103 protein-coding genes and 1 pseudogene are annotated in these 110,859 nt (G+C 70.1%); 41 read left to right on the top strand and 63 right to left on the bottom strand.

Annotation, left to right across the window (positions count from 1 at the left end; all coding sequences use genetic code 11):
• Positions 1 to 267, top strand: a 267-nt coding sequence (locus AB0B91_RS14595; protein ID WP_358318759.1) for a hypothetical protein, incomplete at its 5' end; no start/stop codon positions are given.
• A gap of 92 nt (positions 268 to 359) precedes the next feature.
• Here the strand turns inward: AB0B91_RS14595 and AB0B91_RS14590 are convergent.
• Positions 360 to 1,223, bottom strand: coding sequence for a class I SAM-dependent methyltransferase (locus tag AB0B91_RS14590; protein WP_358318758.1), 864 nt, complete (start codon positions 1,221 to 1,223; stop codon positions 360 to 362).
• Between the two features lie 77 nt (positions 1,224 to 1,300).
• Here AB0B91_RS14590 and AB0B91_RS14585 point away from each other — a divergent pair, with 77 nt between their 5' ends.
• On the top strand, positions 1,301 to 1,633 hold the full coding sequence (locus tag AB0B91_RS14585; RefSeq protein WP_358319207.1) for a transposase: 333 nt from the start codon (positions 1,301 to 1,303) through the stop codon (positions 1,631 to 1,633).
• Positions 1,634 to 1,705: 72 nt separating this feature from the next.
• On the opposite strand, the gene AB0B91_RS14580 is transcribed toward AB0B91_RS14585, so the two are convergent.
• Positions 1,706 to 2,965: a serine hydrolase domain-containing protein gene (locus tag AB0B91_RS14580; RefSeq protein WP_358318757.1), complete on the bottom strand. Its 1,260-nt coding sequence runs from the start codon at positions 2,963 to 2,965 to the stop codon at positions 1,706 to 1,708.
• Positions 2,966 to 3,419: 454 nt separating this feature from the next.
• Positions 3,420 to 4,838 carry a PLP-dependent aminotransferase family protein gene (locus tag AB0B91_RS14575; RefSeq protein WP_358318756.1) on the bottom strand — a complete coding sequence of 473 codons (1,419 nt, stop codon included), beginning with the start codon at positions 4,836 to 4,838 and terminating at the stop codon, positions 3,420 to 3,422.
• 229 nt (positions 4,839 to 5,067) lie between these two features.
• On the opposite strand from AB0B91_RS14575, the gene AB0B91_RS14570 reads away from it, so the two are divergent.
• The 3 genes from AB0B91_RS14570 to AB0B91_RS14560 are packed head-to-tail and all read left to right on the top strand — an operon-like array spanning position 5,068 to position 7,426.
• Positions 5,068 to 6,015, top strand: a complete 948-nt coding sequence (locus AB0B91_RS14570; protein WP_358318755.1) for an SIS domain-containing protein — start codon at positions 5,068 to 5,070, stop codon at positions 6,013 to 6,015.
• 2 nt (positions 6,016 to 6,017) lie between these two features.
• Positions 6,018 to 6,521, top strand: a complete 504-nt coding sequence (locus AB0B91_RS14565; protein ID WP_358318754.1) for a hypothetical protein — start codon at positions 6,018 to 6,020, stop codon at positions 6,519 to 6,521.
• On the top strand, positions 6,518 to 7,426 hold the full coding sequence (locus tag AB0B91_RS14560) for a carbon-nitrogen hydrolase family protein (protein WP_358318753.1): 909 nt from the start codon (positions 6,518 to 6,520) through the stop codon (positions 7,424 to 7,426). The genes AB0B91_RS14565 and AB0B91_RS14560 overlap by 4 nt, the downstream gene beginning before the upstream one ends.
• A gap of 215 nt (positions 7,427 to 7,641) precedes the next feature.
• On the opposite strand, the gene AB0B91_RS14555 is transcribed toward AB0B91_RS14560, so the two are convergent.
• From AB0B91_RS14555 to AB0B91_RS14525, 7 genes are all read right to left on the bottom strand, one after another.
• Positions 7,642 to 8,643 carry a LacI family DNA-binding transcriptional regulator gene (locus AB0B91_RS14555; RefSeq protein ID WP_358318752.1) on the bottom strand — a complete coding sequence of 334 codons (1,002 nt, stop codon included), beginning with the start codon at positions 8,641 to 8,643 and terminating at the stop codon, positions 7,642 to 7,644.
• 82 nt (positions 8,644 to 8,725) lie between these two features.
• The gene (locus AB0B91_RS14550) at positions 8,726 to 9,688 is read right to left on the bottom strand and encodes an aldo/keto reductase family protein (protein ID WP_358318751.1); all 963 of its coding nucleotides are present in this window, start codon (positions 9,686 to 9,688) and stop codon (positions 8,726 to 8,728) included.
• Positions 9,685 to 10,677, bottom strand: a complete 993-nt coding sequence (locus tag AB0B91_RS14545) for a LacI family DNA-binding transcriptional regulator (protein WP_358318750.1) — start codon at positions 10,675 to 10,677, stop codon at positions 9,685 to 9,687. The genes AB0B91_RS14550 and AB0B91_RS14545 overlap by 4 nt, the downstream gene beginning before the upstream one ends.
• Positions 10,674 to 12,008, bottom strand: a complete 1,335-nt coding sequence (locus tag AB0B91_RS14540; protein ID WP_358318749.1) for a GH1 family beta-glucosidase — start codon at positions 12,006 to 12,008, stop codon at positions 10,674 to 10,676. Before AB0B91_RS14540 ends, AB0B91_RS14545 begins: the two co-directional genes overlap by 4 nt.
• On the bottom strand, positions 12,005 to 12,826 hold the full coding sequence (locus AB0B91_RS14535) for a carbohydrate ABC transporter permease (RefSeq protein WP_358318748.1): 822 nt from the start codon (positions 12,824 to 12,826) through the stop codon (positions 12,005 to 12,007). Before AB0B91_RS14535 ends, AB0B91_RS14540 begins: the two co-directional genes overlap by 4 nt.
• Before the next feature lie 2 nt (positions 12,827 to 12,828).
• Positions 12,829 to 13,791: a sugar ABC transporter permease gene (locus tag AB0B91_RS14530; RefSeq protein WP_358318747.1), complete on the bottom strand. Its 963-nt coding sequence runs from the start codon at positions 13,789 to 13,791 to the stop codon at positions 12,829 to 12,831.
• A complete protein-coding gene (locus tag AB0B91_RS14525) occupies positions 13,778 to 15,061 on the bottom strand; it encodes an extracellular solute-binding protein (RefSeq protein WP_358318746.1) in 1,284 nt (427 codons plus the stop codon). The genes AB0B91_RS14530 and AB0B91_RS14525 overlap by 14 nt, the downstream gene beginning before the upstream one ends.
• 295 nt (positions 15,062 to 15,356) lie before the next feature.
• Between AB0B91_RS14525 and AB0B91_RS14520 the strand changes: the two genes are divergently transcribed.
• Both AB0B91_RS14520 and AB0B91_RS14515 read left to right on the top strand, forming a co-directional pair.
• The gene (locus AB0B91_RS14520) at positions 15,357 to 17,546 is read left to right on the top strand and encodes a glycoside hydrolase family 9 protein (protein WP_358318745.1); all 2,190 of its coding nucleotides are present in this window, start codon (positions 15,357 to 15,359) and stop codon (positions 17,544 to 17,546) included.
• 29 nt (positions 17,547 to 17,575) lie between these two features.
• Positions 17,576 to 18,961 (top strand): glycoside hydrolase family 6 protein, encoded by a 1,386-nt coding sequence (locus AB0B91_RS14515; RefSeq protein WP_358318744.1) that lies wholly within the window; start codon positions 17,576 to 17,578, stop codon positions 18,959 to 18,961.
• Between the two features lie 449 nt (positions 18,962 to 19,410).
• Here the strand turns inward: AB0B91_RS14515 and AB0B91_RS14510 are convergent, their stop codons facing one another.
• From AB0B91_RS14510 to AB0B91_RS14490, 5 genes are all read right to left on the bottom strand, one after another.
• Positions 19,411 to 20,628, bottom strand: a complete 1,218-nt coding sequence (locus AB0B91_RS14510) for an FAD-dependent oxidoreductase (protein WP_358318743.1) — start codon at positions 20,626 to 20,628, stop codon at positions 19,411 to 19,413.
• Positions 20,625 to 21,179 carry a TetR/AcrR family transcriptional regulator gene (locus AB0B91_RS14505; protein ID WP_358318742.1) on the bottom strand — a complete coding sequence of 185 codons (555 nt, stop codon included), beginning with the start codon at positions 21,177 to 21,179 and terminating at the stop codon, positions 20,625 to 20,627. Before AB0B91_RS14505 ends, AB0B91_RS14510 begins: the two co-directional genes overlap by 4 nt.
• A 333-nt stretch (positions 21,180 to 21,512) precedes the next feature.
• Positions 21,513 to 22,415 (bottom strand): aldo/keto reductase, encoded by a 903-nt coding sequence (locus AB0B91_RS14500; RefSeq protein ID WP_358318741.1) that lies wholly within the window; start codon positions 22,413 to 22,415, stop codon positions 21,513 to 21,515.
• On the bottom strand, positions 22,412 to 23,998 hold the full coding sequence (locus tag AB0B91_RS14495) for an FAD-dependent oxidoreductase (protein ID WP_358318740.1): 1,587 nt from the start codon (positions 23,996 to 23,998) through the stop codon (positions 22,412 to 22,414). The genes AB0B91_RS14500 and AB0B91_RS14495 overlap by 4 nt, the downstream gene beginning before the upstream one ends.
• A gap of 24 nt (positions 23,999 to 24,022) precedes the next feature.
• Positions 24,023 to 24,652 (bottom strand): TetR family transcriptional regulator, encoded by a 630-nt coding sequence (locus AB0B91_RS14490; protein ID WP_358318739.1) that lies wholly within the window; start codon positions 24,650 to 24,652, stop codon positions 24,023 to 24,025.
• Between the two features lie 192 nt (positions 24,653 to 24,844).
• Here AB0B91_RS14490 and AB0B91_RS14485 point away from each other — a divergent pair, with 192 nt between their 5' ends.
• Positions 24,845 to 26,134: a cellulose binding domain-containing protein gene (locus tag AB0B91_RS14485; protein ID WP_358318738.1), complete on the top strand. Its 1,290-nt coding sequence runs from the start codon at positions 24,845 to 24,847 to the stop codon at positions 26,132 to 26,134.
• A 2-nt stretch (positions 26,135 to 26,136) separates the two neighbouring features.
• Here AB0B91_RS14485 and AB0B91_RS14480 read toward each other — a convergent pair whose 3' ends face one another.
• The 4 genes from AB0B91_RS14480 to AB0B91_RS14465 are packed head-to-tail and all read right to left on the bottom strand — an operon-like array spanning position 26,137 to position 29,788.
• A complete protein-coding gene (locus AB0B91_RS14480) occupies positions 26,137 to 27,270 on the bottom strand; it encodes an FAD-binding oxidoreductase (protein ID WP_358318737.1) in 1,134 nt (377 codons plus the stop codon).
• Between the two features lie 21 nt (positions 27,271 to 27,291).
• Positions 27,292 to 28,056 carry an amino acid ABC transporter ATP-binding protein gene (locus tag AB0B91_RS14475; RefSeq protein ID WP_358318736.1) on the bottom strand — a complete coding sequence of 255 codons (765 nt, stop codon included), beginning with the start codon at positions 28,054 to 28,056 and terminating at the stop codon, positions 27,292 to 27,294.
• Complete coding sequence (locus AB0B91_RS14470; RefSeq protein ID WP_358318735.1) at positions 28,053 to 28,904, bottom strand: amino acid ABC transporter permease; 852 nt, start codon at positions 28,902 to 28,904, stop codon at positions 28,053 to 28,055. Before AB0B91_RS14470 ends, AB0B91_RS14475 begins: the two co-directional genes overlap by 4 nt.
• The gene (locus tag AB0B91_RS14465) at positions 28,901 to 29,788 is read right to left on the bottom strand and encodes an ABC transporter substrate-binding protein (protein ID WP_358318734.1); all 888 of its coding nucleotides are present in this window, start codon (positions 29,786 to 29,788) and stop codon (positions 28,901 to 28,903) included. The genes AB0B91_RS14470 and AB0B91_RS14465 overlap by 4 nt, the downstream gene beginning before the upstream one ends.
• Positions 29,789 to 30,008: 220 nt before the next feature.
• On the opposite strand from AB0B91_RS14465, the gene AB0B91_RS14460 reads away from it, so the two are divergent.
• Positions 30,009 to 30,935 (top strand): LysR family transcriptional regulator, encoded by a 927-nt coding sequence (locus tag AB0B91_RS14460; protein ID WP_358318733.1) that lies wholly within the window; start codon positions 30,009 to 30,011, stop codon positions 30,933 to 30,935.
• A 22-nt stretch (positions 30,936 to 30,957) separates the two neighbouring features.
• Here AB0B91_RS14460 and AB0B91_RS14455 read toward each other — a convergent pair whose 3' ends face one another.
• The 7 genes from AB0B91_RS14455 to AB0B91_RS14425 all read right to left on the bottom strand — a co-directional run bounded on the left by AB0B91_RS14455 (position 30,958) and on the right by AB0B91_RS14425 (position 44,572).
• Positions 30,958 to 31,512: a hypothetical protein gene (locus tag AB0B91_RS14455; protein WP_358318732.1), complete on the bottom strand. Its 555-nt coding sequence runs from the start codon at positions 31,510 to 31,512 to the stop codon at positions 30,958 to 30,960.
• The gene (locus tag AB0B91_RS14450) at positions 31,505 to 32,029 is read right to left on the bottom strand and encodes a hypothetical protein (RefSeq protein ID WP_358318731.1); all 525 of its coding nucleotides are present in this window, start codon (positions 32,027 to 32,029) and stop codon (positions 31,505 to 31,507) included. Before AB0B91_RS14450 ends, AB0B91_RS14455 begins: the two co-directional genes overlap by 8 nt.
• 43 nt (positions 32,030 to 32,072) lie before the next feature.
• Entirely contained in the window at positions 32,073 to 42,422 is a 10,350-nt protein-coding gene (locus tag AB0B91_RS14445; protein ID WP_358318730.1) for a hypothetical protein, read from the bottom strand.
• 10 nt (positions 42,423 to 42,432) lie between these two features.
• Positions 42,433 to 42,756, bottom strand: coding sequence for a hypothetical protein (locus tag AB0B91_RS14440; RefSeq protein ID WP_358318729.1), 324 nt, complete (start codon positions 42,754 to 42,756; stop codon positions 42,433 to 42,435).
• Between the two features lie 14 nt (positions 42,757 to 42,770).
• Positions 42,771 to 43,112, bottom strand: a complete 342-nt coding sequence (locus tag AB0B91_RS14435) for a YbaB/EbfC family nucleoid-associated protein (protein WP_358319204.1) — start codon at positions 43,110 to 43,112, stop codon at positions 42,771 to 42,773.
• Between the two features lie 168 nt (positions 43,113 to 43,280).
• Positions 43,281 to 43,685 carry a hypothetical protein gene (locus AB0B91_RS14430; RefSeq protein WP_358318728.1) on the bottom strand — a complete coding sequence of 135 codons (405 nt, stop codon included), beginning with the start codon at positions 43,683 to 43,685 and terminating at the stop codon, positions 43,281 to 43,283.
• On the bottom strand, positions 43,682 to 44,572 hold the full coding sequence (locus AB0B91_RS14425) for an SseB family protein (RefSeq protein ID WP_358318727.1): 891 nt from the start codon (positions 44,570 to 44,572) through the stop codon (positions 43,682 to 43,684). The genes AB0B91_RS14430 and AB0B91_RS14425 overlap by 4 nt, the downstream gene beginning before the upstream one ends.
• 198 nt (positions 44,573 to 44,770) lie before the next feature.
• Here AB0B91_RS14425 and AB0B91_RS14420 point away from each other — a divergent pair, with 198 nt between their 5' ends.
• Complete coding sequence (locus tag AB0B91_RS14420; protein WP_358318726.1) at positions 44,771 to 44,917, top strand: hypothetical protein; 147 nt, start codon at positions 44,771 to 44,773, stop codon at positions 44,915 to 44,917.
• 53 nt (positions 44,918 to 44,970) lie between these two features.
• Here the strand turns inward: AB0B91_RS14420 and AB0B91_RS14415 are convergent, their stop codons facing one another.
• Together AB0B91_RS14415 and AB0B91_RS14410 are read right to left on the bottom strand one after the other, a co-directional pair.
• Complete coding sequence (locus tag AB0B91_RS14415; protein WP_358318725.1) at positions 44,971 to 45,492, bottom strand: snapalysin family zinc-dependent metalloprotease; 522 nt, start codon at positions 45,490 to 45,492, stop codon at positions 44,971 to 44,973.
• Positions 45,493 to 45,636: 144 nt separating this feature from the next.
• Complete coding sequence (locus AB0B91_RS14410; protein WP_358318724.1) at positions 45,637 to 46,362, bottom strand: tyrosine-protein phosphatase; 726 nt, start codon at positions 46,360 to 46,362, stop codon at positions 45,637 to 45,639.
• Between the two features lie 92 nt (positions 46,363 to 46,454).
• Between AB0B91_RS14410 and AB0B91_RS14405 the strand changes: the two genes are divergently transcribed.
• Positions 46,455 to 48,167, top strand: a complete 1,713-nt coding sequence (locus AB0B91_RS14405) for a S8 family serine peptidase (RefSeq protein ID WP_358318723.1) — start codon at positions 46,455 to 46,457, stop codon at positions 48,165 to 48,167.
• A 47-nt stretch (positions 48,168 to 48,214) separates the two neighbouring features.
• On the opposite strand, the gene AB0B91_RS14400 is transcribed toward AB0B91_RS14405, so the two are convergent.
• Positions 48,215 to 48,850, bottom strand: a complete 636-nt coding sequence (locus AB0B91_RS14400) for a TetR/AcrR family transcriptional regulator (protein WP_358318722.1) — start codon at positions 48,848 to 48,850, stop codon at positions 48,215 to 48,217.
• A gap of 124 nt (positions 48,851 to 48,974) precedes the next feature.
• On the opposite strand from AB0B91_RS14400, the gene AB0B91_RS14395 reads away from it, so the two are divergent.
• Positions 48,975 to 49,838: an oxidoreductase gene (locus tag AB0B91_RS14395; protein WP_358318721.1), complete on the top strand. Its 864-nt coding sequence runs from the start codon at positions 48,975 to 48,977 to the stop codon at positions 49,836 to 49,838.
• Here AB0B91_RS14395 and AB0B91_RS14390 read toward each other — a convergent pair.
• Positions 49,826 to 50,458 carry a TetR/AcrR family transcriptional regulator gene (locus AB0B91_RS14390; RefSeq protein WP_358318720.1) on the bottom strand — a complete coding sequence of 211 codons (633 nt, stop codon included), beginning with the start codon at positions 50,456 to 50,458 and terminating at the stop codon, positions 49,826 to 49,828. The two genes, AB0B91_RS14395 and AB0B91_RS14390, sit on opposite strands and share 13 nt — an antisense overlap.
• Positions 50,459 to 50,529: 71 nt before the next feature.
• Here AB0B91_RS14390 and AB0B91_RS14385 point away from each other — a divergent pair, with 71 nt between their 5' ends.
• Positions 50,530 to 51,918: an MFS transporter gene (locus AB0B91_RS14385; protein ID WP_358318719.1), complete on the top strand. Its 1,389-nt coding sequence runs from the start codon at positions 50,530 to 50,532 to the stop codon at positions 51,916 to 51,918.
• Between the two features lie 42 nt (positions 51,919 to 51,960).
• On the opposite strand, the gene AB0B91_RS14380 is transcribed toward AB0B91_RS14385, so the two are convergent.
• The 5 genes from AB0B91_RS14380 to AB0B91_RS14360 form a co-directional block, all read right to left on the bottom strand.
• On the bottom strand, positions 51,961 to 52,989 hold the full coding sequence (locus tag AB0B91_RS14380) for an iron chelate uptake ABC transporter family permease subunit (RefSeq protein ID WP_358318718.1): 1,029 nt from the start codon (positions 52,987 to 52,989) through the stop codon (positions 51,961 to 51,963).
• Positions 52,989 to 53,999, bottom strand: coding sequence for an iron ABC transporter permease (locus AB0B91_RS14375; RefSeq protein WP_358318717.1), 1,011 nt, complete (start codon positions 53,997 to 53,999; stop codon positions 52,989 to 52,991). The genes AB0B91_RS14380 and AB0B91_RS14375 overlap by 1 nt, the downstream gene beginning before the upstream one ends.
• Positions 53,996 to 55,012: an iron-siderophore ABC transporter substrate-binding protein gene (locus AB0B91_RS14370; RefSeq protein ID WP_358318716.1), complete on the bottom strand. Its 1,017-nt coding sequence runs from the start codon at positions 55,010 to 55,012 to the stop codon at positions 53,996 to 53,998. Before AB0B91_RS14370 ends, AB0B91_RS14375 begins: the two co-directional genes overlap by 4 nt.
• A gap of 14 nt (positions 55,013 to 55,026) precedes the next feature.
• Positions 55,027 to 55,920, bottom strand: a complete 894-nt coding sequence (locus tag AB0B91_RS14365) for a siderophore-interacting protein (RefSeq protein WP_358318715.1) — start codon at positions 55,918 to 55,920, stop codon at positions 55,027 to 55,029.
• A 301-nt stretch (positions 55,921 to 56,221) separates the two neighbouring features.
• Complete coding sequence (locus AB0B91_RS14360; protein WP_358318714.1) at positions 56,222 to 56,836, bottom strand: winged helix-turn-helix domain-containing protein; 615 nt, start codon at positions 56,834 to 56,836, stop codon at positions 56,222 to 56,224.
• 68 nt (positions 56,837 to 56,904) lie between these two features.
• Between AB0B91_RS14360 and AB0B91_RS14355 the strand changes: the two genes are divergently transcribed.
• Together AB0B91_RS14355 and AB0B91_RS14350 are read left to right on the top strand one after the other, a co-directional pair.
• The gene (locus AB0B91_RS14355; RefSeq protein ID WP_358318713.1) at positions 56,905 to 58,155 is read left to right on the top strand and encodes an MFS transporter; all 1,251 of its coding nucleotides are present in this window, start codon (positions 56,905 to 56,907) and stop codon (positions 58,153 to 58,155) included.
• A gap of 56 nt (positions 58,156 to 58,211) precedes the next feature.
• Positions 58,212 to 59,018: a serine/threonine-protein kinase gene (locus tag AB0B91_RS14350; protein WP_214637516.1), complete on the top strand. Its 807-nt coding sequence runs from the start codon at positions 58,212 to 58,214 to the stop codon at positions 59,016 to 59,018.
• A gap of 75 nt (positions 59,019 to 59,093) precedes the next feature.
• Here the strand turns inward: AB0B91_RS14350 and AB0B91_RS14345 are convergent, their stop codons facing one another.
• Both AB0B91_RS14345 and AB0B91_RS14340 read right to left on the bottom strand, forming a co-directional pair.
• On the bottom strand, positions 59,094 to 59,849 hold the full coding sequence (locus AB0B91_RS14345) for a lysophospholipid acyltransferase family protein (protein WP_358318712.1): 756 nt from the start codon (positions 59,847 to 59,849) through the stop codon (positions 59,094 to 59,096).
• An 18-nt stretch (positions 59,850 to 59,867) separates the two neighbouring features.
• The gene (locus AB0B91_RS14340) at positions 59,868 to 61,034 is read right to left on the bottom strand and encodes a cytochrome P450 (protein WP_358318711.1); all 1,167 of its coding nucleotides are present in this window, start codon (positions 61,032 to 61,034) and stop codon (positions 59,868 to 59,870) included.
• A gap of 55 nt (positions 61,035 to 61,089) precedes the next feature.
• On the opposite strand from AB0B91_RS14340, the gene dhaK reads away from it, so the two are divergent.
• The 3 genes from dhaK to AB0B91_RS14325 are packed head-to-tail and all read left to right on the top strand — an operon-like array spanning position 61,090 to position 63,181.
• Positions 61,090 to 62,070, top strand: coding sequence for a dihydroxyacetone kinase subunit DhaK (dhaK, locus tag AB0B91_RS14335; protein ID WP_358318710.1), 981 nt, complete (start codon positions 61,090 to 61,092; stop codon positions 62,068 to 62,070).
• Positions 62,071 to 62,081: 11 nt separating this feature from the next.
• Positions 62,082 to 62,798: a dihydroxyacetone kinase subunit DhaL gene (gene dhaL, locus AB0B91_RS14330; protein ID WP_358318709.1), complete on the top strand. Its 717-nt coding sequence runs from the start codon at positions 62,082 to 62,084 to the stop codon at positions 62,796 to 62,798.
• Positions 62,798 to 63,181, top strand: a complete 384-nt coding sequence (locus tag AB0B91_RS14325) for a phosphoenolpyruvate--protein phosphotransferase (protein ID WP_358319201.1) — start codon at positions 62,798 to 62,800, stop codon at positions 63,179 to 63,181. Before dhaL ends, AB0B91_RS14325 begins: the two co-directional genes overlap by 1 nt.
• 33 nt (positions 63,182 to 63,214) lie before the next feature.
• Here the strand turns inward: AB0B91_RS14325 and AB0B91_RS14320 are convergent, their stop codons facing one another.
• From AB0B91_RS14320 to AB0B91_RS14305, 4 genes are read right to left on the bottom strand one after another with little or no spacing between them, the layout of a single operon-like run.
• Positions 63,215 to 64,903, bottom strand: a complete 1,689-nt coding sequence (locus tag AB0B91_RS14320) for a thiamine pyrophosphate-binding protein (protein WP_358318708.1) — start codon at positions 64,901 to 64,903, stop codon at positions 63,215 to 63,217.
• The gene (locus AB0B91_RS14315) at positions 64,900 to 65,673 is read right to left on the bottom strand and encodes a cyclase family protein (RefSeq protein WP_358318707.1); all 774 of its coding nucleotides are present in this window, start codon (positions 65,671 to 65,673) and stop codon (positions 64,900 to 64,902) included. Before AB0B91_RS14315 ends, AB0B91_RS14320 begins: the two co-directional genes overlap by 4 nt.
• A 50-nt stretch (positions 65,674 to 65,723) precedes the next feature.
• Positions 65,724 to 66,371, bottom strand: a complete 648-nt coding sequence (locus tag AB0B91_RS14310) for a hypothetical protein (RefSeq protein ID WP_358318706.1) — start codon at positions 66,369 to 66,371, stop codon at positions 65,724 to 65,726.
• 25 nt (positions 66,372 to 66,396) lie between these two features.
• Positions 66,397 to 66,825, bottom strand: coding sequence for a CBS domain-containing protein (locus AB0B91_RS14305; RefSeq protein ID WP_358318705.1), 429 nt, complete (start codon positions 66,823 to 66,825; stop codon positions 66,397 to 66,399).
• Positions 66,826 to 66,987: 162 nt separating this feature from the next.
• Between AB0B91_RS14305 and AB0B91_RS14300 the strand changes: the two genes are divergently transcribed.
• The 10 genes from AB0B91_RS14300 (at position 66,988) to AB0B91_RS14255 (ending at position 77,439) form a co-directional block, all read left to right on the top strand.
• Entirely contained in the window at positions 66,988 to 68,373 is a 1,386-nt protein-coding gene (locus tag AB0B91_RS14300) for an aminopeptidase P family protein (RefSeq protein WP_358318704.1), read from the top strand.
• Positions 68,374 to 68,558: 185 nt separating this feature from the next.
• A complete protein-coding gene (locus AB0B91_RS14295) occupies positions 68,559 to 69,311 on the top strand; it encodes an ABC transporter permease (RefSeq protein WP_219533656.1) in 753 nt (250 codons plus the stop codon).
• Complete coding sequence (locus tag AB0B91_RS14290) at positions 69,311 to 70,165, top strand: ABC transporter permease (protein WP_358318703.1); 855 nt, start codon at positions 69,311 to 69,313, stop codon at positions 70,163 to 70,165. Before AB0B91_RS14295 ends, AB0B91_RS14290 begins: the two co-directional genes overlap by 1 nt.
• A gap of 3 nt (positions 70,166 to 70,168) precedes the next feature.
• Positions 70,169 to 71,188 carry an MCE family protein gene (locus tag AB0B91_RS14285; protein ID WP_358318702.1) on the top strand — a complete coding sequence of 340 codons (1,020 nt, stop codon included), beginning with the start codon at positions 70,169 to 70,171 and terminating at the stop codon, positions 71,186 to 71,188.
• A gap of 1 nt (position 71,189) precedes the next feature.
• Positions 71,190 to 72,248: an MlaD family protein gene (locus AB0B91_RS14280; protein WP_358318701.1), complete on the top strand. Its 1,059-nt coding sequence runs from the start codon at positions 71,190 to 71,192 to the stop codon at positions 72,246 to 72,248.
• Complete coding sequence (locus AB0B91_RS14275) at positions 72,248 to 73,273, top strand: MlaD family protein (RefSeq protein ID WP_358319198.1); 1,026 nt, start codon at positions 72,248 to 72,250, stop codon at positions 73,271 to 73,273. The genes AB0B91_RS14280 and AB0B91_RS14275 overlap by 1 nt, the downstream gene beginning before the upstream one ends.
• Complete coding sequence (locus AB0B91_RS14270) at positions 73,270 to 74,295, top strand: MCE family protein (RefSeq protein WP_358318700.1); 1,026 nt, start codon at positions 73,270 to 73,272, stop codon at positions 74,293 to 74,295. The genes AB0B91_RS14275 and AB0B91_RS14270 overlap by 4 nt, the downstream gene beginning before the upstream one ends.
• Complete coding sequence (locus tag AB0B91_RS14265; RefSeq protein WP_358318699.1) at positions 74,292 to 75,314, top strand: MlaD family protein; 1,023 nt, start codon at positions 74,292 to 74,294, stop codon at positions 75,312 to 75,314. The genes AB0B91_RS14270 and AB0B91_RS14265 overlap by 4 nt, the downstream gene beginning before the upstream one ends.
• The gene (locus AB0B91_RS14260) at positions 75,311 to 76,645 is read left to right on the top strand and encodes an MlaD family protein (protein WP_358318698.1); all 1,335 of its coding nucleotides are present in this window, start codon (positions 75,311 to 75,313) and stop codon (positions 76,643 to 76,645) included. Before AB0B91_RS14265 ends, AB0B91_RS14260 begins: the two co-directional genes overlap by 4 nt.
• Positions 76,642 to 77,439, top strand: a complete 798-nt coding sequence (locus AB0B91_RS14255) for a hypothetical protein (protein WP_358318697.1) — start codon at positions 76,642 to 76,644, stop codon at positions 77,437 to 77,439. Before AB0B91_RS14260 ends, AB0B91_RS14255 begins: the two co-directional genes overlap by 4 nt.
• 21 nt (positions 77,440 to 77,460) lie before the next feature.
• Here AB0B91_RS14255 and AB0B91_RS14250 read toward each other — a convergent pair whose 3' ends face one another.
• Both AB0B91_RS14250 and tnpA read right to left on the bottom strand, forming a co-directional pair.
• Positions 77,461 to 77,988, bottom strand: coding sequence for a transposase (locus AB0B91_RS14250; protein ID WP_358318696.1), 528 nt, complete (start codon positions 77,986 to 77,988; stop codon positions 77,461 to 77,463).
• Between the two features lie 6 nt (positions 77,989 to 77,994).
• Positions 77,995 to 78,383: pseudogene (tnpA, locus tag AB0B91_RS14245) on the bottom strand (IS200/IS605 family transposase).
• A gap of 114 nt (positions 78,384 to 78,497) precedes the next feature.
• Between tnpA and AB0B91_RS14240 the strand changes: the two are divergent.
• Both AB0B91_RS14240 and AB0B91_RS14235 read left to right on the top strand, forming a co-directional pair.
• On the top strand, positions 78,498 to 79,085 hold the full coding sequence (locus AB0B91_RS14240) for a 4'-phosphopantetheinyl transferase superfamily protein (RefSeq protein WP_358318695.1): 588 nt from the start codon (positions 78,498 to 78,500) through the stop codon (positions 79,083 to 79,085).
• A 9-nt stretch (positions 79,086 to 79,094) separates the two neighbouring features.
• Complete coding sequence (locus AB0B91_RS14235) at positions 79,095 to 79,271, top strand: hypothetical protein (protein ID WP_358318694.1); 177 nt, start codon at positions 79,095 to 79,097, stop codon at positions 79,269 to 79,271.
• On the opposite strand, the gene AB0B91_RS14230 is transcribed toward AB0B91_RS14235, so the two are convergent.
• The gene (locus AB0B91_RS14230) at positions 79,268 to 80,194 is read right to left on the bottom strand and encodes a cation diffusion facilitator family transporter (protein WP_358318693.1); all 927 of its coding nucleotides are present in this window, start codon (positions 80,192 to 80,194) and stop codon (positions 79,268 to 79,270) included. The two genes, AB0B91_RS14235 and AB0B91_RS14230, sit on opposite strands and share 4 nt — an antisense overlap.
• Before the next feature lie 132 nt (positions 80,195 to 80,326).
• Here AB0B91_RS14230 and AB0B91_RS14225 point away from each other — a divergent pair, with 132 nt between their 5' ends.
• The 3 genes from AB0B91_RS14225 (at position 80,327) to AB0B91_RS14215 (ending at position 83,061) form a co-directional block, all read left to right on the top strand.
• The gene (locus AB0B91_RS14225) at positions 80,327 to 80,785 is read left to right on the top strand and encodes a MarR family transcriptional regulator (protein ID WP_358318692.1); all 459 of its coding nucleotides are present in this window, start codon (positions 80,327 to 80,329) and stop codon (positions 80,783 to 80,785) included.
• Between the two features lie 72 nt (positions 80,786 to 80,857).
• The gene (locus AB0B91_RS14220) at positions 80,858 to 81,508 is read left to right on the top strand and encodes an LppX_LprAFG lipoprotein (protein ID WP_219533541.1); all 651 of its coding nucleotides are present in this window, start codon (positions 80,858 to 80,860) and stop codon (positions 81,506 to 81,508) included.
• A complete protein-coding gene (locus AB0B91_RS14215) occupies positions 81,505 to 83,061 on the top strand; it encodes an MFS transporter (RefSeq protein ID WP_358318691.1) in 1,557 nt (518 codons plus the stop codon). Before AB0B91_RS14220 ends, AB0B91_RS14215 begins: the two co-directional genes overlap by 4 nt.
• Positions 83,062 to 83,069: 8 nt before the next feature.
• Here the strand turns inward: AB0B91_RS14215 and AB0B91_RS14210 are convergent, their stop codons facing one another.
• The 4 genes from AB0B91_RS14210 to cmk all read right to left on the bottom strand — a co-directional run bounded on the left by AB0B91_RS14210 (position 83,070) and on the right by cmk (position 88,164).
• Positions 83,070 to 84,428: an ATP-binding protein gene (locus AB0B91_RS14210; protein ID WP_358318690.1), complete on the bottom strand. Its 1,359-nt coding sequence runs from the start codon at positions 84,426 to 84,428 to the stop codon at positions 83,070 to 83,072.
• A 141-nt stretch (positions 84,429 to 84,569) separates the two neighbouring features.
• Positions 84,570 to 85,826, bottom strand: coding sequence for an aspartate--tRNA(Asn) ligase (aspS, locus tag AB0B91_RS14205; RefSeq protein WP_358318689.1), 1,257 nt, complete (start codon positions 85,824 to 85,826; stop codon positions 84,570 to 84,572).
• 265 nt (positions 85,827 to 86,091) lie between these two features.
• Positions 86,092 to 87,495 (bottom strand): ribosome biogenesis GTPase Der, encoded by a 1,404-nt coding sequence (gene der, locus AB0B91_RS14200; protein WP_358318688.1) that lies wholly within the window; start codon positions 87,493 to 87,495, stop codon positions 86,092 to 86,094.
• Between the two features lie 33 nt (positions 87,496 to 87,528).
• Positions 87,529 to 88,164 carry a (d)CMP kinase gene (gene cmk, locus AB0B91_RS14195; protein ID WP_358319195.1) on the bottom strand — a complete coding sequence of 212 codons (636 nt, stop codon included), beginning with the start codon at positions 88,162 to 88,164 and terminating at the stop codon, positions 87,529 to 87,531.
• Between the two features lie 211 nt (positions 88,165 to 88,375).
• On the opposite strand from cmk, the gene AB0B91_RS14190 reads away from it, so the two are divergent.
• Positions 88,376 to 88,984 (top strand): SDR family oxidoreductase, encoded by a 609-nt coding sequence (locus tag AB0B91_RS14190; protein ID WP_358318687.1) that lies wholly within the window; start codon positions 88,376 to 88,378, stop codon positions 88,982 to 88,984.
• 7 nt (positions 88,985 to 88,991) lie between these two features.
• On the opposite strand, the gene AB0B91_RS14185 is transcribed toward AB0B91_RS14190, so the two are convergent.
• The 10 genes from AB0B91_RS14185 to AB0B91_RS14140 all read right to left on the bottom strand — a co-directional run bounded on the left by AB0B91_RS14185 (position 88,992) and on the right by AB0B91_RS14140 (position 99,984).
• The gene (locus AB0B91_RS14185) at positions 88,992 to 90,140 is read right to left on the bottom strand and encodes an FAD-dependent oxidoreductase (RefSeq protein ID WP_358318686.1); all 1,149 of its coding nucleotides are present in this window, start codon (positions 90,138 to 90,140) and stop codon (positions 88,992 to 88,994) included.
• A 77-nt stretch (positions 90,141 to 90,217) separates the two neighbouring features.
• Positions 90,218 to 91,315 (bottom strand): prephenate dehydrogenase, encoded by a 1,098-nt coding sequence (locus AB0B91_RS14180; RefSeq protein WP_358318685.1) that lies wholly within the window; start codon positions 91,313 to 91,315, stop codon positions 90,218 to 90,220.
• A 68-nt stretch (positions 91,316 to 91,383) separates the two neighbouring features.
• A complete protein-coding gene (gene aroH, locus AB0B91_RS14175) occupies positions 91,384 to 91,743 on the bottom strand; it encodes a chorismate mutase (protein ID WP_358318684.1) in 360 nt (119 codons plus the stop codon).
• Between the two features lie 69 nt (positions 91,744 to 91,812).
• Positions 91,813 to 93,840 carry a pseudouridine synthase gene (locus AB0B91_RS14170; RefSeq protein WP_358318683.1) on the bottom strand — a complete coding sequence of 676 codons (2,028 nt, stop codon included), beginning with the start codon at positions 93,838 to 93,840 and terminating at the stop codon, positions 91,813 to 91,815.
• Positions 93,837 to 94,403, bottom strand: a complete 567-nt coding sequence (gene scpB, locus AB0B91_RS14165) for an SMC-Scp complex subunit ScpB (protein WP_358319193.1) — start codon at positions 94,401 to 94,403, stop codon at positions 93,837 to 93,839. Before scpB ends, AB0B91_RS14170 begins: the two co-directional genes overlap by 4 nt.
• A 505-nt stretch (positions 94,404 to 94,908) precedes the next feature.
• Complete coding sequence (locus tag AB0B91_RS14160; RefSeq protein ID WP_358318682.1) at positions 94,909 to 95,724, bottom strand: segregation/condensation protein A; 816 nt, start codon at positions 95,722 to 95,724, stop codon at positions 94,909 to 94,911.
• The gene (locus AB0B91_RS14155; protein WP_250905916.1) at positions 95,721 to 96,572 is read right to left on the bottom strand and encodes an AAA family ATPase; all 852 of its coding nucleotides are present in this window, start codon (positions 96,570 to 96,572) and stop codon (positions 95,721 to 95,723) included. The genes AB0B91_RS14160 and AB0B91_RS14155 overlap by 4 nt, the downstream gene beginning before the upstream one ends.
• Before the next feature lie 206 nt (positions 96,573 to 96,778).
• Entirely contained in the window at positions 96,779 to 97,684 is a 906-nt protein-coding gene (locus AB0B91_RS14150) for a site-specific tyrosine recombinase XerD (RefSeq protein WP_358318681.1), read from the bottom strand.
• Between the two features lie 15 nt (positions 97,685 to 97,699).
• Complete coding sequence (locus AB0B91_RS14145) at positions 97,700 to 98,311, bottom strand: NUDIX hydrolase (protein WP_358318680.1); 612 nt, start codon at positions 98,309 to 98,311, stop codon at positions 97,700 to 97,702.
• Positions 98,308 to 99,984 (bottom strand): CTP synthase, encoded by a 1,677-nt coding sequence (locus tag AB0B91_RS14140; RefSeq protein WP_358318679.1) that lies wholly within the window; start codon positions 99,982 to 99,984, stop codon positions 98,308 to 98,310. Before AB0B91_RS14140 ends, AB0B91_RS14145 begins: the two co-directional genes overlap by 4 nt.
• A gap of 110 nt (positions 99,985 to 100,094) precedes the next feature.
• On the opposite strand from AB0B91_RS14140, the gene AB0B91_RS14135 reads away from it, so the two are divergent.
• Genes AB0B91_RS14135 through AB0B91_RS14125 form a run of 3 tightly spaced genes read left to right on the top strand, consistent with a single transcriptional unit; the run spans position 100,095 to position 102,707 of the window.
• Complete coding sequence (locus AB0B91_RS14135; RefSeq protein ID WP_358318678.1) at positions 100,095 to 100,772, top strand: acyltransferase; 678 nt, start codon at positions 100,095 to 100,097, stop codon at positions 100,770 to 100,772.
• A 16-nt stretch (positions 100,773 to 100,788) separates the two neighbouring features.
• Positions 100,789 to 101,913: a nitronate monooxygenase family protein gene (locus tag AB0B91_RS14130; protein WP_358318677.1), complete on the top strand. Its 1,125-nt coding sequence runs from the start codon at positions 100,789 to 100,791 to the stop codon at positions 101,911 to 101,913.
• A complete protein-coding gene (locus AB0B91_RS14125) occupies positions 101,910 to 102,707 on the top strand; it encodes a GntR family transcriptional regulator (protein WP_358318676.1) in 798 nt (265 codons plus the stop codon). Before AB0B91_RS14130 ends, AB0B91_RS14125 begins: the two co-directional genes overlap by 4 nt.
• On the opposite strand, the gene AB0B91_RS14120 is transcribed toward AB0B91_RS14125, so the two are convergent.
• Positions 102,664 to 105,042, bottom strand: coding sequence for an FAD-dependent oxidoreductase (locus AB0B91_RS14120; RefSeq protein ID WP_358318675.1), 2,379 nt, complete (start codon positions 105,040 to 105,042; stop codon positions 102,664 to 102,666). The two genes, AB0B91_RS14125 and AB0B91_RS14120, sit on opposite strands and share 44 nt — an antisense overlap.
• A gap of 60 nt (positions 105,043 to 105,102) precedes the next feature.
• On the opposite strand from AB0B91_RS14120, the gene AB0B91_RS14115 reads away from it, so the two are divergent.
• Positions 105,103 to 106,002, top strand: coding sequence for a phosphotransferase (locus AB0B91_RS14115; protein ID WP_358318674.1), 900 nt, complete (start codon positions 105,103 to 105,105; stop codon positions 106,000 to 106,002).
• A 4-nt stretch (positions 106,003 to 106,006) separates the two neighbouring features.
• The gene (locus tag AB0B91_RS14110) at positions 106,007 to 106,612 is read left to right on the top strand and encodes a DUF4126 domain-containing protein (RefSeq protein ID WP_358318673.1); all 606 of its coding nucleotides are present in this window, start codon (positions 106,007 to 106,009) and stop codon (positions 106,610 to 106,612) included.
• Here AB0B91_RS14110 and AB0B91_RS14105 read toward each other — a convergent pair.
• From AB0B91_RS14105 to AB0B91_RS14095, 3 genes are read right to left on the bottom strand one after another with little or no spacing between them, the layout of a single operon-like run.
• A complete protein-coding gene (locus AB0B91_RS14105; RefSeq protein ID WP_358318672.1) occupies positions 106,598 to 107,395 on the bottom strand; it encodes an alpha/beta fold hydrolase in 798 nt (265 codons plus the stop codon). The genes AB0B91_RS14110 and AB0B91_RS14105 overlap by 15 nt on opposite strands.
• A 3-nt stretch (positions 107,396 to 107,398) precedes the next feature.
• Entirely contained in the window at positions 107,399 to 108,319 is a 921-nt protein-coding gene (locus AB0B91_RS14100; protein WP_358318671.1) for an alpha/beta hydrolase, read from the bottom strand.
• Positions 108,320 to 108,323: 4 nt separating this feature from the next.
• Positions 108,324 to 109,082: a glucose 1-dehydrogenase gene (locus AB0B91_RS14095; RefSeq protein ID WP_358318670.1), complete on the bottom strand. Its 759-nt coding sequence runs from the start codon at positions 109,080 to 109,082 to the stop codon at positions 108,324 to 108,326.
• Positions 109,083 to 109,235: 153 nt separating this feature from the next.
• On the opposite strand from AB0B91_RS14095, the gene AB0B91_RS14090 reads away from it, so the two are divergent.
• Both AB0B91_RS14090 and AB0B91_RS14085 read left to right on the top strand, forming a co-directional pair.
• A complete protein-coding gene (locus AB0B91_RS14090; RefSeq protein ID WP_358318669.1) occupies positions 109,236 to 109,829 on the top strand; it encodes a hypothetical protein in 594 nt (197 codons plus the stop codon).
• Between the two features lie 171 nt (positions 109,830 to 110,000).
• Positions 110,001 to 110,357 carry a Uma2 family endonuclease gene (locus AB0B91_RS14085; protein WP_358318668.1) on the top strand — a complete coding sequence of 119 codons (357 nt, stop codon included), beginning with the start codon at positions 110,001 to 110,003 and terminating at the stop codon, positions 110,355 to 110,357.
• Here the strand turns inward: AB0B91_RS14085 and AB0B91_RS14080 are convergent.
• Positions 110,347 to 110,844: a hypothetical protein gene (locus AB0B91_RS14080; RefSeq protein WP_358318667.1), complete on the bottom strand. Its 498-nt coding sequence runs from the start codon at positions 110,842 to 110,844 to the stop codon at positions 110,347 to 110,349. The two genes, AB0B91_RS14085 and AB0B91_RS14080, sit on opposite strands and share 11 nt — an antisense overlap.
• Between the last annotated feature and the right edge of the window lie 15 nt (positions 110,845 to 110,859).

Genomic DNA, 110,859 nt, shown 5'->3' with positions numbered 1-110,859 from the left:
CCGAGGACATCAGCGAGCCGAAGGCCGACCCGAACGAGCACGGAACGAAGATCGAAATATCCCGGCTTCATCCAGATCGCGCGGACTGGCCGCGGACCGGGACACGGCACCCCCTTGTCTCGTTACTCCTCCATGGCGACGGCGGCTGAGCTGCTGCTGCTGGTGATCGGGGCGACCAGAAGCTTGCCGTCGTCCGTCTCAATCGAGCAGGCGCTCAGTGTTTCGGTCGAGCTGATCGTCGAAAGCATTGTCTTTCTCCTTCCGTGAATGAGAATGCCGCCGTGAGGACTACATGCCTCACGGGATCCACGCGATGTCTGATCGCGGGGCTTTTGAGCCGGGCCGGTGCCCGGGTGTCTTCACGCCTGCGGACTTGCGGGGTCTCGTGGGACCGGTGCGGTCGGCAGACGCTCTGGTTGATCTATCCGGCGTAGTCCGAGGTGCGCGACGGACAGGGCGCCCTGCTGGAACAGCGCCGTGCCCGTCATGGTGAATTGCAGCCAGTCGGCGAGTGCCGTTTCGTCGCGCTCGACGTTTCCGAGCTGATCGCAGCACCTGCGCAGCTGGGCGGCCCATGTCGCGAAGGTGCGCGCGTAGTCGTCGCGGTGGGTCCGCACCTGGATCGGCTCCCACCAACGTCCGCAGGCGGCCAGGAGCTGGTCGAGCGTGAGAAGGGTGCCGGTCAGGCGCAGGCGTCGCATCGCCTCGACATACTGTGCCGCCTCGGCCGACCAGCGCGCGCTGTGCCCCCGGATCGTGCTCTCCAGCGCCAGATGGGCGCCCGGTCTGGTCCACGCGTGTGCGTGGGCGAAGAACTCCGCGTAGGTCTCGGGCGTGCCGTCCACGTTCTCCAGGAGCCCGATGCTGACGACCGCGTCGTAGGGTCGGTCGGGGGTGAAGGCGCGATAGTCGCCTTGGTGGACGGTCACCCCGCGCAGCCGCAACTGCCCGGCCTCCCGGCAGGCCTCATCGGAGGCGTCGACACCACACGCGGCTGCCACACCGCGTTCTTGGCTCAGATAGCGCAGGAGGCCGCCGTAGCCCGAGCCCACGTCGAGGACGCGTGACTGGACGGTCACCTTCGCCCAGTCACTCAGCAGCCGGTATTTCGCGAGCTGGGCGGCGTCGAGGTCGTTCGTCCCCTCCCAGAGCCCGCAGCTCAGCGCCATGGTCTTGCCCAGCCAGCGGCGATGTGCGGCGGCGTCGAGCTCGGAGACAGTCATAGGAAAGGCCTTACGAGAGAGCGGGTGATCTACGAGGCTCATACCCGCGCGATAACTATCCGTAGCGCTATGATTACATTCCGCTACCGCTACGCTCGCATTGTATTCGGGGCTCCGGAGACGGCGGAGGAACTTCAAGCGGCGAGTCCTCGGCCGCCGCCGAGGATCTAGGGGCGCCGGAGTTCAAGGAAGAAGCCATCCGCATGGCGCTGGAGGGCGAGCGGACGGTCGCGTCGGTGGCGCGCGAGTTCGGGATCAACGCCAGCGCTCTGGGCAGCTGGGTGAACCGGTATCGGATCGCGAGCGCCCAGGACGAGCAGCCGCCTTCTTCGCGGCCGAGAATCGATGACGCCGGCCAAGTACGAGCTGATCGACGCGGAGAAGGCCCACCACGCGATCGCTCGGGCTGATGGCGCGAATCCCTTAGGTCGGGTGGCCTGGAGGAATCTCACCTTCGGGCCACCCGGTCTGAGGAACTGGAGCTATGCGCCGGTGATAAGCCGTCGTTCCAGGGCGATGATCGGCTCGATGCTCTGCAGGTCGTAGTTGCTCAGGATGACGGCCGTCCAGTCCATGTCGAGGTAGACGGACCAGCTCGTCGAGATGCCGCCCGCACCACCTCCGTGGGTGATGATGCGCTGGTTGTTGTAGGTGGCGGCCACAGGCCCGTACGCCTGGAAGGTCTCCCCTCGAAGGGAACTGCCGGAGGGGTCCTCCCTCAGCGGCTTCGCGGAGATCTTTCCGTTCATGTACAACTCGGTGTAGGGCCGTGCGGTGAGCTTGCCGCCTTGCAACGCGACCGCGAAGCGCACCAGATCCGGGGCGCTGGAGAAGCCGTTGCCACCGCCTGTTCCCATCCATCCCCGTGCCGAGTTGCTGCCTTGGCCGGCGTCGCCGTAGACGGAGCCCTTGTCGAGGTTACGGACGGCGTCAACCCGCGTGCCGTCCTTCTGATACATGTACGGATGGGCGATGCGCTCATCGGCCAGCCACTGGCTGCGGTTGTAGTAGGCGGAGTCCTCCATGTCGGCCGGGAGGAAAATGTTCTGGTGGACGTAGTCCTGGAACGACTTGCCGGAGACCTTCGCCACGAGTTCGCCGAGCAGCGTGTAGCCCATACTGCTGTAGGCCTTCTTCGTTCCGGGGGCGAACTCCAGCTCGAATGTTTTCAGATTCGCCCAGAAGTCCGCCATCTGCTCCGCGTAGCTGTTGTGGATCTTCTCTGGCGGCGGCTTCTCGCCGGCGCGCCGGGCGTCGCCCAGGCCACTGGTGTGCGTCAGGAGATGGTGCACGGTGATGCTTTCGGCCATTTTCGTCGGCAGGCCATCCAGATGCTTGCTCACCAGGTCGTAGAACTTGAGCTTGCCCTGCTGGACGAGCTGCACCACAGCCAGCCCGGTGAACGGCTTGGAGGACGAGGCCAGAGCGTAGATGGTGTCGACCTTGTTCGGGACCTTGCCTTCCTTGTCCGCCCACCCGTAGGCGCGGGCCAGGACCTGACGGCCGCGGTGCGCGATCATCACGGTGCCGGAGAACTCGTCCTTGTCCGCCAGTTCTTTGATGTGCCGATCGAACGCGCCTCCAGGACGCAGATCCTTGGGGATCCGGCCAGAACCTGATGAAAGGTCGGCGGTTCCCTGCGCGGCCAGCAGGCCACCGGCCGCCAGCGGAACTGCTCCCAGGAACCCGAGTGCGGAACGGCGCGAAGGGTCGTGGCCAAGTGAGGGATGTGACAACGCCATGGAAATCCTTTCACGAGAAACGATCTGCGAGGGATGTAAGCGCGCAGGTCGTTTCCTCGGCGTTTCCGCAGCCTTCTTGAGGGTTGGGCCACGCCGAGGCCACCGCCGCAGCCGCGGCCGCCGAGAAAGGCGCGACCTACAACGAACAGGTGGCCTCGCGGATCGTCGAGGCGGATGCGGGCGAGGGCCTGATCGGTCGGCACGATCGCCCGCCGCACCCGCTCGCGCGGTGCGACGAGCGACTCGGCCGCGCGAGCGAAGTAGTCGTGCGCCTCGGATGGGTCACCGATATACAGCAACGTGACACCCGCAGGTGGGCAGGCGAGAACGCGCCCGGCGACGGGTCTCCATGCCGGTCGCTGTCAATGTCGTACCACGCGGGTGCGAGCGCTGTCTGCGCGTGTTTTCCTCGGGCTGCGATCTCTACCGGGCGTGCTCTTCAACCGCCACCCGGTCACGTGATGGGCCGCTGGGATGCGGCAGCATGGGCGTCGGGCAGGGTTTGGGCGAGGACGCGTACCGCCGATCGGATCCGCTCCTGTGGGAGGTGGGTGTATCCCAGGACGATCGCGTTGCCGGGTATGGAGGTCTCGGCGTAGCCGGACAGCGGGCGAAGGTCCAAACCTCGAGCGGCGCCACGCGCGGCGATCTCCTGGGCGGAGATGCCGTGCAGTGCGGCCAGGACGTGCATGCCCACGGATATCGGCTCCGGGCGGATGGCGTCGCCGAGCTGGCGGTCGAGTTCGTCGATGAGGAGCCGCTGGCGCTCGCCGTACACGCCGCGCATTCGCGTGATGTGCTGGGCGAGGTGTCCTTCGGAGATGAAGTCCGCGGCGGCGGCCTGCACCGCGAGCGGCACGGACAGCGACATCGTGACGGCGGCCGAGGCGAGCGCGTCTGCGATGGCGGCGGGCGCCACCACGTAGCCCAGGCCCAGACCCGGGAAGGTGATTTTGTTGAGGGTGCCGATGTACACGACCGATTGGTGATCGTCGAGGCCCTGCAGGGCGGTCAGCGGCCGGTTGTCGTAGCAGAATTCGCTGTCGTAGTCATCCTCCAGGATCCACGCATCGTTGCGCGCGGCCCAGTCAAGTAGCTGCAGGCGCCGCCGGAGCCTCATGACGATGCCGGTCGGGAGTTGGTGAGAAGGCATCACGTAGGCGGCGCGCGCACGTGGTGCCAGGCGTTCCGCCGCGTTCACGTCGATCCCCCCGTCGTCGATCGGCACGGGTACGACGTTCGCCCCGGCGAAAGCCAGAGCCGTTCGCGCCTCGGGGTAGCCGGGGTCCTCACACCACACGTCGTCGCCGGGATCGAGCAGCGCATGAGCGCAGAGGAAGATGGCCTGTCGCGCACCGGACACCACGATGATCCGATCAGGATCGGCCGTGACCCCACGCGAGAGTGTGAGGTGCGCCGCGAGTGCCTGCCGCAGGTCGAGCAGCCCAGCGGGGGCGGGCGAGGCGCTCCATGACATCGGTGCGCGGGCGTGCCGCGCCAGCATCCTCGCCCACAGCCGATGCGGAAACAGCTCCGCATCGGGTTCGCAGGGAGTGAACGCCATCGGCCGGCCCGCCGCTGACCGGCCCGCAAACGTCTCGCTCAGCGAGGTGGGGGCGGCTGACGCCAGACGCATCCGCCGCGCCGGTCGGCGGCGGGGATCGGCACTCGGCGGGCGTTCAGCTCGGCCGCCCGCGCCCAAACCGGAGAGCTGAGGACTGACATAGGTGCCGGACCCGATCCGGCGCTCGATGAAGCCCTCGGCCGCGAGTTGGTCGAACGCCTCCACCACAGTCGAGCGGGAAATTCCGAGAGAGTTGGCGAGCGTACGGGTGGATGGCAGGCGAGCGCCCGGTTCGAACTGCCCGTTCAAAATAGCCGCCCTGAACCCCTGGTGCAGCCGCCAGCGCAGGGGCCTTCCGCTCTCTTGGGCGAGTGGAATGACCAGGGGCGAGAAAGTGGCCGGTGGGCGAGGCACGATAGTGGACTGCTCCATCGCGTATAAGTGGACCTGTTGGGTTGACCACTTTATGCGTACGGTCTCGCCCATGAGGTTCGCTCTGGACGACCAGATCGCCGCACAGCCGGACATGGTCGCGAAATTGCTCATCGTCGACTCGCCTCGCCTCGATGGAGGCCGGCCGATCATCTTCACGGGAATCGGCACCTCGCTGCACGCCGCGCGAATCGCCGCGGCGTGGACGTGGCACGTCTCCGGTGGCCGTATCCGAGCGGCGGCAGTCGACGCGCACGACCTGGCGCTGTGCTATCCGCTGACCGCCGAGGATCAAGTGGTGGTGATCAGCCATCGCGGTTACAAGCGGTATCCGAGCGCCGCGCTCGACAAGGCACGCGCGGCCGGTGCCGCCACGATCGCGATCGTGGGCGCGGATGCGCCTGATCAGCCCGCCGACGTCGTCGCGCGTACGTGCCCCAATGAGACGGCCGGTACCTTCACCGTTTCCTACCTGTCGTCGCTGGCCGTGCTGGGCGGGATGGTGGCCGGTCTGGAAGGGCCGCATCGGGAGCGGTTCGCGGCAGCGCTGCGGACCGTGCCCGAGGCGCTGAAGCTGACCCTGGCTGAACCCGCTCCGATCCAGGTCGCCGAGGGCTGCGCCGCCAGTGAGCCGCTGCTGCTGGTCGGCTTCGATCTCGACGCGATTACCGCGGCCGAGGCCGCACTCAAGATCAAAGAAGGGGCTCGTCTGTGGACGGAGGCGATGTCCACGGAATTCTCCCTGCATGGCACACCCGCCGCCTTCCGTGCCGGAATGAACGTCATCAGCATCACGCCACGCGCTGACGACCAAGGACGGACGAAAACGCTGCGGGCACTGCTGGCCAAGCTCGGCGCGACCGTGTGGATCAGCGGCGAGGACGACGCAGACCTTAGGTTCGCACCGGTTGATCCGTGGATGCGCCCCTTCACGTCCATCGTGCCGTTGCAGCGGCTCACCGCGGAGCTCGCCCGGATACGCGGCACTGATCCCGACACCCTCCACGGCGGGGTGGAACCGTGGATGTCGGCCATGACCGAATTGACGTTGTGACCATGGCCCCTTCGCCGATTTTCTCGAACCCCCTCCCGCTGCCGACGGAGCCGTACCGGCCGCGTAGGACCGAATGGCTCGGGGTCACTGAGCGTGCGGGCTGGCGACTGAAGCTCATCGCCATCGCGGCCGGCAGCGAGCTTCCCGGCGATGCCGAGATCGAAGCCGCGCTCGAGGCGGCCGAGCGAGACCTGCCGCAACCCACGCGGTCCGGGACAGGCCTGGGCGCCGGATTCCTGATCCTGCATCGTGGCACTGAGGCACTGTGGGTGCTCGTGTGCTGGTGGGAGGCCGACATCCTGTACGAGCGGCTATGGCGGGCCGACCTGGGCACGACGAACCTGCGGTCCGTACCACCGGAGGGGCCCACGGCCTGCGTCTGGGAACTGCAGGCCATCGACCACGAACGGCGAGCCTGGATCAGGTATGTCCTGGAGCGCCCCGCAACTCCAGACCTTTCCGGGTATCTCACATCGGGACCTGTCACCGAGAAGACCGCGTCATGACGACACGACGCGTCGCCGTCGTCCAGGCCGCGCCCCGCCTCTTCGATCTGCCGGAGACACTGCACCGTTTCCGAGACCTCCTGGCGCAGGCGGCCGCTGAGGGAACGCACCTCGTGGTGTTCCCCGAGGCGTTCATCGGCGGCTACCCCAAGGGCTCGACCTTCGGTGCGAGCGTGGGACGGCGCGACGACCAGGGACGCGCGCTGTTCGCGCGGTACCGCAGATCGGCAGTCGAGATCCCTGGTGAGGCGTTCGAGGAGATCAGCGCCGCTGTGGCGGCCCATGGAGTCCACGTGGTCGTCGGCATCATCGAACGCTCTGGCCGTACCTTGTACTGCTCGGCACTGTTGTTCGCACCCGACGGCACGCTGCTGGCTCGCCACCGCAAGCTCGTACCCACGGGAACCGAACGCGTGATCTGGGGACGCGGCGACGCACGCGACGTCATCGTCACAGACACGGACATCGGGCGCATCGGCCTGGCCATCTGCTGGGAAAGCTACATGCCGCTCTACCGCACCGCCCTCTACGAGCGGGGCGTGCAGATCTATTGCGCGCCCACAGTGGACGATCGCGACGTATGGACGTCGACCATGCGGCACATCGCCGTCGAGGGCCGTTGCTTCGTGCTCTCGGCCAACCAGTTCGCCGGCAGGAACGACTATCCGCACGACTTCCCCGCGGCCGATCCGGCCGGCGCGGCCTCAGGGATCATCCAAGGGGGCAGTTGCATCGTGGACCCCTTCGGACGCGTGGTCACCGGGCCGTCCTTCGGCAAGCAGGACATGCTCGTCGCCGACATCGACCTCGCCGTGCTCGACGGCGCTTACCTCGACCTGGATGTCGTCGGCCACTACGCACGCCCCGACATCTTCCAGTTCCGTACCTCTCCACCAGGGTCATAGGAGAAATGCGTCCGCCGCTCGCGTCGGCAGGATCGACCACAACGTCATCGGCAGCAAGCTCTTGCGGGAGGTCGGTGCTCGTTCGCCACGGGCGATCTGGCTCACCGGACGGTGACTTCGTTCACTCCTCCTGCCACCGGAGCCGTCTCGCCCGGCGTCGCAGGAGCCCAGCACAGCGAACCTGCACTTACCCTTCGGGGCTCCCTGGTACGGATTCAGGCGGATTCGCGGATGACCAGTTCGGTGGGGAGGATGAGTGGGGTGGGCTCCTCGCCGCGGATCAGAGCGAGGAGCATGCGGATCATCTCGCGGCCGAGGGCCTTGATGGGCTGGCGCACCGTGGTGAGGGTGGGATGGGTGTGCCGGGCGGTCACCACGTCGTCGAACCCCACGACCGCGATCTCGCCGGGTACGGCCCGGCCGTGCTCTTTCAGCACGCCGAGCGCGCCCACGGCCATCTCGTCGGAGGCGACCAGCACGGCGTCGAGGTCCGGATGGTCGGTCAGCAGGCGAGCCATCGCGGCGGCTCCGCTCGCCTCCGTGAAGTCGCCGTGCGCGACCCGCTCGGCCCCGAGTCCTGCCAGTGCCAGCGCCTCGCGGAAGCCCAGGTAGCGGGATACGCCGACGTGCATGTCGAGCGGCCCGGTGATGGTCGCGATCCTGGTGCGGCCGGTGGAGATCAGGTATTCGGCCGCCTGGCGCGCGCCGTCGCGGTTGTCGGCGTCCACGTACCAGTGGTGGGAGCCGCCCAGGGAGCGTCCGCCGTGGACCACGGGGACGCCGCCTTCGGCGGCCACCTTCGCCAGAGGGTCGTTTTCCCGCAGGGCCAGCAGCATGACACCGTCGGCCCTGCGTGACTGCAGGACACGGGCCAGCCGGTTCCTGCCGCGCTCGGAGGCGGCCAGGATCAGCAGCAGCTCAAGGTCGGTCTCCTCCAGGGCGGCGTTCACCCCGACGATGACCTCGGCGAAGAAGGGGTTGGTGAACAGGGCCTGGTCGTCGCTGGAGACCGCCAGCACGACCGCGCCACTGCGCTGGGTGGCCAGGGAGCGGGCGGCGACGTTGGGTACGTAGCCCAGATCCTTGACGGCCCGCTCCACGGCCTGCCGCGCGGCCCGGCTAACATGCGGGGCGTTGTTGATCACCCGGGACACCGTGCCCCTGGACACGCCCGCCCGCTGGGCCACCTCGTCCAGCGTCGGCTGCCGATCCGTCATTTTTAGGAGCGCTCCCAAGTGTGTACGTGCTGGTCATGTGGAGGTTATCAGGCTTCCAGTCTGTGAGCGCTCCCAACGGTGATCAGGCCCTGGTGAGGGGGCTGAAGGGCCCGTCGGCCACGCGTTCCACCACGCCGTCCAAGATCTCGTCGATCGCGTCGAGCACGTCGTCTCCGAGGGTCGCCCCGGATGCCGCCGCGCTGTCGCGCACCTGCTCGGGCCGCGAGCCGCCGACGATCGCGGCCGAGATCTCCAGGCCGCGCAGCACCCAGGCGATCGCCAGTTGCGCCATGGTCAGCCCGAGGTCCGCCGCGATCGGGCGGAGCCGCTCCACGCGCGTCAGGATGTCGTCGGTGAGCAGGCGGCCCACGAACTCCTTGCGCGCCTCGGCGGGCGGCGCCTGGCCAGGGGAGTAGCGCCCAGCCAGCACGCCCTGGGCCATCGGCTGGTAGACGAGCTGGCCGACACCTTCCTTGGCGCACAGCGGGAGGATCTCTGGTTCGATGACCCTGCGCAGCATGTTGTACTGCGGCTGGTTGGACACGATCCGGTCCAGGCCCAGGTCGTCGGCGATTCGCAGCGCGTCGGCGAGCTGATCCGCCGTCCAGTCGGAGACGCCGACGTACAGGACCTTGCCGCTTCGCACCAGGTCGTCGAAGGCCCGCAGGGTCTCTTCCAAGGGGGTGGCGTAGTCGTAGCGGTGCGCCTGGTAGAGATCCACGTAGTCGGTGCCGAGACGGCGCAGGGAGCCGTCGATCGAGCGGATGATGTGCTTGCGGGACAGGCCGCGGTCGTTGGGGCCGGGGCCGGTGGGCCAGTAGATCTTGGTGAGGATCTCCACCGAGTCGCGGCGGACGCCCCGCAGCGCCTGGCCGAGCACCTCCTCGGCGCGGGTCTCGGCATAGGCGTCGGCGGTGTCGAACGTGGTGATCCCGGCGTCGAGGGCGGCGTGCACGCAGGACTCTACGGTGTCCTCGGTGAGCCAGTTGCCGTAGGCGATCTCACTGACCATGAGCCCGCTGTGCCCAAGATGACGAAATTTCATGAAGTCTCCCTTGTCGCGAGGTGTGGGGTGAGGACGAGGACCGATCGGCTCGGTGCCCCGCCGCCGATCAACATGAGCAGCAGGCGGACCATCTCCCGGCCCATCTCCTGGACCGGCTGATGGACCGAGGTGAGCCCGGCCTGCTCGGCGAGTGGCGAGTCGTCGAAGCCCACGACGGCTACGTCGGCGCGGCCCGCCTCACGCAGCACCCGCAGCGCGCCCAGGGCCATCAGGTCGGAGGCGGCGAAGACCGCGTCAAGGTCGGGCCTGCGGGCCAGCAGTGCCCGCATGGCAACGGCACCGCTCCGCTCACTGAAGTCCCCGCCCGCCACGAGATCGGAACTCTCCTCGATCCCGGAGGTGGTCAGGCCATCACGGTAGCCCCCCAGCCGGTGGACGCTGACGAGCATGTCCATCGGTCCCGTGATGGTCGCGATCCGGCGCCGTCCCCGCTCGACCAGGTGCCGCACCGCCAGGTACGCTCCCGCCTGGTTGTCCACGTCCACGACATGAGCGGCGAGAGCGGGATCGAGCGGCCTGCCGCCCAGCACCGCCGGGAGGCCGAGCTCTCCCAGGTGGGACGGGAGCGGATCCTCATGGTGCAGCGAGAGCAGCAGGACCCCGTCCACGTGGCCGCCCCCGAGATAGGCCTCCAAGGCTGACCGCTCGCTGCTCGACCGAGCCATGGTCATCAGTAACTGCTTGCCGGACGACGTCAGCTGCGCCGCGATGCCGCGTACCACGCCCGCGAAGAACGGGTCGCTGAAAACCCGCTCGGGAGACTCTGAGATGACCAGCGCGACGGTGTCCGTGCGCCGGGTGACCAGCGAACGCGCGGCTCGATTGGGGGTGTAGCGCAACTCCTCGATGGCCTTCTGCACGGTGACCCTGGTCTTCGGGCGTACCTTGGAGGAGCCGTTGAGCACGCGGGAGACCGTGCTCCGGCCGACCCCCGCGTGCGCGGCCACCTGCTCGATCGTGGGTCTCACAACCCACCGCGCCTGATCACCTCGGCGTACCAGCGCGCGCTGTCCTTGGAGGTACGGCGCTGCGTGGCGAAGTCGACGTGAACCAGGCCGAACCGCTGAGAGTACCCGTACGCCCACTCGAAGTTGTCCAGCAGAGACCAGGCGAAATAGCCGCGCAGCGGCACTCCCTGCGCCACGGCGTCGTGGCAGGCGCGCAGGTGGCCATCGAGGTAGGCGATCCGGTCGGCGTCGTGCACCTGGTCGTCGTAGGCCGCGCCGTTCTCGGTGACGTAGAGGGCGGTCACCGAGTAGTCGCGGGCGAGCCGCACGAGCAGGTCGGACAGCCCGCTCTCGTCGATCTCCCATCCCATGGTGGTCCGCGGCCGCCCGCCGTCCACGAATCGCACCGTCTCCGACCCGACGTATGGGCTCGGCTTGCCCGCCGTATGGGCGGAACCGTCGCCGGAGACTATGGCCGGGGTGTAGTAGTTGACGCCCAGGAAGTCCAGCGGTGCGGCGATCACCTTCAGGTCGCCGTCATGGACGTGCTCGAAGCCGGTCACCTCGATCAGGTCCTCGACCACGTCCGCTGGGTATGCGGCCCGGAACAGCGGGTCCAGGAAGATCCGGTTGGCCACGCCGTCGATGCGGCGCGCGGCGTCCAGGTCCTCGGCCGAGCCGGTGGCCGGGCTCACCTGGGCGGGGTTCAGGGTAATGCCGACCCGCGAGCCGCTCATGGCGCCGGCGGCCATGCCGTGACCGAGCAGCAGGTGGTGCACGGCACGGATGGCGGCGGCAGGCTCACGCCGACCGGGCGCGTGCTCTCCGGTGGCGTACCCGAGGAAGGCCGAGCACCAGGGCTCGTTGAGCGTGGTCCAGTTCGTCACCCTGTCGGCCAGCGCGTCGTGCACGGCGGCGGCGTAGTCGGCGAAGCGCAGGGCCGTGTCCCGCGCGGGCCAGCCACCGGCGTCCTCCAGCGGCTGGGGCAGGTCCCAGTGGTACAGCGTCGGCCACGGCTGGATCCCGCGGCTCAGCAGCTCGTCCACAAGGCGCCGGTAGAAGTCCAGGCCGCGCTGGTTGACGGCTCCCGATCCGCGCGGCTGCACCCGCGGCCAGGCCACGGAGAAACGGTAGGCGCGCAGGCCGAGCTCGGCCATGAGGGCGACGTCGTCGCGGTAGCGGTGGTAGTGGTCGGCGGCGACGTCACCGGTGTCGCCGTCGCGCACGTTGCCGGGCTGCGCGGCGAAGACATCCCAGATCGAAGGCTCGCGTCCGTCCTCGGCGGCCGCCCCCTCGATCTGGTAGCTCGAGGTGGCGGCCCCCCAGAGAAAGCCAGGATCGAACGTGTTCACGCCTTGACGGCTCCTTCCATGATGCCGCCGATGATCTGGCGGCCGAATGCGATGAAGACGAACAGCAGCGGGAGCGTGGCGATCAGCGTCCCGGAGAACATGAGCGTGTAGTCGGTGTAGTAGGTGCTGGACAACTGGCTGAGCGAGAACTGGACGGTCGGGTTGTCGGCCTCCAGAACGGCCAGCGGCCACAGGAACTCGTTCCAGGTGCCCATGAAGGTGAACAGTCCCAGCACGGCGGCGCCCGGCCGTAGAGCGGGCAGCACGACCTTCCAGAAGATGCCGAAGGTCGAGCAGCCGTCCACCCGTGCCGCCTCGACCAACTCGTCGGGGACTGCCCGCTCGGCGTACTGCCGCATCAGGAAGACACCGAACGCCGAGACCAGGAACGGCACGATGACCGCCTGCAGCCGGTTCTGCCAGCCGAGCTCCACCATGATCATGTAGAGCGGGATGATGCCCATCTGGACCGGGATCATCATCGTGGCCAGGATGACGAGCAAGAGCGCGTTCCTGCCGCGGAAGCGCAGCTTGGCGAACGCGAAGCCGGCCAGCGAGCAGAAGAACACCACCGATACGGTCACGGTGATGGAAGCGATCGCGGAGTTGACCATTCCCAGCAGGAAATTGGCGTCCTCGGCCGCGAAGAGCCGCGTGACGTTCTCGCCCAGGTTGCCGCCCGGGGTGAGCGGCGGCGGCCAGTCACCGACGACGTCGTTGGCACGGGTGGCGACGACGAACAGCCAGTAGATCGGGAAGACCGACAGCGCGATCGCCGCCAGCAGGGTGAGGTAGACCAGAGGGCCTGAGGTTCGCATGGCTATCTCGCTCTCCGCGTGACCAGGAAGTTGACCAGAGCGAAGACCACAATGAGCAGGAAGATCATCCAGGCGACGGCCGAGCCATAGCCGTAGTCGAAGTCTCTGAAGGCCTTCTCGAACATGTACATGGCCACGGTCTGGAACTGCCGCAGACTGCCGCCGGAGATGGCGTAGGCGCCCTGGCCGAAGATGAGCGGCTCGGTGAACAGCTGCATGCCGCCGATCGTCGAGATGATCACCGCGAACAGGATCGCCGGCCGGATCAGCGGCACCGTGATGCCCCAGAACTGCCTGACCCTGGAGGCACCGTCGATGGCCGCCGCCTCGTACACGTCGCGCGGTACCGACTGCATCGCGGCCAGGAAGATCAGCGCGTTGTAGCCGGTCCATCGCCAATCGACCATGACCGAGATCGCCAGCCAGGACGACCACTTGTCCGCCCGCCAGTCCACCGGGTCCATGCCCAGCAGGGCGAGCAGGCCGTTGGCCATGCCGGCGTCGCGGTCGAAGATCTGGCTGAACACGATGCCCACCGCGGCCACCGAGGTGACGATCGGCGCGAGCACTCCCATCCGGAAGAACGTCAGCGCACGCAGCCGCTGGTTGAGCAGGCTCGCCACGACCAGTGCCAGGAGCAACTGCGGCACCGTGGCCAGCACGAACATGCCAAGGGTATTGACGACCGCGTTCCAGAAGTCGGGGTCGGCGAACAGATCCGCGTAGTTCGCCAGCCCGACGAAGCCCGCGTCCCCTGCCAGGTCCCAGTCATGCAGCGAGACCCACGCGGTGTACAGCAGCGGGAAGAGCCCGAAGACCGCGAAGATCACGAAAAACGGCGCCACGAAGAGGTAGGGCGAGCCCACCAGGTCGAGGCGGGACAGCAGCCCCGCCCGCGACCTCGCGTGCGACCTCGCGTGCGACCTCGCGTGCGAAGCGGATGACACCTTGCTACTTCGCAGCACGCTTGGCGTCCTCGACAGCCTTGGCCCACGCCTCGTCCGGCTGGAGCTTGCCCTGCTCGACGGCCGTCAGCGCGTTGCCGACGCGGTCACCGACCGGGTTGTTGTTCGGCCCCAGGTAGACCGGCTTGAGCGCCTTCGCGCTCGCTCCGAAGATCTTCCCGACGGGAGCGTTGTTGAAGTAGTCGTTGACGAAGCCCTGCACCGCCGGGTCGTCGATGGCCTGCGGCGACGAGGGGAAGTTGCTCTTGGCCTTGAACGCCGCGATCTGCCCCTTCGGGCTGGTGAGGAACTTCACCAGTTCGGCCGCTTCCTTCTGGTGCTTGCTCTGCGTCGGCACCGCGAGGAACGAGCCACCGCGAACGGCTCCGTCGCCTGGCACGCGCGCCACATCCCACTTGCCGGCGTTCTCCGGCCCCGCCTGCTCCTCGATGACGCCGAGCATCCAGGACGGGCACGGGATGGTGGCGAAGGTGCCCTTCTTGAACCCGGCGTTCCACTGCGGGCTCCACTGCGCGAGATTCGCCGACAGTCCGCCCTGGACCATCTTGACCGCCTGGTCCCAGGCGGCCTTCACTCCGGGATTGGTGTCGATCACCAGGTTGTTGGAGGTGTCGTAGTAGGTGTGGTCGCCCTGCTGCATCAGGATGTTCTGATAGATGCCCCCGGCCGAGTCGAAGAAGTGCGCTCCCGTCTTGGCCTGAGCGAACTTCTGCCCGGTGGCAAGGTAAGCGTCCCAGGTCGGCCAGAGCTCACCGACCTTCTCACGATCGGCGGGCAGTCCGGCCTTGGCCAGCAGGTCTGTCCGGTAGCACATGCCTTGCGCGCCGACATCTGTGCCGAGCCCGACGAGTTTGGCACCGTCGTTCGTGAGCGCCTGCTTCCACTTCCATTCCAGGAAATCGGCCTTCAGCGACCCGGCTCCGTGGTCGAGAAGGTTCACGAACTGCTCGGGCTTGGCCATGAACTGGATGAGGATGCCCTCCTCCAGCGCGACAATGTCTCCGGCTCCGCTGCCCGAGGCCATCCACTGCTGCAGCTTGGGCAGGTAGTCGCCGAGCTGGGCGATGCTCTCCTGCTTGATCGTTATTCCGGGATGAGCGGCCTCGTACTGCTTGTACAGCTCCTCGTAGCCGAACTCGCTGAAGGTCTTGACCACCAGGGTGGTCTTTCCCTGCGTCGCGGCGTCCTGCGTCTGTGCGCCGGCGCCGCACGCCGCGAGCAGGCCGGTGAGGGTGGCGGCGATCAGTGGCCGCGCCAGCCGTGTCGTCATGTCATTTCTCCCCTGCTTCCGGGAGCGGTTCCAGAGCGGATGGAGGCACTGGATACACGCAACTACCTGCGTTGACGCCGCGGATTGTGCCAGTGTTCCAGAGCTTTTTCCGGACATAATTGGGAGCGCTCCCAGCCGATGTTAGGGGATTGTCGCACCGCTGAGAAGGGGGCGACGAGAGCAAGGTTCAATCTCTGCGAAACAGTTGACAGCTCGCGGTGCCCTGGCAGAAGATTCGGCACTGACGCCGCGGTGTGCCGGGGACGATCTGTCCAGCGACCTGAAAGGTCCCGGTATGTCCGCCACACTCAGGCTGTCCGCGGCCTGTGTCCTCCTCCTCGCCGGCCTCGCGACCCCCGCGCACGCCGACTCCTACGAAAGACTGCTGAACGGCGGCTTCGACAGCAGCAAAGACCCTTGGTGGAGCAGCCAGAACACCCCGTCACGCGTCGAATCGGGCCGGCTGTGCGCCGACGTCCCGGCCGGGACCACGAACCCGTGGGACTCCATGATCGGCCAGAACGACGTCCCGTTGGAGGACGGCCAGCCGTACACGCTCCGCTTCACCGCCTCCGCCAGCCGGGACGTCACCATCCGCACCACCGTCCAGCTCGCCGGCCCTCCGTACACCACCCCTCTGGACCAGCGGCCCGAGCTGACGGCCACGCCGCGCACGTTCGAGTACACCGCGACGTCGAACGTCTCGGACTCGCACGGACAGGTGACCTTCCAGATGGGCGGCGCCACGGAGCCGTACACGGTGTGCCTGGACGAGATCTCCCTGGTCGGCGGGGTGCTCCCGCCGGGCGGCGTCCGGGACCTGGGCTCGCCGGTGCGGGTCAACCAGCACGGCTACGCGACCTCAGGCCCCAAGCGCGCCACGATCGTCAACCCCGGGACGGAGCCGCTGGAATGGCGGCTGCTCGACAAGCGCGGCGCAGCCGTGGCCCAGGGGCGCACCCGAGTGCACGGTGCCGACGCGATGTCCGGCGACCATGTCCACGTGGCCGACTTCTCGTCCGTCCGCAAGGCGGGCACCGGCTATACGCTCGCGGTCGGCGACCAGGTCAGCCTGCCGTTCGAGATCGGCGACGACCTGTACGACGGGCTGCGCAGGGACGCACTGGCGTACTTCTACCACAACCGCAGCGGCATCCCGATCGAGGCCGCATACGTCGGCGACGCCTATGCCAGGCCGGCCGGGCACCTCGGCGTCGCGCCCAACCAGGGAGACACCCGCGTCCCGTGCCTGCCGGGCACCTGCGACCACACGCTGGACGTGCGCGGAGGCTGGTACGACGCGGGCGACCACGGCAAGTACGTGGTGAACGGCGCCCTCGCCGCCTGGCAGCTCATGGACCTCTACGAGCGCTCGCGCGGGCAGAACGATCTGAAGGGGACGCGCGACGGCCTGCTGCGCATCCCCGAGGCCGGCAACGGCGTCCCGGACGTGCTCGACGAGGCTCGCTGGGAGGTGGAGTTCCTGCTTCGCATGCAGGTGCCCGCCAGCGGCCTGGTCCACCACAAGATGCACGACGCCGCGTGGACCGGACATCCGACGATCCCGCACCTGGACGCGCAGCCGCGCTACCTCTACCCGCCCTCCACCGCCGCGACGCTCAACCTTGCCGCAGCCGGCGCCCAGTGTGCCCGGATCTGGAGGACATGGGACCGCGTGTTCGCCCGACGTTGCCTTGAGGCCGCCGAGACCGCTTGGCGGGCGGCCCGTGCGCATCCCGACCTTTATGCACCACCCGGAGGCGAGGGCGGGGGCGCCTACGACGACACCGACGTCTCCGACGAGTTCTCCTGGGCCGCCGCCGAACTGTACGCGACCACCGGGAAGCGCTCCTACCTGCCCTTCGTCACCACGAAACTGACCGCGGACGGGTTCTCCTGGCAGTCGACCGGCGCGCTGGCCGACCTGACCGTCGCCCGGCTGCCCGGCCGGTTCCCGGCCGCCATGTCCGCCGCCGCACGCAAGCGGGTGCTGTCCGTCGCCGGCCGCTACGTACGCGACATGAACGCTCAGGGCTACGCCAACCCCTACCTGCCGGCCGACGGCAAGTACGTCTGGGGCTCGACCAGCGCCACCACCAACAGCGCAATGATCATGGCGACGGCCTACGACCTCACCCGCGACCGCCGCTACCGCGAAGCGGTCCTGGAGTCGATGGACTATCTGCTCGGGCGCAACGCGCTCAACCAGTCCTACGTCACCGGGTACGGCGAACGGGCCAGCCACAACCAGCACCACCGATTCTGGGCCCACCAGATCGACCCGAGCCTTCCCACCCCTGCCCCCGGTTCCCTGGCCGGAGGGCCCAATTCCGGCCTCCAGGACCCGGTCGCCCAGCGCAACCTCGCCGGCTGTACGCCCGCCAAGTGCTACATCGACGACATCGGCTCCTGGTCCACCAACGAGGTGGCGATCAACTGGAACTCATCCCTTGCCTGGATCGCCGCTTTCACTGACTCCCTGTGACAGGGGTCCCTAAGAAAGGAAAGCAGTACATGCGAGTATTAACCCGGTTGGCGGCGATCACGGCCGCAACGGCGACCGCCCTGTCGGTGGCCGTCGCCACACCCGCAACCGCCGCGACCGAGCTGGTGGTCAACGGCACCTTCAGCACCTCCACCGCCCCATGGTGGAACTCGTCCAACACCTCCATGGCGGTGGACACGGGACGGCTGCGCGTCAACGTGACCGGCGGCACGGCCAACCCGTGGGACGCCATGGTGGCCCAGAACAACATCACCCTGACCAGCGGCAAGGCCTACACGCTGTCGTTCGACGCCGTCGCCTCCGCCTCGGTCAGCGCGGTCACCACCGTGCAACTGGCCGACAGCCCGTACACCAACACCCTGACGCAGACGATCGCGCTCACCACGACGAGCAAGCGCTTCAGTTTCCCCTTCACCTCCAGCCTGAGCACGGCGGCCGGACAGGTGTCGTTCCAACTCGGCAAGAACGCCGCCCACACCGTCCACCTCGACAACGTCTCCCTCACCGAGACGACGTCGGGGTCCGGGCCGATCGGCATGACGAGCGGTTTCTACGTCGACCCCAACTCCAACCCCGCCGTCTGGGTGCGCAACAACTCCGGCGACTCCCGCGCGACCCGCATCCAGTCCTCTATCGCCTCCAAGCCGATGGCCCGGTGGTTCGGTAGCTGGAGCGGCGACATCACCGCCGCTGTCTCCGGCTTCGTGGGCGCCGCCGACAGCGCCGACAAACTGCCGATCCTGGTCGCGTACAACATCCCCGGTCGCGACGCGTGCGGCGGTCACTCCGGCGGCGGCGCCGGCAGTGAAGCGGCGTACAAGACCTGGATCTCCGCGTTCGCCTCCGGCATCGGCAACCGACCCGCGGTCGTCGTCATCGAGCCCGACTCCCTCGGAGACTTCGACTGCATGAGCGAGACCGCGCGGCAGGAGCGCATCCGCATGCTGACCTACGCAACCGAACAGTTCCGCGACAAGGCCGCCAACACCTGGGCTTACCTCGACGCCGGCAACGCCGGCTGGACCGCGCCGGCGACCATGGCCTCCCGGCTGCAGAGCGTGGGCGTCGCGAACGTCCGCGGATTCTCGGTCAACGTCTCCAACTACTACACCACCAGCCAGTCGGCCACATACGGGAACGCGATCAACTCCGCGCTCGGCGGCACCGCCAAGTTCGTGATCGACACCAGCCGCAACGGCAACGGCTCCAACGGCGAATGGTGCAACCCATCGGGCCGCAAGCTCGGCGCCACGACGCAGATCGGCGGTGGCGGCGAGATGCTGCTCTGGGTCAAGGTCCCCGGCGACTCGGACGGCAACTGCGGCATCGCGCCGAACGTGCCCGCCGGGACGTTCAGCCCGGACCTCGCCATTCGGCTGATCGACGGCACGTAGTACCAGCCGAACTCGAATGCGGCCTCGGCCACGCCGATGACCGCTACCTGCACCTGACGACATCGCCGCCGGCTACGTCGAAGACCTGGGCACCCCAACACGACGAAAGCGTCGCAGGAAAGGCCACGCCAACTGTGACGTCGGGCGTGGCCCGCAAGAGTGGACCTTCTCGAAGCTGAAGGCCGCAGCCGTGCGAATGGCTGCGGCCTGGGCGGTGGTGCTGCGAGAGCGCTCCGGTGTTGAGGCCGCGCCGATCGATCGGTACGCCACGGTGCGGCCATTCATCGAACTGCCGGCCGCGGTGATCCCGTGGTTGCGCCGAGGCCGGCCCTCGCCTGCATCCGCCGCTGATCGACCGGCCCGCGTTGTGAGATCCCGTCAGACGGGTCACGACGACGTGAAAGGCTGCATCGCCTGACCGCTTGGCCGGGAGCTGATGCGATAGCCGTTCACCGCGCCGTGGTGGCGGCCTCGGCGATGTGCTCGGGGCGGACGCCCATCCCGATGAAGCGGCCCATGAGGTGACGCAGCGGCGGCAGCGTCCGGAACGCTGTGAAGATCGGCGGCACGTGCTGGGTCGTGTCGTCGCCCAGGTCCTTGGGATAGAGGTCCCTCAGGATGCCGAGCTGGAAGGCCTGGGTCACCCGCGCGGCGCGTTGTCTGCGCGACTGCACCCGGGCCAGCTCGACATCCTCTGGTACGCCGCCTCGGGCGAGAAGCGGACCCAGCAGGTTGGCGGTGGCCACCGCGTCCTGCACGGCCAGGTTGATGCCCACGCCGCCCGCGGGCGACATGGCGTGGGCGGCGTCGCCGATGCACAGCACTCCCGGCCGATGCCATCGGGTGAGCCGGTTGACCTGGACGGTCAGCTGGTGGACCGCCTCCCAGTCGTCGATCTGCCGGGTGCGGTCGCGCAGGGCGGGCGCCAGCTCCGCCACTCTGTCCCGGAACGCGGGCAGCCCGGCGGCCTTGAGCTCGGCGAAGGCGGTCGCGGGAACCGCGTAGGCGATCTGCCAGTAGTCGCCCCGGTCGATCGAGATCAACGCTCCCTTGCCGCCCTGGAAGAAGGGCACCCGATCCTCCGCCCGGCGCGGCAGGCGAAACCACAGCACGTCCATGGGCGGAGAGTCGTTCACGGGAGCCAGGTCCGCCCGCGCCCGTACCGTGGAGTGGCGGCCGTCCGCCCCGATCACCAGGTTGGCCCGTACCTCCACGGGCCCGTCCTCGGTGTCGGCCAGGACACCGGTCACCCGCCCCCGCTCGGTGAGGAGCTCCCTCGCCTGGGCACGGCGCAGGAGGCGGAAGGAGGGGTAGGCGGTGGCCTTGTCGGCCAGAAAGTCCAGTACGTCCCACTGCGGCATGAACGCGATGTAGGGGCAGCGCACCTTCAACCTGCTGAAATCGGCGAAGGTGACGTCCTTGCCGCCCATGTTGACCGTCACGTGGGGCATCTTGGTGTGCGGGAGGCTGAGGAACTCCTCGATCCACCCCAGCTCGGCGATCAGCTCCAGGGTGGAGGGGTGGACGGTGTCGCCGCGGAAGTCGCGCAGGAAGTCCGCGTGCTTCTCCAGCACGATCACCTCCACGCCCTGACGGGCCAGCAGCAGCCCGGCCATCATCCCCGCCGGGCCGCCCCCGACGACACAACACTGTGCACGCATGGTCATCCCTCTTCCGGAAACAGCAGCCCGACCAGGGCCGCGATATCGATGGGGGTGCCCAGCCGCCGATTGACGGCCACGGTGGCGAACAGGGTCCGGGCCGCGGTGGCGGTGTCGTGGCCGCGAAGCTCACCGGCGGCGACCCGCTCGGCCAGGAAGCCGCCGATGAGCCGCTGCCCCTCGCTCACCAGCGCCGCCAGCGGCGCACGGGCCTGGGCGGCGCTGAAGAACAACGCCATCAGGTCGGCGTGGCCGGCCAGCAACCTGTCGAAGGACTCCAGCAGCTCTGTCAGCACTTGGGTGGCTGGGCGAGGGTCGTTCGGCTCGGCTCGCAACTCACGCAGCCGGGGCAGGAAGCCTCGCTCCGACAGGAGCGTCTCCACCATCGCCTCTTTGCTGTCGAAGTAGCGATACAGCAGGCCGGGAGTGACACCCGCTGCCTGCGCCACATCCTTGACCGTGGCCCCGTCCACGCCCTTGTCGGCGAACACCGTCAGCGCCGCGTCCAACAGTTGCTCCCGGCGCCACACCGCCTGCTCGCTTCGCGTCCTGGCCATCGCCCTCATCTCGTTGAGTAAACGTTTATTCAATGTATCAGAGGGTTTCAACCGTGGCGCTCGTCAAGCTCGTGCCAGGCGGCGTGCGGGTGCGCACTCGGAGCAGGCGCATGCCGCCATCCTGACGAAAATCACTGAGTGCAGGATCTGGCGGACGACAGAGGCATCGGCGTATACCCGTATCGCCCCGGAGCCCTCTTCCAGCAGGGGCAGGCATCTGCGCTGGGCGGCATGCTGCGCGAGCATCCAGGCGGCCGCATCCGCGCCCGCTTGCGAGTGAGTCTCAGCGAAGGTGTCGTTCACGTCACGGATGCCGCACTCGACATGAGTCTCCTACGTCTCGCTGAGGCGATCCCGCAGCGCGTCGTACACGTCCGTCGGGAGCGGGCCCTTCTGGGCGGCGGCGACATTGGCCCGCATGTGCGCCGCGTCGGTCGAGCCGACGATCAACGAGTGCAGATCTCGGTGGCTGAGGATGAAGCGGAGCAGGAGTTCCATCGTCGAGGCGCCGTCCGCCAGATCGTCCAGGCCGGCGGCGGCGAGCCGCGCGTGGCGGTCGGCGAGCGGCCGGCGTATTGGCTCCGGTATGGCCTCAGGCGGAGCCACGAGCGGGCGGGCGACTGAGCCGCGCGCGATCGTCCCCGCGCCGGCTGCCGCGGCGGCGGTGATGAGTTCCTCGTGGGAGCGGTCGAGCGCCGAGTAAGGGAGGAGGAAAACGTCGAACGACCCGATCGCGATGTGCTCCGGAAGGTTGGGCAGATTCCCTGACATGCCGGTGAAGCGGATCGCGCCTTCGTCCTGGAGGGCCAGCATCTCGGCGATGGTGTCCTCGGCCCGCATCACGGCGACGCTCGGGCTCATGTGCACCATCAGGATGTCAAGGTGGTCGGTGCGCATCCGGCGCAGACTCTGTTCGACGCACGCGCGGACGTTCGCCCTCGTGTAGACGTGCGGCGAACCGTCCGCGGCGAGTGGGCAGCCGCACTTGCTGGAGAGGATGAATTCGTCGCGCCGGTGGGAGATCCAGCGGCCGATGTGCTCCTCGGCGTCGCCGTAGTCCGGCGAGGTGTCGATGAGGTTCACTCCCGAGTCGAGGACCGTGTTCAACAGCGTGCGGGCCTCATCGTCGCTTATCTGTTTGCCCCAGGCCTGTGGCCCGCGCAGCTCCATCGCTCCGTAGCCGAGGCGGCTCGTCTGTAACCCTGTTCTGCCCAGCTTCGCGGTTGGCAGCGTCACGTCATCGTCCTCTTTTCGGTCTCGGCGCGTCCGGAGTCGATGGCGCCGAACCACCGCCGCAAGGCTGCTCGGAGTGCTTCCAACTCCGCGGGATCTGGTTGGGGTGATGCCGATGCCCAGGCCACGTAGCAGTCCGGTCGAAGGAGCAGAGCTGTGGGCGCGGGGGTCTGGGGGCGTGCGGTGACGATGTCGACGTGGTCGTGCCACGGGGCGAGCGTCTCGGCGAGCGATGCGTCTTCGGTCAGGTCCAGCAGCAGAGGGCGTGCGGTTCTGGTCAGCTCGGCCAGCCGGACCGGCCCGGACGGGGTGCGCAGTTCCATGTCCGGGGCGAACCGGCCGGTCAGCGGGTGCGCCTCGGGTTCGCCCATGTCGTAGCGGACGTCGGCGCCCGCGGTGAGTTCGGCCAGGCGCTGTACGGTGTTCGGGTCGCGGAGCAGTTCGGTGAACAGCTCGCGCAGGCCGGTGACGTCGCTGCCGGGGGCGATCAGGGCGGACTGCGCCCGTGCGTTCAGGACCATGCGGTGGGCGGCCGATCGCCGCTCGGTCTCGTAGCTGTCCAGCAGTCCGGGCGGGGCGCTTCCCCGGAGCTCGGCGGCGAGTTTCCAGCCGAGGTTGATCGCGTCCTGCAGGCCGAGGTTGAGTCCGGGTCCACCCCCCGTGGCGCCGTACACGTGGGCGGCGTCACCGATCAGGAACACCCGGCCGTCGGCGAACCGTTCGGCGACCCGGGTGTTACCCCCGGTCATTCGGCGCAGCGCGTGCGGACCTTCGCCGTCGGGCGGACCAAGCGGCACATCGACGCCGAGCACGCGGCGGATGCTCGCCCGCAACTCCTCCAGGCTCATCGGGGCGTCGGTCGCGGGCTGGTCCCACTCTGTGGCACTGATCAGCGGCGGGTGGCCGGGCATCGGCGCGTAGGAGAACCCTCCATGCTCGGTGCGGTGCGGCAGGAACGGCAGAACAGCGCCATAGCCGGGCACGTTCAGCGCGCCGGTCGCGGGATCGACCCAGTCCGCCGGGATCGTCGCGTGCGCTGAGCGGAGCGTCATCCGGTCGTAGGTGATGCCGGGGAACTCGATGCCGGAGAGCTTGCGGGTGGTGCTGTGGGCTCCATCCGCGCCGATGAGATACCGGGCCCGCAGCTGGTACGCCCCGCCCGGACTCGCGACGTCGACGGTGACCGCGTCGTCGTCCTGCGACAGGCCGACGACCTCGTGTCCCCGCCGGATCTCCACGCCCAGTTCGATGGCGCGCTCCTGCAGGACCTGCACAATGCGGCGCTGTGGTACCGGCAGGGCATAGATCGGACTGTCCGCCAGCAGGCTCAGGTCCAGGCCCATCGCGCCGAACATGAAGTACGCGGAGTTCGGCTGCGGCGGTGCCGGGTTACCGCTGAGACGTTCGTACAGCCCGCGGCGGTCGATCATTTTCACGACCTGGCCGAGTAATCCGTTCGCTTTCGGTTCCTCGCTCGGCTCCGGTAGCCGTTCCAGCACGAGCGGCCGAACCCCGGCCAGGCTCAGTTCGCAGGCCAGCATCAGCCCGTTCGGACCGCCGCCGGCGATAACGACATCTGTGATCATTGACGTCTTTTCCTTCTGTGGTTCTTAGGGGACGGGAAGGCCCGCGGTGAGCTGGTCGAACACCTCGCGCAGCAGCGGCGCGAGCGGAATCGGCCGATCGGCGCTCAGGACGTGCTCGACGGCCACGGCGCTGCCCGCGCTGACCACCGCGGCGACCAGTTTCGGGTAGACGTCATGGGCCACGTCGGTGCCGGTGCGCTCGGCGATCGCCTTGGCCAGCTCGTCCTTCGCGGCCGCGTCCGCCTTGAGGATCTCGCCGTGCAGCGCCGGCTCGGTCAGCAGGAGCCGGAGCGCGTCGTGCCGGCGCTGGTCTTGGGGAGACCCGCCGCCGTTGCCCTCGCCCGGTGCGAGGTGGGCCTGGACCGCGCTCACGATCGAGTCCCATAGCCGCTCATCGACCGGCCGCGCGCGCAGTTCGTCGGCGATCCGCAGCGCGCGTTCCAGGTGGCTGGCGGCAATCGCCTCGGCCTTGCTGGAGAAATAGTTACGAAAGGTGCGTACGGACACGTTCGCCGCTGCGGCGATGTCCTCCACCGTCACGTTGCTCCACCCGCGCTCGACGCACAGGTGGATCGTGGCCTGGCTCAGCGCGAGCCGGGTCTCCCGCTTCTTGCGCTCCCGCAGCCCGATACCGACATTCTCGTCAGCCGTCATGTCCACCACCGTAGCGGATCTTGCCAAAAATGCAAAAATGCCGTTTTGGCAAGATTTTTCGCCAACGCTTTCGGGGTGTTGATGAAAGTTTCAGTAGTTTTGGGGCATTTGCCCAGTTCGCCCGCGTCGCTGCTTGACCGGCCGGCACTCTGCGGGGAGGTTCGTGTCGAACCTTCCTGCGTTGGGAGTCAGATGAGTCGCCGGTTACTCGCCATCCTGCTTCCCGGTCTCCTGGTCGCGCTGTGCGCCCTGGTGCCCTTGACGGAACAGTCCGCCGGCGCGGTCAGCGACCCGCCCGGCCCCGTGACGGGCAACGCCACCTACTTCGACGGGCTCGGCACGCCGTACGGTGGCTGCGGAGTGCCCCAGGCGAACATCGACTCCCAGGACTTCGTCGCGCTCAACGTCTACAACACGCCCGGCGATTACACCTTCTACCCCCGGCCGTTGACGGGGGCCAACCTCAGCAAGGCCGGGTTGTGGAACAACGGCCTGAACTGCGGCCGCTACGTCCAGGTAGAGGTCAGCGATTTCTGCTCGGGCACCAATGACGGCGCGCAGAATCAGCCGTTCTGCCGCAACGGCTCCTGGGTCGCCGATGCCTACAACGGCGCGAAGCTGACCATGCTGGTCGCCGACAGTTGCGGCGACTCCAACGCCTGGTGCCGCGACGATCCGTACCATCTGGACCTGGCCAAGGACTCACTCAACCGGTTCGTGAAGAACGGCGCCGCGGTCGGGGACATGTATCCCGGCCATTGGAACAACCGGCACCTCACCTGGTCGTTCATCCCCGCGCCCAACTACAGCGGCGACATCGACATCGGGTTCATGCAGTCCGCCCAGGTCTGGTGGCCGGCGATCTCCGTCTCGCACCTGGCCAACGGCATTCACGGCGTCGAGTACTTCGCCAACGGAGCGTGGCAGACCGCCCAGATGAACGGCGACATGGGCCAGTCCTACATCATCGGCGGGACCACGTCGGGCGGCAGCCAGTACCAGATCCGGGTCCGAGACGTCACGGACACACTGATCAACGGCGGGCGCGTGTACAGCTTCACGCTTCCGTCCAGCTGCAACCCGCAATGCGGCACGCCCTACACCAAGGTCGGCTACACCACCTCGAACGGCCCGACCACCACACCCACGCCGACCCCCACTCCCACGCCCACGGGCGGCACCGGTGTCTCCTGCGGCGTGAACTACCAGGTCGCCAACGCCTGGCAGGGCGGCTTCACGACCAGCGTCACCGTGCGGAACACGGGGACCGCGGCCTGGAACAACTGGACGGTCACGTGGACCATGCCGTCCGGCGTGACCCTGACCAACGCCTGGAGCTCCACCATCACGTCGTCGGGCACCACCTGGACGATCAAGGCGCCGAGCTGGGCCACGAGCCTGGCGCCGGGCGCGTCGGCCACCTTCGGCTTCCAGGCCAACGGCCCGTCCACGCCCGGCCCGGCCGGCATCACCTGTTCATAGGCTCAGCTCGTGGTCATGAGGGTCAGGCTTTCGTCCTTCACGGATGGCGCGATGTCGCGGGTGACGCGGTAGGGGGCGAGGTCGGGACCGTCGCCGTTGATGATCTCCTGAGCCACGAGGCGGCCGAGTTCGGGGGCGAGGTTGACGCCGCTGTGGGTGACCAGGTGATAGAGGCCGGGGGCGTCGGGGTGCGTGCCCGCCAGCGGCAGGCCGTCCGCCGGTACGGGCCGGACGCCGAGACGGACGCCGGCCAGCCGGGCGGTGCGCAGCGCGGGCAGGATCCGCTGGCCGCCGGCGTGCAGCCGTTCCGCCAGGGCGTCGTCGCCCTGGCCGGGGAGCAGCGCGTCGACGGGCCAGGAGATGGAGCAGATCCGGTCTCCGGGGGCGGGACGCAGGTCCACCTGGGGCGTGGCCAGGATCGCGTCGAGCCGGAGTCCGGGGATGGGGGTGCTCTCCCCCACCAGCCCGGGGATCCGGGTCATGGGGAGGTCGGTGCCGGCGAGGGCCGCGACACGGTCGGCGTCCGGGCCGGTGCAGTTGATCACCCAGTCGGCTTCCCAGCGTCGCGTACCGGTCTCGACGCCGGTGACGGTGTCGCCACTGCGGATCAGCGCTTGTGCCCGCAGGCCGTACCTGATGTCGGCGCCGAGCGTGGCGGCGTGATCGAGCAGGCGCTGGACGAAGAGCGGGGCGTCGTACCACGCGCTCTGGTCGTGGACGACGAGTTCGCTCGCCGTGCAGGCCGCGGGGTCGACGGCGGGGGCGAGTTCGCGCAGCTCGGACGGTTCGGCGATGCGGCAGGCATGCCCCCAGGATTTGAGGCGGACGGCCCGCTCCCTGAGCCCTGCCTGGCTCTCCTCGCTGTCACCCCACTGGATGGCGGGCATGGGGTGCCACCACGACGGGCCCCCGAGTTCCTCGGCCAGCGTGGCGTGCAGGGCGGCGCTGGCGCGGTTCAGCTCGTAATAGGTGCGTGGGGTCTTCAGATGGGTGACGTCCATGGAGAAGGTCGCGCTGGAGGTCCCCCCGGCGGGGCCGCCGGCTTCGATAACGACGACCTGAGCCCCTGCGACGGCCAGGTGGTAGGCGACGGAGGCACCGAGCACTCCGGCACCGAGAACGATGACGCGGGACACGTGGATATCTTTCCTTCGGGGTCAGAGAACCTTGCTGAGGAATGCCCGGGTGCGCTCGTGCCGGGGTTCGCCGAGCACGGCGCCGGGGGGCCCGGATTCCACGACGACCCCGTCGTCCATGAAGACGATGGCGTCGCACACCTCGCGGGCGAATCCCATCTCGTGGGTGACGATGATCATCGTCATGCCGTCCGCACGCACCAGGTCGCGCATGACGTCCAGGACCTCGCCCACGAGCTCGGGGTCCAGGGCCGAGGTCGGCTCGTCGAACAGCATGAGACCGGGCCGCATCGCCAGGGCACGGGCGATGGCGACGCGCTGCTGCTGGCCACCGGAGAGCTGGTCGGGGCGGCTGTGCGCCTTGTCTGCCAGTCCCACCCTGGCCAGCAGGGCGTGGGCGCGCTCGCGTACCTCCGCCTTCGGCTCCCGCTTGGCCATGATCGGCGCCATCATGATGTTCTCGAGCGCGGTCATGTGCGGGAAGAGGTTGAAGCGCTGGAAGACCATCCCGATGTCCACCCGCTGGGCGGCGATCGCCTTGTCCGGCAGTTCGTAGACCTTTCCGCCACGCTCCTCGTAGCCGATCAGGCGGTCGCGGAAGTACAGGCGGCCGGCGTCGATGCGTTCGAGGTGGTTGATGCAGCGCAGGAAGGTGGACTTGCCGGACCCCGACGGGCCGATCAGGGCCAGCACCTCGCCCTCCGCGACCTCCAGGTCGATGCCTTTGAGCACGTCGAGCGTGCCGAAACGCTTGTGCACGCCTTCCGCGCGGATGAGGGTCTTCATCGGCTGAACCTGCGTTCGATGTAGTGCTGCCCGGCGTTCAGTACGGTCGTGGCCACGAGGTACCAGAAGCAGGCCACCGTGAGCAGGGGGACCTGCTGGAAGTTCCTGGAGTAGATGCCCTGGATCGAGGTCAGGAGCTCTGGTACGGCGATGGCGAAGACGAGGGAGGTGGTCTTGAGCATGGAGACCACCTGGTTGCCCGTCGGCGGGATGATGACCCGCATGGCCTGCGGAAGAATGATCTTGCGCAGGGTCTGGAAGCGGGTGAGGCCCAGGGCATGGGCCGCCTCCGTCTGGCCAGGGTCGACGGAGGCGATGCCGGCCCGCACGATCTCGCCCATGTAGGCCGCCTCGTGCAGGCCGAGGCCCAGCACCGCCGCGGTGAGCTGGGTGATGATCATGTTGGTGTCGAACTGCACGAACGTCGGCCCCCAGGGCACACCGAGTCCGATCGTCGGCACCACCGCGGACAGGAAGTACCAGAACAACAGCTGCACCAGCAGCGGCACACCGCGGAAGATCCAGATGTAGAACCCGCTCAGCCCCGCCAGCAAGGGGTTGGGCGACATGCGCAGAACGGCGAGGACGACTCCGCCCGCGACGCCGACCACCATGGCGAGCACAGTGAGCAGCAGCGTGGTGGCCAGCCCGCTCAGTACCGCGGGAGAGAAGAGGTACTCGCCGACCACCTTCCACTCCATGCGCGGGTTGGCCACCCACCCCTGCAGCAGGAAGATCGCCACGAAGCCGAGGACGGCCGCGCCCACCCAACGCCCCGGGTGACGGAGCGGGACGGCCTGGATCTGCGCCTTCGCGTTCGGTTGTGCGGTCTGCCGGGTCGTGGTCACGACCCGCCGCCGTTGATCACGGCCTTGTCCAGGGCGCCCGAGTCCATCTTCCACTTGGCGAGGATCTTGGCGTAGGAGCCGTTGTCCATCAGCTTCTGCAGCGCCTGTTGCACGGCCTTGGCCAGGTTCTGGTCTTCTTTGTTGACGAGGATCCCGTACGGGAGGAAGCGGTAAGGCTGGCCCACCTGCTTCATCCGGCCACTGGACTGGTTGGCCTGGTAGCTGATGGTGGGCGTGCCGCCGATGAAGGCGTTGGCCCGGCCGGTGGAGACCGCCTGCAGGCAACCGACCGTGTCGGGGAACACCAGCACCTTGACCGCGGGCTTGCCCGCCGCCGTGCACTTCTTGTTCTGCTGCTCGGCGTCGTCGGCCTGGGCCGTGCCCTGCTCGACGGCCGCCGTCTTGCCGCAGAGATCGTCGAGCGACTTGACCGCCTGAGCGTCCTTGTCCTGGACCAGCAGCGAACTGCTGGTCTTGAAGTAGTCGACGAAGGTGACCTTCGCCTGGCGTTCCGGCTTGTCGAGCATCGCCTGGATGGCCAGGTCATAGCGGCGTGCCTGCACACCGGCGATGAGGCTGTCGAAGCTGGCCTGGTTGAACGTCACCTCGACGCCGAGCACCTGGCCGATGGCCTTCATCAGCTCGGGCTCCAGGCCGATGACCGACTTGTTGTCGGTGTCGAGGAAGACCAGCGGTGGGTAGTTGTGACCCGCCGCGACGTTGAGCGTGCCACCCTTCTTGATCTTGTCGGGCAGAAGATCGTGGAGCTCTTGACTCTTCTGCTGCGCCGGGGCGGCCGCCTGGGAGGCGCCACCTCCGGAGCAAGCGGTCAGGGACAGGAGTCCCGCCAGGCCGAATGCGGCGGCTGCTTGGGTGAACCGCATCGAGCAGGACACCCCCTCTCGGGTTAGTGCTACGTTCCGTAAACACCAATATTGGGGGTCCGTTTAGATACGGCAAGGTGAGCGAGCGTGCGCGTTTGTGCACATACTGTTCAGTCTTGCTTATCCTTTTTCTGGATCCCACCAGCTAACCGGCGATCGTCTCGCCTCAAGGTGGGTCGCGGTCTGGTGATGCAAGTCGCCGGACTGTTAAGTTGGGCCGATGCTCACCCCGGTCCAGTTGCAGGCCATCCGTGAAGTGGTCGCCACCGGTTCGCTCAGGACCGCCGCCAAGCGCCTCGGATTCACCCCGTCGGCGATCTCGCAGCAGGTCTCCTCGCTGGAGCGGACCCTGGGGGTCCAGCTGTTCGAGCGCCTGCCGCGCAGCATCCGGCCCACCGCGGCGGGGGCCGAGCTGGCCCGCAAGGCCGCCAGGTTGCTGGCCGATCTCGAGGCGGCGGAGGAGGAGATGCGCTCCTTCGCCGGCGCCCACCGGGGCAGACTGCGGCTCGGCAGCTTCTGGTCCGCCGGATTCCGGCTGGTGCCCGCCGTACTGGCCGAGTTTCTCCGCGACCGCCCCAACGTGGACATCCGCTACGAGGAAGGCGATCCGCACGGGACCATTCCAGCGGTGAACGAGGGGCGGCTCGACCTGGCCGTGGTCTTCGAGTACGGCATGGTGCCGCACAACTGGCCGAAGGACCTGACCATGACGTTGATCATGGAGGAGCCGCTCTACGTGCTCGTACCGACCGGCCATCGGCTGGCCGCCCGCAAGCGCATCCAGTTCGGCGAGCTGTCCGCCGAACGATGGATCTCCTACACCGAGGGGATGGACGCCTCACTCAACCTGTCACACATCTGCGCGGCCAGCGGCTTCGACCCCGACGTGCTGTTCCGCACCAACGACTACAACCTGCCCTTCGAGCTCGTCCGCAAAGGGCTGGGGGTGGCGATCGTGCCGGAGCTGGCGATGATCGAGTCGCACGACGTGTGCGTGTTCCGGCTCGGCGACGCCGCCCACATTCGCCGGGTCTACACCGTGAGCCGCGCCACCGACCCGAACCCCCTGCTCGGCCACGCGACGAACATGCTCATCAGCGCCGCCGAACTCCTGCACCGGCGCACGGACCTCCCCGTCGCTGTGTAAGCCCATTCAACGGGGGTTGGGATCACTCCGGCTCGGCGTGCAGCCGGCGGAAGTCGTCCAGGCTCCGGCGGTAGAAAGTGCGGTCGCTCTCCAGCTTCCGCCTGGTCAGCCGGTCGGGGTCGGACTCGGCCACCGACCTGCCCGACTCGGTCCAGAAAGCGTCGGGAGACAGCTCGGCCGCGCCCGGCGGGAAGAACTTCAGCGCCTCTTCCACGGCGCCCTCGGCGAAGCGCCAGTCGGCTTCGACGTTCTCGTAGCCGTGGTCGCCGGACGGATCGGCGGCGTAGAAGAGCGCGCCCTCCAGCGCCCTGCGCGTGTACGTCGCGGCGATGAGGATCCACTGACCGGGGTCGATCAGCTCGGAGAGCCCGGAGCCGAAGATCGCGCCCTCCTCCCGCGCGCCGATCTCGGCCTCGTAGGGGACGAGGATCTCCAGAGCGCCCAGGCTCACCACGATCCCGTCCGGTTCCCGCGCGAGCGTCGCCTGCCGCGACGCCCCGGGCTCGCCGTCGTGGGCCACCAGGTCGAGGTAGACGTACGCCTCCACCAGCGAACGGCCCAGGCCGCGCTCAGGCATGACCGGCCGCCAGGTCCTGGTAGGTGTCCTTGACGACCAGCAGCCGGTCGAGCTCGAACCTGCCGGGCTCGGCCGCCCGCATCCGCTGCCCGCGCTCGGACCAGAATCCGTCGTCGGGCACGGCGTCCGCGCCGGGCGGCGCGAACTTGATGACCTCCTCGACGGCCGCGGTCGCGACCCGCAGCGCCCGCCGGGCCTCGGCCTGATCGTCCACGGGTACGTTGCCCGCGCTCAGGTCGGCCACCCACAGCCACTCACCCGCGTCGAGCAGCTCCGACGGCTCCGATCCGCCGAACGTCGGGTAGCCCGTGGGCATCACCGGCCGCTCGGGCAGCCCGAACAGGTATTCCCGCGCGGTCCCGCACTCCTCGCACGTGCCCGTGTAGCGGTTGACCAGCTCGCCCTCGACGCTGACCAGCCCACTGTGCCAGGTCGTCTCCGCCGACCCGCACGCGCACGGGTGCAGGTCGAGGTAGAGATGCGCCTCGTCCCTCGTCCGCGCCACCGCGAATGCCATAACCATCCTTTCCTCGACAGTCCATCATGCCGGAACGCCGCCCTCACAGCGCGGCCACGCGCTCCCCGGACGGCACCCGCTCTCGGTCCCGCTCGGGCTCGGGCTCGGGCTCGGGCTGGTGGCCGCACCGGCACGGCTCGCCCGCGGGGCACCGGCACTCTTCCGGTGGCCACCAGCCGGTCCCGTTGGCGAGCGCGCGCAGGCGGTCCAGGCGCGCGGACCAGTCCCGCGGGCGCTTGCCGCTCGCGAGCGCGGCGAGCTCGTCGGCCACCGGCCGCGGGATGAGCCGCCACACCTCCGGGCGGGCGCCGGTGAGCAGGTCGAACAGCACGCCGACCCGGCCGAACCGCTGGGCCGTGGTGGCCGCCCGCGCCTGTCGCACGGCCTCGTGCACCTCGGCCATGGCCGCATGGTCACCAGGGTGTCCGCCCAGCGCGCGGGCGACGGCCGCGGCGGCGGTCGCGGCGGCGGCCCGCTCGTTCGCGCCGATCGTGCGGCGGCCGTCCACCTGGTACGTCAGCATGCCGGGCTCGGGAGGCCCGGCATGGTCCGGCCGGACCTCGACGGGGATGGGCGGACGGCCGGGCAGCACGATGTCCATCAGGCCGGGGCCGTACACCTGGACCCGTGCGCCCATGAGCGCCGCGGCGCGCGCGATCGCCCTGGTCGCGGCGGTCTCGGGCAGCGCCGCGCCGCCACGGACGGCCGCGACGTCCGCGGGAGAGAGCTCGCCCGCCCGGGCGAGCTCCAGCAGCCTGGGCGTGGCCCCGTCCTGACCGGGCGCCAGGCCGGCCCGGCTGATCTCGGCGCGCAGCGCGGACCTCTCGTCCGCCGCGCCGCGGGGGCCGGCCTCGGTGATCGCGTGGACCAGGCCGCGGAGCCGGGCGAGCGTACTGGCGTCGGGCACGCCGAGTGCCCGGTGGGACACCACCGGGCCCGGCCCGAGCAGCGGCTCGTCCGGCCGTCCCGCGAGCCTCGCCGCGTGCGCCGCCACCTGCTCGGCCACCGCGGCCGTCACCCGGGCTCCGCCCTCCGAGGGCACCCGCAGGGTCAGCCGGTCCGAGGTACTCGCCTCGACGGTCACCTCAGTGGCGTTCCGCGCGGCCTCGGCCAGCTCCAGGGTGAACCGGCCGCCGCCCGCGGTCACGATGAACTCCTTCACCTGGCCCGGCGCCGGACTCACGTCGGCCACGCGGGCGATCTGGGCCACCTTGGAGAGCCCGGCCGCCGAGGTGTCGAGGCCCGTGGCGCTCCCGCCGCTGAGCAGCCGCGCGATCCTGCTCTGCGGCTCGGCGGCGGCCGGTGCGCGCGGGCCCGTCCCCCAGGGTGGCGCGGGCGGGGTGTGGCCGCGCCGCTCGACGTCGGCGGCGATGGCGTCGATCGCGTCCGCCAGACGCGACCGGGTGGCGGAATCGGAGGCGGCGCGCCACTTGTCCGACAGGTGGGCGTGCTCGTTCAGGCGCGGGAGCAGGCAGAGGTCGGAGCCCTCGGCCTGCTCCTGGGAGAGCGACGGCCGTACGACGCCCTGCGGCGCGCCCCAGGCGGCGGCGGTCGCCTCCTGGGCGACGTGCGTGAGCTCGTGCACCAGGGTGGCCGACACGACGTCCGGATGCACGCGCGGCCCGATCCGCATCAGGTGCGGGTCTTCCGGCGTGCCGGCGCGCAGCTCCGTGGCGGCGTTCAGCCCCTCGCCCGGGTTCCCGACGATCACGCGGACGTGCTGGTCGGGTGAGGCGGGGAGCTGGACGGCCATCGTGTCATCGGCGGTCCAGCTGATGCGCTCGGCGACCCCGGTCGCGGAGCGGGCCTGGGCGCGTACCTCGGCCGTGGTCAGGTCGGGAACCCCCGCGGGCCGGGCCGAGCTGGCGTAGATGGTGTCCTCGATCTCGGGCGAGGTCACGCTGGGCGGCGCCACGCCCTGGCCGACGCTTCCGCCCACCGGCTCGTTCGGGAACGGCCGGTCGGCCGGCCACAGCGACTTCTCGGTGTCGACCGCGACGACACCGCGGGCCATCAGCGCGGCCTTGACCTGGTGGGTGAAGGTGCCGGGCGTCTCGGAGTTCATGAAGACGTCGCGCAGGTCGAGGTCGATGCCGGAGGCGGCGTCCAGCAGCAGCGGGGAGAGCGTGGCGAACGCCTCGGCGAACCCGCCGTCGGCCGGTTCGCCGATGGGGACGCGCAGCGCGCCGTTGGGGTAGGCGTGGTAACGGTGCGGCCCATCCGCCTCCGTGACCTCCACGATGGCCACCTCGCCGCGTTCGCGGGCGGCCAGCCGCGCGTCCCGCAGCGCGTCGATCGCGCCCTCGCGGCCGGGCTCCGGCGTGAACCTGAACGTCGGCAGCCCCAGCTCCTCGGTGGGCAGGGGCGCGAGCCGCACGTCCTCCTCCATCCGCGCCAGCAGCTCCTCGATCTCGTCCCCGAAGAGGACCACGTCGATCTCGCCGCTGGTGGCGCCCGGCAGGCGGACGGGCTCGCCGACGGGATGCTCATGGCCGTCCCTCAGCCGTGCCACGTTCTGGAACGACAGGTCGTAGTCGACTCTGAGTCGGACGATGTAGGCGGCGCTCTTCTGGAACATGCTCCGCTCGCGGCGCGCCCCGTGATGGTCGCTCACACTCTCGGAGGTCTGCAGGCGGACGCGGGCGCCGAAGCCGAGCCCCGACTCGCCGTCCGAGAGGTTGGCGCCCGCGCCGCCCGGCACCACGCGGCTGCGGGACAGGGTCGCGTTCTGGGCGTTGGCCGCCCGGTCGACCTCTCCCTTCTCCGCGTCGAACGGTCCGGCGGCGATGGTGAGGTCCGACAGGCGAGCGGTGATGTTCACCTCGGCGCCCTGGTTCCTGAACTTCTGCCTGGCCGCCCGCACGACCACCTCGCCCCCGGGCCCGGTCATCCGCTCGAACGCGGTCAGCATCGCCGACGGGAGCAGCCGCGCGACCAGCTCGGGGCGGATCTCCGCGACCGACGTGGCGCCCACCATCTTGGTGAGCTGCGCGACGATGACCTCGTACAGGGTGGGCCCGCTCGGGTCCTCCCTGATCGCCGCCGGGAAGTGGCCCGGATGCAGCTCGACCGGGCGGGGATCGGGCGTGGTCACCAGCGGCCCGGCATCCTCGGACGCGGGCCGGATCATGCCGGTCGGGATGCGCCGCACCAAGGTGGCGGCGTAGACGACCGGCGGCGCGGTGCGGATCCTGCCGCGCAGTTTGCCGGCCAGCCTGCTCAACCGGCCCGCCAGCTTGCCCTTACGCATCGGCCTGCGCTCGACCTCGATGACGAGCAGCATGTCCTGCTGGACCCGGTCGAGTTCGCTGAACAGGCCGATCCGCTGCAGCCGCGTGCTCTGCCGGTTGATCGAGCCCGTGTACGAGCGGCCCCGGTCGGTGGACACTCCCCCGCCGTGGCCGTCGCCGTTGTCGGAGGCGCCGTAGTCGAGCCCCGCCGAGTAGGAGCCGTTGTACGACTCGGAGTGCGAACGGTCGCCGTAACGGTAGCGCTGGATGATGATCCCGGCCTGCGTCAGGTGCGCGAGGAACTTCGCCCAGCGGGGATGCTTGGAGTCGGCCGGCACCAGCCGCGCCTTGACCGTGACCTCCTCGGTCTGCGTGCCGTTCTGCACCTCGTAGCTCTTCTCGAAGCCGCTGCGCGACCACATGTCGAGGACGCGGATCCGGACCGCGTCGTCGGAGAAGTCGACGGCCAGCTCCTCGCCCAGGGTCGGGCTGCCCTCCATCGCCCCCGGGACCGCGTCGGCCACGGCGCGGGTCACCGCGTCCAGCATCGGCAGGTGGTCGCCCTGCGCGTCGGTGAGATCGAGTGACTCCACCGTGCTCAGCGACACCGACTCGTCGAACGAGGGGGCCAGCACGACGCCCCTGGAGCGTTCGAGCAGGTCCGACGCCTGGCTGAGGACCTTGTCGAGGTCCTTGGCCGTGTCCCCCGAGGGCCGGCCGGGCAGCGGCCGGCCGTTCGGGTCCGTCGCGGCCGGGTCGGGCGTGACCCCCATCACCTCCCTGAGCCTGCCGAGCAGGGCCTTCGGGGTGTGCCGCGCCGCGTAGCCGACGTCCGCGCCGGCCGCCCGCGCCTTGGCCACGTCGGCGGTGTAGCGCTGGACCAGGGGCACGGCGATGCTGGTGTCGAGGTTCAGGCTGCGGTTGAGGAAGCGTTCGATGGCGTCGCTCACGAGGGATGCCGGCAGCGAGAGCTCGCCTTCGGCGTACATCAGCAACGCCTCTTCCTCGGCCAGCGAGAACAGCGCGGTGCCCGGCGCGGTGGCCGTCCGGGTTTCGCCGAGGGGGATCCGGCCGGCGGCCGGCAACGCGTCCGCCGTGCTCTCCGAGCCGGTGAACGTGAGCTCGGTGGATGCGCGGATGATGTAGTGGCGGCCGTACTTGATGGTGAGTTCCTCGTTGCCCCAGATGTCGAGGATCGAGGTGGAATCCGAGGTGCCCCCCGACCGGGAGGGCAGCGACAGCGTGCCGCTGTCGCTCGACGTCCCGCCGCCGTCGAGGTCGGAGACGCTCGTCGTGGCGCCGGCGGACACGTTCGACGAGCCGCCCCAGGACACGCCGGCGCTGCCGAGCCCGAACAGGATGTCGCCGCTCACGTGGTCGACGATGCCGATCACTTCCGCCTCGCCGAGTTCGCCGGACACCGACAGCGATGAGCGGGTGGGCACGCCGTCGACGTTCAGGGCGAGGCCGGCGGTCAGCGCCCGGGTGAACATCTTGAAATGGGAGACGAGGTTGCGCACGTTCAGCATCGCGGCGATGGTCTGGAACGCGCCGGAGCCGGGGCGCATGCCCCTGTCCAGCACCTGCCGGGCGGCGGCCTGCGACCCCGGCACGTCCATGTGCAGCAGCCGCAGACTGCGCTGCGCCTTCCTGGAGAGCTTGCCCAGGGGCGCCGGCGGGACGTCGTCCACGGCCGGGAGGAGGTCGCCGGCGATCTTCAGGGTCGCTCTGCCGGTCTCGGTGGCCAGCGTCGTCGTCGTGCCGTCGTGCAGGAGCTCTGCCGTCATGACATGCCCCAGCGAGACGATCGCGACCGGGCCGCTGCTCTCCTCCAGCGTCACCACGTTCACCGTGGCGCCGGCGCTGGAGCCGACCGACCTGGTGCGGCTGCCGCCCGCGTTGACGCCCACTTCGTGCGTCATGCCGTCGTGGCCCTGGTCGGGCCCGTCGCTCTCGCTGACGGACGCGCCGCCCGCGTACGTCCTGGACTTGCCGATGGCCCGCGCGGAGGTGTCGGAGCCGATGTCGAGATTGACCACCGTCTCCGTGTCGGTGTGCTTCATGGGGCCCACGTCACTGAAGTCCTGCTTCAGTGACAGGCGCAGCTGGTAGTTCTCCGGGGCGCCGTTCAGGCCGTGCAGCGTGAGGTCGAGGAGGATGCCGTCCTGGGCCAGGGAGTCGTAGGCCGCGCGGATCCGGTGCTCTTTCAGCTGCTCCGTGACCTCCTGGTGGTTGAGGATCTGGGCAGCGCGTGCGAGCCGGTTGGACGCGTACTCCGTCACGCCGTTGACGGTCTTGGGAATGATGCCGCGCTCGGCGAGCTTGTCCAGCACCTTCTCCTCGAACGTGTCCAGTCCCTCGATGTCCCCCACGACGGCGGGACCCGCGCCGCGCATCTGCCCGGGGCCGTCGCCCAGCCAGACGGGCAGCTCGGCCTTGCGGCCCGGCGGCGGGCCGGGGCGCGGGTCGCCGCGCAGCACCTGGTTGCCGTCGGCGTCGAGCACCGGCCGGCCGTTGTCGTCGTACACCAGCGCCGCGCTGTCGACGGGCAGTCCGAAGCGGTAGGCGGCCGACTCCCGCATGCTGACCACCGCCGTGCTCCGCACCGGGCGCAGCGTGACGGGCGGCTTGCCGTACACCTCCACCGTGTACGTGGTCTCCACCACGAGCTTGTAGCTCTGCTTGGGGTGGGTCTTCCGGTGCACGCTCGGGTGGATCGCCTGCTTGTTCGCAGTGGCGGAGTACGACCGCGACACCCCCCTGGAGCCTCTGGCCTTGGGCCCGATGGAGGGGTGGTAGGGGCCGAGGCCGCCGATTCCCTCCAGCGAGGGATCCTTGAGCCCGGCGGAGGCGTTGCCCTCCGCCGACCTGCCGACCGACGCCCCGCCGGGCAGCGCGACGAAGTCGGTGACCACCTCCTCCTCCCACTCCTCGGCGCTCGCGCCGCCCAGCGGCTCGGACTCCACCCTGATGATCCTGCTGTCGGCGCGTACCCTCGCGTGCGGCTGGCCGTTCCTGGTGAAGACCCGCTGGTGACCCTTGTTGACGGCGTCGCGCAGCTGATGGGGTACCTCGTCGGTGATGAACGTGCGTAACTCGTCATGCGGGACGGCGCCGACCTTGGTGTACTCCCCGCCGAGGGCCGCGGCGACGGTGTCGAGGTGGTCCTCCGTGTCGCTCATGCTGATGAGGACGTGCTTGGGGAGTTTCCGATCGCGCTTGTCCTCGTCGATCGAGACCAGCTTGCGCGGTGTCTGGTCGGCGTAGGACTGCGAGATCCAGATCCGCTGCGCGGCGGCGTCGCCCGGCGCTCCGGAGTCGACCGTGACGCTCTCGCCCCAGCCCTCCGACTGCCGGAAGCGCACCTGGACGTTCCAGCTCGCGGCGGCGTCGAACAGCAGCGGTTCGCTCCTGTCGTCGGCGACGTAGCCGCCCTGCGCGAACGCCCCGGAGCCGCCCGTCGCCGCCCAGCTGCGCCCGATGCCCGCCCCGACGCTGACCCCCAGCATCTCGACCATGTTCCTGGCCAGCTCGCCCTCGGGCAGCATCGGCGCCAGGACGCCGCTGTTGAAGCCCGGCGATATGCCGACATTTCCTGATTCGGTGACACTGACCGTGCGGCCCGACTGGAAGAACTGGCCCACCATGATCTCGGAGGCCTTGATGGCCGAGTCCATCACCTCGACCAGGTCGGTGAGGGTGAGTCTGATCCGCACCTCCGCCGCCGACCGGCCGCGGCCCACCCGCAGCACGACGCCCTCGGAGGAGACGACCTTGTGGAAGTCGGCTCGCAGGGCCTGCTCCAGGTCGATCGCCGTGAACCTGGGGCCGGGTCCGTTGGCCTCCAGCATCTTGTTCACGGTGGTGGTGAGAGTGGTCAGGTGGGGGAGCCGGCCTGTCGGCTGGGACGCGGCCAAGCTGAGCTCCTGCGGCAGCGCCGCCGCCAGCGCGTCCAGGTAGCTCTGATGGTGCCGCTGGGCGTCGGCCGCCAGCCGCCGGGCGATGTGGGCCATGCCGACCTCGCCCGCCTGGGTTGGTCTGCCGATCTGGTGCATGGCCTGCAGGAGCTGCTCGTACGTCTGCCGCGCGCGCGTCGCCTCCGCCAGCGCGACACGGTACGCCGCGGCGATCCGGAGGTTCCGCTCCTGCGCGGCGCGGAACGTCCGGTTCTCCTGCCGGGCCGTGCGCGCCCGCTCGAAACGGCCACTGTCGTGCTGGTTCCTCGCCTTGCGGGCCGCGCGTGTGGCCTTGCGGGCCTTCTTCCTCGCCTCCTCGGCGGCCTCCATCTTGTGCTGGATCTGCTTCTGAAGCGCCTTCTCGGCCTTCGCCAGCGCTTCGGCGACGGCCTGCACCTGGTCGGCGCGGGAGGCGTTGCCGGGTAAGGCCGGGGCCTGCTGCGTCCGGGTGCCCTGCGTGGGTGCCCAGGGCGGCAGCGGCGGGGTGTGGCCGCGCTCGCTCAGCTGGCGGGCCACGCCGTCGATGTCCACGGCGAGCAGGCGCTGCTCGCCCAGCGTCGGGGCCCGGTGCCACTTCTCGGCCAGGAACGCCAGCTCGTTGAGCTGTGCCGCCGCGCACATGTCCCGGGTGTTCTTCCCGGGGCGCGGCAGGGCTCGCTGCCTCCTGCCCTCACCGGCCGACAGCACCTTCTGGAACGTGTCGGTGATCTCGTGCAGCCAGACCCTGGAGACCTGCCCCTCGGCGACGCGCGGGCCGAAGTGGACCAGGTACGGATAGTCCTCGGTCCCGGCTCTCTTGGTATCGGTCTCGCCCATCAGGCTATTGCTCAGGCCGCCGATGACAGGGCGGAAGTAGAAGGTGCCGTTCGTCCTCGTGTGGACCGCCAGCAACCGGCCGCCCTGCGACCAGGAGAAACCGGTCACGTCCTCGTTGAGGAAGTGACGTGACTGCAGCTCGGAGAACGCGTGGTGCACCTCGTCCAGGGTCAGGTCAGGGCCCTGGCGGCCGTCGGGCACGTGCCTGGTGCCGGGGACGGGTCTCGACGTGACCGTGCCCGGCTTGCTCGTCGGCGCTGTGGTGGCCAGGTCGCCCTGGGCGGGGGTTTCGCCCTGGGCAGGGGTTTCGCCCTGGGCAGGGGTTTCGCCCTCCTGGACGACCAGCAGCATCGCGGTCGCCTCCGCCTGCAGGTCCGCGACGTCGGTGACCTGTTCGGCGCGGGTGTCGAGGGCGGAGCGGAGGCGGTTCATCGTGGCGGCGGTGATCGTGCGCACGCTGGAGCCGGAGGTGACGAGGAGGTCGCCGGTCGGGCCGATCACCGCGTCGGGGAAGTCCGTGGCGAGCGCGCCGATCAGAGCCGCACGGGCTCGGTCGGCGGCCGGGGCGGTGACTGGCGCGGTGACCGCGGCAGGGTGCGTGGCCGTGTCCCGCGTCCCGTGGTCCGCCGCGTCTGCCTGTGGGGCGGTATGGGTCGAGGGGGCGGCCGTGCTCTGGTCGCTGGTCGCGACCGGGTTGGTGGTTCCCGTCGGGTCGGGCGTCGCAGCGTTGTCCGGAGTCGCCGTCTGATCCGGCCTCGCCGCGTTGTCGGGCGTCGCCGTGTGGTCCGGCGTCGCCGTGTGGTCCGGGGCTTGGGCCGGCTGGCCCGCCGCCTTGGTCGTGTCCGGCGAAGCGTGTTCCGCTGTGCCGGTCTGACCCTGTGCGGGCGCCGCCGCGGCGCCGCGCCCGGAGGGGTGGTGCGCCCCGTTGGTGGGCTCCGGAGAGGTGCCGGGCTGGGCTCGATCGCCGCGGTCCTGGGCGGCCGAGCCGCGCTTGGGAGCGGACGCGTCCAGGTCCGGGGCGGCGGCCGCGCGCCCGGTCGCGCTGTCCGGGCCCGTGGAGGACGGCGCGGCCGATCCCGCCGTCGCGGGCGAGTGGGGTGCGGCGCCGGCCCTCGGGGCGCCGGCCGCCGCGGGGTCGGGTACGCGTACGGCCGCACCCGGCTGGCCGCCGCCCGGGCCGGGGCCGCCACCCACCGGGCTCCCATCCGGCGTGCCCCCCGGCGTACCCCCCGACGGGTCGCCGCCCGCGCGGACGGCGTCGGCGCGGGCCGCGGCGTCATAGGCGGAGGCGAGAGCGGTCGTCGGATGGGCCAGCGTCGTGTAGACCGAGGGGTTGAACGGGCTGATGGATCCGGTGCGCCCGGCACCGCCCATGAAGCCGCCCATGAGGGAGTCGGCCGTGAACGGGTTCTCCCACTGACCGTAGACCGCACCGTTGGCGATGAAGCTGCCGACCGGGGAGGCGATGGTGTTGGTCGCGCCGGTGGTGATCGCCCGGCCCGCGAACCCGGGCACCCGCCCGGTGACACGGGACACGGGCCCGGCCACCTTCATGCCCACGATCGCGCCGCCGCCCGCGCCGATGATCGCGGCCTTGGACTTGTCCCAGTCGATCTCTTTCCTGGTGCCCATCTTGATCTGCTGGTACTGGGCGGCGAAGTCGATGAAGAACTCCTCGCCGATCTCCTCGATGAGCTCGTGGCCCATCGCGGAGCCCAGCAGCCTGGTGATCACGCTCCGCCCGGTGGCGCCGCTGAGCGCGGCGACGCGGGCCAGCCGCGTCGTGCCCACCTCCCTGGCCCCGGCGACCGCGAGCCTGACGAGGATCCGGCTGATGGCCGCGCGGGCGCCGGCCGCGTACGGTCCGATGAGCGCGGTGGTGGATCCGGCGGTGAAGAAGTTGACGATGATGGCGATCGCGATGGCGACGACCGTGACCCAGAACGCCACGTTGACCGAGAGCTTGGAGTACTGGGTCTCGACGGCGAAGTTGCTCGCCTGCTGCGCGTAGGCCCGCGCGTTCCGGGCCACCCCCGACATCCCGCCCTCGTGGCCGTACAGGACCTTGGCCCTGGTGATGAAGTTGGCGGTGGCGGGCGAGTTCCAGCCGGTCGCGATGGTGCGCGCGGCCGTACCCGCGCGCGGTGCGCTGCCGATGGACCCAGTGGCCAGGTTCTCGTAATCCTGGCCCATCTTCGACAGCCCGCTCTCGCTGGCCTCCGGCCATTTCTGGCCGCCGGACAGCATCGGGATCAGCCAGTTGACGACCCAACTGGGCAGCGCCTCGGTCTCCCAGGCGGGGAGGACGTCCCGGTCGATGCGCACGATCGGCTGGCCGCCGGTCGCCTGGCTGCCGGTGCTCACAGCGCCGGAAGCGCCGTTGACGGTCACCTCCCGGGCCTCAGATCTCTCGCGTCAGCCCGGACATGTCCTGGTACGTGGCGTGGTGGGTGCGCAGGGTGTTGTCGATGGTCTTGCGCATCCTGTCACCGGCGTCGGTGATCTCCTTGGTGAGGTGGAAACATTGTTTGAGCATCTGGTTCGGGCCGTCACCGCGGAAGTGGGCGGCCTTGAACGCGGCGCCCTCGGCCCCGCCGCCCCAGGGCGCCGCGGCGAGCGCCTCGTAGACCGCTGCCCTCAGCTGCGCCTCCTCCCGCTCCCATTCCTCGGCCATCGTGGACCACTGCGAGATGCCCAGGTTCACGACCGGCTTGGCGATCTCCACGCCATCCCAGGGCTTCAGCTCGCGCCTCCCATCCGCTCGGCGAAGCGCGCCATGACGGCTTCGAGGTCACCTTCGAGATGCGCCTTGAACTCCTCGGCCGGAATCACCGGCTCGAAGATCTCGGTGACGCGCTCCTGAGCCCTGGCCGCCGCCCGCTGGGCGGTCTCCGCGATCGTGTCGGCCAGGTATCGCGCGTCGGGTCTCCGGTAGATGCGCGGATCGAGGTCCAGCCGGACGAGCTCGCCGCGGGCGCCCACCGTCACCGACACCTGGCCATCGCGTGAGGTCTCGGTGACCTGAACCGCTTTTGCCTCGGCATGGAGTTCCGCACTCGCGTTTTGAATCCGTTTGAACACGTCGCGTAACTCGTCGGCGTAGGCCCTCGTTCCCGCTAAATCGGGTTGGTCAAGCGATTCCACGGACGACCCCCCTCAAAGCCAAACGGTACGTGTTTGCCTCTTACGACACTGTCGCATTTCCTCCTAGTTTCTGTCACATGAACAACAGGAGAACAAGAGCGTCCGTCATTTATGTTGATCGCCGGCATCCAGCGGTACGGCCTCCTCGTGGATGCCGGTCACCTCCGCGTAAGGCACCCACAGGCGGTAAACGCCCCGCTCAATCCGCTCCAGCCCCAGCTCCAACGCGGTGAGCGCGGACCCGCCCAGGTATTCGAGCAGCAGCAGCCCGTCCTTCTCGTCGTGCACATGAAAACGCTCCCCGCGCCACTGGCACACCATCGCCACGAAATCCAGAGCGGCACACTCCGTAACGGGGACAGTACGCACGTGACAATCCGGCTCGACCTCCTCGAAACCGTCCGCGGGTTTGGAGCTGCGCAGCCGTACCCACAGCTCCAGGGCGTGCGGCTCCGGACTGGCCACATAATCCGCGCCCTGCCAGCGGGCCCGGTAGAAATGCCGGCTCACGCCGCCTGCCTCCCCACCAGCAGCCAGCGCCGCAGGTCGCCGTGGTACATCGCGCGCCGGTGCTCGGTTCCCTCGAAGGTGAGCTCCCAGATCTCCGCGCCGTGCGGCAGGCCCACGCCGTACACCTTGTACTCGCGAATGACGTGATCGACGTTGGGCACCAGGCCCAGCCCCACGAACGGCGGCTCCTCGACCACCCAACCGGCCACCGCGGCCCTGCCCTCCTCGTCGGTCCCGCCGTACGGAGTGCGGTACAAGCTGAGGCCGGCGGGCCGCCAGCGCAGGATGTTCAGGCAACCGTCCGAGGTCACCATGTCGGGCTGACCCAGTGCCTCGGCGAGGACAGCGGGCGTGGCGATGTGGGAGACGTCCAGCGCGTGGTGGCAGTAGCCGGACACCCGCGGCTCTCCGCCGATCAGGAGACCGTGGACGTCGGCCGGGGAGAGCAGCTTCTGGACCACCGGCACCCCCGACCCGGGGTCGAGCAGCAGGTCCTGAGCCAGCGTGGGCACCGCGAGCCTGGCCACCGTGCCTGACTCCAGCATGAAGACGGTCGCCAGTCCCGGGTTGACCGCCAGACCCCACCGCGGGTCCGGCCAGCCCGCCGCCAGTTCGGCCAGCGAGGCGACGCGGTAATGCGTGGCGACGCCGCCGGTGGCCAGCCGCATCGCCTCCCCAGAGGTGTAGGCCAGCAACCAGGTCCGCTCAGAGTCGACGGCCGTGGCCCAGGCAGGGGCTTCAGTCCCGGCCGCCGCGGCGGCGGTGATCGGCAGTGCCAGGTCGGCGTCGCGGAGCAGGCTCAGGCCCAGAGCCTCCTGCCCGCTCTCACGCGCCGCCCACAACTGCTCCTCGAACGGTGTGGCCGGATGGTGATCACTCATCATCATCCGCCCAGTGTGCCGACTCCCGCCGCCTGGAGCTGTCCGTCGACCGCGATCTTCCCGGCCCGAGCCATACCCTCATCACCGCAGGAGGCGGCTGGGTCACTTTTCGGGGCACATGATCCCGCACCATGCCTGAACCACCTGATCATGGGTAGCGCTGAGCAACCACCATCCACTACCCCCGACGGACGGAAGCCCAGCATGATCACCCTCATCCTGCTCATCTTCGCCCTGGCCTGCTTCGTCCTCGCCGCCTTCAACATCGGCGGCAGCCGCGTCAACCTCATCGCCCTCGGCCTCGCCCTGTGGGTACTGACCGAGATCATCCCTCACCTCGGCGACCTGTAGCAGCCGTCACGACTCTGCCGCCGTCCCAGGCGAGGACGGCGGCAGAGGTGAGTTCAGCGGTCCACGAGCACCCGGCCGAACTCGACCAACGGGGTGGCGCCGGCGAAGTTACGGTCGACCTGGGCCCGTTCGGCCGCGCTCGGGTTCGCGTTCGTGCAGCTCACCGGAGCGCTGGAGCCGGACATCAGGTCGGAACAGAGGCCGGTGCGCCGGTCGGGCAGGCCTAAGATGTGGCCGATCTCGTGGGCGGCGATGCGCACCGGGTTGTAGCCCTGTGAGGTGGCCTCCCTGCCCATCCAGATGGTGCCCCGGCCCAGGCTCGTGGGCAGGGTGCGGGGCCAGCCGTTGTCGGCTATGACGACGAAGTCGGCGGGGGTGCCGGCGACGAGGCGGACATTCGTGACACTGGAGTTCCAGATCTGCGCGGCCTGGTCGACCGCGCCGCGGAACTCGGCCGCGCGGCCGGCGTCGTACCGGAGGGCCCTGACCAGGGGCGCGGCCTGCGCGGGCGAGGTGGCCAGCAGGAACGCGACGGTGAGGACGAGAGAGAGCGCGAGACGGAGGGGTCTTGGCATCGTGTCTCCTCGGACAGTGGGGGTGCTGTCACGCTAGGCGCGACGACGCCGTCCGGGGATAAGCCAGTTTGCCCCCATTGCAGTGGTATGGATCCGTGGAGAGCGAGGCGGGTCAGGACCAAAGCTTCGGCGTTCGCTGGAGCATCAAGAAAGATACTGTTCGCGCAACGCCGTGATCAGCTTGTCGTCGACGCCCAGCCGGGTGACCGCGTAGTCGCGTACGGAACCATGGCCGGCGGCCAGCTCCGCCAGGCAGAGCCGCATGACCTCGCCCGGCGCCTGACCGTAGCCGGGCCACTTCAGCGTCCGGTCGGGGTGGGCCGCTCGCCAGTCGGCGACCAGCCGGTCGGTGGCCAGCCCGGTGAGCGCGAAGTCTTCGACGATGGTCTCCTCGTCCACCCCCAGCAGGGACAGCACCAGCGCGGCCAGCAGCCCGGTACGGTCCTTGCCCGCGGCACAGTGCATGACCAGAGGAGCGCTGTCGTCGGCGGCGATCACCTCCAGCGCCAGCCGCAGTTCCTCGACCCCGTCCAGCGCGATCTCGGCGTAGCGGTCGGCGAGGAAACGCGCGGTGTCGATGTCCGGGCCCAGCTCGGCCTGGTCGTAGGGCTGGTGTTCGATGCTGAGGTTGTGGTAGACGAGCCCGTCGCTCTCCGGTACGCGGCCCCTACGGGCTATCTCCCATGGGTAGCGCAGGTCGATCACCGTACGCACGCCCAGGTCGAGAAAGCGGCGCCAGTCGTCGCCCCGGAGCTTGGCCAGGGAATCGGAACGATACAGGCGCCCCCAGCGCACCGTACGCCCGTCGCGGGCACGGTAACCGCCCAGGTCACGGAAGTTGTGCAAGCGTTCGAACGCGATATGCCTCATCCAGCACACCTTATGAGGTCGGCGGACCTATGGACGTAGCCACCAAACATGACCAGATTGGTGGAGATATCCGTCTAAGCCCGGAGGTACGCGTGAAGCGTGTCATCGTCCTGGCCGCCTGCACCCTTGTGGCGACCGCCCTCGTCCCACCCGCCCAAGCAGTCCGGGCCCCAACCGGTCAGGAGACCGAATACGTCGTCTTATACAAGGAGGGCGTGCGCCCGGCCGACGCCCGCAAGGCCGTCCAGGATGCCGGCGGCACGGTGGTCAAGGAGAACACCGCCGTCGGCGTGGCCACGATCTCCACCACCAACGCGGGCTTCGCCGCCGCCCTTGCCGCCAGCGCCTCGATCGAGGGCGTGGCGCACAACCGGTCCATCGGAACGGTCCCGTCCGCCGCCCGTTCCGCCGCCGCAGCACGCAAGGCCGCCGAGGCCGTGGAGAAGGCCGGTGACGGCGCCCCCGCCGCCACCACGTTCGGCAAGCCGGCACCGACGGCCGAACCACTGTCGGAACTGCAGTGGGACATGAAGCAGATCCACGCCACCGCGGATGGTTCCTACCGTTATGAGCAGGGCAATCCGGGGGTGCTGGTCGGCATCCTGGACACCGGCGTGGACGCCTCACATCCGGACATCGCACCCAACTTCAATCGCGCCTTAAGCCGTAACTTCACGGTCGACATCCCGGTCGACGCCAACGGCGCCACGGTCGACGGACCCTGTGACGCCGAGCCCGACCACTCCTGCAACGACCCCGCGGACGTGGACGAGAACGAGCACGGCACACACGTGGCGTCCTCCATCGCCTCCCCGATCAACCGGCTCGGCGTGGCCGGTGTGGCGCCCAAGGTGTCCATCGTCAACCTGCGGGTCGGCCAGGACTCCGGCTTCTTCTTCCTCCAGCCGAGCGTGGACGGGCTGACGTACGCGGGCGACCACGGCATCGACGTGGTCAACATGAGCTACTACATCGACCCATGGCTGTTCAACTGCGTGGACAACCCGGCCGACTCCCCCGCCGACCGCGCCGAGCAGGCCACCATCATCAAGGCGACCCAGCGGGCGCTGAACTACGCCCACGCCAGAGGCGTGACGCTCGTGTCGGCGGCGGGCAACGGCGCCACCGACTACACCAAGGAGCTCATCGACGGCTCCAGCCCCGACTTCGCCAGCGTGCCCGGCGAGGCGCCGTACGACCGGACGATCCCGCCGAGCTGCGTGTCCATGCCCAGCGAGGGCCAGCACGTGATCGCGGTGTCGGCCACCGGCATCAGCAAGCGCAAGTCGTACTACTCCGACTACGGCAACGGCTATGTGGACGTGGCCTCACCCGGCGGCGACGCCTATGACACGCCGACCAACACGCGTGACGTGACCAGGGCGACGCTGGCGGCCTACCCGCAGTCGCTGGCGCAGGCGAACGGGCAGCTCAACCCCGACGGCACGCCGAACACCCCGTCGGTGGTGCGCGACTGCCGCGACTCGGTCTGCGCGTACTACACGTATCTGCAGGGCACCTCGATGGCCTCGCCGCGGGCGGCGGGCGTGGCCGCGCTGATCGTCAGCCGGTACGGCCACCGCGACCGTGCTCACGGTGGTCTGACCATGAACCCGGACGCGGTGGAGGCGGCGCTCAAGGCGACCGCCACCAAGACGCCGTGCCCGGAACCGCGCGCGTTCACCTACACCCGGATCCTGCCGACCGGTACGACGGTGACGGACACGCACACCTGCGAAGGCGGCAGGGCGCGTAACGGCTTCTACGGCTCGGGCATCGTCGACGCGTTGAACGCGGCCCGGTAACCGACGGCACGCCCGGTGCGCGCCCGCGAAGGCGAACGCGCACCGGGTCACCCGTGCACCACCGACGGGCCTGGAGCCGACAGGCCCGTGGGGCTGAAGGCGCCGGCGCGGGCGGCGGCCAGCGTGACGCGTACCGCCTGGTCCGCGACGGCCTCATCGACCGGTTCGACGGTCATCAGCAGCCTGAGGTAGACCGGCGCCGCGAGAGATCTGATCACCTCCGCCGCATCGGTCCCGGCGGGCAGTTCGCCGCGTGACACCGCGCGGGTGACCACGGGCTCCGCGCGCCGCAGCCGGTCGTCGAAGATCTGTCGCCGGACCTCGGCGACCTCCGACAGGCGCGCGGCATCGGAGAAGACCGCGGCCAGCAGGGCGCGGGCGGACGCGGCGGTCATCATCCGGACCAGCGCCCGCGCGAGCGCCCGCAGGTCCGTCTCGAACGTTCCCGTGTCGGGGATCGGGATATCCGCCGCCACGTGCCCGGCCAGCGCGTCGACGACCAGGCTCTCGCGGTCCTTCCACCGCCGGTACACCGTCGTCTTGTGCACCCCGGCCCGCTGGGCGACACCGTCGACCGTCAGGGTGGCGTACCCCTTCTCGGCCAGTTCGGCGAGCGTCGCCGCGTGGACGGCGGCCCTCACCTTCGCGCCCCGCCCAACCGGCCGGGCGTGCTCAGCATTCATTGCAACTCCAAGTTGCGTTAAAGGGCAATCAAGTGCCATCGTATCGCAACTCAAAGTTGCAATACGAAGGACGCCAGACATGTGGACATGGGATGACATCCCCGACTAGTCCGGACGGCTGGCCGTGATTACCGGCGCCAACAGCGGCATCGGCTACGTCACGGCCCGCGAGCTCGCCCGCCACGGCGCCCACGTGGTGCTGGCCTGCCGCAACCCCGAACGCGGCCGGGACGCGGCCGATCGCCTGCTCGCCGAGGTGCCGGGGGCGAAGGTCGAGGCCCGCCGCCTCGATCTGGCCGCCCTCGCCTCCATCCGGGAGTTCGCCGACGGTCTGGACCGGCTCGACCTGCTGGTCAACAACGCGGGCGTGGCCATGGTGCCGCACGCCAGGACCGCCGACGGGTTCGAGTCGCAGTTCGGTGTCAACCACCTCGGGACGTACGCGCTGACCGGGCTGCTGCTCCCCCGGCTGCTCGCCGCGCCGGCGCCCCGGGTGGTCACGGTGAGCAGCGAGGGGCAGCGCTTCGCCCGGTTCGACCTGGGCAATCTCAACGCCGAGCGCCGCTACAGCGCTGTCAACGCGTACCTGCAGTCGAAGAGGGCGCTGCTGTACTTCGCCGTCGAGCTGCAGCGCCGGGCGACGGCGGCGGGGCTCGCGCTGCGCAGCATGGCCGTCGCCCCCGGGCTGACCCGCACCAACGTGCTCACCGGCGGCGCCAACGCCGATCGCGGGCGGCTGTACAGAACGTTCGCCTCGCGGCTGGTCCGTCACGTGTTCAGGCCCACGCCGGAGGGCGCCAAGACGTCGTTGTACGCGGCGACGCTTCCCGATCTGCCCGGCGGCAGCTACGTCGCCCCTGACGGCCTTCTGGAGCTGCGCGGCGAGCCCGCGGTCCACCAGCGGCACCGGGCGATCACCGACGCCGCCACCGCGCGCCGCCTCTGGCAGGTGTCGCAGGAGCTGACCGGCGTGCGCTATGACCTCTGAGCGCCCATGGCCTCGATCACCAGGGCCAGCTCGCTCTCGAAGAGGTCCGCCGACGTCATCGCGCCCAGGTGGGGAGCGACCGCGCGCAGATGCGGCAGCGCTTCGGCGTCGACGGGGGCGCGGCCGAGCAGCACGCTGTGCGCGTCACCGGAGGTCTCCCGGTGGACCCGGCCCACCACCACGTCCATGAACACCGTGAACCACCGCGCCGCCTCCGCCCCGTCCAGGCCCGCGCTCCGGATGATCCCGATCACCGTGTCGAACAGCCGCAGCGACCCGGGCCCGTGACCGTGCCGCGCGGCCAGGAGGTCGGCGAAGCCGGGATAGGCGAGCAGCGTCGCACGCAGCTCGCGGGCGAACGCGCGGAGCTGCTCCCGCCACGGCCGGTCCGTCACGACCGGCGGCACCACGGCCTCGGCGACGGCGTCCGCGACGAGCTCGATCAGCGCCTCCTTGTCGGCCACGTGCCGATACAGCGCCATGCGGGACGCCCCGGACTCCTCGGCCACGCGGCGGATGGTCACCGCGCCGAGACCCTCGCGCCGGGCCAGGTCGAGCGCCGCGACGACGATCCGCTCGCGGGTGAGGCTGCCCCATGCCCGCCGGTCCCGCGTGCTCATGCGGTGGACAGTACACTTGCGGACGCTGTCCGCAAGAATTAGGTTTGCCTAACCTTGATGAAGGAGGCGACTTGACCACGACACTCCCCGCCCGCGCGACACTGATCGCCGCGAGCCTGGCCGCCAGCTCGGCGCAGACGATCGTCGTCGCGGCCTTACCTGGCTTCCATCGCGAGACCGGCGCCCCGCTGAGCGCCGTCGCGTGGCTGCTGACGACGTTCATGCTGGCCAGCGCCGTAGCCACGCCGATAGCGGGGCGGCTCGGCGACCTGTACGGCCACCGCCGCGTCCTGATCGCGTCCCTGGGCTTCCTCATCGCGGGCACCGTGCTGGCGGCCCTGGCGGCGCACGCGGGCTCGCTCCCCTGGCTGCTGGCCGGGCGGGCCCTGCAAGGGGTGTCGGGCGGGGTCCTCCCGCTGACGTTCGGGCTCGCCAGGCATCTGGTGCCACCGGACCGGCAGCGCGGCACGATCGCGCTGCTCAGCGCCATGATCGGGCTCGGTGGCGCGGCGGGCATGGTGATCGCGGGCCCGCTCGCCGACCTGCTGGGGACGCCGTCGCTGCTCTGGGCGGGCCTGCTGCTCGCCGTCCCCGCCGCCGTCGGAGCGATCCGGCTGCCGGAGACGCCGTCGGCGGCGGTGTCCGGAGTGGACCTGCCGGGGGCGGCGCTGCTCTGCGGCACGCTGGTCGGGCTGCTCCTGGTGATCAGCCAGGGCGCGGCCTGGGGCTGGACGTCATCGGCGGTGCTCGGGCTGGTGGCGGCGACGGTCGCGCTGGCGGCCGGGTTCGTGTGGGTGCAGCTGCGCACCCCCGTGCCACTGGTGGATCTGCGGCTGCTGCGGACGCGGGCCATGGCCGTGACGAACCTGACCGCGCTCGTTGTGGGCGCCGCGATGTTCAGCGCCGTGACCTTGTTCCCGCAGTTCGTGCAGACGCCGGTCGCCATGGGCGGCCCGGGCGGCTCGGCGACGACCACCGGACTGGTCATCCTGCCGGTCGCCCTGGGCATGCTGGCCGGCGGGCCGCTGGCCGGACGCCTGGCCGCCAGGTTCGGCGCGGCCGTCCCGCTGCGGGCCGGGTCCGCGTGCGCCGCCGTCACGTTCGCCGTGCTGGCGCTCCGCCCGCCGCCGCTGTGGGAGTTCTACCCCGCCGGGCTGCTGCTCGGGATCGGGTACGGCCTGGCGTTCGCGTCGATGGGCCTGCTGGTCGTGGCGGCGGCCGCGGCCGACCAGACCGGTGTGGCCACGGGCGTCAACACCATCGCCCGCACCGTCGGCGGGGCGGCCGGGGCGCAGGTCGCTTCCGCCATCCTGGCCGCCACGGCCACCGCTCACGTGCCCACGCTCAGGGGTTACACGATCGCGTTCTGGACGTTCGCCGCGATCGCCCTGCTCGCCGTGGTCACCGCGGCCCTGATCCCGGCGCCGGCCGTACGGGAGAGCGAGGTCGCGGGACGGTAGTCCCACCGTACGGCCGTGCCGTTCGTGCCCGGCGGGACGGCGCTAGGCACGGCGGGCGCGGGCGAGGAGCCAGAGCAGGAGCGGCGCCCCGAGCACGCCGGTGACCACGCCGACGGGCAGTTCCACGTCCGGGATGACGCGGCGCGCCAGGAGATCGGCCGCCAGCACCACGAACGCCCCGGCCAGCGCCGAGGCGAGCGGCGGCGGCCAGGCGGTGCGGGCCAGGCGCTGGGCGATCTGCGGAGCGGCCAGCGCCACGAACGCGATCGGCCCCGCGGCGGCCGTGCCGAAGGCGACCAGCGCGACGCCCACCAGCAGCAGCGTCAGCCGCGCCCGCTGCACCGGCGCGCCGAGCACCACGGCCACCTCGTCGCCGAGCTGCAGCGCCCGGCTCCAGCGGCCAAGGAGCAGGGCGACGGGCACGAGCACGGCCAGGGCGACCGCCAGCGGCACGGCCTGGCTCCAGGTGCGGCCGTTGAGGTTGCCCCAGAGCCAGCCGAGCGCGGCCTGCGCCTGGAAGGTGTCGCTGGTGACCATGAGATATTCGGTGGCGCTGGTGAAGATCCACGACAGGCCGATGCCGACCAGCACGATCCGGTACCCGGTGGTGCCGCGCCGCCAGGCGAACAGGTACGTGAGCAGCGCCGCGAGCACCGCCCCCGTGAAGCCGAGCACCTGCGTGCCGGGCCCGGACCCGACGCCGAGGACGATCCCGGCCACCACGGCGACGCCCGCCCCCTGGGTGACGCCGATCATGTCGGGGCTGGCCAGCGGGTTGCGGGTCATGGTCTGGAACAGGGCGCCGGACAGCCCGAAGGCGGCGCCGGTGAGCAGCCCGGTCAGCGCCCTGGGCAGGCGCAGCTCCCGTACGACGAACAGGGTGCCCTGGTCGCCGGTGCCGAGCAGGGACTGGACGACCTCGCCGAGGCCGAGCGGGAACTCGCCCAGCCCGATGCCGAGGCAGAAGACCAGGAACGTCGCGGTGGCCAGGACCAGGCACACCACGAAGACGCGCGGGCGCAGCACCCAGGACACGGGCGGCGTCGAGAGGCGGAAGGTGAGCTGGCCCATCACAGCTCCGCCAGCCGCTGCCGGCGGGCCAGCACGACGAAGAACGGCCCGCCGATGAAGGCGACCAGCAGCCCGGCCTGCACCTCGATCGGCGGCACCACGAGGCGGCCCAGGATGTCGGCGGCCAGCAGCAGGCACGGCGCGAGCAGCGCCGACAGGGGCAGCAGCAGCCGGTGGTCGGTCTCGGCGCCGGCCCGCCGGGCCACGGCCCGCGCGAGATGCGGCACCACCAGGCCGACGAAGACGACGGGGCCGATGGCCGCGACCGCGGCGCCGGTCAGCAGCATCACGGCCGCCGCGCCCTGCAGGCGGACCAGGCCCACCCGGCGGCCCAGCCCGCGGGCCACGTCGTCGCCGAGCGCGAGGCTGTTGAGCGCGGGCGCGCAGGCGAGCGCCAGCACGGCGCCCGCCAGGATGAACGGCAGCAACTGCGGCAGCACGCCGGAGCCGTGCCCGGACAGCGACCCGGCGGACCAGAACCGGTAGCGGTTCAGCGATTCGGGATCGACGAGCACGATGGCGCTGGTCACCGAGCTGAGCAGGAACGTGACGGCCACCCCGGCCAGGGCCAGCTTGACCGGCGTCATCCCGTCGCGGCCCAGCCCGGCCATCGCGTACACCACGACGCTCGCCACCAGCGCGCCCGCGAACGCGAACCACACGAACCCGGACAGCGCGCTGATACCGAGCACGCCCATGGAGATCACCACACCGAACGCCGCCCCCGCGCTGACGCCGAGCACTCCGGGGTCGGCGAGGGGGTTGCGGGTGAGCGCCTGCATGAGCGCGCCGGACAGGCCGAGCGCCGCCGCGGTGAGGACGCCGAGCAGCGTCCGCGGCACGCGTACGGACCAGATCACCTCGTGCGTCTCCCGGTCCGCGCCCAGGCCGCCCAGCGCCCTGACCACCTCGCCCAGCGGGATCTGGCGGGCGCCCAGGGCCAGCGACAGCAGGCAGACCAGGACGAGGGCGCCGAGCGACGCCCCCACCAGGGCGGCCCGGCGGGTCACGTGGGCAGCCCGACCTCGGTCGCCGGCTTCCCGTCCACGGCGGCCGCGAGCCGCGGCACCAGCGCGTCGAGCACGTACGGCAGGCTGAGCACGGTGAGGAAGGACACGGCGTTGCCGTCGTCGGTGCCCTCCTTAACGAACACCTCGCGCCCCTCCTTGACCACCTTGAGCCCCTTGTAGACGCTGTCACCGTGCAGCGTGGCCGTGTCCTTGTCGACGTTGGTCACGCTCCAGAGGAGCGCTCCGGTGTCGAGCAGGTCGAGGCGTTCGCGGCTGATGTTCGCGCCGAACTTGTCGCCGATGGCCTTGTCCAGGTCGGCGGGCAGCTTGAAGCCGAGCGAGGCGAGGAGGCGGGAGCGCGGGTCCTGGCTGCCGAAGACGAAGTAGCCCTCGTAGACCGTGGCCATCAGGGCGGTCTGCCCGGCGAACTCCGGATGTTCCTTCCGCACGGCGGCGAACCGGTCCTCCACCTGCTTGACCAGCGCGTCCGCCTTGGCGGCCTCGCCCACGGCCACGCCGACCTGCTTGGTCACCTCCTGCCAGGAGATCCCGTAGTCGATGTGCTCCTTCGGCTGGGCCACCGTCGGCGCGATCTTGGACAGGGTGGTGTACTGCTCCTGGGTCAGCCCCGAGTACAGGGCCAGGATCAGGTCGGGCCGCAGTGCCGCGATCTTCTCCATCTGGGGGCCGCTGCCCGTGTCCTTCAGCACCTGCGGGACCGGGGCGGAGCCGAGCTTGGACTTGGCCCAGGGGCCGATCGCGCCCGGGTAGCCGCCGATCCACTCGGTGCTGGCGACGGGCACGATGCCGAGGGCCAGCAGGGCGTCCTGCTCGACGAGGCCGACGGTGACGATCCGCTTGGGCTTGGCGGTGATCGTCGTGCTGCCGTACTTGTGGGTGAGGGTGGCGGAGAAGGCCGACGCCGCCGCCCCGGGGGTCTGGGGCGTGGTGGAGCCGCATCCGGTGACCAGGGTGAGGGTCAGGGCGGCGAGCGCGTACAGGACGCGGGTCATTGCTGGAGACTCCCTTATTCGTTGTGCTCGGCGCGGCCCAGCCGCCAGTAGCCCATGAAGGCCACGGCCCGGCGGTCCATCCCCCGCTCGGCGACCAGATGCCGCCTGAGCGTCCTGATCACGCCCGCCTCGCCGGCCAGCCAGGCGTACAGCGGGCCGTACGGGGACTCCTCGGGCACCTCCCACAGCTCCTCCACGTCCACGTCGACGTCCTCGAAGGAGTCCGGCGTGGGCAGTGGCGGGAGCAGCCGGTCGGCGGCGATCCTGACGGCGGGCGTGAGCAGGGCGCCGCGTTCCGCGTCGTCGCGGGCCAGCCAGGTGACCTTCACTCCGCTCTCCGTCTCGACGGGCAGGAAGTCGTCGGCGCGGGGCACCTCCATCAGCGCCTCGCCCTGGTAGCCGGCCGGCAGCCGTTCGAGGATGGAGCAGATCGCGGGGACGGCCGTCTCGTCACCGGCGATCAGCACCGCCCCGGTGTCGGCGGGCGGGTGGAACTCCAGGCCTCCGTGCGGCCCGGCGTGCCGGGCATCGGGGCCGAGCAGCACCGCGACGTCGCCAGGCCCTACCTCGGCCGCCCAGCGCGCCACGGGGCCGTCTCCGTGGTCGTGCAGGACCACGTCCACGTCCACCTCGCGGGCCTCGGGGCGTACCAGGCGGGCGGTGTAGGTACGGAGCGGGTTGCGCCGCTCGTCGGGCAGCTCGCGCCAGCGCGGGAACCAGTCGGGGCCGGACGGCAGGTGCTCCAGCCCGTGCCCGTCGACCGGCAGGATGAGCTTGATCCGCTGGTCGAACCCGTTGTCGGCGAAGAAGCGCAGGTCCTCTCCCTCGAACGTCACGCGCAGGAACGACGGGCTCAGGCGTGCTAACCGGTTCACGCGTACGTCGAACATGCGAAAGGGCTCGGTCATCCTCAGCTCCACCTCGTTTCGTTAAGGTGAGGCTAACCTAACCGTTGCTGATCGACCAGCCCGGCCCCCGGAAACGGCGAACGCCCCCGTCCCTCCAGCCCGGGACGGGGGCGTTCGCCGTTCCGAGTCCATGTCCGGCGGACTCGGAGGTCTGCGACACGACGAGGGCTACGGCGCCGCCGAGCATCGCCCGCTCCCTCGGCGGCGCCGCGCCCGGCATGCGGACGGAGTACGGAAGCCTGATGCAGGACACTAGGCGGAGCTCGGCGGCGTCGCGACAGGGCCGGACCTAGGGATATCCCTAGGCGCCCTTGCCACCGCTCACGGGCAGAACGTCGAAGTGGACCACCACGCGACCGGTCGCCGGATCCGGGGCGCCGGGAGACTCGACCTCCCGGCGATCGGCCACCGCCCGATACTTCTCCAGCACCTCGAACACCTCGTCGCGCATCTGCCGCGTCTCGGCCACGGTGAGCCGCATCGACCGGCGGCCGAGGCCGCTCGCCTGCACCCACTCCTCGGGGGTCGTGGCCTCCTCCTCGCGCCAGCGCGTCAGCTCGGCGCCGCGCTGCCGGACGAGGTCGTCGAGCAGGAAGGCGAACGCGCCGGCCACCTCGGGATCGGCCGGCGCGTCGGCTGAGGGGGCGCCGTAGGAGAAGCCGCCCGGCACGATCCGCCAGTACTTCTCCTTGCCCTTGCCCAGCTCGGGCACCGTCTCGATCATGCCGTGCCGGGCCAGCTCGCGCAGGTGGTAGCTGGTCGCCCCGGTGTTCTGGCCGAGCAGGCCCGCCAGCCGGGTCGCCGTCGACGGGCCGTGTTCGTCGAGCAGCTCGTAGATGCGCAGACGCAGCGGGTGCGCGAACGACTTCAGCGCGTTCGCGTCGAGCGTCCTGGCGGAGTAGTGCTTGCTCTCCATGGGCGTGCACACCTATCTTTGCAAAGAAACCTGTGCATAGTTTCCCTTACACACTATCGGAGTGGGCCATGCAACGTCTCGGCCGATCGTTCGGCTTCCTGTTGTCCTCGACCGCGCTCTCGAACCTGGCGGACGGTGTGCTCAAGGTCGGCGCGCCGCTCCTGGCCGTGTCCATGACCCGGTCCCCCACGCTGGTGTCACTGGCCGGGGCGGCCGCCACGCTGCCGTGGTTGCTGTTCGCCCTGCACGCGGGCGCGATCGCGGACCGGCTCGACCGCAGGCGGATCATGGTGCTGGCCAACCTCGCCCGTTCGGCCGTGCTCGCGGTGGCGGCCGTGCTGGGCCTGCTCGGGCTGCTGAACCTGTGGGTCGTGCTGGCCGCCGTCCTGCTGGCGGGCGTGGCCGAGGTCTTCGCCGACACCTCGGCGCAGTCGGTGCTGCCGATGGCGGTGCCGCCCGAGCGCATCACGGCGGCGAACGGGCGGGTGCAGAGCGCCCAGATGATCGGCAACGAGTTCGCCGGCGCGCCGATCGCGGGCCTCGTGGTCACGCTGCTGCCCGCCGCCGTCGTCGGCGGCCCCGCCCTCCTGTACGGCGCCGCGGGCCTGCTCCTGCTGGGCATGAGGGGCTCCTTCCGGGCACCCGCCGCGCGGGGCCCCAGGCGGTCGCTGCTGCGCGACATCGTGGAGGCTCAGCGCTATCTCTGGTCCCAGCGGTTCCTGCGGACGCTGGCCGTCTCGGCCGGGATGCTGAACTTCGCCAGCGCCGCCTACTTCGGGGTGTTCGTGCTGTGGGCCGTCGGCGACGGCTCGCGGATCGGGCTGTCGCCCAGCGGGTACGGCCTGATGATGACCGCGCTGGCCGTCGGCGCTGTGGCCGGGTCGATCGTCTCGGAGCGGGTCTCCGGGCTGTTCGGGGAGGGCCGGACGCTGGTCGGCGCCTGGCTGGTGAGCGCCCTGCTGTACCTCGTGCCGGTGTTCTGGCCCGTCGCCTGGCTGATGTACCCGACCGGCGTCGTGTGGGGTGTCACCGGGGCCGTCGCGAACGTGCTGGTCGTCTCCACGCGGCAGCGGCTGATCCCGGCCGAACTGCTCGGCCGGGTCAATTCGGCCTACCGGCTGATCGGCATGGGCGGCATGCCGGTGGGGGCCGCTCTCGGCGGGGTGGTGGCCGAACTGACCGGGTTGACCGTCGTGCTCGCGGGCGCCGCGGGGGTCTGCTTGGTGGCCGTGGGGCTTGTGTGGCGCGCCTTACACGATCGAATTTCTCACCCCTTGACCAGCGCACCTTCCGTTCTCGACACATTCAGATCACGTTAGTCACACTTTGGCCTACCCCGAGATGACATGATTACCCCGAGCAATGAGGGGATGGCATGCGGGAGATCGGCGGACGGTACCTCCTCAATGAGGAGGCCGGTCGTGGAGGTATGGGAGTCGTCTGGCGGGCCTTTGACCAGCTTCTCCATCGTGAGGTGGCGCTCAAGGAGCTGACCCTCAGCGGCGAGGCCGAGATGGTCCGCCGCCGGGTTCTCCGTGAAGCGCGGATGGCCGCTGGGCTCACCCACCCCAACATCGTCACGGTCCACGACCTCATCGAAGAGGGCGGCAAACTCTGGATCGTGATGGAGTACCTCGACGGCCTCTCACTCCACCAACTGCTCTCTCAGGTGGGGACACTGCCCGCGCAGTCGGTGGCTGCGATCGGCGTGCACCTGCTCGCCGCGCTGCGCACCGCGCATCAGGCGGGGGTGCTGCACCGTGACGTGAAGCCCGCCAACGTGATGCTCACCGGCGACCGCGTGGTGCTGACCGACTTCGGCATCGCCACGGTCGAGGGCGACATCCGGATGACCACGTCCCGGCGGCTGCGCGGCACGCCCGCGTTCATGGCCCCCGAGCGGTTACACGGCGGCCCGGCCAGCAAGGAGGCCGACATGTGGTCGTTCGGCGCCACGCTCTACAGCGCCATCGAGGGCCAGCCGCCCTACCCCGGGCAGGACGCGGCCACGGTGCTCGGCATGGCCAGGAGCGGCGGCTACCCGCCGCCGCGCCGGGCCGGAGTGATGCGGCCGCTCATCGAGGGTCTGCTGTCCCACGACCCGGTGCGCCGCTTCACGCCCGAGCAGACCGCCGGACTGCTGGCGGGCATGCGCGCCAGCAGCTACCCTGCGGCGATCTGACCGGCCGCCGCGTTATCTGATCGCCCGGCAGCCACCTGACCGGCCGCTACTCGCCCGCGGCCGGTCGGCTGGTCGCTATTCCTCTTCGCCCCGCTTGGCGCGGGCCTCCGCCTCGGCGGCGTCCATGGCGGCGGCCTCCTCCGGCGTGGGAGCCGTGCCGCCGAGGTGGCGGGGCTGCCACCACACGCCCGGCGGGATCTCCGGGTAGGTGCGCTGAGCCCGGTCCACCAGCTCCGACATCCGCGCGTGCAGGTCGGCGGCGTGCTGGTTGACGTCCTCGCCGCGCTTGGGGTGGATGGGCTCCCCCACCAGGATCGTGATGGGCACGTGCCGCAGGGTGAGCTGCTTGGACCGGCCCTTGGTCCAGATCCGCTGACTCCCCCACAGCGCCATCGGGATGACCGGGACCTTGGTCGCCTGGGCCATGCGGATGGCGCCGTTCTTGATCTCCTTGACCGTGAACGATCGGCTGATCGTCGCCTCGGCGAAGACGCCCACCACCTCCCCCGCCTTCAGCATGCGCAGCGCCGTCGCGTAGGACCCCGCGCCCGCGCCCCGGTCGACCGGGATGTGGTGCATGCCACGCATCAGCGGGCCCGAAATGCGGTGGTCGAACACATCCTGCTTGGCCATGAACCGCACCAGCCGCTTGGACGGCAGCGCGCCGAACCCGGCGAAGATGAAGTCGAGATAGCTGATGTGATTGCTGACCAGCACCGCTCCGCCGGTCCGCGGCACATGCTCGGTCCCTTCCATGTGGAAGCGGTAGTCGAGCACGCGAAAGAGGGTCCGCGCGGCGGCGATCACCGGCGGGTACACGATCTCAGCCATGACCAGAAGGTAGCCTATTCAGGCCGGTCGGACGGTAGTCGGGAGGTTGAGCATGCCCCGCACGTTCCCGTGCCTGGTGCGCCTGATGCCCGCGGCGTCGATCTCGTAGCCGGGCGCGATCAGCCCCGTCAGCTCCTCCAGCGCCACCCGGGCCTCCATCCTGGCCAGCGCCGCGCCGAGGCAGTAGTGGCGGCCCGCGCCGAAGCTGATCAACTTCGAGGTGTCGCGGCCCAGATCGTAGGCGTCGGGGTCGGGGAAGACGCTCTCGTCGCGGTTGGCCGACCCGACCAGCAGCCACATCCTCGTCCCCGCCGGCAGGTCGACGCCGTGCAGGACCGTGTCCTCGGTGAGCCGCCGCGCCGCCCCCTGCGCGGGCGTGTCGTAACGTAACGACTCCTCCATCCACGGCGCGATCGCCCCGCCGAAGGCGGCGGCGCGCTGCTCCGGGTTGCGCCAGGCCCAGTACCAGGCGGCGTTGAGCAGGTGGGTGGTGGTCTCCGAGCCGGCCCCGACCAGCAGGAGCATGAACGGCACGATCTCCTCGTCGGTCAGCCCGTCGTCCGCGACGAGCACGGAGACCAGGTCGTCCCGCGGCGCCTTGCGCCGCTCGGCGATGATCGAGGCGTAGTAGCCGCCCAGCGAGAAGAGATTGCGCAGGCCCTCCTCGGACGGCTCGCTCCCCGGGTGATACCGGAGCAGCCCGTTGTTGCGCTCCCGCACCTCGGCCCGGTCGGACGGCGGCACGCCCACCAGCTCGGAGATCACGTCGAGCGGCAGCTTGGCCGACAGGTCCCTGGCGAAGTCGAACGTGCCCTTCTCCAGGCCCTCCTCGACATAGCCGCGGGCGAGCCCTCTGATCATCGACTCGAGGGCGGCGACGCGGCGCATGGTGAAGCCACGGGCGATGACCGACCGCATGCGGGTGTGGTCGGGCGGGTCAGTGGCCACGAACGACAGCATCGTGCGCGCCTTCGGCCCCCAGACCCCGCTGTCGAGCACCGGACCGTGGTCACTGGAGTAACGGGCGCTGTCGACGAGCGCGGCGGCCACGTCGTCGTAGCGCGACAGTGCCCAGAAGTTCAGCTCGGGATTGTGGTAAATGGGCGCTTCGCGCCGCATTCGGGCGTACACGGGGTACGGATCTTCGTTCACGGCGGCGTCGTAGGGGCTGTAGACGAGTTCCACCCTGACCACGCTAAGACGCTTGTCCTTACAGGGAAACGGGCAGATGTTTCTCATCATGAAGAAGCTCATCAACTCGGCCGAATCCGCGGTCGACGACGCGCTGGCCGGGATGGCGGCGGCACACCCGTCACTGCGGGTCCGCGACCGGGTCGTCTACCGCGCGTCGGGGCCGCGAGCGGGCAAGGTCGGGCTGGTGTCCGGCGGCGGCTCGGGGCACGAGCCGCTGCATGCCGGGTTCGTCGGGTACGGCATGCTCGACGCGGCCTGCCCGGGCGAGATCTTCACCTCGCCCGTGCCCGACCAGATCATCAACGCCACCGAGGCCGTCGACGGCGGCGCGGGCGTACTGCACATCGTCAAGAACTACACCGGCGACGTGCTGAACTTCGAGATGGCCGCCGAGCTGTGTGACGACGTCCAAGTCGCCGGCGTGCTCGTGAACGACGACGTGGCCGTCCAGGACTCCCTCTACACGGCGGGCCGCCGGGGCACCGGCGCGACGCTGTTCGTGGAGAAGATCGCCGGAGCGCTGGCCGAGGAGGGCGCGCCGCTGAGGGAGGTGGCGGGCATGGCGGCGGAGGTGAACCAGCGCAGCCGCTCGTTCGGCATCGCGCTCACCTCCTGTACGACGCCCGCGGCGGGCAAGCCGACGTTCGACCTCCCGGACACACAGGTGGAGCTGGGCATCGGCATCCACGGCGAGCCCGGCCGGAGCCGGGCGCCGCTGGCCACGGCCCGCGAACTGGCCGAGGTGGCCATGGACGCGATCCACGGCGACCTGCCGCTGGAGGGCGATCTGCTGGTCATGGTGAACGGCATGGGCGGCACGCCGCTGATGGAGCTGTACGTGGCGTTCGCCGAAGTGAGTGCCTTCATCGACGGCAAAGGGGCGCGTGTGACGCGGTCGCTGGTGGGCAACTACGTGACGAGCCTGGACATGCAGGGCTTCTCCGTGACAATCTGCCGGCTCGACGACACGCTGACGGGTCTGTGGGACGCGCCGGTCGAGACGCCGGGGCTGCGCTGGGGGCGCTGATGAGCACCTCGATGGACCCTGACTCCGTGAACGGCGACTCGGTGGGCGGCGACTCCGTGGACACGGGCTCAGCGGACGGCGGCTTCGCGGACGGTGGCGTGTTGACCACGGCCTTCTTCGTCGCCTGGTTCGACGACATCGCCAAGCAGGTCAGGCTCCAGCGTGAGCGGCTGACCGCGCTCGACGCGGCGATCGGCGACGCCGACCACGGCACGAACCTCGACCGCGGCTTCACCGAAGTGAGCAAGGCGCTGACCGACTCGCCGCCGACCTCACCCGGCCAAGCGCTGCTGTCCGCCGGAACGACGCTGATCCGCCGCGTCGGCGGGGCTTCCGGGCCGCTGTACGGCTCGGCGTTCCGGGCGATGGGCAAGGCGGTGGAGGCGCCGGTGACGCTGGCCGGGTTCGCGGCGGCGTTCGACGCCGGGGTGGTGGCGGTCGAGCAGCTCGGGAAGGCCGTGCCGGGCGACAAGACCATGGTGGACGCGCTGGTTCCGGCGGCGCGGACCCTGGCGCTGGCCGTACGGGATGGGGTGGGGGTGCGAGAGGCGTTCGAGCTGGCGGCGCGCGCGGCCGAGGAGGGCGCACGGACCACGATCCCGCTGCGGGCCCGCAAGGGCCGGGCCAGTTACCTGGGTGAACGCAGCATCGGACACGAGGACCCGGGAGCAGCGTCGTCGGCCCTCATCGTCGCCTCCCTGGCCACCGTCGCAGCCGCGGCCTCGTGATGGTGGGCATCGTGCTGGTCGCGCACAGCGCCGGGCTCGCGGCGGAGGCGGCCGCGCTGGTCCGCGGCATCGCCGGGCCGAGTGCCCGGGTGGCGGCGGCGGGTGGCACCGAGGACGGCGGGTTGGGCACGAGTCTCGACCTGATCGAGAAGGCGCTGGCGGCGGTCGACCGGGGTGATGGCGTGGTGCTCGTGCCCGACCTGGGCAGCTCGGTGCTGACGGCCCGGCTGCTGGAGGAGCCGGGGCGGGTGGTGGTGGCCGACGTGCCGTTCGTGGAGGGGGCGATCGCGGCGGCCGTCACGGCGAGCGCGGGCGCGCCCTTGGCCGCCGTTCTCGCGGCCGCCGAGGAGGCCCGCGACTTCCGCAAGCTCAGTGGCCCTTGAACGCCTCCCCTGGCCCCCACGAGCCGCGCAAGCTCAGTGGCCCTTGAACGCCTCCTCCAGCCACCACGAGCCGCGCTCCCTGGTGACCTTGGCGTGGACCAGCAGCGGTCGGTCCCTGGGGCCCTTCAGCCATTCGGCCACCCCGGCCAGGTCACCGGCCCCGGTGACCGTCACGGCCGCGAAGCCGTAGCCGGTGGCGATCGCGGCCAGGTCGGCCGGCGGGAACGTGACCGTGCCGAGCGGGTGCCCGTGCGGCCCGAAGTGGTGGACCTCGGCGCCGTACGCCTCATCGTCGTAGACCACGATCACCATCGGCAGGCCGAGGCGTACGACGGTCTCGAACTCGGCGATGCCCATCAGCGCCCCGCCGTCACCCAGCGCGGCCACCGGCAGCCGGTCGGGCTGGGCGAGCGCGGCGCCGATCGCGGTCGCCAGCCCCAGCCCGATCGACTGGAACGCCTGCGTGAAGCAGAACCCCCGCTCGTCGGGTACGTCGAGGAACATGGCCGGGTAGCCCATGAAGTTGCCGGAGTCGACGGCCACGATCCGCTCGGCGGGCAGCAGTTCGTCCAGCCCGATCGTGAGCGTCCTGGGGTCGATCCGCCCGTCGCCGCCCTCGTCGTCGTACCGCACCGCCTGCCACCTGCCCTCGGCCCGGATCCGCCCGGCGACCTCCGCCGACCGGTAGCCGCGCTCAGGGCCGCCCGTGGATTCGAGGGCGTGCAGGGCCGTGGCGGCCGTGGATTCGAGGGCGTGCAAGGTCGTACGGGCCGTGGCGGCCGTGTCGCCGACCAGGCCGAGGCCGACCGGCCGATGGACGCCCAGCGCGCTCTGGTCGACATCCACCTGGACGAGCGTGGTGTGCTCGCCGATCAACCGGCCGTGGCGGGTGGTCCACATGTTGAGCGCGCAGCCCCATCCCACGACGAGGTCGGCGTCGCGGATCAGCTCGGCGGCCAGGGGCGTGGCGAACCCGCCGCTCACGTCCAGATCCCACGGGCTGCCACGGAACAGGCCCTTGGCGACCGCGGAGGTCGCGAGCAGCGCGCCGGTGGCGGCGGCCAGCTCTTCCAGTTCGGCCCTGGCGTGCCGGGCACCGCGCCCGGCGATGAACACCGGCCGCCGCGCCTTCGCCAGCAGCCTGGCCAGCGCGTCGATCTCCGCGGCCGGAGGCGTACTGAAGGCCGGGTCGACGGCGCCGGCCACCACGAGGGACTCGCCGATGAGGCCGCGCCACGGGACGGTCTCCTGCTGCACGTCGAGCGGCAGGTTGAGCACCACCGTGCGCCGCTCGCGGACGGCCGTGCGGTAGGCCGACAGCGTGTCCTCGACCGCCCCGCCGGCCGCGGTGACGCGGAGGGGCACCGCGCCGACCGCCGCCGCCAGCGCGTCCTGGTCGACGTGGAAGTTGGAACGTACGTCCGTCGCCTCGCCGGTGAGCACGATCATCGGAGTACGGCTCTTGGCCGCCTCGGCGATCCCGGTCATGGCGTTGGTGAGGCCGGGGCCCTGGTGGACGGAGACGATCCCGACCTTGCCGCTCATCCTGGCGTACGCGTCGGCCATGGTGGCGGCCCCGCCCTCGTGGCGGGCGGCGACGAAGCGTACGCCGTGCTCCACGAGGGCGTTGGTGACGTGGAAGTTGCCGCTGCCCACCACGCCGAACGCGGTGTCGGCCCCGACCTCGGCCAGCACCCGCCCGACAGCCTCGGCGACGATCATCTCTCGACCAGGGCCAGCACCCGCACGGGGCTCCCGGAACCCCCCACGATCGGCAGCGGCGGGGCCAGGACGACGGCGCCGGTGACCGGCAGGCGGTCGAGGTTGCGTAGCTGGGTCAGGCCGTACTTACCCGCCCCCAGCAGGAACGAGTGGCAGGGGAAGGCCGGGTCGAAGGAGTGGGCGGCGCCCGCGTCGGTGCCGACGGTCTCGACGCCGAGCCCGAGGATGGGCGTCTCGTCGGCCAGCCAACTGGCGCATTCAACCGAGATGCCGGGGGTGTGCGGGCCGGTCTCGTTGGCGTTCAGGAAGGCGGCCTGGTCGGCGGACCTGGCGTCCCAGCCGGTGCGGTAGAGGAGCCAGCCGCCGTCGGGCAGCGGGCCGTTGACCCGCTCCCACTCCTTGACGTGGTCGATCTGGAGCAGGAAGTCGGGGTCCTTCTCCGCCTCCGCCGACAGGTCGAGCACGACGGCGGGCGCCAGCAGGCTCGACACCGGCACCTGAGAGACGTCCTGGCCGTCGCGGCCGGTCACCCAGTGGATCGGCGCGTCGAAGTGGGTGCCGGTGTGCTCGCCGGTGTGGATGTCGTTCCAGTACCAGGCGGGGCCACGGTCGTCGTAGCGGCTGATCTCCTCCAGCCGGAACGGGATCGTGTTGCCGAACGGCTCGGGCAACTGGAGGATCGGTGTCTCGGGCGACAGCGGCGAGGTGAGATCGACCACCTCGATGGCGCCACCGCGCAGGCTCTCCACCAGGCTCCGCAAGATCGACATGTCATCCTCCTTGATGGGCTGGCTGCATTGTTCTATATCGGCCGAACATCTCAAGCTTTGGTCCATTCGGCGCAGCCGGCCGTCTGGAACGCCTTGTCGGTGGCCATGATCGTCACGGTGGCGGGGCCCGCGGGCATCCCGGCCGAGATCACATCGCTGACCTGGGCCGACGCGCTCTTCATCCGGGCCCAGTAGCACTTGGCCGCGCCCGACACGGGACCCGTCGTACGGTAGTTGCCGGGCTGGATGTCCACGCCCACGATGAGCGTCCGCGTGGCGGCGAGTCCGCCCGGCGGAGCGGACGAGCCGACCGGCGCGGACGCGGTCGGACCCGAACCAGCCGGACTCGACGCGGTTGGGCCCAAGCCCGTCGGAGCCGAGCCTGTCGGAGCCGAGCCGGCCGGGTCCGAGCCCGTCGGAGCCGAGCCCGTCGGGCCCAGGTCGGCCGGACTGGACGCGGTCGAGTCGGGCTGGGCTGTCTGCTGGTCGGCCGGCGGGGTCGACTCCTCGATCGTCACCGTCACCTGGGGCGCGGCAGCGGACGAGTCCGTCGTCTCCCCCGAGCCCAGCCCGACGAAGAACCCGAGCAGGAACCCCAGCACGCAGGTCAGCCCGGAGACGAGCAGGATGATCGGCGGACTTTTCGTCGCCCGAGGATATTCAGGAGCCGACTGGTATTCGGGAGGAGGCCCGTACATCACGGGCACCAGCGTCCCACCCGTGTCAACGGTGGAGGTAGTCGACCAGCGACGCCTTCTCCGTCTCCAGCTCCTCGATCGCGCTCTTGACCACGTCACCGATGCTCACGATGCCGACCAGCCGCCCGTCCTCGACCACGGGCATGTGGCGGAAGCGGTGCGTGGTCATGGTCCGGCGCAGCTCGTCGACGTTGTCGTGCGGGCCGACCGTGCGTACCTCAGAGGTCATGATCGCGGAGACCGGCTGGTCGAGCACGGCCGCGCCGCGATCGTGCAGGCGCCGGACCACGTCGCGCTCGGACACGATGCCGGTGATCGTCGTGCCGTCGGCGGAGACGACCACGGCGCCGATGTTGCGCTCGGCGAGCTTGGCCAGCAGCTCGCGGACCGTGGCTTCCGGCGTCACGGTCGTCACATCGCTTCCCTTGCCGCGCAGAATCGTCCCGATGAGCATCTGAACCACCTCGGCTCTCAGTTATCCCGAGCAGTTACCCCGAGCGGGCTCCGGTTATGCGCCCCGCCCGCCTCACTTTCAGGCAAGCAAGCAGGTAGGGAGGCCGTCAAGCATTCCCGTAGGCTGCATGCCGTAAACGGACCTTGTGAAACAGGATGCGTCATGACAGAGCCGCTCAATACCGGCAGCCACGATCTGCCCATCACCGCGGAACTCGCCGCGTTCATGCGGACGGGCTGGGCCGACACCCGGCGCACCGACGTGGCGGCGCTGCCGATCGCGCCCTGGGCGGCCCGGCGCCGCGCCGCGCTCGCCGCCCGCTTCCCCGGCGAGCGGCTCGTCGTGCCGTCGGGGACGCTGAAGGTGCGCAGCAACGACAGCGACTACCCGTTCCGGCCGCACAGCGCGTTCTCCTATCTGACGGGCGCGGGTGAGCCGGGTGACGTGCTCGTCATCGAGCCGTCGGGCGAGGCCACGCTGTACCTCAGGCCGCGCTCGCCGCGCGAGGACGGCGAGGAGTTCTACCGCGACAGGCGTTATGGCGAGTTCTGGGTGGGCCGGCGGCCCGACCTGGCGGAGGCCGCCGAGCTCTACCAGATCGGCTGCGCCCACATCCGCGACCTGTCGCTGAAGGGGCCCGCCAGGGTGCTGGGCGGAGTGGACGCGGCGGTCGACGCGCTGCTGCCGGGCGACGCGGAGTTCGAGAGCTTCCTGGCGGAGCTGCGACTGATCAAGGACGAGTGGGAGATCGGCGAGCTGCAGTCGGCGGTCGACGCCACCGCGCGCGGCTTCGAGGACGTCGTACGCGCGCTGCCCGCCGCACTCGGGCACCCGCGGGGCGAGCGCTACCTGGAGGGCGTGTTCGGGCTCCGTTCGCGCCTGGAGGGCAACGCGGTCGGCTACCCCAGCATCGTCGCCTCCGGCGCGCACGCGTGCGTGCTCCACTGGATCCGCAACGACGGCCGCCTCGACGCCGACGACCTCCTGCTGCTCGACGCGGGCGTCGAGTCCGACACCCTCTACACGGCCGACGTCACCCGCACGCTGCCCCTGTCCGGCCGCTTCAGCCCGGTGCAGCGGCAGGCGTACGAGCTGGTGTACGAGGCGCAGACGGCGGGGATCGCCGCCCTCAAGCCCGGCGCCCGCTTCCGCGACTTCCACCTGGCGGCGATGCGCGTCATCAGCGAGGGCCTGCACGACTGGGGACTGCTGCGCGACTCGCCGGACGCACTGATGGAGTCGGGCCTGTACAGGCGCTACACGCTGTGCAGCAGCGGCCACATGCTCGGCCTGGACGTGCACGACTGCGCCCGCGCGCGATCCGAGGTCTACCTGGACGGCGTGCTGGAGGAAGGCCAGGTGCTCACCGTCGAGCCTGGCCTCTACCTGCAGCCCGACGATCTCACGCTGCCGGCGGAGTTCCGGGGGCTGGGCATCCGGATCGAGGACGACCTGGTGATCACCGCCGACGGCGCCCGCCTGATGTCCGCCGCCCTCCCCCGCCACCCCGCCGACGTCGAATCGTGGATGGCCACTCTGCTGGGCTGAACGGCTACGAAGCGATCACATTTCGTAGCGAGCTGACAACATGTGACCTGGGTCTCATACCTTTTCCTCAAATTCCAGCGAAAGCATCGACTTACTAGACAGCCCGTCAGTAGGGTTACTGCTCCGTAGTCGGCTGGTTACGAGGTGGTCAGTTGTCCGGATACGTGGGCCGCAAGGCCGTGTCCGTGCTGGGCCAGGTAGGCGACCTCTTCGTCATCGTCCTGGAGGGATTGCGCCGTAGCTGGGACGTCCGGAGCTGGTGGTGGGAGTTCGTCGACCAGTGCTGGTTCCTGGCCCGGGTGACCAGTGTGCCGGTGCTGCTCGTCTCGTTACCCCTCGGCGCGACCGTGGCGTTGCAGGTGGGCGACCTGGCCTGGCAGCTCGGCGCGGCGTCCGCCACCGGGAGCGCCGTGTTCGTCGGGCTCATCCGGGAGGTGGCGCCGCTGGCCAGCGCCCTGCTGATCGCCGGGGCCGGCGGCAGCGCGATGACCTCCGACATCGGCGCGCGGCACATCCGTGACGAGCTGAGCGCCATGGAGGTGATGTCGGTCAATCCGATCCACCGCCTGGTCACGCCGCGCATGTGGGCGGCCAGCACGGTCGCGGTCTGCCTGTGCCCGCTGGTCATCCTGGCCGGGGCCAGCGGCGGCTACTTCTTCAACGTGGTCGTACAGGGCGTGACCTCCGGCGCGTACTTCGACGGCGCGCTGTCCCTCGTGGTGAGCTCCGACCTCTACGTGACCCTGTTCAAAGCGTGGATCTTCGGCTTCATCGCCGCGGCCGTCGCCTGCTACAAGGGCATGACCTGCGCCACCAGCCCCGTCGGCGTGGGCCGCGCGGTCAACCAGTCGACGGTGGTCACGTTCATGCTGGTGTTCGCGTTCAACTACGTGATCTCCGCGGTCTACTTCCTCGCCTACCCGCCGAAGGCGCTGTGATGGTCACGCGTACGGCCGGCCTCAGGGCCGCCGTCACCGGGCGCGAATGGGCGGAGCGGTTCGCGACCCTGGCCAACTGGCCGCTGTTCGTGTGGAAGGTGCTGTTCTACTCGGTCCGCGACGTGATCCTCCGGCTGAAATACTTCAAGGTCGTCACCCGTCAGGTCAGCGACGTGGTGGTGGGCGTCGGCGCGACCGTCATCGGCGGCGGCATGATCTTCGTGGTGTTCACGATGGCCTTCGTCGTCGGTGCGACCGTGGGCCTGCAGGGCTACCAGGGGCTGGCGGCGATCGGCGCCGAGTCGTTCATGGGCCTGGTCGGCAGCTTCGCCAACGTACGCGAGATCACCCCGATCATCGCCGCGACCGCGCTGGCCGCGCAGGTCGGCTCGTCGTTCACCGCCGAACTCGGCGCGATGCGGATCTCCGAGGAGATCGACGCGCTGGAGGTGATGGGCATCAACGCCTTCACCTACCTGATCTGCACCCGGGTGGTCGCGGCGCTGCTGGCGCTGGTGCCGATCTACCTGATCGCGCTGTTCGCCAGTTTCTTCGCCACCCGGCTGATGAGCACGGTCCTGTTCGGGCTGGCGCCGGGCGTCTACGACTACTACTTCTACCTGTACCTGCCGGTCAGCGACATCGTGTTCAGCGTCACCAAGGTGGCCATCTTCGCCTTCACCGTCGTCGTCATCCACTGCTACTACGGCTTCTACGCCACCGGCGGCCCGGTGGGCGTGGGGGTGGCGGCGGGGCGCGCGATCCGTCAGTCGATCGTCACGATCGTCCTGCTCAACCTGCTGCTGTCGTTCCTGTTCTGGGGTAACGGCGGCAGCGTGAAGCTGACGGGGTGAGCGATGGGACGCGACGGGTTCTCCCTGCCGGTGCGCGCGGGCATCGCGCTCGCGCTCATCCTGGTGCTCGCGGCGACGACGATCTTCATCGTACGCACCGCGTCCGAGATCAGCGGCACCAGGATCGACGCCGTGTTCGACCGGGCCGGTCAGGGCCTGGACACCCAGTCCCCCGTCAAGATCCGCGGCATCACGGTCGGCGACGTGACGAAGGTGTCGCTCGACGCCAAGGGCAAGGCCGTGGTGAGCATGGCCATCGAGCCCGGCGTCCGGCTGCCGGGCACCACCGTCGCGGCCGTCGAGCCGTCGTCGGTGTTCGGGCCCAAGTTCGTCGACCTCAAGCTCGGCGCGGGCGAGACCACCGGCCCCTACCTGGCGAGCGGGGCGGTCATCACCACGACCGAGGAGCCGCTCGACCTGTCCGACACGCTCGGCGCCGCCTACCGCGGCCTGAACGCCGTCGACCCGCGTGAGGTCACCGTCATCGTGCACACGCTGGCCCAGGGGCTCGACGGCGAGGGGACGCGGCTGCGCGAGCTCATCGACGACGCGGGCACGGTCGTCGATGTCGCACACCGGCAGCGCGCGCGGGCCAGGCAGTTCCTGCACGACGCGGCCGGGCTGTCCACCGCGCTGTCGGACAAGGGCGACGAACTGGTGTCGATCTCCTCCGACGTCAACGTCATCACCCCCGACCTGCTGGAACGGGCTGACAAGGTGCGGGTCCTGCTCCAGGAGGTCACCTCGGTCTCCGACCTGGCCGCGCACGGCCTGCGCAAGCACCGGCAGGACCTGCGGGCGGGCGTCCACTCGGGCGAGCGGGTGGCCGCGCTCATCTACGCCCAGCTCGGCCTGGCCGGTGACGGCGTACGCGGCCTGAACCGGCTGGTCGACCTGCTGAACAAGCTGATCGAGGCGCCGGGCCCCGGCAACACCCGCCAGCTGCAGGTGGAGGCGTTCGTCTCGACCGACATCTGCGAGCTCGTCGTCGGCTCCTGCGGCCCGACCGACGGGAGGGACTGACGTGGCGCTGTCCAGGGAACGGGTGACCCGCCGGTGGACGCTGCTGCGCGTCGTCCTGTTCGTCGGCGTGACGCTGACGCTCGCCGTGCTGATCGCCGTACAGATCGCCCGGGTCAGCACCGGCAGCGGATACCGCCTTACCGCGACATTTGATGATGTGTCGGGGCTGACGGAGGGCGACCAGGTGAAGATCGCCGGGGCGCCTGTGGGCCAGGTCGACACGATCAAGGTGGTGAACGGCCGCGCCGAGGTCACCATGGAGGTCCAGGACGCCGTCCGGGTGCCGTCGGACACCGAGGCCGCGATCAGGTGGCGCAACGCGGTCGGCCAGCGGGTCGTCTACCTGCTCCCCGGCACCGCGCCCGGCCGGCTCGCCCCCGGCTCGCGGGTGATCCGCACCTCGTCCGTGGTCGACATCGGCGCGCTGGTGAGCGACCTCGGCCCGCTGACCCGCAGCCTGGACCCGGACCAGATCAACCAGCTGCTCACCGCCGCCGCCAAGTCCCTGAAGGGCAACGACAAGAACATCCCGCGGCTGCTCGACAACGTCAACGCCATCACCGGCACGATCAACGAGCGCAAGCGGACGATCCAGGGGCTGCTGAAGGACTACGCCACCGTCACCGGCGTGGTCGCCCAGCGCGACCAGCAGATCGAGCAGCTCGTCGACAACCTGGTCACACTCTCCGAGGCGTTCGCCGCCAACCGCAAGCTGATCGACGACTCGATCGTGCGGCTCTCGACCACCGTCCACACCTCCAACGAGGTGCTCGGCAAGAACGCCGACGAGCTGGGCGCGCTGGTCGACCACCTGTCCGGCCTGACCGGCGGCATCAGGCGGCACGTGGGCGAGATCGACAAGACGATCAGCACGTTCCAGCCGCTGTTCGCCCGCGCCTACTCCAGCGTCGATCGCGGCCACTACTTCATCACCGCGGTCCCCTGCCTGGCGCTGAGCGCCGCTCCCTGCCCGTACCCGATGAAGACGCCGCCCCCGCTGCGCGGCAGCACGCGGATCCAGAGCTCGAAAGACCTGCAGAAGCTCATGGTCGGTGAGTGATGGCGCTCAAGTCCTTCCGCGACCGCAACAAGATCGTCGTCGGCCTGGTCTCGCTGGCGGTGCTCGGCGCGGTCCTCGTGGCCACCTTCCTGGTCGGCAACCTCGGGCTGCTCGAAGGCGGCTACTACATGTCCGGCACGTTCGTGGACTCCGGCGGCCTGCGCACCGGCAACGACGTGCGGGTCGCGGGCGTACGCGTCGGCAAGGTCACCGAGGTGCGGCCCGACTACGGCCAGGGCAACGTGGTCGTCACCTGGAAGGTCGACACCGACGTACGGCTCGGCCGCGCCACCCGGGCCGACATCACGCTGTCCAACCTGCTCGGCGGCCGGTACGTCAAGCTGTCCGGCCCCGTCGCCGCCCCGTACATCGACCAGCTCCCCGAGGCGCAGCGGCGGATCCCGGTGACACGGACGGGCGTCCCCACGCTGATCAACGACGCCATCAAGGACGCCACCCACCTGGTCCAGAAGCTCGACACCAAGGCCGTGGACGACCTGCTGACCGAGCTGGGCAAGATCGACACCAGCAAGCGCGGCCGGATCACCAAGCTGCTGAAGAACATCGGCGACCTGTCCGACACCATCAGCGAGAGCGAACCGCAGTTGCAGAAGCTCCTCGACAACGGCACCAAGATCATGAATGTCCTGGAGCGCAAGGACAAGCAACTCGCCCGCCTCATCGACGCCATCGAGGTCATGCTGGACGAGCTGCGCTCGCGCCGCAACGAGCTGCGCACGCTGCTCGGCGACGGCAGCGACCTCGTCCAGAGCACCACCCGGCTGATCAACGAACACGAGGGGACGCTGGTCCGGGTCCTCGACGACACCGGCGCGATCACCACCAAGCTGAACAGCGGCAACAAGGAGTTCAACGCGCTCCTGGCGTGGGCCGGCCCGACGTTCTCCGGGCTGTCCACGATGGGCGGCCAAGGCCCGTGGCTCGAGGCCATAGCCACGGGCCTGGGCCCCATCGACCCGGAGGTGCTCGGCGCCATCGCCAAAGACAGGAAGAACGACAGATGACCCGCTTACTGGCGGTCCTGCTGGCCGTGACGCTGCTGGCGGGCAGCGGCGGGTGCACGCTGCTCGGCGCGGAGCCGTACCGGCTGACCGCGATCTTCAGCAAGGCGCCGTCACTGTACGAGCAGGCGCGGGTGAAGGTGATGGGGCTCGACGCCGGATACGTGACGAGCATCCGGATCGACGGTGACAAGGTACGCGTCGAGCTGTCGGTGGACCGTGAGGTGCCGCTGCCCGCCAACGTCAAGGCCGTGGTCGCGCCGCAGAACACGCTGGGCGAGCGGAACGTGGTGCTCTACCCGCCGTGGAAGCCCGGCGACCAGCGGATCGCCTCCGGCGCCACCATCCCGCTGGAGCGCACCGACCTGCCGGTGGAGATCGACGACGCGCTCGACGCGTTCACCAAGCTGACCGACGCGCTGGACTCCGACAAGCTGGGCGACGTCGCGGGCAACCTCGCCGACAGCGTCAGGGGCCGCGGCAAGACGGTCAACAACGCGATCGCCGACACCGCGCACCTCACCGACACGCTGGCCAAGCAGGACCAGCAGCTCATCGACCTGGCCAAGGGCCTGAACAAGCTGGCCACCAGCCTGAACAAGCGGCAGGACCAGGTGACGGGCGCCATCGACTCCTTCGCCGAGGCCAGCGCCATCCTGGCCGAGGAGCGGCGGCAGCTGCGCACGTTCATCTCGGGCATGGCCGGCTTCGTCCGCCGCGGCGACGTGATCATCGAAGCCTATTCCGAACGGCTCCCGCAGGCCGCCGGCACGCTGGCCGAGCTGGTGCTGACGGTCCGGGCGAACAGCGCGTCGATGGCCCAGGCGATCAAGGGCGCGGCGGACTTCGCCGACATCCTGATCGACTCGTGGGACAAGAAGCAGCACGTGCTGAAGATCCGCGTGGTGCTCAACGCGATGACCAGGGCCTGGCTGACCCCGCTGTTCGACGCCCTGAACCTCGGCAAGGTGCCGTGCCTGCCCGCCGGCCTCAGCAACTGCCCCTACGAAAAGAAGGCGCGATGAAGGCACGTGTCCTGTCGGGGCTGCTCGCGCTGGCCATCACCGCCTCATGCTCGCTCCAGACGCTCGGCGCCACCGGCGGCGACCTGACGATCAACGCCACCTTCGACGACGTACAGAGCCTGGTGACCGGGCACAGCGTGCAGATCTCGGACGTACGGGTGGGCACGGTCACCGGCATCCGGCTGCAGGGCTACCAGGCCAGGGTCACCATGTCGATCATGTCGGAGCACCCGGTGCCCGAAGGCAGCACCGCGACCGTGGCCAAGACCTCGGTGCTGGGCGAGAACTACGTCCAGCTCACGCCCCCTGCGGGCAAGGACCTGTCGAAGGGCCCGTACCTCAAGAACGGCGCCACGATCACCGACACCTCGGTCGAGCCGGACATCGAGCAGGTCACCGCCAAGGCCGGGCCGCTCATCGAGGCGCTCGGCACCCAGGACGTCAACGCCATCCTCGACGCCGCCTCGACCGCGTTCGCCGGCAAGGGCGCCGACGTCAACAAGCTGATCAAGCAGACGGCCGAGGTGACCGACACCTACGCCGCGGCCCGCCAGGACATCGCCACCACCGTGGACGCCCTGGCCAAGCTGGGCGACCAGCTCGCCAGGGGCAGCAAGGAGCTGGACCGGCTGCCCGGCACGCTGGCGGCGGCCACCGCTCGCCTCGCGCACGGCCGCAAGCACGTGAAGAAGGCCATCATCGCCCTGACCGACCTGGCCAAGGAGGCCAACCTCACGGTCTACCCGCGCCACGCCGCCCGGCTGCGCACGCTGCTGCGCGAGCTCGACGCGATCACCTCCTCGATGCTGCGCGGCAGGGAGGACCTGAAGGCGCTGGTGACCAAGCTCCAGGCATTCATCGACACGCCGCCGATCACGGTCAACGGCCAGGTGCTCATCTACGTGTGGCTGAAGGGCCTGCTGCTGCCCAAGCACAAGGGGCTCCTGCCGGACGGCAAGACGGGCGTGCTGCCCAACCGGGTCGAGGACTTCCGCCTGCTCCTGGAGCCGCCGCGATGAGGAACCGCCGCATCTACCTGAACCTCGGCTTCTTCGCCGTCCTGGGCGTCGTGATGACGGTCTGGGCGTTCAGCACGATCATCAAGCTCGACGCGATCACCAAGCCCTACCGGGTGTCGGCGGAGTTCGTCTCCTCCCCCGGCCTGATCCGCGGCTTCGACGTCGCCTACCTCGGTGTGAGGGTGGGCAAGGTCGGCGACGTACGGCTGGCGCCCGGCAAGATCATCGTGGGGCTGGACATCGACAAGGAGATCCGGCTGCCGAAGGCCAGCACGGCCGAGGTACGGCGTAAGTCCGCGATCGGCGAGCCGTACGTCGAGCTGTCGCCGCCCGCGAGCGGCGTGAACGGCCCGTCCCTCGCGGCCGGCGACGTGATCCCGCTGTCCAAGACCACGGTGCCGCTCGACTACAAGAAGCTGTTCGAGGGCGTCGGCAAGCTGCTCGCCGCGGTGCCGCCCAAGGACGCCAAGACGATCACGCACGAGCTGGCGGTGGCGCTTGACGGCCGGTCGTCGTCGATCAGGAGCATCATCGAAGACGCGCACGACCTGACCGGCACGCTGGCCGACAACTCCCAGGTGCTCGACGACCTGTCCGTGCAGCTCACCCAGCTCACCCACACGCTGGCGGGCCGGAAGGACAAGCTGGCCTCGGGCATCACGGACCTGAGCACGGTGACGGCCACGCTGCGCGAGTCGCGTACCGACCTCGACGCCTTCCTGGACCAGGGGCCGGGCGTGTTCGGGCAGCTCGACCGGGCCATCAAGCGGGCCAGACCGGGCCTGTCGTGCCTGCTGACCGCGGCCGGCCTGCCGCACAAACCGGTCTTCTCCGCGGAGACCGAACGGAACGTGCACCACCTGCTGGCCATCGTGCCCACGGCGCTGAGCCTGGCGGACGACATCAGCGCGAAGGAGGGCGGCACGGTGTACGGCAAGGCGCAGTTCGTCTTCAGCGTCCCAGGCGGCCCGCGACCGGCCGTGGAGTACGCAGGTCCGGTCGGCCCGCCGACCGTTCCCCGCCTGCGTGCCTGCCCCGACCGCGCCGTGGCCGATCCCGTCCGTACGGAAGACGCCGCGGACAAACCCCGCAAGGACCCGACGACAGAGCAGACCAGGCGGCCGGCCGCCAAGGCCACCGCAGAGCCCGAGCGGACCCCGGAGGCGGCGGGTGCGAAGTCGCCCGCCGCGGCTGCCGGGCCCGCGTCCCGTACCCCGGTGGACGCCGCTCCGCTGATTGCCGCGATATTCCTCGCGGTGGCGGCGAGTGGTGGCATCTTGGGGTGGATTGCGGTGAGCCGGGCCGCCCGCCGCCGTGAGGAGAACTCATGACCACCAAGCAGGACCTCACCGAGGACCGGCAGGCCGCCGCAGAGGAGGCCCCGGCGCCGGAAGCCCCGCCCCCCTCGGACGCGCCCACCGAAAGGCCCTCCGACAGCACCGCCCCGGACGCTCACGCCTCGAACGGTGCCACGCCGGACCGCGCCACGCCGAATGGCGGCGCCCCGGATGGCAGCGCCTTGAACGACAGCGCCCCGGACGGCGGTGCGGTCGGGGTCGAGCGGGGGCGGCTGGGCCGGGCGCGGATCATGGTGGTGATGGCGGCCCTGCTGGTGGCCGCGTTGGCCGCCACGGCGGCGCTGCAGTGGATCTCCGCGAACCAGGCCCGCGACTCGCTGGCCCGGCTGGAGAGCGAGCGCGCCCTGCGGCTGGAGGTCTCGGGCGCGGCAAGCTCGTTCGGCAAGGCCCTGCTCAGCTACGACTACCAGGACCTGCAGGCCACCCGCGCCACGCTGACGGCCCAGGCCACGGGCGACTTCCTGGCCACCTACGACGAGGCGTTCGGCGGCGCGATGGCCCAGGTCATCGTCAAGCTCAAAGCCGTCTCACAGGCGAACGTCCGCGAGGTCTACCTGTCGGACGTCGACGAGGCCACCGCGCACGCCATCGTCGTGGTCGACCAGCAGGTCAACACCTCGGAGGCGATACGCTCGGTCAAGGACTCCCATCTGAAGATCAGCTTGGTCAAGGAAAAGGGCGTCTGGAAGGTCCACGACGTCTCCGTGCTCGGCGCGGCCAAAGAGGACCAGTACAAACTGGACAGCGGCTCGAAGAAGAAGGACTGACCGTTGAAGCGCTCCCCACGACTAAGTTCGGGGGATTCCAGCCAGCTCGGGCTCCGTCTGCGCGGTGGCCTGGGCTGCTGTTGCTTGGCGGTTGGCCTTCCGGCCCACGCGAGTGCGTGGTTTGCGCGCCCCAACCCGCACACCCGGTCGGGGCTGCGCGTGCTCCGCCCTCCCGGCGGTGAGGATGTTCTTGGCGGCGTTCACGTCGGCGTGCTCGGTTTGCCCGCACGAGGTGCACCGCAAGACCGCTTGGCTCTCGCGGGACTTCCGGTCTACCACCGTGCACACGTTGCACGTCTGACTGGTGTACGCCGGATTAACAGTGATCACGCAGGTGCCCGTGTACCGGGCCTTGCTCCGGGTGGCCAGCTCGATCCGATGCCAGCCCTTGTCCAGAATGCTGCGGTTCAGGCCGGACTTGCTCGCAGCCCCGTTCGGCAGGAACACGCCCGGCCGTTCGGGATCCGGCCTGGGCGCGACATCGGCAGTCATGTTCCTGGTCGCCAGCGCCTCGCTGAGGTCCAAGCGGTACTTGCGTCCAGTCAGCATCCGCGATCATCGGTTCTTCCGGTTCTCGACGTACCGCGTGACGACGTCCAGGGGCGCCCCGCCCACCCCGGCCACGAAGCAGGAGTTAGTCCCCAGCGTCGACTTCACACGCGGAAACTTCTGACGCAGGACACGGCAGGAGCGGCCCTTGATGGCCTTGACCAGCTTGTGGATCCCGAACTGAGAGTCCACCTCGATCAGCAGACGAACATGGTCGGAAATGAATTCCACCTCCACCAGCCACGCCCCCTTTTCCTCGGTCACCTCACCGATGAGCCGCGTGAGACGTTCTTCGATGCGTCCGCCCAGCACCCGCGGCGGTATCTGGGACACCACGCCATGTGGAAGGCGCGCTGGAAGGCGATGTTGCTGTTCTTTCGCAAGGTCACAGCCACACAGTGAAGGATACGGAAGGCGCCCCATCTACCGCTCAAAGATTCGACAGAAGGGCTTCCCCCATGACTGAAGCCAGGGGTCCGCGCCCAAGATCTCTGAGCGGCCCCGTAGCGATGGGTGGACGCCCCGACGAGGTGCTCGCCCCAGAAGACTGGCTGACCGACGTCGAGCGGACCCGCGCCGCCCGGTTCGCGTTCGAGCCCGACCGCCGCTCGTTCACGGCGGCCCACCTGCTCGTACGCCTCTGCGCCGCGGCGGTGCTCGACACCGATCCGGCCGGGCTGACCCTGTTGCAGCACTGCGACGTGCACGGCCCCGGCCACGGCCGCCCGTACATCGAGCAGGCCCCCTCACTCGGCGTCAGCCTCAGCCACACACGCGGCTACGTCTGCGCCGTGGCCGGGGAGGGCCGGGTCGGGATCGACGCGGAGCGGGTGCCGCCGGGCCCGTTCGACCGGCTGCTCGCCGGCCGGGCGCTCACCGAGCAGGAGCTGGCCGTGGTCACCACCAACGAAGAGCTGATCAGGCACTGGACGCGCAAGGAGGCGCTGATCAAGCGCGGCGAGCTGACCATCGACGGGCTGCGGGAGGCCGGCGCCGACGCGGGGGGCCGTCATCTGCTCGAATGGACCGCCGAGGGCGACATCGTGGTGGCTGTTATCACAGACGCACCAGCGGTTCAGATCCCTATAGTCGGATAAAGTGGACGTATGTTCTACCGCAAGCCACTAGAGGAGCGAATCGCCGATCGGGTGGCGCAGCGCAGGCCGCTCGAAGAGGGCAAGACCTTCGAGCACGGGCCGGCCAAGTTCGTCTTCGTCTCGCTGATCGTGGCCGTCGTGCTCATGCACGTCGTCGGCCTCGCCGTGGTGATGGCTCTGCACTAACGGCGCACGGTAGGAGTGGGATCCAGGAACACCTGGGAGATGCCGGGATAGCGGTCCCGCAGCCGGCGGTCGAGCTCGTCGCAGGCGATCTCCACGCCCGCCGCGCTCGCGTCGTCCCGAAAGTCGATTTTCGCGGCCACCATGAGGCTGCCCGGACCGAGGTACATCGTGAGCAGCTCGACCACGCTCACCACCTCGGGCTGCGCCGCCAGCACCTCGCGGATCTCCTTCTCGACCGGGTCCGGCGCGGACTGGCCGATCAGCAGCGACAGGTTCGACCGGATCAGCGTGAGCGCGGCCACCAGCAGGAGCAGGCCGATCGCGATCGACGCGCCGCCGTCCCACACGGCCGAGCCGGTCACCTGGGAGCCGAGCAGGCCCAGCGCCGCGATCACCAGCCCGACCAGCGCCGCCGCGTCCTCGTACACGACGGCCTTCAGCGCGGTGTCCGAGGTGATCGAGACCAGGCGGAACGGACTGACATCATGCCTGCGGGCCTCCTTGCGCAGCTGCGCGAGCGCGTTGAGGAAGGACCCGCTCTCGATCGCGAAGGAGACGGCCAGCACGATGTACGACGGGAGCAGGTTGCCGAGGTCCTCGCCGTGGCTGATCTCGTGCATGCCATGGGTGATGGAGAATCCCGCGCCGCCGACCAGGGTCGCGACCGCCGCCATCATCGCCCAGAAGAAGCCCGCCTTGCCGTGCCCGAACGGATGGCGCCCGTCAGCGGGCCGCTGCCCCCGGCGTACGGAGACCAGCAGGAGGAGCTCCGTCACCGTGTCCGCGGCCGAGTGGGCCGCCTCCGACAGCATCGCCGCGGAGCCGCCGATCAGGCCCGCGATCAGCTTGGCCACCGCGATGGCCAGGTTCGCGCCGCCCGCCACGAGGACGGTGCCCAAACTCTCACCCGAGTTGTCCGCCATAACGGGTCACCTTACGTTGGGCCGCGTTCAGCGGCTCAACGCAGGCAGCGGTGTTTGCGCCTATGTTGGGCCGCGTTCAGCGGCCCAACGCAGGCGGCGGTATTCACAGTTCCGTGCGCTAGATTGGAGATCATGAGCGCGCCCCGCTGGCTTTCCCCCGCTGAGCAGCGTGCCTGGCGTACCCACCTGGCGCTGCACAAGCTGCTCATGCACCGGCTCGACCGCGAGCTGCAGGAGCACGCTCTCTCGGTGAACGACTACGAGATCCTGGTCAACCTCTCTGAGAGCCCCGAGCACCGGATGCGGATGAGCGACCTGGCCGACGCGACCATCCAGTCCCGCAGCCGGCTGTCGCACCAGATCTCCCGCATGGAGGCCAAGGGACTGGTCACCAGGGAGGACTGCCACGACGACCGGCGCGGCACGTTCGCCGTGCTCACCGACGAGGGCTGGGCCACGATCGAGAGAGTCGCGCCTGATCACGTCGCCAGTGTCCGGGAGCATTTCGTCGACCGGCTCACCGACGACCAGCTCGACGCGCTCGTGGTGGCCTACGAGCCGATCGTGGAGCATCTGAAGAAGCTTCGCTGAACGCCCAGGCCGACACCTAACCGATATGCCCGACGGCGCACGATCGTTCCGGGCGCTCGCTACGATCCGCTCATGCTCCGAAAGCTGCTGTTCGTCGTCATCCTCGCGCTGGTGTCCGCCTGCTCATCCGGTGGCGGCGGCAGCGAGTTGCCCGCCGGACCCGACCTGCTGAAGAAGTCCGCCGAGGCCATGAAGGCGGTCAAATCGGCCACCTTCTCCATCGCCACGGACGGCAAGCCCAAGGTGCCGGTGAAGAAGGCCGACGGCAGGCTGACCGCCACCGGTGACGCCGACGGCACGATCACCATCGAGGTCCTGGGCAGCCTTCAGGAGCTCACTTTCGCCCTGGTCGGCGACACCGTCCACTTCAAGGGCCCGACGGGCGGCTTTCAGAAGATGACCAGGAAGGACCTGGCGCAGATCTACGACCCGTCGCTGATCCTCAACCCGGCCAAGGGCCTCGCGCAGCTGCTCGGCACGGCCACCGACCCGCGCGTCGAGGCCGAGGAGAGCGGCGTCTACCGGGTGGCGGCCACGTTCTCCGGTCAGGTCCTCGGGACCCTCGTCCCGGGTGTCACCCAGGGTGTCAACGCCAAGATCTGGGTGGACAAGGCCACCAGCCGGCTCACCAAGGTCGAGCTGCCGCTGCAGGACGGCACGGTGACCGTGTCGCTCAGCGACTACGACGCGCCGGTGACGATCACGCCGCCCGCCGCCGGATGAGGCGCGCCCGCCGGGTCGCGCTCGGCGTCGGCGGGGCGGTGGTGCTGCTCGCCGCCCTCGACGCGTACGTGGTCGTGACCGTCCTGCTCGACATCGCCACCGACGTGGGCATCCCCACGAACCGCCTGGAGCGGGCCACACCGGTGGTCACCGGGTTCCTGCTCGGCTACATCGCCGCGATGCCGCTGCTCGGCCAGCTCTCCGACCGCTACGGCCGGCGGCCCCTCATCCACGCCTGCCTGGCGGCGTTCGCGCTCGGCTCGGTGCTGACCGCGCTGGCGGCCGGTGAGGTGATGGTGGTGACGGGCCGGACGATCCAGGGGATCGCGGGCGGCGCGCTGCTGCCGATCACGATGGCGCTCATCGGCGACATGTGGGACGAGCACGAGCGCCCGGTGGCGCTCGGCGCGGTCGGCGCGGCGCAGGAGCTGGGCAGCGCGCTCGGTCCGCTGTACGGCGGGGTGCTGGCGCTGATCCCCAGCACCACGGTGTTCGGGATCGAGCTGGGCGGCTGGCACGCCATCTTCTGGATCAACCTGCCGCTGGCCGCGCTGGCCGCCGTGGCGGTCCAGCTGACCGTACCCCCGCCACGGCCTCGGCGACCAGTTGCCGGCTTCGCGACGCCGGCCCCTTCCGGGCCTTCCGATCCGGCTCCCTCCGGTCGTGTGGACGGGGTCGGCGGCGCATTGCTGGCCCTTAGCCTCGCCCTCCTGGTGGTGGGCCTGTACAACCCGGACCCCGCCACGACCGTACTGCCGCCGTGGGGCCTGCCGGTGATCACGGCGGGGGTCCTGGCCGGAGCGGCGTTCGTCTGGTGGGAGATCCGGTCGAAGGTCCGGCTGCTCGACCTGACGGGCATCCGCAAGGGGCCGCTGCTGGCCACGCTGGGCGTGAGCTTCCTGACCGGGGCCGCGCTGCTGATCACCATGGTGTTCGTCCAGTTCACCGCGCAGACGCTGCTCGACATGGAGGCGCTGGAGGCGGCGCTGGTGCTGGCCAGGTTCCTGATCGCGCTGCCGGTCGGCGCGGTGCTGGGCGGTGTGCTGGCCCGCCGGCTCGGCGACCGCCTGGTGGCGGTGGCGGGCCTGATCGTGGCCACGGCCGGATATGTGCTGATGAGCCGCTGGCCGCTCGACCTGGCGAACGCCGGACTGCTGGTGGACCTCGCACTGATCGTGGCCGGGCTGGGCCTGGGGCTGGTCATCGCGCCCGTGTCGGCGGCGGTGCTGCGGGTGACGCCGGCCACGCAGCACGGGGTGGCCTCGGCGGCGGTGGTGGTGGCCAGGATGATGGGCATGCTGATCGGCATCGCGGGGGTGTCGGCATGGGGGTTCCACCGGTTCCAGTCGCTGACCGCGAACCTCGACACACCGCTCCCGGTCGGGGTCGAACCCGCCGTGTACGCCAAGCAGCTGAGCGAGTACCTCGCGAAGGTGAACGCGGCGCTGCATCTGGAATATACGGAGATGTTCTTCGTCACCGCCCTGATCTGCCTCCTCGGCGCGGTGGTCGCCGCCTTCCTCCCCCGCCGTCCGGTGACAGCCGTCCGTTGAGCGACTGGTTAGTCATCCCCTTCAGCGCCGATAGGGATTTTTAGGACAAATAGCGCGCCTCGCTCCGAGTCCTCGATGGTCAGCGTCCCGCCGTGGCGCTCGGCGATCTCCCTGGCGATCGCCAGGCCGAGTCCCGTACCCCCCTTGTCCTTGCTTCGGGCGGGATCCAGCCGGGTGAAGCGCTGAAACACGAATTCCCGCTGGTCGGCTGGGATGCCCGGGCCGTCGTCGTTCACCTCGAGCACCGCCTCGTCGCCCTCGCGGCGGACCGAGACCGCCACGCTGGAGGTGGCGTGCCGGGCGGCGTTGTCCATGAGGTTGGTGAGCAGCCGACCGAGTTGCAGCCGGTCCCCGCCGAGGACCACGCCCGGCTGGAGGTTCGTCACGATGCGCACCCGAAGGGCGCGGCGTCCCAGCTCGGACTCGATCAGCTGGCTCAGGTTCACACGGTCGTCCGCGCGCTTGGCGCCGGCGTCGAGGCGGGCGAGCACCAGCAGGTCGATGACGATCGCCTCCAGCCGGTCGAGACTGGCCAGTAGAGCTCGCGTCATGGCGGGCCAGTCAGCCTCATCCGGGTGCAGCAGCGCCTCCTCCACCTGGGCGCGCATGGCGGTGATGGGACTGCGCAGGTCGTGCGAGGCGTCGGTGGCGAAGCGCCGCTGCTGCTCGACCGCCGCCTCCAGCCGGTCCAGCGTCCGGTTCGCGGCCTCGGCCAGCTTGCGGATCTCGTCGTGATGCTCGGGCACAGGTACTCGGCGGCCCAGGTCGGTCGAGGTGATCTCGGCCAGCTCGGCGCTGATCGCGTCGACCGGGTCGAGGGTCTTGCTGACGGTACGGTAGGCGCCGATCGCCGTGGCGCCGACCAGCAGCACGGATCCGATCAGGAGCCGGGCCAGGAATGAGCGGTCGACGTACCACGGGATGATGGCATCGGCGCCGTAGACGGTGTATTCGGTTCCGTCCTTGTGGATCTTTATGGCCTCCACGATCATGCACTTGCCCGGAAAGCCGGGCACGCTGCAGACGACCCGGTCCGCTCGCAGGTTCTCCCCTGGCAGGGAGAAGGAGGCCATCCGGGGTTGGCCGACCATCCGCTCGTTGGACGCCACGACCCGGCCGGCCGGGTCGACCACCTGGATGGCGGGGACGCCCAGGTCGGGCAGCACGGGAGGGATCTGTTCCAGCACGATGTAACGGACCGCCCGAAGGTCGGCGGCCAGAATCCGGTCCCCCTGATCATCCGTGGCATGGTCGTGAGCGCTTCCCAGGATGGTCCCGCTGAAGATCGCGCACAGCACCGTCATGACGACACTGGACAGCAGCGTCATCCGAGTCCGCACGGACCAGTCGCGCCGCAAGCTCACCATGCCCCTCCATCCACCTGACGATCACGCTAAATGCGCATCGTGCGAGGCTGAGGCAGGGGACAGGCAAGACGCAACAAACTATGCATCAAGAACGTGGCCATGCCACTCGGCGCCTCCGTCACCGAGCTTGATCAGCGGTTCTCACGGAGAGAGCCGATGCAGGTCTCGCGGGAACAGCGTCGCCTGGCGGATGTTCGCCGCGCCCACGAGGCGCGCGGTCCAGCGCTCTAGGCCCAGCGCGAACCCACCGTGCGGCGGCATGCCGTGCGCGAAGGCCTGCAAATATCCCTCGTACGCCCCGGCTCCCTCACCCCGCGCGGCGAGCGCGTCAAGGTAGTCCTGGTACCGGTGCAGCCGCTGGCCACCCGTCACCAGCTCCAACCCTCTGAACAGCAGGTCGAATCCGTTCGAGTACCCCGCACGCAGCGGGTCCGGGGCCGTGTAGAACGGGCGCTTGGCCATCGGATACCCCGTGACGAACAGGAACTCCGACCCGTGCTCCCGCACCGCCCACTCCGACAACCACCGCTCCTGCTCCGGCGACAGGTCCGGCTCGAACTCGCCCGTGAGCCGCTGCGCCTGCGTGAAGTGGATCGCCGGGATCTCGGCGGGCACCTCCGGCAGCACCACGCCGAGCAGATCGATCGCCGGCTGCTCTCGTACCGCCTCCAGCATGCCCGCCACCGCCTCGCGCAGCACGGCCATCACGTCGCGGTGGTCGCGCACGAAGCCCAGTTCGGCGTCCAAGCTCGTGTACTGGGCCAGGTGGCGGACCGTGTCGTGCGGCTCGGCCCGGAAGACCGGCCCCACCTCGTACACCCGCTCGAACACACCGACCATCGCCTGCTTGTAGAACTGCGGCGACTGCGCGAGGTAGGCGGGGCGCCCGAAGTAGTCGATGCCGAAGACGTTCGCGCCCGACTCGGTGGCCGAGGCGACGATCTTGGGTGTGTGGATCTCGGTGAACCCGAGCCGGTCCAGCGTCCGGCGGAACCCGGCCACGCTCGCCGCCGAGATCTCCAGCGGCGCCCTGAGCCGCGGATGGCGCAGCGCGACCGGCGCGTGGTCGAGGATCGTGGGCAGCGCGGCGGGCACGACGGGCCGGTAGAGGTCGAACGGCGGCGCCTCGGTGGGCTCGGCCAGCACCTCGATCTCCGGCTCCGTGAGCTCGGCGCCACCCGGCGCCTGCGGGTTCGCGGTCACGACGCCCGTCACCCGGACGACCGTCTCCTCCCCCGGAACCGCGCCGGTCGCCACCACTTGGGCGAGCCCGCTGCGGTCCCTGACGACCAGGAAGGACACGGATTTCAGCCGCCGGCGGCGATGGACCCAACCGGCGATCGTCACTCGTTGTCCGGCGTGCTCAGCGAGCTCCGCCGACAGGACACGAGAGATCATCACAGCTCCTCACGAGGAATTGCATGATCCCTTGGGAGTGCGGGGGAGAAGGGAACTCCCGGTGCCACCGCACTTTCGCCGCCCACGACGGGGCGGCCTCCACGACCCGATGACGGGGGTCAGACCGGCGGGGCATTTCCTCCCCGCACTCGGGAGTGTCTTCACCGAAGGGGCGCGGGGCCGCCTTCACAGCTACCGGCGGCTCTCTCCGGCCCGCGCGGCCCTTCGGCTACTCGTCTCCGTCCACGTGTTGCCGGTGATCGTACTACTTCTTGGACTGGCCGCTCTTCCGCTTTTCGCGGATCTTCATCGACACGTCGATCGGCGACCCGGCGAAGCCGAACTCCTCGCGGAGCCGGCGCTCGATGAACCGGCGGTAGGTGTCCTCAAGCCAGCCCGAGGTGAACAGCACGAACTTGGGCGGCTCCACCGACGCCTGCGTGGCGAAGAGGATCTTCGGCTGCTTACCGCTCCGCACCGGCGGCGGCGTCTGGTGCACCAGCTCGGTCAGGAACGCGTTGAGCCTGGACGTCGGCACCCGCGACGACCACGAGCCCAGCGCCTTCTCCAGCGCCGGGACGAGCCGGTCCATGTGCCGCCCGGTCTTGGCGGAGATGTTGACCCGCAGCGCCCACGGAGTGCGGACGAGCTGCCGGTCGATCTCCTTCTCCAGGTAGTAGCGGCGGTCCTCGTCGACCAGGTCCCACTTGTTGAACGCGACCACCATCGCCCGGCCCGACTCGATCACCAGGCCGATGATCCGCAGATCCTGCTCGGTGAGCGGCTCGCTGGCGTCGATCAGCACGATCGCCACCTCGGAGCGATCGAGGGCGGCCCTGGTGCGCATGGCGGCGTAGAAGTCGGCGCCCTGCAGCTCGCGGTCGCGCCGCCTGATGCCGGCGGTGTCGACGAAGCGCCAGGTCTTGCCGCCCAGCTCGATCAGCTCGTCGACCGGGTCGCGGGTGGTGCCCGCCATCGGGTCGACCAGCACCCGCTCCTCCCCCGCCAGCATGTTGAGCAGCGAGGACTTGCCGACGTTGGGCTTGCCGAGCAGCGCCACCCGGTAAGGGCCGCGCTCGGCGTCGAACCGCAGCTCCGGGGTTTCGGGCAGCGCGTCGAGGATCACGTCGAGCAGGTCGCCGCTGGAACGGCCGTGCAGGGCCGACACCGGCTGCGGCTCGCCGAGGCCGAGCGCCCAGAGCGAGGCGGCCTCCAGCTCCAGCTGCTGGTTGTCGACCTTGTTGGCGGCCAGGATGACCGGCTTGCCCGACTGGCGGAGGACGGAGCCGACCGTCTCGTCGGCGTCGGTCGCGCCCACCGTGGCGTCGACGACGAACACGATCACGTCGGCCAGCTCGACCGCGACCCGCGCCTGGTCGGCGATGCGCAGGTTCATTCCGGTGGCGTCGGGGTCCCAGCCGCCGGTGTCGACGACCGTGAAGCGGCGCCCGCGCCAGTTGGCGTCATAGGTGACGCGGTCGCGGGTGACGCCCGGCACGTCTTCGACGACCGCCTCGCGGCGGCCGATGATGCGGTTGACCAGCGTGGACTTGCCGACGTTCGGCCGGCCGACGATGGCGACGACCGGCTGCGGGCCGCTGTCGACGACGACGTCGTCGGATACTGCGAGATCGTCGAGGTCAGCCTCGACCCAATCCCCCGTTGTCACGATTTTTCATCCTTTGTGAGTGCCGCACCTTTGTCAGGTGCGCTCCTTGACCAGACTCAGCACCTCGCCGATGACCTCTTCGAGGGTCAGCGGCGTGGTGTCGAGCTCGACGGCGCCATCCGCCATCGAGAGTGGATCCGCTTTACGTGTGGAGTCGAGGGTGTCGCGCCGGGCCATGGCGGCCTGCTGCGCCTCCACCGTGGTGCCGGCCAGCTCCGCCGTACGACGAAGGGCACGGGCCTCGGCACTGGCCGTCAGGTAGACCTTGACAGCGGCGTCGGGGGCGACCACTGTGCCGATGTCGCGGCCTTCGACCACGATGTCACCGGCGCCGATGATCTCCCGCTGCAGCTCCACGAGACGCGCACGCACCTCGGGAACCGCCGCGACGACGGAGACCGCCCCGGTGACCTCGGCCTCCCGGATCGGCCCGGCCACGTCGACACCGCCGACCCGGATGGACGGGCCGTCAGGGTCGGTGCCGCAGGCGATCTCGGGCTCGCCGGCGCGGGCCGCGACAGCGGCGGGATCGGTCAGATCGATGCCCTGCTGGAGCATCCACCAGGTCATCGCACGGTACATCGCCCCGGTGTCCAGGTAACGCAGTCCGAGCGCCCGGGCGACTCCGCGCGACACACTCGACTTACCCGACCCCGAAGGACCGTCCATGGCGACGACCAGACCGGTCACGGCCTCTCCCTCTTCACGTTGTTTCTCCAACCTGAAGAGGCTACCGCCTCCAGACGACGCGATACGCCGGTAGAGCGGCCAAGGCGAGGCGGGGCTCCGGGCACTGCACCCGGACAGATGAACGTCTTTCCGATTGTCGACACTGGAGGTGAATCCTCAGCAACCCGGCGACCAGCCGATCGGAGGAATCATGTCCAGCTCAACCACTCCTGTTCTCCCCCAGCGCGAACCAGAACTGGCCGGCCAGACCGTCGTCGTGATCGGCGGCAGCGCGGGCATCGGGCTCGAGACGGCTCGACGCGCCCGGGCCGAGGGTGCCGAGGTCATCCTCACCGGCCGCGATGCCGACCGGCTCAAGCAGGCGGCGCTGGAACTCGGCGCCCGACGTACCGCGGCTTTCGACGCCAACGACGCGGCTTGTCTGGAGACGTTCTTCCAGGACCTGCCGGCACCGATCGACCATGTGCTGGCCACGGCCGGCAGCCCGCGCTACGGACCCCTGCTCGAGATGGACGCGGCCCAGGTGCGCCAGGCGGTCAGCGAGCACCTGGTGCTGGCGCTCGAGCTCGCGCCGGTTCGCGTCAACCTCATCGCCGCCGGCTTCGTCGACACCCCGTTGTCGGCATCGCTGCTCGGAGACCGGCTCGAGGAACGCCGGAATGAGCTCCGGGCGACGCTTCCGATCGGCCGCGTCGTCGGCCCCGCCGACGTCGCGGCACTCGCCGTCCACATCATGAGCAACACGGCGCTCACCGGCGCGACGTACGACATCGACGGTGGGCAGCAGTTCATCTGGTAAGCCTCGGTCACTTGAGCCCCGCCGTCAGCCGGAACAGGCCGACCGGCACCAGCCCGCGCTTGAGCAAACGGTAGGTGGGCAGCGGGCTGCTGCTCACGGTCTCCTTGTAGGCGATGGCCCACCGTCCCGTCAGGTACCACCTGCGTGGCGTGTCATCGGGGTGGGTGAACTGGATGACCGCGTCCTTGCGCCCGAGGCTGAGCGGCTGATGGACGTACCCGAACCGGAACGCCTTCACCCTTCGGCCGAGCAGCCCGTCGGCGAGCGCGTCGGCCGCGTGCAGGCCCGTCGGGATGCCGCCCTGGCAGGTCCCGTGCATGACACCGTACGGCTGGCGCACCGCGGCGGCGTCGCCCACGGCGTAGACGTCCGGGTGGGACACCGAGCGGAGCGCGGAGTCGACCACGATCCTGTCCCGCTCGTCCACCGTCAGCCCGGCCTCGGCGGCCAGCGGCAGCCCTCTGGTGCCGGCGGTCCAGAGCGTCGCGTCGGAGTCGATGAGTTCGCCGTCGGACAACTCAATGGCGTCCGGCAGCACCTTGACGACGTCGGCGCCGCGGCGTACCTGGATGCCCAGCCGGGCCATCGCCTTGTCGACGTACGCGCGGGCCTGCTCCCCCATCATCGAGCCCGGACGGCCCCGGCTGAGCAGGACGACGCGCAGGTTCGGGTGCGCCTCCGCCAGTTCGGTCGCCGACTCGACCCCGGTCAGGCCGCCACCGGCCACGACGACCGTGCCCCGGTCGAGTTCGCCGAGCCGGCGGGCGAGCCGTACGGCCTGGTCGTGGTCGTCGTAGGCGTAGGCGTGCTCGGCCACCCCTGGGGTCGAGAGGTCGGTGACGGTGCCGAGGGCGTAGATCAGCTTGTCGTACCCGATCACCCGCCCGCCGTTCACGACGACCTCGTGGCGGGCGGGGTCGAGGGCGGTCACGCGGCCGAGGACGAGGTCGATGCCCGTTCCGGCGATGATGTCGGCGATCGCGTGGTCACGCAGCCGTTCGCCCGCGGCGGTCTGGTGCAGCCGCAGCCGTTCGGTGAACCTCGGTGAAGCGCTGACCAGCGTCACCTTGCCGCCGTGGCGGCGCGTCCTGGTGGCGACCCTGATCGCGGCCGCGATGCCCGTGTAGCCGGCGCCCAGTATCAGGATGTTCGTCATGTCCCTGTCTCCTCGCGGTTCCGGGTGGATTCCGTACTGAGGACGGAGCGAGAAGCCGGGGATGTGACATCGGCCGGTTAGGGGACCTGCCAGCCGCGTTCGTGCAGGGCCTTGGTGAGCACGACCGCCGCGTCGGGCTGCACGGAGACTTCGGCGATGCCCAGGGGCAGGCCAGGAGCGTGCTCCAGGCGTACGTCCTCGACGTTCACGCCGACCTCGTCGCAGATCTGGAAGAGCCTGGCCAGCTGGCCGGGGCGGTCTCCGACGACGACCTGGACCACGACGTACGCGGGCGCGGGGCCGCCGTGCTTGCCGGGGATGCGGCCGTGACCGGCCACGCCGCGCTTGAGCAGCTGGGTGAGCTCCTGCGTGGCGGTGCCGTCGCCGTCGGCCAGCGCGCGGAGCGCCGTCGCGGCCTCGGACAGGTCGCGGGAGACGGCCTCCAGCACCTCGGCCACCGGGGTCGCGTTGCCCGACAGGATGCCGAGCCAGAGGCCCGGGTCGCTGCCCGCGATCCTGGTGACGTCGCGGATGCCCTGCCCGGCCAGGCCGAGCGCGATGTCGGACGCTTCCGCGAGGCGGGCGGCGACGGCGGACGCGGTGACGTGCGGCGCGTGCGAGACGACGGCCACGGCGCGGTCGTGGTCTACGGCGTCCACCTCGATGGGGTTGCCGCCGCAGAGCTCCACCAGCTGTTGTACGGCCGCCCGGGCCTCCGGCGTGGCGTCGGGGGTGGGGCAGAGCGCCCACGGGCGGCCCAGGAACAGGTCGGCCCTGGCGGCTCCGGGGCCTGACTTCTCACGTCCGGCCAGGGGGTGGGAGGCGACGTAGGTGGACAGGTCACAGCCCAGTTGGCCGGCCCGCTCGATGGGCTCCACCTTGACGCTGGCCACGTCGGTGTAGAACGTGGCGGTGCCGTTGCGCTGGAGGGCCAGCAGTTCGCTGGCGACGTGCGCGGGCGGCACCGCGATCACCGCGAGATCGATCGGCTCGGCCGGGGTGCCGGTCTCGGGGTGCCATTCCTCGCCCGCGCCGAGCTCCCGGGCCAGCCGTACCGCTCCCTGGTCGTGGTCGGCGAGCAGCACGCGTACTCCGCGCTGGCGCAGGGCCAGCGCCATGGAGGTGCCGATGAGACCGGTGCCGACTACCAGCACGGTGCGGAGTTCGGAGGCCATCTACATGTCCTGATTTATCGGGCGTCGGAAAAGCTCTGTCAGGTGCAACTTCGTTTACTGGTGATCGTTTACTGAGCGATGTCCTGGCGTAGCGCGACGGCGCCGCGCAGATAGACGTGCTGGATCTCGGAGCGCGGCCGGTCGGTCTCGACGTGGGCCATCAGGCGTACGACCCGGGGCAGCGCGCCCGGCACGTCGATCTCGGTGCAGCAGATCAGCGGCACGTCGTGGAAGCCCAGCTTCCGCGCCGCCAGCGCCGGGAACTCCGCCGTCAGATCGGGAGACGCCGTGAACAGCACGCTGATCACATCGTCGGTGGTCAGCCGGTTGCGCTCCATCAGCTCGCTGACCAGCTCCGTGGTGGCTTCGATGATCGCCCCACGGTTGTTGGCGTCCACCTGGATCGCCCCGCGGATCGCCCGCACCATGTGATCCGTCCCCTCTATAGCGGTGAAGCCCGTGCGGAGGTTCGCACGGGCTCCTGCGTTCCCGCCAGGTTACAGCTTCACGGCCGCGTAAAGCTCACCGACCTCGTGCAGGGACAGCGCCCTGACGGTGCCCGCCTTGGTACGGCCCAGCTTGACCGGCCCGAACTCGATCCTGGCCAGGTCGATCACGCGATGACCCGCCTCCTCCAGCATCCGCCGGACGACGTGGTTGCGGCCTTCGTGCAGAACGATCTCGACCAGCGCCTGCTGGCCGTGCTCCTGCACGATCGCGAAGGAGTCGGCCTTGGCGATGCCGTCCTCGAGCTCGATGCCCTGCTTGAGCCTGCGGCTCAGATCACGCGGGATCGGCCCGGGAACCTTCGCCCAGTACTTCTTCTGCACCCCGTAACTCGGGTGGGTCAGCCGGTTGGCCAGCTCGCCGTCATTGGTGAGCAGCAGCAGCCCCTCGGTCTCGGTGTCGAGCCGGCCCACGTGGAACAGCCGCGGCGCGAGCTCCTGCACATAGTCGGCCAGACACGGGCGGCCCTGCGGGTCGTCCATGGTGGACACGACGCCGATGGGCTTGTTCAGGGCGTAGTAGACCAGGTCGGGGGCGGTCGGGATGCGCTTGCCGTCCACGTGGATGACCTGCGCGGCGGGGTCCACCTTGGCCCCGAACCTCCGTACGACCTGCCCGTTCACCGTGACACGACCGTCACCGATCATCTCCTCGCAGGCGCGGCGGCTGGCGACGCCCGCCTGGGCGAGCACCTTCTGCAGCCGTACGCCGCCGGGGACCTCGGTGGTGTCGCGCTCGTCGGTGTAGCCCTCGGGGTAGAAGTTGCGATCCCGCATGGGCTGGCGAGCGGTCTTGAACCTGTCGCGGGGTGCGCCGCTGCCCGCCCCGTCACGCCTGCCGGAGGTGCGGCCGCCGATGGTCTGGACGTCGTCGCGCCTCGGGGTACGGCTCGGACGGCCGTCCTCGCGTCGCGAGCCGGCGTCGTCACGCCGCCCGAAGCGGGCCCGGGTGGACTCTCCACGGCCGTAGCCGGTCCGTGTGGGCTCGCTACGGGGGCCGCCTTCCCTGCGCCCGCCACGGTCGGCCCGGAAGCCGCCACGCTCGTCACTGCGCTCGGGACGGAAACCGCCGCGATCGTCGCTCCGGTCGGAGCGGAAGCCGCCCCGGTCGTCAGTGCGGTTGGTACGGAAGCCGCCACGGTCGTCGCGGCGCTCCGACTGGAAGCCGCCACGGTCGGAACGGAAACCACCGCGATCATCACTGCGCTCGGGACGGAAACCGCCACGGTCGTCACTGCGGTCGGAACGGAAACCGCCGCGATCGTCACTGCGCTGGGGACGGTAGCTGTCACGGGCGCCGCGCTCGCGGGGGCCGGAACCGCTGCGGTCGCGGGGGCCGGAGCCAGCGCGGTCACGGGGGCCGGAACCGCTGCGGTCGCGGGGGCCGGAGCCAGTGCGGTCGGAGCGGTATCCGCCACGGTCGCCGCCGGAGGACGAGCCGTAGCCGCCGGCCTCGCCGCGAGACGACGCACCGTAACCACGCTCACCGCGCGGCTGCGCGCCATATCCGCCTCGGTCACCGCGGGACTGCGTGTAGCCGCCACGGTCGTTTCCAGGCCGCGTGCCGTAGCCGCCGCGGTCGCTTCTGGGCGCCGAACGGTCGTCGTCGCGGGGGGACGTACGGTCGTCACGGGACGGACGGTCGTCGCGAGGTGTGCGGTCGTCGCGGGAGGACGTACGGTCGTAGCCGCCCCGGTCGCCCGTGGAGCCGGAGCGGTCGCGGGTGTCGCCGGAGGCCGGCCTGCCGTACCGGGCGCGGGAACCGCCCCGGTCGGCGCGGAGCGAGTCGCGGCCGGAGCCCAGCTCGCTTCCGGAGTCGCGGCTGCCGCCGCGGTCACTGTCGTCGCGGCGCGGTCCGCCGCGGGAATCGTCTCGGTGGGAACCGCCACGGAACCCCTCACGGCGGGGACCGCCGCGCGAGTCGTCCGAACGGAAGGCGGGACGGCCGCCACGGCTTGCGCCGCCGGTGCGTCCACGACCGCGTCCATCACCGGACGGGGTGCTGCGCCTGTTGTTCACTTTGTATTCTCCTCGAGGTTTTCCACGTCGTCGGGGAGGAAGGGGGCGAGCTCGGGGAGTTCGCCGATGTCCTTCAGTCCCAGACGTTCAAGGAAGTATGAGCTTGTCCGGTAGAGCACTGCCTGGCTCTCCGGGTCGGTGCCGGCCTCTTCGACCAGCCCCCTGGCGACGAGCGTCCGCATGACGCCGTCGCTGTTGACGCCGCGGACCGCGGCGACACGTGCACGGCTCACCGGTTGCCGGTAGGCCACGACCGCGAGCGTTTCCAGCGCGGCCTGGGTGAGCCGGGTCTGCTGGCCGTCGCGTACGAACCGCTCGACCAGCGCGGCGCAGTCGGCTCGCGTGTAGAACCGCCAACCGCCTGCGACTTCCCTGAGATCGAAACCCCGTCCGGCTTGGGTGTATTCCGCGGCCAGGGCCCGAAGTGCGGTGGTCACCTCATGGGTAGGCCGTTCGAGCACCTGCGCCAGGGTCACTTCGGGAACGGGTTCGTCCACGACCATGAGGATGGCTTCAAGCGCCGCCCCAAGCGTGGGCCCGCTTTCGGCGGGTTCAACGGGCACGCCCGAGCTGGGTTGCTCGGACGCGCGTTCGTCGCGCTCCGCCGTCCTACCACCCGCCGCACCGGCGCCAGAGGGAGCCGCCGCAGAACGGCCGAGGAAGGACGCCTCATCCGGCTCAGGAAGCGCGTCCGGCTCGGGAAGCGCGTCCGGCTCAGGAAGCGCGTCCGGCTCGGGAAGCGCGTCCGGCTCAGGAAGCGCGCCTGGCTCGGGAGACCCGCCCGCGATGGGACGCTCGGAGGACGCGTCCTCCGCACGGGGAGCAGCGCCGTCGGTGCGTGTCACGTCGTCGAAGCCGTCGGCCCGACCCGGCTCCGGCGACACACCCTGCAGACCATCGTCCGCATCCGGCTCAAGCGCCATCTCCCGCAGACCGTCCTCAGGCGACACACCCTCCGACTCATCGGCGGCGGGTGTGTCGGAGGTGTTCGGGGTGGCGAGGGAGCCCGGGAGGGTCATCCAGGCGGGCAATGGGGCGGAGTCGTGCGGCGGGTTGTCGTCCAAGCGGTCAGTCATCAGCCGTCTTCTCCGCGCTCTCCTCGTAGTCGTCCCCCACCGCGACGTCCCCGTCGTCCGAGCCGGTCCAGGTCACGTGCAGGTCGCCCAGTGCTTCGACCTGTTCGAAGGTGACCGCGGACTCCCGGAAGAGCTCCAGCACGGCCAGGAAGCGGGCGATGACCTCGATGGTGCCTTCGCAGTCGGCAACCAGGGCCCGGAAGGTGGCCCGCCGCATCCGCCGCAGGTGCGCCACCAGGATAGCGGCTTGCTCCCGCACGCTGGCCAGAGGTTGGTAGATGTGCCCGACGCTGACCGTGGGCGGGAGCTTGGGGACGAAGGCGCGGGCGGCGATCCGGGCGAGGTCGTCCGGGCTGATGCCGAGGATGAGCTGCGGGAGCAGGTTGGCGAACTGCGGCTCCATGGGCGCGGTGCGGGGGAAGCGCAGCGCCTCTTCGGCCATGCGGCCGGAGAAGACCTTCGCCACCTCCTTGTACGCCTTGTACTGCAGCAACCTGGCGAACAGCAGGTCGCGGGCCTCCAGCAGAGCCAGATCCTCTTCGTCCTCGACCTCGCCCGACGGCAGCAGGCGGGCCGCCTTGAGATCCAGGAGCGTGGCCGCGACCAGCAGGAAGTGGCTGGTCAGATCGAGGTCCCACTCGGGACCGCGAGCCCGGATGTAGGCGATGAACTCGTCGGTGACCTTGGAGAGGGAAATCTCGGTGATGTCGAGCTTGTGCTTGGAGATCAGGCCGAGGAGCAGGTCGAAGGGCCCCTCGAAGACGTCCAGGTGAACCCTGAACCCCTGTGGCTCTGCCTCCTCCGTCACCTGGCCATTGTGGCAGGTGCCGGCCAACGGGACAGCACCTCTCTGGCCAGCTCACGGTAAGCGTTCGCACCGAGGGACGACGGGTCGAACGTGGTGATCGGCTCGCCGGCGACCGTGGCGTCGGGGAAACGCACGGTGCGGTTGATCACGGTGTGGAACACCTTGTCGCCGAACGCCTCGACGACGCGGGCGAGCACCTCGCGGCCGTGCAGGGTGCGGGCGTCGTACATGGTGGCGAGCAGGCCCTCGATCTCGAGGTCCTCGTTGAGGCGTTCCTGCACCTTGGTGATGGTGTCCATGAGCAGGGCCACGCCGCGCAGCGCGAAGAACTCGCACTCCAGCGGCACCATGACGCCCTGCGCGCAGGTCAGCGCGTTGATCGTGAGCAGGCCGAGCGACGGCTGGCAGTCGATCAGGCAGACGTCGTAGTGCGGCAGCAGCGGCTTGATCACGCGGCCGAGCACCTGCTCGCGGGCGACCTCGGTGACGAGCTGGACCTCGGCCGCGGACAGGTCGATGTTGCTGGGCAGCAGGTCGAGGCCCTCGACGCCGGTCTCCAGCAGCACGTCCTCGGCGGTGACGTTGCGCTCCATCAGCAGGTTGTAGACCGTGAGGTCGAGCTGGAGCGGGTTGATGCCGAGGCCGACGGACAGCGCGCCCTGCGGGTCGAAGTCGACGAGGAGCACCTTGAGGCCGTATTCGACGAGCGCGGCGCCCAGGTTGATGGTGGTGGTGGTCTTGCCGACCCCACCCTTCTGGTTGACCATCGCGACCACCCGCGCGGGCCCGTGGATCTCGGGCGCGACAGGTTCGGGGAACACCGGGCGGGGACGCCGGGTCGGACCCAGATTCACGCCCACGGAGGGCGTGTTGGTCTTCGTGTCACCCCAGGGGTTGTCGGGGGTCCCCGGGGTCGAACCGTTGGTCTTCACAGTCACCAGCTCGAACCTCCCTGACGATCCCGAACCGGACCGTCCGGACGGACACTATGGCGTCACCACTTAACGCGGCAAGGCGGCACGCCGAAGTGCCGCACGTCGCAAAAGACTATAGATCACTGACGGGCACGGGGGTGCGCGGCGGCGTACACCTCGCGGAGTTTGTCGACGGTGACCAGGGTGTAAACCTGCGTGGTCGTCACCGAGGCGTGGCCGAGCAACTCCTGGACCACCCTAACGTCGGCGCCGCCGTCGAGGAGGTGGGTTGCGAAGGAATGCCGGAGAACGTGGGGAGATATCCCGGCGAGTCCGGCTCGCTCGGCGGCGGCCTGGAGCACCTCCCAGGCGCCCTGCCGGGTGAGCCGCCCGCCCCTGGCGTTGAGGAAGGCGGCGGGGGTGCCCCGGCCGTGGGACACGAGACCGGGCCGGGCCCTGACGAGATAGGCGTCGAGCGCGGAGCGGGCGTAGCGGCCCAGGGGGACGACGCGGGTACGGCTGCCCTTGCCGCGCAGCCGTACCTGCTCCGCCTCCAGGTCGTCCACGGCCAGGCCGACGGCTTCGGAGATGCGGGCGCCCGTGCCGTACAGGACCTCCAGCAGGGCCCGGTTGCGCAGGGTCAGCGGCGCGCCGTCGGGGCCGGAGGCGGCGATGAGCCGCTCGACCTCGTCGACGGTGATCGCCTTGGGCAGTCGGCGGAGCTGCCGCGGCGGTCGTACCTGATGCGCCGGGTCGTGGGCCGTGACGCCCTCGCGCAGCGCGAAGCGGTGCAGGCCGCGGACGGCCGACACCGCCCGCGCGGCCGAGCTGGCCACGAGGGCGGGGTGGTCGCAGTCGCCCTGACGCAGTGCGGCGAGGAAGTCGAGGACGTCGGCCTCGCCCACCTCGCCGAGCGTCACTCGCCCGCGTGACCGCAGGTGCTCGACGTAGCGGTGCAGGTCACGGCGGTAGGAGGCCAGCGTGTTGGCAGCCAGGCCCCGCTCCACCGTCAGGTGGGCGAGGTAGCTGGAGAGCACCGCCTCCACGAAGTGGTCCTTCCGTCATGCCTCCTTGGCATCGGCAGGGCGCAACAGGGCGAATCCCTCGACCGAAGCCGCATATGCGGCGAGGATACCGGCCACGGTCGGGGAATTGTGGATCATTCCCATGAGCGCCCTTTCGACCGCGTCGGTCAGGGGCACCCACTCGACCGGCATGTCGATCTCCTCGTGCTCGTGAACGAAGCCGTTCTCGTCGTCGGGGATCTTCGACAGGCCGCGGGCCAGGAACACCCGGATCCGCTCGTTGGACATGCCGGGCGAGGTGTAGAGGTCGACCAGCGTGTGCCAGGTCTCGGCGCGGTACCCGGCCTCCTCGGCCAGCTCCCGCGCGGCACCGGTGACCAGCGGTTCGCCTTCGACGTCACGCAGCCCGGCGGGCAGCTCCCAGAGCAGCTGACGGGTCGGGTGGCGGTATTGACGGATGAGCAGGACCCGGTCCCGCTCGTCGAGCGCGAGGACGGCGACCGACCCGGGATGCACGACGTAGTCGCGGTCGGCGACCGTGTCCTTCGGCATGCGGACGGTGTCGGTGACCACGTGGACCACCCGGCCCTCGAACCGGTTCTTGGATTCGACGACGTCCCACGCCTCGGGCGTGTCTTCGACCCTCACTTGGCCACCTTCGGAGTCACCTTCGGGGTCACGCGGCTGTCGGCGTAGGCGAGCGCGGCGTTGATCAGACCCTTGAACATCGGGTTGGCCCGCGTCGGCCGGGAGCGGAACTCGGGGTGGGCCTGGGTGCCGATGAAGAACGGGTGGGCCTCGACGGGCAGCTCGGTGTATTCGACCAGGCGGCCGTCGGGCGACAGCCCGGAGAACACCATGCCGACCTTCTCCAGCCGCTCGCGGTAGGAGTTGCCCACCTCGTACCTGTGACGGTGGCGTTCGGCGACCTTGGCCTTGCCACCGTACAGCTGCCTGGCCAGCGTGCCCTCGCCGAGCTTGGCGGTGTAGCTGCCCAGGCGCATGGTGCCGCCCATGTCGCGTTCGCCGGCGACGACGTCCTCCTGGTCGGCCATCGTGGAGATGACCGGGTACTTGGCGTCGGGGTCGAACTCGGTGGAGTTGGCCTCTTCGAGTCCCGCCAGGTTGCGCGCGGCCTCGATGACCATGCCCTGCATGCCGAGGCAGATGCCGAGGAGCGGGATCTTACCCTCCCGGGCGTGGCGGATCGCGCCGATCTTGCCCTCGATGCCGCGCACCCCGAACCCGCCGGGGATCAGCACGCCGTCGACGCCGTCGAGCTCGCGCTCGGCGCCCTCGGGCGTCTCGCAGTCGTCGCTCTTGACCCAGCGGATGTTGACGCGGGCGTCGTTGGCGAACCCGCCCGCCCGCAGCGCCTCGGTGACGGACAGGTAGGCGTCGGGCAGGTCGATGTACTTGCCGACCAGCGCGATGGTGACCTCCTTGGCCGGCCGGTGCACCCGGCGCAGGAGCTCCTCCCACTCCTTCCAGTCCACGTCGCGGAAGGGCAGGCCGAGCCGCCGCACCACGTACGCGTCGAGCCCCTCGGAGTGCAGCACCTTGGGGATGTCGTAGATCGAGGCGGCGTCCACGGCCGAGACGACGGCGTCCTCGTCGACGTCGCACATCAGGCTGATCTTCCGCTTGATCGCCGTCTGCACGGGCCGGTCGGAGCGGAGCACGATCGCGTCGGGCTGGATGCCGATGCTGCGCAGCGCGGCCACGCTGTGCTGCGTCGGCTTGGTCTTCAGCTCCCCGGAGGGGCCGATGTACGGCAGCAGCGACACGTGCAGGAAGAAGACGTTGTCGCGTCCGACCTCGTGCCTGATCTGGCGTACGGCCTCCAGGAACGGCAGCGACTCGATGTCGCCGACCGTGCCGCCCACCTCGGTGATGACCACGTCGACCTCAGGACCGGCCATGCCCCGGATGCGGTCCTTGATCTCGTTGGTGATGTGCGGGATGACCTGGACCGTGTCGCCCAGGTATTCGCCGCGCCGCTCCTTGGCGATGACGTTGGAGTAGACCTGGCCGGTGGTGACGTTCGCCGAACCGTGCAGATCGGTGTCGAGGAACCGCTCGTAGTGCCCGACGTCGAGGTCGGTCTCGGATCCGTCGTCTGTGACGAAGACCTCACCGTGCTGGAACGGGTTCATCGTTCCGGGGTCCACGTTGAGGTAGGGGTCGAGTTTCTGCATGGTGACCCGGAGACCGCGTCCCTTGAGCAGACGGCCCAGGCTGGAGGCGGTGAGCCCCTTGCCGAGACTGGAGGCGACACCGCCGGTGACGAACAGATGCTTGGTTTGCGATGCGCTGCGCAAAGGGGCTCCCGTGGGTCGAGTTGTGGTCGAAGCGTCCACGGGCTCTCAGGATATCAAACAACGCCCCCGACATGCCCGAACGGCATGACCTAGCGGTAACTTTGGGCCCTATGTCATTTGTACGGCGGGCGACGGGCGCGCTGATTCACCGTGCCTACAGGGCGATCCGCGCGGCAGGGGCGATCACTCCCGCCAGTCCGGGCGGCACCCGCTTCCGGCATCTGGGCGACGGAGTCAGCATCGCCTTCCCGCCGGGCGCGATCTTCGGCGAGCAGTGGATCGAGATCGGCGACCACACGCTGATCGGCGAGCGGGTGTCGCTCTCCTGCGGCATGGGTCCCGGCGTCGACCTGGGCCCGGACTCGATCCTGCGGATCGGCGGCGGCTGCTCGATCGGCCGGGGCTCGCACATCGTGGCCCACCAGTCGATCGACATCGGCGAGCACGTCTTCACCGGCCCGTACGTCTACATCACCGACCAGAACCACGTCTACGACGACCCGGAGACGCCGATCGGCAGGCAGTGGCCGCGCAACAGTCCGGTATCGATCGGCGCGGGCTCCTGGCTCGGCGCGGGCGCGATCATCCTGCCGGGCACCAGGATCGGCCGCCAGTGCGTGGTGGCGGGCGGCGCGGTCGTGCGCGGGGAGTTCCCCGATCACAGCGTGGTCGCGGGGGTGCCCGCCAAGCTGGTGCGCAGCTACGATCCCACGCTCGGCTGGCACACTCCGGGCATGCCGACCGGCAGTCCCGCCCTCGTAGACGGTCTGGACCGAACAACCTTCTGACGGTTAGCGTCGGTGCATGCGGACCGCACTTTGCGAACGTCTCGGCGTCGAGTTCCCGTTGTTCGCCTTCAGCCACTGCCGCGACGTGGTGGCCGCGGTCACGAACGCGGGCGGCTTCGGCGTCCTGGGCGCGATCGCCTACACGCCCGAGCAGCTCGACACCGAGCTCACCTGGATCGACGAGCGGGTGAACGGCCGTCCGTACGGGGTGGACGTGCTGGTGCCCGGCAAGCTCGACGCGTCGGCGCTCGATCTCGACGCCCATCTGACCGACTTCATCCCGGAACGGCACCGCGACTTCATCACGCACCTGCTGTCCAAGTACGGCGTGAACACGCCGCCGCAACCGGTGGCCGCCTCGGCGGACGAGTTCGGCAGGCGGGTGACGGCGGCGGGCGCGACCGGGCTGATCGACGTGGCGCTCAAGCATCCGATCGGCCTGATCGCCAGCGCGCTCGGGCCGCCGCCGCCGGAGATGGTGGCCGCCGCCCGGCAGGCGGGCGTGCCGGTGGCCGCGCTGGTCGGCACCGTCGAGCACGCCCACCGGCAGGTGGCGGCGGGCGCGGACCTGATCGTGGCGCAGGGCACCGAGGCGGGCGGGCACACCGGCGAGATCGCCACCATGGTGCTGGTGCCGCAGGTCGTGGACGCGGTCGCGCCGGTGCCGGTGCTGGCGGCGGGTGGCATCGCCTCGGGACGGCAGATGGCGGCGGCGATGGCGCTCGGCGCCGAAGGCGTGTGGTGCGGGTCGGTCTGGCTGACCACCGAGGAGGCGGAGACGGCGCCCGCGGTGAAGCGGAAGCTGCTGGCCGCCTCCTCGCTCGACACGGTCAGGTCCAGGTCGCGCACCGGCAAGCCGGCCAGGCAGCTCAAGTCGGCCTGGACCGAGGAGTGGGACTCGGGACAGGAGAGCCCCGGCCCGCTCGCGATGCCGCTGCAGATGCTGGTGGCCGAGGCCGCGATGGCCCGCGTCGGCCTGGCCGCCGAGCGTGGCGAGCCGGGGGCCGTGGAGCTGGCCAACTACTTCGTCGGGCAGGTCGTCGGCCAGCTCGACCAGGTCAAGCCCGCTCGCGAGGTGGTCTACGAGATGGTGAGCGAGTTCGCCGACGCGGTCGAACGGCTGTCCAGATTGTCGGGATGACCGGCTACGATTCGCCTGTGGTCGGGACACCCGAGGTCGAGCGCGGCACCGGTGTCCCCGCGCACGTGCAGATCGAGCGCTGGCTGCTGGAGTCCATCGGCAGCGGCGAGATGGAGCCCGGCGACCGGCTGCCGGGCGAGCGGGAGCTGTCGGCGAGCCTGGGCGTGAGCCGGATGACGCTCAGACAGGCCCTGGCGACGCTGGAGCACGACGGCGTCCTGGTCAGGGTGCCGGGCAGGTCCGGCGGCGCGTTCGTCGCCGACCCGCGCGTGGAGTGCGATCTGACGGGGCTGGCGGGGTTCACCGAGCAGATGCGGCGCGCCCACCTTCAGGCCGAGGCCAAGGTGCTGCTCGCCGCGACCGTCCCGGCGCCCCGCTCCGTCGCCGCCGCGCTGCGGACCACCGTGGACGAGCCGGTGCACGCGGTCGTCAGGGTCCGCTCGGCCGGCCAGTCGCCGGTGGCGCTCGAACGCTCCTTCTTCCCCGCGCTGCCCGGCTTCCTGGAGGAGGATCTCGGCGGGTCGCTCTACACGCTGCTCGCCGAGCGCTACGACCTGGAGCCGCGCACGGCCGTCGAGCACCTCGACCCGGTCATCGCCAGGTCCGACGAGGCCGCCGAGCTGGGCGTCGAGCCGGGCACACCGCTCATGCTGATCGAGCGCACCGCCTACGCGGCGGCCGGCGAGCCGGTGGAGTTCGCCCGTGACCTGTTCCGCTCCGACCGGGTGCGCATCTCGGTCCGCAGCGGCCTCAGCGCACCCGCTCCCCCGCCGGGTCGTAGAGCGGTTCCTTGACCACGGTCCCGGTCACCCAGGCGCCCTCCACCTCGACCTCGACCTTGGCGCCCGGCCCCGCGGGCAGGTAGGCGTAGGCGATCGGCGAGCCGACCGTGTAGCCGTGGCCGCCCGAGGTGATCCGGGCCACGACCTGGCCGTCCAGGCGCACCGGCTCGTTGCCGAGCGCGATCGCCCCCGGCTCCAGCGTCAGGCAGCGCAGCCCGCGCCCGGGGGCGGGGTCGAGCGCGTCCTTGCCGAGGAAGTCCTTGTCGAGCTTGACGCAGAAGCCGAGCCCCGCCTCGTACGGCGTGGTCTCGGGCCCGATGTCGGCGCCCCAGACCCGGTAGCCCTTCTCCAGGCGCAGGCTCTCGATGGCCCGGTAGCCTCCGGCCCGCAGCTCGTACGGCCGGCCTGCCCGCCACAGCGCCTGCCAGAGCGCCAGGCCGTACTCGCTGGAGCAGTACAACTCCCAGCCCAGCTCGCCCACGTACGTCACCCTCAGCGCCAGCACCGGCACGTCGTCCACGGTGAGCTCGCGCGCGGACATGAACGGGAAGTCGAGCGGGTCGGGCGTGAGCGTCCCGAGGATGTCGCGGGCGCGCGGCCCCCACAGGGCGAAGCAGGCGTACTGGCCGGTCACGTCGGCGATCCGCACGTGGGCGTCCCTGAGCGCGGCCTGCTTGCGCAGCCAGCCCAGGTCGTGCGAGCCGAACGCGGTGCCGGTCACGATGAGGAACTCGTCCTCGGCCCGCCTGGTGACGGTGAAGTCGCACTCGATGCCGCCGCGCCGGTTGAGCGCCTGGGTGTAGGTCACCGCGCCGACCCGGCGGGCCACGCGGTTGTCGCAGACCCATTCGAGCAGCTCGGCGGCGTCCGGCCCGGAGACCTCGATCTTGGCGAACGAGGTCTCGTCGAACAGGCCCGCCGTCTCTCGCACGGCCCGGTGCTCCACCCCGATCGCGGGCGACCACAGCCGTCCGGCCCAGCCCTCGGGCCGCTCGTCGGTGCCGTCCGGCTCGTTCGACCGGTAGAAGTTGACCCGCTCCCAGCCCGCCTTCTCGCCGAACTCGGCGCCGTGCTCGGCGTGCCAGCCGTAGGCCGGGGAGACCTTGAGCGGGCGGCCCGCCGACCGCTCGTGGCCGGGGTAGCGGATGTCGTAGTAGGTCTCGTAGTTCTCGATCGCGCGGGCGAGGGTGTAGGACGGGGAGCGGTACTGGCGGCCGAAGCGGCGGATGTCCATGTGCCAGACGTCCATGGCGGGCTCGCCCTCGACGATCCACTCGGCCATCACCTTGCCGATGCCGCCGGCGCCCGCGATGCCGTGCGCGCAGAAGCCGGCCGCCACGAAGAACCCGCCGACCTCGGTCTCGCCGAGGCAGAACTCGTTGTCGGGGGTGAAGGCCTCCGGGCCGTTGATCATCTTGCGGATGCCGACGTCGGCCATGGCCGGAACGCGGATCCGCGAATTCTCCGAAATTTCGGTGAATCGGTCCCAATCTTCGGCGAGCAGGCGGCCGTTGAAGTCGGCCGGGATGGCGTCGTAGGAGGTCTCGTCCGCCGTCCAGGGGGCGCAGGTGCGCTCGTAGCCGCCCATGACCAGGCCCTGCACCTCCTGCCGGTAGTAGACGAGCAGGTCGGGGTCGCGCAGCGTCGGCAGCCCGGCGTGCTCGTGGAAGGCGTCGGTGACCACGTACTGGTGCGACATCGGCACGATCGGGATCCGCACCCCGGCCATCCGGCCGATCTCGGCGGCGAACATGCCGCCGCAGTTGACCACCACCTCGCAGTCGATGTCGCCCTGGTCGGTGCGGACCCGCGTGACCCGGCCGCGTTCGGTGTCGATGCCGAGCACGCGGGTCCTGGGCCGGACGCGGGCGCCGCCCTCGCGGGCCTTGGCGGCCAGCGCGTAGCAGAGCGCGGAGGGGTCGATCTGCCCGTCGGTCGGCAGGTACGCCGCGCCGACGACGCCCGACGGGTCCATCAGCGGGAACAGCTCGGCCGCCTCGGCGACGGAGATCTCCTCCAGCGGCAGGCCGAACGTGCGCGCCCAGCCGATCTGGCGGCGGATCTCGGCCATCCGCTCGGCCGTAGAGGCCAGCTTGATGCCGCCGCACTCCGTCCAGCCGGCGTCGAGCGTGCGATAGAGCTCGACCGAGTACTGGTTCATCCTGGTCAGCGTGGGGTCGGCGCGCAGCTGGCCGACGAGCCCGGCGGAGTGGAAGGTGGAGCCGCTGGTCAGCTCGTCGCGGTCCAGCAGGACGACGTCGCGTTCGCCGAGCTGGGTCAGGTGGTAGGCGACGGAGGCGCCGCCCACGCCGCCGCCGATGATCACGATGCGGGCCGAGTCGCTCATGCGGGCGAGGCTACACTAAAGGTCTAGACCGTTTAGGGGGTGGCGGGGCTAGCATCGACCATGACCGAGATCTTCGATCGCATCCCTCTGCTGTCCGGCGCGCCGCGTTCCGTCGAGGAGTTGCCCGGCGGGCTGACCAACCACAACTACAAGGTGACCGTTCCCGGCGGCGCCCACGTGGTGCGGGTGTCCGCCAGCGAGGGATCGCTGCTGGCGATCGACCGGGACGTCGAATACTCCTGTTCGCTGACCGCCGCGCGGATCGGGGTGGGGGCGCCGGTGCACGACTATCTGCCGGAGCTCGGGGTGCTGATCGTGGGTTTCCTGCCGGGCCGTACGTTCACGGAGGCCGACCTGCGTGACCCGGCGAACCTGCGGCGGCTGGCCGAGGTGTGCGGACGGCTGCACGCGGGGCCTCGGTTCGCACGGGACTTCGACATGTTCGAGGTGCAGCGGGGCTATCTGGAGATCGTCCGGACCCGCGGCTACCGACTTCCGGCGAAATATCTCGATTTCATGCCCGAAGTTGAGCGGATCAGGAAATGTCTGGATATTCGGGATGTGGGGCGGGTGCCGTGTCACAACGACCTGTTGCCCGGCAACATCATCGACGGCGGCGAGCGGCTCTGGCTGATCGACTACGAGTACGCCGGCAACAACGACCCCTGCTTCGAGCTCGGCAACATCTGGAGCGAGTCGGACCTGTCTCTGGATCTGCTGGAAGAGCTGGTCACGGCCTACTACGGCCGCCGCCTGCGCCACAAGATCGCGCGGGCGCGGCTGCTCGGGCTGATGTCCAAGTACGGCTGGACGCTGTGGGCCTCGATCCAGGACGGCGCCAACCAGAGCATCGACTTCGACTTCTGGTCGTGGGGCATGGAGAAGTACGAGCGGGCGGTCGCCGAGTTCACCGGATCCGGTCTGGCAGCGCTCATGGACGAGGCGGCCCGGGCAGACTAGGGGCATGTTCGCCGCATTGACCGGGCTCGGCCTGTCCACCGCCGCCGGGCTGAACGCCTACATTCCGCTCCTCGTGGTGGGCGTGCTGGCGAACGTCACCGACAGGGTGAAACTGCCCGACGGCTACTCGTGGCTGTCCAACTGGGGCGTGCTCGCCGTGATCGCGGTGCTGCTGGTCGCGGAGATGGTGCTGGACAAGGTCCCGGCCGTCGACAGCGTCAACGACGCCATCCAGACGGCGGTACGACCGGCGGCCGGCGGCGTGGTGTTCAGCGCCACGAACGCGGCCGCCGAGCTCGACCACTCGACCTGGATGACCGGGCACCCGTGGGTGGGCTGGGTGCTGGGCATCCTGGTGGCGCTGGCCGTGCACGCGCTGAAGGCGACGGCCCGTCCCATGATCAACGTGGGGACGGGCGGCGTGGGCGCGCCCGTCGCGAGCACGGTGGAGGACGTCGGGTCGCTCGGTATGAGCCTGGTCGCGGTGTTCGTGCCCGTGCTGGTGGTCGTCGTGCTGCTGCTGATGGCCGTGCTCGCCTGGTGGACGATCAGGAAGGTACGCCGCTACCGCGCCGCCCGCCGGGCCAGACGCGCGTCAGGAAGCCCGTAGCCATCGGCGCAGCACTACGAGGAACTCTCCGGGACGCTCCTCGTGCAGCCGGTGGCTGGAGCCCTCCCAGCACACCACCTTCGACGCCGGATGCTTGCACAGCCCCGCCTCCCAGGCGGCGCGTTCCGCGTCACTCCAGATCGACAGCACCGGGCACTGCCTGCGGACGATGTAGTCGTCGCTCGCCGGCCGTACCCCGATCGCGCCGGGCAGCGTGAACATGGCCTCGAACGCCTGGAGCAGCACGTGCGGCGCCATGCCGTGCAGCCTGCGCTGGTGCCAGCGCCTGATGACGGCCGGGGTGGCGGTGTTGGTGCACCACCGGTCGAGTTGTACGGCGGCGGCGTGCGGGTGCGGGCCGCGCAGTGCGGCGATCGTCTCCGGGAAGTCGCGCGCGATGTCCGCCGACATGCCGTAACCGGGATCGACCGCGACCAGCTTGCGTACCTTGTCCGGATGCTCGACCGCCAGGATGGAGACGACCTGGCCGCCCATGGAGTGGCCGATCGCGATCACCTCGGGGATGGCCAGCATGTCCATCAGCGCGGCGAGGTCGTCGGCCATCTGGCGCGGCGTGTTGCCCTCGTCGGGCACGGACGAGTAGCCGTGGCCGCGTAGATCCACCGCGATCACCCGGTGCTTGGCGGCGAGCCCGTCGATGTGCCACGACCACTGGTGGGAGTCGGCGCCCCAGCCGTGCACGAGCAGCAGCGGCGGGCCGTCCCCCGTGCCGTCATCGGTATAGAAGAGCCGGATATTTTGCCCTATATCCGCGTAAGGCATCCTTCACCCCACCTGCTCATGGATGGTGGCGCAGACCGTCGCCCCGGCCTCCTTGGCGGCGGGCAGCAGCGAGCCCAGCCCGAAGAACCCGTGGAACATCCCGTCATAACGCACGCTCCGCGTGTCCACCCCGGCCGCGCGCAGCCGCTCCGCGTACGCCTCGCCCTCGTCACGCAGCGGATCGTGCTCCGCCGTGATCACCAGCGCGGGCGGCAGCCCGCTGACATCCGCGTTGATCGGCGAGCTGTACGGCTCGGCTCGGCGCACTTGGTCGGGCTGGTAGCAGTCCCAGTACCACCGCATGTGCGCCGTGGTCAGGAAATATCCGTCCGCGTTCTCCGCGTACGAGGGCGCGGTCTGGGCGGCGTCGGTGACGGGGTAGATCAGCACCTGCAGCGCGATCGGCGGCCCGCCCTCGTCCTTGGCCTTCAGGCACGTGACGGTCGCCAGGTTCCCGCCCGCGCTGTCGCCGGCGACCACCAGCCGACCGGGATCCGCGCCCAGCTCGCGGGCGTGCTCGGACACCCAGCGGGTCGCGGCGTACGCGTCCTCGACGGCGGCCGGATACGGGTGCTCCGGGGCCAGCCGGTAGTCGACGGACACCACGATCACGTCGGCGTCCGCGCAGATCAGGCGGCAGATGGAGTCATGCGTGTCCAGCGAGCAGAGCGTGAACCCGCCGCCGTGGAAGTACACGACCACCGGCCGCACTTCTTGTGTCGTCGGCGGCCAGTAAACGCGCACGGGCAGGTCCCCCGCCAGCCGATTCTCCACCCGGCCCACTTGGTACGGCTCGGGCTCCAGCGGGGGCATCTCGGCGATGATCCGCCGGGCCTCGACGGCGTCCGTCACCTCGGTCCCCACCCGGGGGAAGACCGCCGTCATCGCGTCGATGACCGCCCTGGTGAGGTCGTCAACGGCCATGAGTTCACCCACCGTCCCTACGGGAGAGCAGCTGGGTCTCCCCCGCCGTCCAGCCGCCGTCCACCGCCAGCTCGGCGCCCGTGATGTAGGACGCGGCATCGGACAGCAGGAACGCGATCGCCTCCGCCACCTCCTCGGGCTCACCGCACCGCCCGGCCGTGGCCAATGGGAACGTGCCCTCGCCGGAGACCGCGCCATGCGGGAGCGTCATCGCGGTGACGATCATCCCGGGATGTACGGAGTTGACCCTGATCCGGTGAGGGCCGTACTCGATCGCGGCGATCTTGGTGAGGCCGCGGACACCCCACTTGGACGCGCCGTACCCGCCCGTACCGGGGAGCGCCGTCAGACCGGCCGCCGACGACAGGTTCACGATCGAGCCGCCGCCGGACGCGCGCATCGGCGCCACCACCGACTTGAGCCCGAGGAACACGCCGACGAGGTTGACCTTGAGCACCCGCTCGAAGTCGTCGAGCGAGTGCTGCTCCAGGGGCGCCGAGGGGGCGATGCCCGCGTTGTTGACCAGCCCGTCGAGCCGGCCGTACTCGTCCAGGACCCCCTGGACCACCTCAGCCCACTGATCCTGATTCGTCACATCGTGCGGGATAAATCGTGATTCGATGGCTTTTGCGGTGGCGGTGCCGTCCTCCACGAGGACATCGGTGATCACGACGCTCGCCCCCGCCGCGACGCAGCGGCGGGCCGTCGCGGCCCCCATGCCCCTGGCGCCGCCGGTGATGAGCACTACCTTGCCGTCAAGCATGCGTGGCTCCTTCGCGGTAGGTGAACTGAACCACGCCCCCGCGACACAATCAAGAGCTTGCTTGGTAACGCGAAGCCTGCCTCGCCACCCATCCGCCCGGCGCTCGCACTATCCTCTAGGCAGCGGGCCAATCAACAGGAGGCGAGGACGGTGATGGAGGTCATTCTCATCATCCTGGCGGTCCTGGCCTTCCTCGGCCTGGTGGCCGGCGTCGGCATCTACTTCCTCGTCAAGCTGGGCCAAAAAGCGACCGTCAAGGCCAAGCAGGCAGCGACCCAGCTGACCACGCACGTCAACGCCATGGGCCCCGGTGACGCCGCCGAGGTCGAACGCCTCCGTCTCGACCTGCGCCGCGAGGTCTCGATCACCCGCCAGGCCGTCGACCACGCGCTGCGCCAGGGCTGGGGCCTCGGCGACCTGCCCCGCCTGCTGGCCGACCTGTCCGCGCAGGCCGACATACACGACGCACAACTCGCCATGTACGCCCAGCAACGCCGCGCCTCGCCCTACGTCGACCACGCCACGCTCCACCGCCTGCGCGAGCACCAGGCCAAGCTGACCGCCATGTGCGCCCGCATCCGCGCCGACCTCCTCGGCGACCAACTCCAGCACGCCGCGGCCGGCATCGACGACCTCAACTCCCGCACCGACCTGGAGATCGAGGCCCGCCGCCGCGCCCCGGACCCGCTGGACGAGATCGACGAGCTGTACCGCAGGAGCACGCAGGAGCGCCGAGACCTCTCCTGACGATTACCCGACGTGTCATGGTGACGCCGTTCAGTCAGCAGCGGCGGAGGCATGCGCGATGACCACGGCACTTCCCGAGTGGTTCTACCCGGGCCCCTCCGGCGGATGGACCGCCGACACGAACGGGGCCTCACACCGCCGGAACACCTGGTCGTAGCCCGTGAGGTGACCGTGACACTCGGCCTGCGGCAGCGTCCCGAGCCCGACGTTCTCCTCGTGAAGAGATCGGCGCTGACGCCCTCCATCACGTCCTTCAAGCCAGAGGACGTCCACCTGGTCATCGAGGTGGTTTCCGACGAGTCGAGAGAACGCGACCGCACGACCAAGTCCCTCAAATACTCAGGGGCCGGCATAAAGCATTTCTGGCGGGTGGAACAGGAAGAAGACGGCAAACATGTCGTCTACACGTTCGAACTCGTGCCTGTAGTTCGGGCCTACGCGCCCACCGGCATTCACCGCGGCCGTCTGAAGGCCGACCTCGGTTTCCCTGTGGACCTCGACCTCGATCTGGACAAGATCAAGGGCTGACCTGGCGCCCCCAGGTGCGGTGGATGAACGCGTCATATTCCTCCGCGCTGGCGCCGTCATTGAGCATGGCCCGGGCCGCCTGCGCCTGCTGGGTCGTGGGGAGCAGCCCTTCGAGCAGGATCGGTAGCGCGAGCCGCCGCGCCAGAAGTTCAACCGCCGAGATCCCGTACGGCCTGCGCACCACTGACACGTTGACCCGCAGCGCGTGCTCGTTCCCCGGCGCGACTCCCGGCCGATCGATCTCGATCGCGACATAACGGAAGCCATTGGCCAGGTCACACGGTCCACACCCAGCGGGGCCCCGGCTCAGCCGACCGCCGCACTCGGGGCAGGTCAGCCGGTCGTAGGCCGCGTCGACCACCCGCCACGGGTGCCTGTCAGGCTCGTCGACCACCATCTCAGCGATGGCGCGCTCGTCGGCCTGCCCGGCCGTACCGAAGTCGCGCTCCAGGAACGCCCGCCAGCCGTCCTCGACGATCGTGTCCACCAGCCGGGCACACCG

Source organism: Nonomuraea sp. NPDC049141, from assembly GCF_040648415.1.
GTDB lineage: Bacteria > Actinomycetota > Actinomycetes > Streptosporangiales > Streptosporangiaceae > Nonomuraea.
This window is presented reverse-complemented; position numbering and strand designations above follow the sequence as displayed.

What these genes read in the sequence shown, in the direction of transcription:
- AB0B91_RS14095 (WP_358318670.1), bottom strand. Translation starts at nt 109,082, where the DNA reads ATGCTTGACGGCAAGGTAGTGCTCATCACCGGCGGCGCCAGGGGCATG.
- AB0B91_RS14300 (WP_358318704.1), top strand. Translation starts at nt 66,988, where the DNA reads ATGACAGAGCCGCTCAATACCGGCAGCCACGATCTGCCCATCACCGCG.
- AB0B91_RS14240 (WP_358318695.1), top strand. Translation starts at nt 78,498, where the DNA reads ATGGGTGGACGCCCCGACGAGGTGCTCGCCCCAGAAGACTGGCTGACC.
- AB0B91_RS14185 (WP_358318686.1), bottom strand. Translation starts at nt 90,140, where the DNA reads ATGACGAACATCCTGATACTGGGCGCCGGCTACACGGGCATCGCGGCC.
- AB0B91_RS14180 (WP_358318685.1), bottom strand. Translation starts at nt 91,315, where the DNA reads ATGGCCTCCGAACTCCGCACCGTGCTGGTAGTCGGCACCGGTCTCATC.
- AB0B91_RS14475 (WP_358318736.1), bottom strand. Translation starts at nt 28,056, where the DNA reads ATGAAGACCCTCATCCGCGCGGAAGGCGTGCACAAGCGTTTCGGCACG.
- AB0B91_RS14285 (WP_358318702.1), top strand. Translation starts at nt 70,169, where the DNA reads ATGGGACGCGACGGGTTCTCCCTGCCGGTGCGCGCGGGCATCGCGCTC.
- AB0B91_RS14420 (WP_358318726.1), top strand. Translation starts at nt 44,771, where the DNA reads ATGATCACCCTCATCCTGCTCATCTTCGCCCTGGCCTGCTTCGTCCTC.
- AB0B91_RS14270 (WP_358318700.1), top strand. Translation starts at nt 73,270, where the DNA reads ATGACCCGCTTACTGGCGGTCCTGCTGGCCGTGACGCTGCTGGCGGGC.
- AB0B91_RS14265 (WP_358318699.1), top strand. Translation starts at nt 74,292, where the DNA reads ATGAAGGCACGTGTCCTGTCGGGGCTGCTCGCGCTGGCCATCACCGCC.
- AB0B91_RS14230 (WP_358318693.1), bottom strand. Translation starts at nt 80,194, where the DNA reads ATGGCGGACAACTCGGGTGAGAGTTTGGGCACCGTCCTCGTGGCGGGC.
- AB0B91_RS14120 (WP_358318675.1), bottom strand. Translation starts at nt 105,042, where the DNA reads ATGAGCGACTCGGCCCGCATCGTGATCATCGGCGGCGGCGTGGGCGGC.
- AB0B91_RS14275 (WP_358319198.1), top strand. Translation starts at nt 72,248, where the DNA reads ATGGCGCTCAAGTCCTTCCGCGACCGCAACAAGATCGTCGTCGGCCTG.
- AB0B91_RS14355 (WP_358318713.1), top strand. Translation starts at nt 56,905, where the DNA reads ATGCAACGTCTCGGCCGATCGTTCGGCTTCCTGTTGTCCTCGACCGCG.
- AB0B91_RS14130 (WP_358318677.1), top strand. Translation starts at nt 100,789, where the DNA reads ATGCGGACCGCACTTTGCGAACGTCTCGGCGTCGAGTTCCCGTTGTTC.
- AB0B91_RS14465 (WP_358318734.1), bottom strand. Translation starts at nt 29,788, where the DNA reads ATGCGGTTCACCCAAGCAGCCGCCGCATTCGGCCTGGCGGGACTCCTG.
- AB0B91_RS14290 (WP_358318703.1), top strand. Translation starts at nt 69,311, where the DNA reads ATGGTCACGCGTACGGCCGGCCTCAGGGCCGCCGTCACCGGGCGCGAA.
- AB0B91_RS14590 (WP_358318758.1), bottom strand. Translation starts at nt 1,223, where the DNA reads ATGACTGTCTCCGAGCTCGACGCCGCCGCACATCGCCGCTGGCTGGGC.
- AB0B91_RS14105 (WP_358318672.1), bottom strand. Translation starts at nt 107,395, where the DNA reads ATGCCTTACGCGGATATAGGGCAAAATATCCGGCTCTTCTATACCGAT.
- AB0B91_RS14525 (WP_358318746.1), bottom strand. Translation starts at nt 15,061, where the DNA reads ATGACGACACGGCTGGCGCGGCCACTGATCGCCGCCACCCTCACCGGC.
- AB0B91_RS14490 (WP_358318739.1), bottom strand. Translation starts at nt 24,652, where the DNA reads ATGACGGCTGACGAGAATGTCGGTATCGGGCTGCGGGAGCGCAAGAAG.
- dhaK (WP_358318710.1), top strand. Translation starts at nt 61,090, where the DNA reads ATGAAGAAGCTCATCAACTCGGCCGAATCCGCGGTCGACGACGCGCTG.
- AB0B91_RS14510 (WP_358318743.1), bottom strand. Translation starts at nt 20,628, where the DNA reads ATGACCATGCGTGCACAGTGTTGTGTCGTCGGGGGCGGCCCGGCGGGG.
- AB0B91_RS14345 (WP_358318712.1), bottom strand. Translation starts at nt 59,849, where the DNA reads ATGGCTGAGATCGTGTACCCGCCGGTGATCGCCGCCGCGCGGACCCTC.
- AB0B91_RS14215 (WP_358318691.1), top strand. Translation starts at nt 81,505, where the DNA reads ATGAGGCGCGCCCGCCGGGTCGCGCTCGGCGTCGGCGGGGCGGTGGTG.
- AB0B91_RS14495 (WP_358318740.1), bottom strand. Translation starts at nt 23,998, where the DNA reads ATGATCACAGATGTCGTTATCGCCGGCGGCGGTCCGAACGGGCTGATG.
- AB0B91_RS14305 (WP_358318705.1), bottom strand. Translation starts at nt 66,825, where the DNA reads ATGCTCATCGGGACGATTCTGCGCGGCAAGGGAAGCGATGTGACGACC.
- AB0B91_RS14390 (WP_358318720.1), bottom strand. Translation starts at nt 50,458, where the DNA reads ATGAGCACGCGGGACCGGCGGGCATGGGGCAGCCTCACCCGCGAGCGG.
- AB0B91_RS14485 (WP_358318738.1), top strand. Translation starts at nt 24,845, where the DNA reads ATGAGTCGCCGGTTACTCGCCATCCTGCTTCCCGGTCTCCTGGTCGCG.
- AB0B91_RS14360 (WP_358318714.1), bottom strand. Translation starts at nt 56,836, where the DNA reads ATGGAGAGCAAGCACTACTCCGCCAGGACGCTCGACGCGAACGCGCTG.
- AB0B91_RS14370 (WP_358318716.1), bottom strand. Translation starts at nt 55,012, where the DNA reads ATGACCCGCGTCCTGTACGCGCTCGCCGCCCTGACCCTCACCCTGGTC.
- AB0B91_RS14220 (WP_219533541.1), top strand. Translation starts at nt 80,858, where the DNA reads ATGCTCCGAAAGCTGCTGTTCGTCGTCATCCTCGCGCTGGTGTCCGCC.
- AB0B91_RS14310 (WP_358318706.1), bottom strand. Translation starts at nt 66,371, where the DNA reads ATGTACGGGCCTCCTCCCGAATACCAGTCGGCTCCTGAATATCCTCGG.
- AB0B91_RS14315 (WP_358318707.1), bottom strand. Translation starts at nt 65,673, where the DNA reads ATGTCGATCTTGCGGAGCCTGGTGGAGAGCCTGCGCGGTGGCGCCATC.
- AB0B91_RS14565 (WP_358318754.1), top strand. Translation starts at nt 6,018, where the DNA reads ATGGCCCCTTCGCCGATTTTCTCGAACCCCCTCCCGCTGCCGACGGAG.
- AB0B91_RS14090 (WP_358318669.1), top strand. Translation starts at nt 109,236, where the DNA reads ATGGAGGTCATTCTCATCATCCTGGCGGTCCTGGCCTTCCTCGGCCTG.
- AB0B91_RS14190 (WP_358318687.1), top strand. Translation starts at nt 88,376, where the DNA reads ATGTCCAGCTCAACCACTCCTGTTCTCCCCCAGCGCGAACCAGAACTG.
- AB0B91_RS14380 (WP_358318718.1), bottom strand. Translation starts at nt 52,989, where the DNA reads ATGGGCCAGCTCACCTTCCGCCTCTCGACGCCGCCCGTGTCCTGGGTG.
- AB0B91_RS14555 (WP_358318752.1), bottom strand. Translation starts at nt 8,643, where the DNA reads ATGACGGATCGGCAGCCGACGCTGGACGAGGTGGCCCAGCGGGCGGGC.
- AB0B91_RS14455 (WP_358318732.1), bottom strand. Translation starts at nt 31,512, where the DNA reads ATGCCTGAGCGCGGCCTGGGCCGTTCGCTGGTGGAGGCGTACGTCTAC.
- AB0B91_RS14125 (WP_358318676.1), top strand. Translation starts at nt 101,910, where the DNA reads ATGACCGGCTACGATTCGCCTGTGGTCGGGACACCCGAGGTCGAGCGC.
- AB0B91_RS14415 (WP_358318725.1), bottom strand. Translation starts at nt 45,492, where the DNA reads ATGCCAAGACCCCTCCGTCTCGCGCTCTCTCTCGTCCTCACCGTCGCG.
- AB0B91_RS14460 (WP_358318733.1), top strand. Translation starts at nt 30,009, where the DNA reads ATGCTCACCCCGGTCCAGTTGCAGGCCATCCGTGAAGTGGTCGCCACC.
- AB0B91_RS14100 (WP_358318671.1), bottom strand. Translation starts at nt 108,319, where the DNA reads ATGGCCGTTGACGACCTCACCAGGGCGGTCATCGACGCGATGACGGCG.
- AB0B91_RS14325 (WP_358319201.1), top strand. Translation starts at nt 62,798, where the DNA reads ATGGTGGGCATCGTGCTGGTCGCGCACAGCGCCGGGCTCGCGGCGGAG.
- cmk (WP_358319195.1), bottom strand. Translation starts at nt 88,164, where the DNA reads ATGGACGGTCCTTCGGGGTCGGGTAAGTCGAGTGTGTCGCGCGGAGTC.
- AB0B91_RS14110 (WP_358318673.1), top strand. Translation starts at nt 106,007, where the DNA reads ATGTTCGCCGCATTGACCGGGCTCGGCCTGTCCACCGCCGCCGGGCTG.
- AB0B91_RS14560 (WP_358318753.1), top strand. Translation starts at nt 6,518, where the DNA reads ATGACGACACGACGCGTCGCCGTCGTCCAGGCCGCGCCCCGCCTCTTC.
- AB0B91_RS14320 (WP_358318708.1), bottom strand. Translation starts at nt 64,903, where the DNA reads ATGATCGTCGCCGAGGCTGTCGGGCGGGTGCTGGCCGAGGTCGGGGCC.
- AB0B91_RS14550 (WP_358318751.1), bottom strand. Translation starts at nt 9,688, where the DNA reads ATGAAATTTCGTCATCTTGGGCACAGCGGGCTCATGGTCAGTGAGATC.
- AB0B91_RS14255 (WP_358318697.1), top strand. Translation starts at nt 76,642, where the DNA reads ATGACCACCAAGCAGGACCTCACCGAGGACCGGCAGGCCGCCGCAGAG.
- AB0B91_RS14135 (WP_358318678.1), top strand. Translation starts at nt 100,095, where the DNA reads ATGTCATTTGTACGGCGGGCGACGGGCGCGCTGATTCACCGTGCCTAC.
- AB0B91_RS14260 (WP_358318698.1), top strand. Translation starts at nt 75,311, where the DNA reads ATGAGGAACCGCCGCATCTACCTGAACCTCGGCTTCTTCGCCGTCCTG.
- AB0B91_RS14365 (WP_358318715.1), bottom strand. Translation starts at nt 55,920, where the DNA reads ATGACCGAGCCCTTTCGCATGTTCGACGTACGCGTGAACCGGTTAGCA.
- AB0B91_RS14250 (WP_358318696.1), bottom strand. Translation starts at nt 77,988, where the DNA reads ATGCTGACTGGACGCAAGTACCGCTTGGACCTCAGCGAGGCGCTGGCG.
- AB0B91_RS14505 (WP_358318742.1), bottom strand. Translation starts at nt 21,179, where the DNA reads ATGGCCAGGACGCGAAGCGAGCAGGCGGTGTGGCGCCGGGAGCAACTG.
- AB0B91_RS14115 (WP_358318674.1), top strand. Translation starts at nt 105,103, where the DNA reads ATGACCGAGATCTTCGATCGCATCCCTCTGCTGTCCGGCGCGCCGCGT.
- AB0B91_RS14235 (WP_358318694.1), top strand. Translation starts at nt 79,095, where the DNA reads ATGTTCTACCGCAAGCCACTAGAGGAGCGAATCGCCGATCGGGTGGCG.
- AB0B91_RS14350 (WP_214637516.1), top strand. Translation starts at nt 58,212, where the DNA reads ATGCGGGAGATCGGCGGACGGTACCTCCTCAATGAGGAGGCCGGTCGT.
- AB0B91_RS14535 (WP_358318748.1), bottom strand. Translation starts at nt 12,826, where the DNA reads ATGCGAACCTCAGGCCCTCTGGTCTACCTCACCCTGCTGGCGGCGATC.
- AB0B91_RS14210 (WP_358318690.1), bottom strand. Translation starts at nt 84,428, where the DNA reads ATGGTGAGCTTGCGGCGCGACTGGTCCGTGCGGACTCGGATGACGCTG.
- AB0B91_RS14425 (WP_358318727.1), bottom strand. Translation starts at nt 44,572, where the DNA reads ATGATGATGAGTGATCACCATCCGGCCACACCGTTCGAGGAGCAGTTG.
- AB0B91_RS14580 (WP_358318757.1), bottom strand. Translation starts at nt 2,965, where the DNA reads ATGGCGTTGTCACATCCCTCACTTGGCCACGACCCTTCGCGCCGTTCC.
- AB0B91_RS14450 (WP_358318731.1), bottom strand. Translation starts at nt 32,029, where the DNA reads ATGGCATTCGCGGTGGCGCGGACGAGGGACGAGGCGCATCTCTACCTC.
- dhaL (WP_358318709.1), top strand. Translation starts at nt 62,082, where the DNA reads ATGGACCCTGACTCCGTGAACGGCGACTCGGTGGGCGGCGACTCCGTG.
- aspS (WP_358318689.1), bottom strand. Translation starts at nt 85,826, where the DNA reads ATGATCTCTCGTGTCCTGTCGGCGGAGCTCGCTGAGCACGCCGGACAA.
- AB0B91_RS14225 (WP_358318692.1), top strand. Translation starts at nt 80,327, where the DNA reads ATGAGCGCGCCCCGCTGGCTTTCCCCCGCTGAGCAGCGTGCCTGGCGT.
- AB0B91_RS14515 (WP_358318744.1), top strand. Translation starts at nt 17,576, where the DNA reads ATGCGAGTATTAACCCGGTTGGCGGCGATCACGGCCGCAACGGCGACC.
- aroH (WP_358318684.1), bottom strand. Translation starts at nt 91,743, where the DNA reads ATGGTGCGGGCGATCCGCGGGGCGATCCAGGTGGACGCCAACAACCGT.
- AB0B91_RS14400 (WP_358318722.1), bottom strand. Translation starts at nt 48,850, where the DNA reads ATGAATGCTGAGCACGCCCGGCCGGTTGGGCGGGGCGCGAAGGTGAGG.
- AB0B91_RS14520 (WP_358318745.1), top strand. Translation starts at nt 15,357, where the DNA reads ATGTCCGCCACACTCAGGCTGTCCGCGGCCTGTGTCCTCCTCCTCGCC.
- AB0B91_RS14410 (WP_358318724.1), bottom strand. Translation starts at nt 46,362, where the DNA reads ATGAGGCATATCGCGTTCGAACGCTTGCACAACTTCCGTGACCTGGGC.